Origin of the sequence: Nocardia vinacea NBRC 16497 (genome assembly GCF_000308835.1) — a bacterium.
GTDB lineage: Bacteria > Actinomycetota > Actinomycetes > Mycobacteriales > Mycobacteriaceae > Nocardia > Nocardia vinacea.
This window is the reverse complement of the sequence record NZ_BAGN01000088.1, coordinates 1-115343: the sequence shown is the minus strand read 5'-3', so window position 1 is coordinate 115343 and position 115343 is coordinate 1. Positions and strand designations below refer to the sequence as shown.

Annotated in this window: 101 protein-coding genes, 1 tRNA gene and 3 pseudogenes (1 of these 105 running past the window's edge); 43 read left to right on the top strand and 62 right to left on the bottom strand. The window is 64.6% G+C overall.

Annotated features, from left to right (window positions below; all coding sequences use genetic code 11):
- Nucleotides 1-2558: the 3' portion of a DNA methyltransferase gene (locus ON44_RS11880; RefSeq protein ID WP_040689086.1), read on the top strand. 2065 nt of this gene lie to the left of the window's left edge; 2558 of the gene's 4623 nt are visible here — the last part of the coding sequence; its start codon lies beyond the left edge, outside the window; its stop codon occupies nucleotides 2556-2558.
- A gap of 131 nt (nucleotides 2559-2689) precedes the next feature.
- Complete coding sequence (locus ON44_RS50130) at nucleotides 2690-3973, top strand: hypothetical protein (protein ID WP_157187113.1); 1284 nt, start codon at nucleotides 2690-2692, stop codon at nucleotides 3971-3973.
- Nucleotides 3974-3980: 7 nt separating this feature from the next.
- Here the strand turns inward: ON44_RS50130 and ON44_RS50125 are convergent, their stop codons facing one another.
- From ON44_RS50125 to ON44_RS11830, 11 genes are all read right to left on the bottom strand, one after another.
- Nucleotides 3981-4127, bottom strand: coding sequence for a hypothetical protein (locus ON44_RS50125; RefSeq protein ID WP_157187112.1), 147 nt, complete (start codon nucleotides 4125-4127; stop codon nucleotides 3981-3983).
- Nucleotides 4128-4303: 176 nt separating this feature from the next.
- A complete protein-coding gene (locus tag ON44_RS50120; RefSeq protein WP_157187111.1) occupies nucleotides 4304-4891 on the bottom strand; it encodes a hypothetical protein in 588 nt (195 codons plus the stop codon).
- Nucleotides 4863-5159, bottom strand: coding sequence for a hypothetical protein (locus ON44_RS11870; protein WP_040689081.1), 297 nt, complete (start codon nucleotides 5157-5159; stop codon nucleotides 4863-4865). Before ON44_RS11870 ends, ON44_RS50120 begins: the two co-directional genes overlap by 29 nt.
- A gap of 39 nt (nucleotides 5160-5198) precedes the next feature.
- Nucleotides 5199-5507 carry a hypothetical protein gene (locus tag ON44_RS11865; RefSeq protein ID WP_040689080.1) on the bottom strand — a complete coding sequence of 103 codons (309 nt, stop codon included), beginning with the start codon at nucleotides 5505-5507 and terminating at the stop codon, nucleotides 5199-5201.
- A complete protein-coding gene (locus tag ON44_RS11860; RefSeq protein WP_040689078.1) occupies nucleotides 5504-5815 on the bottom strand; it encodes a hypothetical protein in 312 nt (103 codons plus the stop codon). The genes ON44_RS11865 and ON44_RS11860 overlap by 4 nt, the downstream gene beginning before the upstream one ends.
- Nucleotides 5815-7167, bottom strand: coding sequence for a WXG100 family type VII secretion target (locus tag ON44_RS11855; RefSeq protein ID WP_040689077.1), 1353 nt, complete (start codon nucleotides 7165-7167; stop codon nucleotides 5815-5817). Before ON44_RS11855 ends, ON44_RS11860 begins: the two co-directional genes overlap by 1 nt.
- A gap of 4 nt (nucleotides 7168-7171) precedes the next feature.
- Nucleotides 7172-7492: a hypothetical protein gene (locus ON44_RS11850; protein ID WP_040689076.1), complete on the bottom strand. Its 321-nt coding sequence runs from the start codon at nucleotides 7490-7492 to the stop codon at nucleotides 7172-7174.
- Nucleotides 7493-7891: 399 nt separating this feature from the next.
- A complete protein-coding gene (locus ON44_RS11845) occupies nucleotides 7892-8413 on the bottom strand; it encodes a hypothetical protein (protein ID WP_040689073.1) in 522 nt (173 codons plus the stop codon).
- Between the two features lie 53 nt (nucleotides 8414-8466).
- Complete coding sequence (locus tag ON44_RS11840; RefSeq protein ID WP_245567111.1) at nucleotides 8467-9057, bottom strand: DUF3558 domain-containing protein; 591 nt, start codon at nucleotides 9055-9057, stop codon at nucleotides 8467-8469.
- Between the two features lie 312 nt (nucleotides 9058-9369).
- Nucleotides 9370-9576, bottom strand: a complete 207-nt coding sequence (locus ON44_RS11835; RefSeq protein WP_040689070.1) for a DUF397 domain-containing protein — start codon at nucleotides 9574-9576, stop codon at nucleotides 9370-9372.
- Nucleotides 9573-10463: a helix-turn-helix domain-containing protein gene (locus ON44_RS11830; protein ID WP_040689068.1), complete on the bottom strand. Its 891-nt coding sequence runs from the start codon at nucleotides 10461-10463 to the stop codon at nucleotides 9573-9575. The genes ON44_RS11835 and ON44_RS11830 overlap by 4 nt, the downstream gene beginning before the upstream one ends.
- A 287-nt stretch (nucleotides 10464-10750) precedes the next feature.
- On the opposite strand from ON44_RS11830, the gene ON44_RS48135 reads away from it, so the two are divergent.
- The 5 genes from ON44_RS48135 to ON44_RS53385 all read left to right on the top strand — a co-directional run bounded on the left by ON44_RS48135 (nucleotide 10751) and on the right by ON44_RS53385 (nucleotide 12380).
- On the top strand, nucleotides 10751-10894 hold the full coding sequence (locus tag ON44_RS48135; RefSeq protein WP_245567110.1) for a hypothetical protein: 144 nt from the start codon (nucleotides 10751-10753) through the stop codon (nucleotides 10892-10894).
- A 1-nt stretch (nucleotide 10895) separates the two neighbouring features.
- Nucleotides 10896-11108: a hypothetical protein gene (locus tag ON44_RS11825; protein WP_040689067.1), complete on the top strand. Its 213-nt coding sequence runs from the start codon at nucleotides 10896-10898 to the stop codon at nucleotides 11106-11108.
- Nucleotides 11109-11629: 521 nt separating this feature from the next.
- Nucleotides 11630-11944 carry a hypothetical protein gene (locus ON44_RS11820; protein WP_040689064.1) on the top strand — a complete coding sequence of 105 codons (315 nt, stop codon included), beginning with the start codon at nucleotides 11630-11632 and terminating at the stop codon, nucleotides 11942-11944.
- Nucleotides 11941-12252 carry a hypothetical protein gene (locus ON44_RS11815; protein ID WP_040689062.1) on the top strand — a complete coding sequence of 104 codons (312 nt, stop codon included), beginning with the start codon at nucleotides 11941-11943 and terminating at the stop codon, nucleotides 12250-12252. Before ON44_RS11820 ends, ON44_RS11815 begins: the two co-directional genes overlap by 4 nt.
- Nucleotides 12249-12380: a hypothetical protein gene (locus ON44_RS53385; protein ID WP_281005115.1), complete on the top strand. Its 132-nt coding sequence runs from the start codon at nucleotides 12249-12251 to the stop codon at nucleotides 12378-12380. The genes ON44_RS11815 and ON44_RS53385 overlap by 4 nt, the downstream gene beginning before the upstream one ends.
- Nucleotides 12381-12518: 138 nt before the next feature.
- Here the strand turns inward: ON44_RS53385 and ON44_RS11810 are convergent, their stop codons facing one another.
- The 4 genes from ON44_RS11810 to ON44_RS11795 all read right to left on the bottom strand — a co-directional run bounded on the left by ON44_RS11810 (nucleotide 12519) and on the right by ON44_RS11795 (nucleotide 14634).
- The gene (locus ON44_RS11810) at nucleotides 12519-12896 is read right to left on the bottom strand and encodes a hypothetical protein (protein WP_157187110.1); all 378 of its coding nucleotides are present in this window, start codon (nucleotides 12894-12896) and stop codon (nucleotides 12519-12521) included.
- Nucleotides 12897-13090: 194 nt separating this feature from the next.
- Nucleotides 13091-13579, bottom strand: coding sequence for a hypothetical protein (locus tag ON44_RS11805; RefSeq protein WP_040689058.1), 489 nt, complete (start codon nucleotides 13577-13579; stop codon nucleotides 13091-13093).
- The gene (locus ON44_RS11800) at nucleotides 13580-14305 is read right to left on the bottom strand and encodes a WXG100 family type VII secretion target (RefSeq protein WP_040689057.1); all 726 of its coding nucleotides are present in this window, start codon (nucleotides 14303-14305) and stop codon (nucleotides 13580-13582) included.
- Nucleotides 14305-14634 (bottom strand): type VII secretion target, encoded by a 330-nt coding sequence (locus tag ON44_RS11795; RefSeq protein WP_040689056.1) that lies wholly within the window; start codon nucleotides 14632-14634, stop codon nucleotides 14305-14307. The genes ON44_RS11800 and ON44_RS11795 overlap by 1 nt, the downstream gene beginning before the upstream one ends.
- Before the next feature lie 2127 nt (nucleotides 14635-16761).
- On the opposite strand from ON44_RS11795, the gene ON44_RS11785 reads away from it, so the two are divergent.
- The 4 genes from ON44_RS11785 to ON44_RS11770 all read left to right on the top strand — a co-directional run bounded on the left by ON44_RS11785 (nucleotide 16762) and on the right by ON44_RS11770 (nucleotide 29686).
- The gene (locus ON44_RS11785) at nucleotides 16762-23097 is read left to right on the top strand and encodes a DEAD/DEAH box helicase (protein WP_040689052.1); all 6336 of its coding nucleotides are present in this window, start codon (nucleotides 16762-16764) and stop codon (nucleotides 23095-23097) included.
- Nucleotides 23097-25313: a 3'-5' exonuclease gene (locus ON44_RS11780; RefSeq protein ID WP_040689050.1), complete on the top strand. Its 2217-nt coding sequence runs from the start codon at nucleotides 23097-23099 to the stop codon at nucleotides 25311-25313. Before ON44_RS11785 ends, ON44_RS11780 begins: the two co-directional genes overlap by 1 nt.
- Before the next feature lie 69 nt (nucleotides 25314-25382).
- The gene (locus tag ON44_RS11775) at nucleotides 25383-27593 is read left to right on the top strand and encodes a 3'-5' exonuclease (protein ID WP_040689047.1); all 2211 of its coding nucleotides are present in this window, start codon (nucleotides 25383-25385) and stop codon (nucleotides 27591-27593) included.
- Nucleotides 27594-27724: 131 nt separating this feature from the next.
- Nucleotides 27725-29686: a UvrD-helicase domain-containing protein gene (locus tag ON44_RS11770; protein WP_040689044.1), complete on the top strand. Its 1962-nt coding sequence runs from the start codon at nucleotides 27725-27727 to the stop codon at nucleotides 29684-29686.
- 47 nt (nucleotides 29687-29733) lie between these two features.
- On the opposite strand, the gene ON44_RS11765 is transcribed toward ON44_RS11770, so the two are convergent.
- On the bottom strand, nucleotides 29734-31674 hold the full coding sequence (locus ON44_RS11765; RefSeq protein WP_040689042.1) for an N-6 DNA methylase: 1941 nt from the start codon (nucleotides 31672-31674) through the stop codon (nucleotides 29734-29736).
- 923 nt (nucleotides 31675-32597) lie between these two features.
- Between ON44_RS11765 and ON44_RS11755 the strand changes: the two genes are divergently transcribed.
- The 4 genes from ON44_RS11755 to ON44_RS46675 all read left to right on the top strand — a co-directional run bounded on the left by ON44_RS11755 (nucleotide 32598) and on the right by ON44_RS46675 (nucleotide 34772).
- Nucleotides 32598-32924 (top strand): Rv1352/Rv1906c domain-containing protein, encoded by a 327-nt coding sequence (locus ON44_RS11755; protein ID WP_040689037.1) that lies wholly within the window; start codon nucleotides 32598-32600, stop codon nucleotides 32922-32924.
- A 34-nt stretch (nucleotides 32925-32958) separates the two neighbouring features.
- Nucleotides 32959-33555, top strand: coding sequence for a DUF4352 domain-containing protein (locus ON44_RS11750; RefSeq protein ID WP_040689035.1), 597 nt, complete (start codon nucleotides 32959-32961; stop codon nucleotides 33553-33555).
- A gap of 54 nt (nucleotides 33556-33609) precedes the next feature.
- A complete protein-coding gene (locus tag ON44_RS11745) occupies nucleotides 33610-33852 on the top strand; it encodes a hypothetical protein (protein WP_040689032.1) in 243 nt (80 codons plus the stop codon).
- A 227-nt stretch (nucleotides 33853-34079) separates the two neighbouring features.
- Nucleotides 34080-34772: a hypothetical protein gene (locus ON44_RS46675; protein ID WP_051181905.1), complete on the top strand. Its 693-nt coding sequence runs from the start codon at nucleotides 34080-34082 to the stop codon at nucleotides 34770-34772.
- Nucleotides 34773-35400: 628 nt separating this feature from the next.
- Here the strand turns inward: ON44_RS46675 and ON44_RS11730 are convergent.
- From ON44_RS11730 to infC, 4 genes are all read right to left on the bottom strand, one after another.
- A complete protein-coding gene (locus tag ON44_RS11730; RefSeq protein ID WP_040689026.1) occupies nucleotides 35401-36198 on the bottom strand; it encodes a TrmH family RNA methyltransferase in 798 nt (265 codons plus the stop codon).
- Between the two features lie 37 nt (nucleotides 36199-36235).
- A complete protein-coding gene (gene rplT / locus ON44_RS11725; protein ID WP_040689024.1) occupies nucleotides 36236-36616 on the bottom strand; it encodes a 50S ribosomal protein L20 in 381 nt (126 codons plus the stop codon).
- A gap of 102 nt (nucleotides 36617-36718) precedes the next feature.
- Nucleotides 36719-36913 carry a 50S ribosomal protein L35 gene (gene rpmI, locus ON44_RS11720; protein WP_040689021.1) on the bottom strand — a complete coding sequence of 65 codons (195 nt, stop codon included), beginning with the start codon at nucleotides 36911-36913 and terminating at the stop codon, nucleotides 36719-36721.
- A gap of 60 nt (nucleotides 36914-36973) precedes the next feature.
- Complete coding sequence (gene infC / locus ON44_RS11715; RefSeq protein WP_083897808.1) at nucleotides 36974-37660, bottom strand: translation initiation factor IF-3; 687 nt, start codon at nucleotides 37658-37660, stop codon at nucleotides 36974-36976.
- Between the two features lie 334 nt (nucleotides 37661-37994).
- Between infC and ON44_RS11710 the strand changes: the two genes are divergently transcribed.
- The 4 genes from ON44_RS11710 (at nucleotide 37995) to ON44_RS11695 (ending at nucleotide 41558) form a co-directional block, all read left to right on the top strand.
- Nucleotides 37995-38345 carry a DUF1844 domain-containing protein gene (locus ON44_RS11710; protein WP_040689017.1) on the top strand — a complete coding sequence of 117 codons (351 nt, stop codon included), beginning with the start codon at nucleotides 37995-37997 and terminating at the stop codon, nucleotides 38343-38345.
- A gap of 59 nt (nucleotides 38346-38404) precedes the next feature.
- Nucleotides 38405-39025 (top strand): TetR/AcrR family transcriptional regulator, encoded by a 621-nt coding sequence (locus ON44_RS11705; protein WP_040689016.1) that lies wholly within the window; start codon nucleotides 38405-38407, stop codon nucleotides 39023-39025.
- Between the two features lie 46 nt (nucleotides 39026-39071).
- The gene (locus ON44_RS11700; protein ID WP_040689015.1) at nucleotides 39072-40613 is read left to right on the top strand and encodes an FAD-dependent monooxygenase; all 1542 of its coding nucleotides are present in this window, start codon (nucleotides 39072-39074) and stop codon (nucleotides 40611-40613) included.
- A 231-nt stretch (nucleotides 40614-40844) separates the two neighbouring features.
- The gene (locus tag ON44_RS11695; RefSeq protein WP_040689013.1) at nucleotides 40845-41558 is read left to right on the top strand and encodes an alpha/beta fold hydrolase; all 714 of its coding nucleotides are present in this window, start codon (nucleotides 40845-40847) and stop codon (nucleotides 41556-41558) included.
- A gap of 95 nt (nucleotides 41559-41653) precedes the next feature.
- On the opposite strand, the gene uvrA is transcribed toward ON44_RS11695, so the two are convergent.
- The 3 genes from uvrA to ON44_RS11680 form a co-directional block, all read right to left on the bottom strand.
- Entirely contained in the window at nucleotides 41654-44677 is a 3024-nt protein-coding gene (gene uvrA, locus ON44_RS11690) for an excinuclease ABC subunit UvrA (RefSeq protein WP_040689011.1), read from the bottom strand.
- A 115-nt stretch (nucleotides 44678-44792) separates the two neighbouring features.
- Nucleotides 44793-46889, bottom strand: coding sequence for an amylo-alpha-1,6-glucosidase (locus tag ON44_RS11685; protein ID WP_051181904.1), 2097 nt, complete (start codon nucleotides 46887-46889; stop codon nucleotides 44793-44795).
- Complete coding sequence (locus ON44_RS11680; RefSeq protein ID WP_040689008.1) at nucleotides 46886-47182, bottom strand: hypothetical protein; 297 nt, start codon at nucleotides 47180-47182, stop codon at nucleotides 46886-46888. The genes ON44_RS11685 and ON44_RS11680 overlap by 4 nt, the downstream gene beginning before the upstream one ends.
- A gap of 633 nt (nucleotides 47183-47815) precedes the next feature.
- Between ON44_RS11680 and ON44_RS11665 the strand changes: the two genes are divergently transcribed.
- Nucleotides 47816-48448, top strand: a complete 633-nt coding sequence (locus tag ON44_RS11665; protein WP_040689002.1) for a response regulator — start codon at nucleotides 47816-47818, stop codon at nucleotides 48446-48448.
- On the opposite strand, the gene ON44_RS11660 is transcribed toward ON44_RS11665, so the two are convergent.
- Complete coding sequence (locus ON44_RS11660) at nucleotides 48445-49233, bottom strand: sigma 54 modulation/S30EA ribosomal C-terminal domain-containing protein (protein ID WP_040689001.1); 789 nt, start codon at nucleotides 49231-49233, stop codon at nucleotides 48445-48447. The genes ON44_RS11665 and ON44_RS11660 overlap by 4 nt on opposite strands.
- A gap of 138 nt (nucleotides 49234-49371) precedes the next feature.
- Between ON44_RS11660 and ON44_RS11655 the strand changes: the two genes are divergently transcribed.
- On the top strand, nucleotides 49372-51111 hold the full coding sequence (locus ON44_RS11655; protein ID WP_040689000.1) for a sensor histidine kinase: 1740 nt from the start codon (nucleotides 49372-49374) through the stop codon (nucleotides 51109-51111).
- Nucleotides 51112-51117: 6 nt separating this feature from the next.
- Here ON44_RS11655 and ON44_RS11650 read toward each other — a convergent pair whose 3' ends face one another.
- Nucleotides 51118-52263, bottom strand: coding sequence for a beta-ketoacyl synthase N-terminal-like domain-containing protein (locus ON44_RS11650; protein WP_040688998.1), 1146 nt, complete (start codon nucleotides 52261-52263; stop codon nucleotides 51118-51120).
- A gap of 260 nt (nucleotides 52264-52523) precedes the next feature.
- Between ON44_RS11650 and ON44_RS11645 the strand changes: the two genes are divergently transcribed.
- The 3 genes from ON44_RS11645 to ON44_RS11635 all read left to right on the top strand — a co-directional run bounded on the left by ON44_RS11645 (nucleotide 52524) and on the right by ON44_RS11635 (nucleotide 56670).
- Nucleotides 52524-53855, top strand: coding sequence for a diguanylate cyclase domain-containing protein (locus tag ON44_RS11645; protein WP_040688997.1), 1332 nt, complete (start codon nucleotides 52524-52526; stop codon nucleotides 53853-53855).
- 10 nt (nucleotides 53856-53865) lie between these two features.
- Nucleotides 53866-54204, top strand: coding sequence for an antibiotic biosynthesis monooxygenase family protein (locus ON44_RS11640; protein WP_040688993.1), 339 nt, complete (start codon nucleotides 53866-53868; stop codon nucleotides 54202-54204).
- An 84-nt stretch (nucleotides 54205-54288) separates the two neighbouring features.
- A complete protein-coding gene (locus ON44_RS11635; RefSeq protein ID WP_051181903.1) occupies nucleotides 54289-56670 on the top strand; it encodes a HelD family protein in 2382 nt (793 codons plus the stop codon).
- A 54-nt stretch (nucleotides 56671-56724) separates the two neighbouring features.
- Here ON44_RS11635 and ON44_RS11630 read toward each other — a convergent pair whose 3' ends face one another.
- From ON44_RS11630 to ON44_RS11620, 3 genes are all read right to left on the bottom strand, one after another.
- The gene (locus ON44_RS11630; RefSeq protein WP_040688991.1) at nucleotides 56725-57177 is read right to left on the bottom strand and encodes a universal stress protein; all 453 of its coding nucleotides are present in this window, start codon (nucleotides 57175-57177) and stop codon (nucleotides 56725-56727) included.
- Nucleotides 57178-57644: 467 nt separating this feature from the next.
- Complete coding sequence (locus ON44_RS11625; RefSeq protein ID WP_040689134.1) at nucleotides 57645-58061, bottom strand: DoxX family protein; 417 nt, start codon at nucleotides 58059-58061, stop codon at nucleotides 57645-57647.
- A 79-nt stretch (nucleotides 58062-58140) separates the two neighbouring features.
- Nucleotides 58141-59022 carry a helix-turn-helix domain-containing protein gene (locus ON44_RS11620; RefSeq protein WP_245567109.1) on the bottom strand — a complete coding sequence of 294 codons (882 nt, stop codon included), beginning with the start codon at nucleotides 59020-59022 and terminating at the stop codon, nucleotides 58141-58143.
- Nucleotides 59023-59075: 53 nt separating this feature from the next.
- Between ON44_RS11620 and ON44_RS11615 the strand changes: the two genes are divergently transcribed.
- Complete coding sequence (locus ON44_RS11615; protein ID WP_040688990.1) at nucleotides 59076-59555, top strand: VOC family protein; 480 nt, start codon at nucleotides 59076-59078, stop codon at nucleotides 59553-59555.
- Between the two features lie 38 nt (nucleotides 59556-59593).
- Here ON44_RS11615 and uvrB read toward each other — a convergent pair whose 3' ends face one another.
- The gene (uvrB, locus tag ON44_RS11610; RefSeq protein ID WP_040689131.1) at nucleotides 59594-61777 is read right to left on the bottom strand and encodes an excinuclease ABC subunit UvrB; all 2184 of its coding nucleotides are present in this window, start codon (nucleotides 61775-61777) and stop codon (nucleotides 59594-59596) included.
- Between the two features lie 273 nt (nucleotides 61778-62050).
- On the opposite strand from uvrB, the gene ON44_RS11605 reads away from it, so the two are divergent.
- Both ON44_RS11605 and ON44_RS11600 read left to right on the top strand, forming a co-directional pair.
- Nucleotides 62051-62695: a ribonuclease FAU-1 family protein gene (locus tag ON44_RS11605; RefSeq protein ID WP_085998520.1), complete on the top strand. Its 645-nt coding sequence runs from the start codon at nucleotides 62051-62053 to the stop codon at nucleotides 62693-62695.
- A 69-nt stretch (nucleotides 62696-62764) separates the two neighbouring features.
- A complete protein-coding gene (locus ON44_RS11600; protein WP_040688989.1) occupies nucleotides 62765-63289 on the top strand; it encodes a ribonuclease FAU-1 family protein in 525 nt (174 codons plus the stop codon).
- 9 nt (nucleotides 63290-63298) lie between these two features.
- Here ON44_RS11600 and coaE read toward each other — a convergent pair whose 3' ends face one another.
- Complete coding sequence (gene coaE, locus ON44_RS11595; RefSeq protein WP_040688987.1) at nucleotides 63299-64510, bottom strand: dephospho-CoA kinase; 1212 nt, start codon at nucleotides 64508-64510, stop codon at nucleotides 63299-63301.
- A gap of 296 nt (nucleotides 64511-64806) precedes the next feature.
- Between coaE and ON44_RS50110 the strand changes: the two genes are divergently transcribed.
- Nucleotides 64807-65019, top strand: a complete 213-nt coding sequence (locus tag ON44_RS50110; RefSeq protein WP_040688985.1) for a hypothetical protein — start codon at nucleotides 64807-64809, stop codon at nucleotides 65017-65019.
- Nucleotides 65020-65197: 178 nt separating this feature from the next.
- A complete protein-coding gene (locus tag ON44_RS11585) occupies nucleotides 65198-67438 on the top strand; it encodes an MMPL family transporter (RefSeq protein WP_040688984.1) in 2241 nt (746 codons plus the stop codon).
- Here the strand turns inward: ON44_RS11585 and ON44_RS46670 are convergent.
- The 4 genes from ON44_RS46670 to rpsA form a co-directional block, all read right to left on the bottom strand.
- Nucleotides 67425-68057, bottom strand: a complete 633-nt coding sequence (locus ON44_RS46670; protein ID WP_051181902.1) for a TetR/AcrR family transcriptional regulator — start codon at nucleotides 68055-68057, stop codon at nucleotides 67425-67427. The two genes, ON44_RS11585 and ON44_RS46670, sit on opposite strands and share 14 nt — an antisense overlap.
- Before the next feature lie 21 nt (nucleotides 68058-68078).
- Nucleotides 68079-69623, bottom strand: a complete 1545-nt coding sequence (locus tag ON44_RS11575; protein ID WP_040688983.1) for a phospholipase C — start codon at nucleotides 69621-69623, stop codon at nucleotides 68079-68081.
- Between the two features lie 127 nt (nucleotides 69624-69750).
- Nucleotides 69751-71148, bottom strand: a complete 1398-nt coding sequence (locus tag ON44_RS11570; protein WP_040688979.1) for an SPFH domain-containing protein — start codon at nucleotides 71146-71148, stop codon at nucleotides 69751-69753.
- A 186-nt stretch (nucleotides 71149-71334) separates the two neighbouring features.
- Nucleotides 71335-72804 carry a 30S ribosomal protein S1 gene (gene rpsA, locus ON44_RS11565; protein WP_040689126.1) on the bottom strand — a complete coding sequence of 490 codons (1470 nt, stop codon included), beginning with the start codon at nucleotides 72802-72804 and terminating at the stop codon, nucleotides 71335-71337.
- 292 nt (nucleotides 72805-73096) lie between these two features.
- Between rpsA and ON44_RS11560 the strand changes: the two genes are divergently transcribed.
- Nucleotides 73097-73951: a class I SAM-dependent methyltransferase gene (locus ON44_RS11560; protein ID WP_040688977.1), complete on the top strand. Its 855-nt coding sequence runs from the start codon at nucleotides 73097-73099 to the stop codon at nucleotides 73949-73951.
- Between the two features lie 31 nt (nucleotides 73952-73982).
- Here ON44_RS11560 and ON44_RS11555 read toward each other — a convergent pair whose 3' ends face one another.
- Both ON44_RS11555 and ON44_RS11550 read right to left on the bottom strand, forming a co-directional pair.
- Entirely contained in the window at nucleotides 73983-74231 is a 249-nt protein-coding gene (locus ON44_RS11555; RefSeq protein WP_040689125.1) for a hypothetical protein, read from the bottom strand.
- 43 nt (nucleotides 74232-74274) lie between these two features.
- The gene (locus ON44_RS11550) at nucleotides 74275-74853 is read right to left on the bottom strand and encodes a TetR/AcrR family transcriptional regulator (RefSeq protein WP_051181900.1); all 579 of its coding nucleotides are present in this window, start codon (nucleotides 74851-74853) and stop codon (nucleotides 74275-74277) included.
- 43 nt (nucleotides 74854-74896) lie between these two features.
- Between ON44_RS11550 and ON44_RS11545 the strand changes: the two genes are divergently transcribed.
- The gene (locus tag ON44_RS11545; RefSeq protein ID WP_040688976.1) at nucleotides 74897-75793 is read left to right on the top strand and encodes an SDR family NAD(P)-dependent oxidoreductase; all 897 of its coding nucleotides are present in this window, start codon (nucleotides 74897-74899) and stop codon (nucleotides 75791-75793) included.
- A 78-nt stretch (nucleotides 75794-75871) separates the two neighbouring features.
- Here ON44_RS11545 and ON44_RS50105 read toward each other — a convergent pair whose 3' ends face one another.
- The 3 genes from ON44_RS50105 to ON44_RS11535 all read right to left on the bottom strand — a co-directional run bounded on the left by ON44_RS50105 (nucleotide 75872) and on the right by ON44_RS11535 (nucleotide 78453).
- Complete coding sequence (locus ON44_RS50105) at nucleotides 75872-76042, bottom strand: type II toxin-antitoxin system antitoxin (protein ID WP_157187107.1); 171 nt, start codon at nucleotides 76040-76042, stop codon at nucleotides 75872-75874.
- An 8-nt stretch (nucleotides 76043-76050) separates the two neighbouring features.
- Nucleotides 76051-76935 (bottom strand): SPFH domain-containing protein, encoded by an 885-nt coding sequence (locus tag ON44_RS11540; RefSeq protein ID WP_040688975.1) that lies wholly within the window; start codon nucleotides 76933-76935, stop codon nucleotides 76051-76053.
- A gap of 153 nt (nucleotides 76936-77088) precedes the next feature.
- Entirely contained in the window at nucleotides 77089-78453 is a 1365-nt protein-coding gene (locus ON44_RS11535) for an FAD-binding oxidoreductase (protein WP_040688972.1), read from the bottom strand.
- Nucleotides 78454-78524: 71 nt separating this feature from the next.
- On the opposite strand from ON44_RS11535, the gene ON44_RS11530 reads away from it, so the two are divergent.
- Nucleotides 78525-79415: a LysR family transcriptional regulator gene (locus ON44_RS11530; RefSeq protein ID WP_040688970.1), complete on the top strand. Its 891-nt coding sequence runs from the start codon at nucleotides 78525-78527 to the stop codon at nucleotides 79413-79415.
- A gap of 3 nt (nucleotides 79416-79418) precedes the next feature.
- Here ON44_RS11530 and ON44_RS11525 read toward each other — a convergent pair whose 3' ends face one another.
- The 3 genes from ON44_RS11525 to ON44_RS11515 all read right to left on the bottom strand — a co-directional run bounded on the left by ON44_RS11525 (nucleotide 79419) and on the right by ON44_RS11515 (nucleotide 82273).
- The gene (locus tag ON44_RS11525; RefSeq protein WP_040688968.1) at nucleotides 79419-80216 is read right to left on the bottom strand and encodes an amino acid ABC transporter ATP-binding protein; all 798 of its coding nucleotides are present in this window, start codon (nucleotides 80214-80216) and stop codon (nucleotides 79419-79421) included.
- A gap of 227 nt (nucleotides 80217-80443) precedes the next feature.
- Nucleotides 80444-81406, bottom strand: a complete 963-nt coding sequence (locus tag ON44_RS11520) for an amino acid ABC transporter permease (RefSeq protein WP_083897807.1) — start codon at nucleotides 81404-81406, stop codon at nucleotides 80444-80446.
- Nucleotides 81407-81409: 3 nt separating this feature from the next.
- On the bottom strand, nucleotides 81410-82273 hold the full coding sequence (locus ON44_RS11515) for an ABC transporter substrate-binding protein (protein ID WP_040688966.1): 864 nt from the start codon (nucleotides 82271-82273) through the stop codon (nucleotides 81410-81412).
- A gap of 433 nt (nucleotides 82274-82706) precedes the next feature.
- Between ON44_RS11515 and ON44_RS53730 the strand changes: the two genes are divergently transcribed.
- Nucleotides 82707-83714, top strand: coding sequence for a tyrosine-type recombinase/integrase (locus ON44_RS53730; RefSeq protein WP_306306477.1), 1008 nt, complete (start codon nucleotides 82707-82709; stop codon nucleotides 83712-83714).
- Here the strand turns inward: ON44_RS53730 and ON44_RS52425 are convergent.
- From ON44_RS52425 to hsaA, 5 genes and pseudogenes are all read right to left on the bottom strand, one after another.
- Nucleotides 83709-83906: pseudogene (locus ON44_RS52425) on the bottom strand (DDE-type integrase/transposase/recombinase); the annotation flags it as partial. The gene ON44_RS53730 and the pseudogene ON44_RS52425 sit on opposite strands and share 6 nt — an antisense overlap.
- Before the next feature lie 57 nt (nucleotides 83907-83963).
- Nucleotides 83964-84110, bottom strand: a pseudogene (locus tag ON44_RS53960) (transposase); the annotation flags it as partial.
- 473 nt (nucleotides 84111-84583) lie between these two features.
- Complete coding sequence (locus ON44_RS11500) at nucleotides 84584-89440, bottom strand: type I polyketide synthase (RefSeq protein ID WP_157187105.1); 4857 nt, start codon at nucleotides 89438-89440, stop codon at nucleotides 84584-84586.
- A gap of 21 nt (nucleotides 89441-89461) precedes the next feature.
- Entirely contained in the window at nucleotides 89462-90592 is a 1131-nt protein-coding gene (locus ON44_RS11495; RefSeq protein ID WP_040688962.1) for a 3-oxoacyl-[acyl-carrier-protein] synthase III C-terminal domain-containing protein, read from the bottom strand.
- Nucleotides 90593-90594: 2 nt separating this feature from the next.
- Nucleotides 90595-91731: a 3-hydroxy-9,10-secoandrosta-1,3,5(10)-triene-9,17-dione monooxygenase oxygenase subunit gene (gene hsaA, locus ON44_RS11490; protein WP_040688960.1), complete on the bottom strand. Its 1137-nt coding sequence runs from the start codon at nucleotides 91729-91731 to the stop codon at nucleotides 90595-90597.
- A gap of 204 nt (nucleotides 91732-91935) precedes the next feature.
- Here hsaA and ON44_RS11485 point away from each other — a divergent pair, with 204 nt between their 5' ends.
- The 3 genes from ON44_RS11485 (at nucleotide 91936) to ON44_RS11475 (ending at nucleotide 94309) form a co-directional block, all read left to right on the top strand.
- Entirely contained in the window at nucleotides 91936-92739 is an 804-nt protein-coding gene (locus tag ON44_RS11485; RefSeq protein ID WP_169338055.1) for a hypothetical protein, read from the top strand.
- Nucleotides 92740-92837: 98 nt separating this feature from the next.
- Entirely contained in the window at nucleotides 92838-93962 is a 1125-nt protein-coding gene (locus ON44_RS11480; RefSeq protein ID WP_157187104.1) for a peptidogalycan biosysnthesis protein, read from the top strand.
- On the top strand, nucleotides 93962-94309 hold the full coding sequence (locus ON44_RS11475; RefSeq protein ID WP_040688953.1) for a hypothetical protein: 348 nt from the start codon (nucleotides 93962-93964) through the stop codon (nucleotides 94307-94309). The genes ON44_RS11480 and ON44_RS11475 overlap by 1 nt, the downstream gene beginning before the upstream one ends.
- 60 nt (nucleotides 94310-94369) lie before the next feature.
- Here ON44_RS11475 and ON44_RS11470 read toward each other — a convergent pair whose 3' ends face one another.
- Complete coding sequence (locus ON44_RS11470; RefSeq protein ID WP_040688952.1) at nucleotides 94370-95449, bottom strand: methyltransferase; 1080 nt, start codon at nucleotides 95447-95449, stop codon at nucleotides 94370-94372.
- A 191-nt stretch (nucleotides 95450-95640) separates the two neighbouring features.
- A complete protein-coding gene (locus ON44_RS11465; RefSeq protein ID WP_040688948.1) occupies nucleotides 95641-96699 on the bottom strand; it encodes an isocitrate/isopropylmalate dehydrogenase family protein in 1059 nt (352 codons plus the stop codon).
- Between the two features lie 116 nt (nucleotides 96700-96815).
- Between ON44_RS11465 and ON44_RS11460 the strand changes: the two genes are divergently transcribed.
- The gene (locus ON44_RS11460; protein WP_040688947.1) at nucleotides 96816-97337 is read left to right on the top strand and encodes a 2'-5' RNA ligase family protein; all 522 of its coding nucleotides are present in this window, start codon (nucleotides 96816-96818) and stop codon (nucleotides 97335-97337) included.
- A 67-nt stretch (nucleotides 97338-97404) separates the two neighbouring features.
- Nucleotides 97405-97773 carry a thioredoxin gene (trxA, locus tag ON44_RS11455; protein ID WP_040688945.1) on the top strand — a complete coding sequence of 123 codons (369 nt, stop codon included), beginning with the start codon at nucleotides 97405-97407 and terminating at the stop codon, nucleotides 97771-97773.
- Nucleotides 97774-97850: 77 nt separating this feature from the next.
- Here the strand turns inward: trxA and ON44_RS11450 are convergent, their stop codons facing one another.
- The gene (locus ON44_RS11450) at nucleotides 97851-98285 is read right to left on the bottom strand and encodes a 2-isopropylmalate synthase (protein ID WP_040688943.1); all 435 of its coding nucleotides are present in this window, start codon (nucleotides 98283-98285) and stop codon (nucleotides 97851-97853) included.
- 371 nt (nucleotides 98286-98656) lie between these two features.
- Here ON44_RS11450 and ON44_RS11445 point away from each other — a divergent pair, with 371 nt between their 5' ends.
- The gene (locus tag ON44_RS11445) at nucleotides 98657-98968 is read left to right on the top strand and encodes a DUF6191 domain-containing protein (RefSeq protein ID WP_040688941.1); all 312 of its coding nucleotides are present in this window, start codon (nucleotides 98657-98659) and stop codon (nucleotides 98966-98968) included.
- An 83-nt stretch (nucleotides 98969-99051) separates the two neighbouring features.
- Here ON44_RS11445 and polA read toward each other — a convergent pair whose 3' ends face one another.
- The 11 genes and pseudogenes from polA to ON44_RS11395 all read right to left on the bottom strand — a co-directional run bounded on the left by polA (nucleotide 99052) and on the right by ON44_RS11395 (nucleotide 111876).
- On the bottom strand, nucleotides 99052-101796 hold the full coding sequence (gene polA / locus ON44_RS11440) for a DNA polymerase I (RefSeq protein ID WP_040688939.1): 2745 nt from the start codon (nucleotides 101794-101796) through the stop codon (nucleotides 99052-99054).
- A gap of 62 nt (nucleotides 101797-101858) precedes the next feature.
- Nucleotides 101859-102266: a type II toxin-antitoxin system VapC family toxin gene (locus ON44_RS11435; RefSeq protein ID WP_040689113.1), complete on the bottom strand. Its 408-nt coding sequence runs from the start codon at nucleotides 102264-102266 to the stop codon at nucleotides 101859-101861.
- Nucleotides 102267-102271: 5 nt separating this feature from the next.
- Entirely contained in the window at nucleotides 102272-102499 is a 228-nt protein-coding gene (locus ON44_RS11430; protein ID WP_051181897.1) for a ribbon-helix-helix protein, CopG family, read from the bottom strand.
- A gap of 40 nt (nucleotides 102500-102539) precedes the next feature.
- Nucleotides 102540-103547: a neutral zinc metallopeptidase gene (locus tag ON44_RS46665; protein WP_051181896.1), complete on the bottom strand. Its 1008-nt coding sequence runs from the start codon at nucleotides 103545-103547 to the stop codon at nucleotides 102540-102542.
- Between the two features lie 83 nt (nucleotides 103548-103630).
- Entirely contained in the window at nucleotides 103631-105307 is a 1677-nt protein-coding gene (locus ON44_RS11420; protein ID WP_051181895.1) for a DUF885 domain-containing protein, read from the bottom strand.
- A gap of 150 nt (nucleotides 105308-105457) precedes the next feature.
- Entirely contained in the window at nucleotides 105458-106153 is a 696-nt protein-coding gene (locus ON44_RS52420; protein WP_245567112.1) for an ABC transporter ATP-binding protein, read from the bottom strand.
- A 141-nt stretch (nucleotides 106154-106294) separates the two neighbouring features.
- Nucleotides 106295-107251: pseudogene (locus tag ON44_RS52415) on the bottom strand (ABC transporter ATP-binding protein); the annotation flags it as partial.
- A complete protein-coding gene (locus ON44_RS11410) occupies nucleotides 107248-108684 on the bottom strand; it encodes a branched-chain amino acid ABC transporter permease (RefSeq protein WP_040688935.1) in 1437 nt (478 codons plus the stop codon). The gene ON44_RS11410 and the pseudogene ON44_RS52415, both read right to left, overlap by 4 nt.
- The gene (locus tag ON44_RS11405; RefSeq protein WP_040688934.1) at nucleotides 108681-109718 is read right to left on the bottom strand and encodes a branched-chain amino acid ABC transporter permease; all 1038 of its coding nucleotides are present in this window, start codon (nucleotides 109716-109718) and stop codon (nucleotides 108681-108683) included. Before ON44_RS11405 ends, ON44_RS11410 begins: the two co-directional genes overlap by 4 nt.
- A gap of 96 nt (nucleotides 109719-109814) precedes the next feature.
- Nucleotides 109815-111026 carry a branched-chain amino acid ABC transporter substrate-binding protein gene (locus ON44_RS11400; protein WP_040688933.1) on the bottom strand — a complete coding sequence of 404 codons (1212 nt, stop codon included), beginning with the start codon at nucleotides 111024-111026 and terminating at the stop codon, nucleotides 109815-109817.
- A gap of 232 nt (nucleotides 111027-111258) precedes the next feature.
- The gene (locus ON44_RS11395) at nucleotides 111259-111876 is read right to left on the bottom strand and encodes an ANTAR domain-containing response regulator (RefSeq protein WP_040688928.1); all 618 of its coding nucleotides are present in this window, start codon (nucleotides 111874-111876) and stop codon (nucleotides 111259-111261) included.
- Between the two features lie 221 nt (nucleotides 111877-112097).
- Between ON44_RS11395 and ON44_RS11390 the strand changes: the two genes are divergently transcribed.
- The 4 genes from ON44_RS11390 to ON44_RS11375 all read left to right on the top strand — a co-directional run bounded on the left by ON44_RS11390 (nucleotide 112098) and on the right by ON44_RS11375 (nucleotide 114230).
- Nucleotides 112098-112184, top strand: a tRNA-Leu gene (locus ON44_RS11390).
- A 142-nt stretch (nucleotides 112185-112326) separates the two neighbouring features.
- The gene (locus tag ON44_RS11385) at nucleotides 112327-112839 is read left to right on the top strand and encodes a monooxygenase family protein (RefSeq protein ID WP_040688927.1); all 513 of its coding nucleotides are present in this window, start codon (nucleotides 112327-112329) and stop codon (nucleotides 112837-112839) included.
- 243 nt (nucleotides 112840-113082) lie between these two features.
- Nucleotides 113083-113706, top strand: a complete 624-nt coding sequence (locus ON44_RS11380) for an arsenate reductase/protein-tyrosine-phosphatase family protein (protein WP_040688924.1) — start codon at nucleotides 113083-113085, stop codon at nucleotides 113704-113706.
- Between the two features lie 98 nt (nucleotides 113707-113804).
- Entirely contained in the window at nucleotides 113805-114230 is a 426-nt protein-coding gene (locus ON44_RS11375) for a hypothetical protein (protein ID WP_040688923.1), read from the top strand.
- A 162-nt stretch (nucleotides 114231-114392) separates the two neighbouring features.
- Here the strand turns inward: ON44_RS11375 and ON44_RS11370 are convergent, their stop codons facing one another.
- The gene (locus tag ON44_RS11370; RefSeq protein WP_051181894.1) at nucleotides 114393-115301 is read right to left on the bottom strand and encodes an acyl-CoA thioesterase; all 909 of its coding nucleotides are present in this window, start codon (nucleotides 115299-115301) and stop codon (nucleotides 114393-114395) included.
- Between the last annotated feature and the right edge of the window lie 42 nt (nucleotides 115302-115343).

Sequence of the window (115343 nt, the reverse complement as noted above, 5' to 3'; positions counted from 1 at the left end):
TACACCACTTCCTCCTCCCCGCCGAAGGCTGGGGAGCAGTGGTAGACACCGCCGAAGCCAAAACCTACGCCCCGGAACAACGCGAAGAACTCCGGTTGTGGCGCAACGAGATCCGCAAGTCTCCCTCCAGGGAGATCACCAAACGCCTTGCCTCCCTGGCTCAGCGTGTGGAAACCCTGTGGGAGTTCACGCTGCGTCGCCTCACCATCGCGGAATCCGAAATCCGGCGTGATCTCCACTTGTGGCGCAGCGATCCTGTCGACCATGTCCCCGCGGTCTCGCGCGAACAGATCGAAAAGGTCCTCAACGACGAGGACGGCTCCTACCAGCGACTGCGGCGAGTAATGGACGCGTGGTGTGCACTGTGGTCGTGGCCAGTGACCGGCGATATCGCAGCACCGGACTGGGATCAATGGGTCGGGGGCCTCGAGGCCGTTCTCGGCACAACCGCAAAGGCGGGGAAGTTCGAGAAGTACGGACAGACCAGCTTCGCTTCGGACATGGGTTGGTTCGAACTCGACGTCGCCGAAGACAACGATCGAGTATTCGCACAGGTCAGACCTGTCGATGCGGCTATCTCCGAATTCCCTTGGCTGACAGTCGCTTCCAGGATCGCTCAAGCGCAGGGGTTCCACCATTGGGAGCTTGATTTCGCACCGGTCTTCGCGCGAGGCGGGTTCGACTTGCAGTTGGGTAATCCGCCGTGGGTGCGGCCGGACTGGGACGAAGCAGGCGTTCTGGCCGAGTTCGATCCGTGGTGGCAGTTGGCGCACAAACCCTCCGAGACGGAGAAGAAAGCCAAAGTCATTGCGGCACTCGCGGTCCCGGCGATCCGCGCGACGCTGCTCGACGAACGAGCTGCCCAGGCGGGCCAAAACCAGCACGTCGGCTCCGGCATCGACCGACCAGTCCTCACCGGCCTACAGCCCGACCTGTACCGCTGCTTCATGGAACGAACCTGGCGATCATCGTCCGCGCGCGGCATCACCTCACTGATCCACCCCGAGAGCCACTTCACCGAAGCCCGCGCCCAAGGACTGCGGCGAGCCTGCTACCGACGACTCAAGCGGCACTGGCAGTTCCGCAACGAGTTCAAGCTCTTCGCCGAAATCAACAACACCCGCCAATACGGCGTCCACGTCTACGGCAGCGACTCCACCGTCCACTTCCTCCAGGGCTCAGCGCTCTACCACCCTGACGTCCCCGCCCGCTCACTTCACGCCCGCCGCTCAGGCAACGACAGCTCCACCATCGTCCCCGGCGTGAAAGACCCCGACGGGAAATGGGACGTCCGCCCCCATCCCGAACGCATCATCGACATCACCGAATCCGACCTCGCCGGCTGGGCCACCCTCATCGACGAACCCGACACCCCCGCCGCCGAAGCCCGCATGCTGTACCCGGTGAACCGCGCGAGTGCGGCGGTTCTCGACAAGATTGCCGCCGCACCGCGACTCACCGATATCGAATTCCAGTGGACGCGAGGCTGGGAAGAAGACCGTGACCGCAAACTCGGCTACTTCGAATCCCGCTCCGCCGTGCCGGACACCCTCGACAACACCATCCTCCAAGGCCCCCACCTCACCGTCGCCTGCCCGATATACCAGCAGGGCAACCCAACCATGCGCAGCAACGTCGACTACTCCCCCATCGACCTCCAGTCGATCCCAGACAACTTCATCCCGAGAACCAACTACCAGACCGCCCGCCCCCTCCCCGAATACCAAGCCGCATACCCGAAGTGGAACAACGAACCAAGCTCGTCCTACTTCCGCCTTGCCTGGCGCCGAATGGCCGACTCCGCAACGGTCCGCACGCTTCACTCAGCCATAGTCCCGCCTGGACCAGCATTCGTTGGAACGGTCTTGACAGCCAAACTCCCGACGTCAACCGATCTGGTGGTCGCATCGGGAATCTGGTCGTCCGTACCAGCCGACTTCCTCATCAAGGCATGCGGCGCCACCGAACTGAAGCACGGACTGATGCGCCGACTTCCCCACATGCGGGGTCATTCGCTAGAAAGCGCCCTGGTCCTGCGCACTCTTCGACTCAATTGCCTGGTCGAACCGTACGCCCCCCTTTGGGCAGAGCTCTACGACCCCACCTGGCTACAGGACTCCTGGGTACCCGGCCTCGCCACCGCCTACAGCGGCAATCTAGACCGCGGTGCGATCGGACCCAACTGGACCTGGAGCACACCGTTGCGCACCGACGCCGACCGCCGCCAAGCCCTCATCGAAATCGACGCCATCGTCGCCGTAATGCTCAACATCACCGCCGACGAACTCCTCACCATCTACCGCACCCAATTCCCCGTCCTCCAAAAATACGAACGCGAAGCCCTCTACGACGCCAACGGCCGCCAACTCCCCACCAAACTCGCCTCCGAATACCGCAAAAAGGGCTCCCTCCCCCCATCCGACTTCACCATCGACGGCATCACCTACGCAGAACCCTTCACCGGAGTCGACCGAGAACGCGACATGCAACTCGCCCATAAGCACTTCTCGGCTATCTCGCCCGGTACGAGAATAACTCAAGCGACCGTAGCCGATTGAGGTTCCAGCTGGCCCATGAGCCATGGTTGCCAGCGATCTGACGAGCTACTCGCAATCAGTTCCAGCGACCCGGAATACGTACAGCGCCAGGCTGTCGTGCAATTTTTCATCGTGAAGGAGATTGAGGTTTAATGGCCATATCGCATGACCGCGTCGCGCAGATGATCGGAGAAATATTCCGCACACCGCCGCGCGCTGTTGACGGAGGCTACGACTTCGGCATCGACCGGTATGAACCTCTGCTAAATCTCAGCCATGAACGACTGACTGAAACGCTTGCACATGTACAATCCTACAAGAAGATTGACGAGACTGCTGTAGTCCTTGGAAAGAGTTTCGAAGTTCTTCTTAGGCGAGATAGCTCGATTAATACGCGACACTTGCTTCGACCCGGACGGGAGGCCTTGACTGTCTCCGATGATCAACAAGGGATATCGTATACAGTTGGCCTGGCAAGCGACGCATACCTCATATTTTTGTTACTAAATATTCCAGAAGGCGCCAACCTCCGAAACCTTCGAATTTCGGCTCCCCCATTGCATATGTTTACGAATCGGCTTAACCGACTGGAGAATCCGCCGACTGACATTTTGGAAGTACTTGGGCGGTATCTGCAGATTATGACACTAAGACTGGAGGCAAAGTCAGCAACACCATCCGATAGATGGCAGCGTTATGCCGATGCATTCTTTTTTCAGCTTGGATACAACCTCGATGTGGCAATAACCCAGGAGCGGTACGTCGAAGAGCTTATACGTCCGTCACGAATTTCCCGCTTGCGTCGGTCCACTATTAGCGACTTGGATGCGCCACGCCGATACTATGTTCCAGACTTGGTTTATCACTATCAACTCGGAGTTTCGGTTGAAAGCCCGATGCTTGAGTATATATCCTACTACCATGTTGCCGAGCACTGGTTTGAATCTGTTTTCGAGGAGGATTTGGTTGCGAAACTACAGGCTCAGATTACTGGTCCCAATTTCTCTTATAAGCGTACAGCAGACATGCGACGTGTAATTCGCACTGTAACGAGAGCGGTACAGCTTCGAAAAGAAGAGCTTGTTATCAACGAGGAGGTCGCATTGAAGCTCACGCTGGAGCGTTACCTAGATTTGGGGACGCTAATGTCTGACCTTGACGAGTTTGAAAGTGGACTTGTTCGATACTATGCGGATAATAAAGTGGATTTCTGCGAAGGAGACTTCGTTGACCTCGCTGGACCCGACTCCTCGACCGTATTTGCCGCTCTAGCTAGGAGAATATACAAGACTAGGAACGCTCTAGTTCACAGTAAAGATGGGTCAAAGGCGAAGTTCGTCCCGTTCTCGCACGATAAACAGTTGATACGAGAGGTGACATTGATTCGATTCATTGCAGAACAGATAGTGGTGTCAAGTTCCACGTTACCTTCCTGAATATTGATTATTTTTCATCCTGACCTGAGTTGCCGTAAGCGATGACATCAGCGAATATCCGCGCGCCGATGCCCGCGTGCCTCGTGAACTTCCCGCCGATATCGAACAGGCCAAAGCTATTTTGAGGTATATTCATCCGCTGGTAAATAGTCACCAGAATTCATTACCCTACTTCCTTGGTCGTCGCGCCGGGATTAGCTCCATAATAGTCTTCCGCCATTGCTCGATAGGGATGAGGATTCGGATTACACCCCGGACCGTAGATATATTTGTCGTCAGCATCTACCGTAGTGGCGCCGGAGAACTATCGGTCGGCGACTGAGGGCCGGGTCAATCGTTGATATCTTCTGAGTCGTAGTTTATTTCGAGGTCGGCTGGCCGAGATGGCCATGGCGGAGCCTCAATTCTGTTTCCGGTCCAGGGATCGATTGCTACAACGGGGTAATCCATCTGATTGGCGATTTCTGAGCCATTCCAGAGCAGGCCGTCGTTTGTGATCAGTTTTGACGGCTCAACTGTCCCGGCTGATATGAATAGTATCCATCCATTGCGGAAAGAGATTCTTATGTCACCGGTCTTGAAGAATACTGCTGACATGATCGGAGTGGAGAGCATTCGCTCGATATCGGTTTTGGACCAGTATGTAATCGGGTGGCGATCCGGATCTGTCTTAGCTAGAGATCGTGGCGACAGTTCGGCGGTATAGTCGACGATGAGCCCGAACGGTGAGTCGAGTGAGAATTCGATATCATTCGGACGCCATTCGGTATGGAGAATGCGGCTTCCGCGCAACGGTTGCAGTATCCACCTGTCTTCATACTCTTTGATCTCGCGTCCTCTTTGATCTCGCGTCGTATTCTCATCTGCAATGGCGGAAAACCTTGCGACTTCAGTCCCCACTGAACCAGAGATACCCATGCCTGCGGATAGCAGTCTCGGCAGCGTCGCGCAAGACCGAGAGTAGCTCCCCCTCTTCGTCATTGTTCGGCGACAGATCCGCGAGTTCATCCAGAAAGAGAGAGAGTTGGGCCATGTTGTACATCGTGTCAGCGTGCTCGTGAATTTGCCACAGCATCGAGCCGACCGAGGCACGATCGACAAGCTTGGCGAATGTGCCCCAGGCGTCCCCGTAAATCAGCTCGATCCGTTCATGGATTTGATTTTGAAGAATTATGTCGATTCCCATTCAACTCCTAGCATCTACGGTATGCGCTGGACACGGTCGTCACCCTGCGAAGACTGCCCCGATTGCGAGACCGATGAGAAATCCGATGATGCACAACAGGAATCCAGCGAATGCGGCTAGTAGTCCGACGCCTGCTCGGCGGGTGCCGTCGCTGAGTGGAAGTCCAGCGGCGCTGATGGCGATGAGGAGGCCGCCAGCGATGGGTGGTCCGGTTATGAACCAGATTGCGTCGCGGGGGACTAGTCCCGTGTAGGGCAACGAAATGGAGACCATGCCGATGACCACGGCGATGAACGCTTCAGGGCCGAACCAGTCCTGCCGGGCGTATTTCGACGGAAGGCTGCTCATGCGGTAGCCAACCAGACGAATGCAACGAGTAGGCAGGAGGTCGCTATACCGGTAGCCGTGCCCAGGGACCGCGGTGTTCTCCGTAGTGCAAGGAGTATCGCCGCCACGGCCATAACGACGGTGATGGTGGCGAATACCCAATGCTTCGATGCGTCGACCGACGGGTACGCCGCGTCGGCCACGCGGATCACCAACGCGAACAGCATTACGGCCGTCGCGGATGCGAGCGGCACCGCTAACGTCGTCGCCTGCCAGAAGACGGGGCCGGACATCAAGCCGCTCACGCCGGTGTCGTCACGATTCTGCATTAGCGTACAATCACAGTTGTGGGCGGATTGCTCGGGCTACCCAGGGTTGTCGGTTTGTTCCGCTCCCAGTTCGGATCACTGAAGTCGGCTTTGAACGGCTCGAACATTGCTTTTCCTCCTCCTACTTCATGGAAGGACGGTAGGTTGGCGAGCGGGCCCCATTGGCTCCCGGAATTCGCCGGATCGATCAAGACAGGGCGTGAATTACCTGCGGAATTGTCCTGGTAGATCTCCATGGACGGGTAGTCGGTGATTTCTCCGCCAGCCACCACCCGAGGCGTACCAGGATTCCCGCTTGTCGGTGATATCACGAGTTCACCGTTGACGGTATGGCCGGTCACGCTGGATCCCGGGGGAGCAAACGGATTCGCCGCATCATATTGGATCAAGACCGAACCATTTGACAGCTGCGACGCCTGAACTTCCGGTTCACCGACCTTCACCTCACCCGATGTAGTGACCGATGGGTTTTGCCGGGTGATGATGAGGCCGTTCTCGTAATCGACATACGTGGTGACACGTGCGTGTTCGGGATCGAAGTTGGAGTCCTCGGAGCGATTGTCGCCCAGGTCGTAGTTGGGCACGTTGAACACCTGCACAGCAGGGATGAAGGCAGCGGCGCGAACCACTCCCTGGCCGGGGACGGGCTCGATACGCGCGACTTTGATATTCGGCGGCACACCCTGATATTTCGGATCGTAACTATTCGGGTTCAAGGCTTCGGCGGTCTTCCAGTCGGTCGGACTGGAAGGTGCTCGGCCGAAGATCTGTTCGAATGCCGCCGCCGACGTACGGAGACGATCAGGATTCGAGCGAGAGTCCTGTTTCTTGTCGTCCTCGATCGTCTTGGTCGCCTCGGTCAGCACCGACTCCGGCGCCATAGCGTCGAGTTCTTGGTTCGCCTGCGCGATATTCGCGCCCCACTGCGCATCCGAACTTTCCAGAGTCGAGACCAAGCCGGCGAGTCTCGAAAGCTGCATTCCTGCCTCGGAATTCCAATCCTCCACGCCGTTCACGGTCCAGTCGTCGGCGACAGTTACCGGCGGCACAACATAGTGCTGGAAGATGGTTCGGATCTCCGCAAGTGGGTACGCCATATCTCGGGCTGCACCAGCGCTCGCGGTTCCGAGATCGTCGTATGCCGTTGCGATTGCACGCATCTGAGTGCGTTCCCGGTCGGCCTTCTCTTCCGCGGCCTGTCTGGCGTCGCCCTTCCAAGCCAAATCGTCGTGGATCGTGGCATACATGGTGTCGGAGGCTTTGATAATCGCGTCAGCTATCGCGGTGGCACTGACGGCCACCGCCTGCAGACCCGATACATCCCAACTGAGCACCTCACGTGGAGCAGCCATCGCGCTACTTCCCTGCGTGCGGGTCGCCGGAGTTGATATCGGCGATAGCGGCTAGCCGCTTCGCGGCATCCAGGTCAGTGTCGTGAAAGGTTTCCGCCGACAGTGCCAACAGACTGGAGAACTGGTTGAACCGAGCCTTCAGAACATCCTTGGCCCGTTTGCTCGACGGGTCCGACTTACCCAGCGCTGCGCCGACCGCAGACCCTGTCAACTTGTCCGCGTTCGGACCCGCGCCCAGGTGCGGTGCCTGATCGATCTCAGTAGGAAGCGCAGCCATCACACCCGCTGCCCCTCGCAGGCTATCCGGATTGACCTCGAACGACATACCGCTCCCTCCTCGCTCCCCATTGACAGCGAGAGCCTCATTCCAGTTCGCCTGTGCATTGATACTGACGCACGAAGTCGATGATCGGTTCCGCCGGGCCGCATTTCGATCGCCACGATGATCAGCATCACGTCGAGCAGCTTGGCCCCTACGCCCATCGATAACCTCGTCATTCCACGGTGCAGGTCGAACCGCCTGCCTACCGCAAGTTGGCTACCGAGTGGGCTTTACACCGACAGCCGCCCCGCGATGCCGGGCAGCGATGAGGCCGCGTCTGACCGCGCTGGTCGGACACCACATAAAGCGTCCATCACGGTTCAATCCAGGGGTGCCCTAACTGGGCGCGATCAATGAGGGCTCTTGCGATTCAGCGTTCCTCCGGGACTGAATTCGAATCACTCATTTCGACGCACCGACGGCCGGGGGTGAAATCACGCCCAGTTGGGTTGGGGTGGTGCCGATCTGGCTGCCTTCCACATTCGCTGTCAACTCGTTGTAGTGAGCGGCGAACTTTTCGTCCTGCTCCATGTACTTCTGGGCGATTGTGCGGTGGAGGTTTTGGATGTCGTCGACGATCTGGTAGTGCTGCTGGAGGATGTCGTAGACGTTGTTGTCCGTGTCGGTGGCGGAGTTGACGATCTTGGCCTTGCCGCGGAAGCGAGCCACCAGCGTTGCGGCCGAGATCATGCCCTCCGTTGTCTCGCCGAGACCCCAGTGCTCACGGCCCGAGATCCTTTCCGCGATTCGCTGGAGTGCCACGATCTCTTCTTTGAAGGCTTTGCAGTCGCGTTCGATGTAGACGAACTCGGCGGCGTTGACCCGCACTTCGTCGCTGAAACTGACGGTCAACTTGCCGTCCTGAGCGTCCTTGATCGCGCTAGCCAGCGGACCCGCAGACGGTGTCGTCGTATCGTCACTCATAGCTGGTATTCCTCCCCAGAGCTCCGGCTGCGATCCGGAGGTCGCCTACAAGTTTAGAGGGCAGCAGGTATCGCTGGAACAATCTGGCCCGCAAGGCGCTTCGCGATATCGCAAGCATGCTGATTCCCAGTATTCCGGCGTGACGGTGGGTTATCGACGCTGATCTCGAGGCTGCCGCCTTTCAACTCGACATTTATTGTGCAGTCCGCGTGCGAATCCTGCCCGCTGACGTGGGAAGTGAGTGCAGCCCGCCCGGCGACCGTAAGTTCCTCGTCGACCGTAAAGTCCTTGTTGGCTCGCACCATCGCTAGGGTGATGTTGGTGGTGTCGATCGTGGGGGCGTATCCGTCGCCACCTGCCTGAACCCAGCCGCAACCGCGCCACTTGATGCCGCCGGGCCTATCTACGTTGTCCGCGTCTGGCTTGATCAAATGTTCCTGCTGAATCACCGACTGCGGGAGGTCTTTACACGCATCGAACCCCGCTGGCACATCCGCCGCGATGGTCGGCGTCACCGACGCACTGTTCGTACTGCCCTTGGACTCCCCACCGGAATTGCATGCCGAAATCAGCATGATCAGCCCCGCACCGAGAACCACACCCCGGACCACACCACTCCAGCTGGCCATCTCGTCCTTTCGCACCGGCGCCATCCCAGACCTGGGGCCGGACCGGCTTCCCCGCCCCCGCAAAGCTCGTCTTGACCGTACCGGCCAGGTCATCACCATGCAAAAGCGTTGGTGATCGTGCGGAGTGGGTTCTACAGAAGCCGCGCACATCGACAACGATGACGCTGGATGCGACGCTGCGGGTTGCTTCGGATGTCGCCATCGTCAGCCGAATAGATGCACGTCCACTTACCGTCGCCGAAGTGCGAGCGTCAAGCCCTGAGAATGGAATGAGCCCAGGCGACGAAAAGTGCCTGGGCTCATTCGGTTTCGTGTGTCGACCGCCGATCAGGCCCGATCGAACTCGCCTTCCTTGACACCGGCCGCAAAGGCATCCCACTCCGCAGGACTGAAAACCAGCGCCGGACCGGTGCGATCCTTGGAGTCGCGTACACCAACCATGCCCCCGTTGAGGTGTGCAACTTCCACGCAGGCCTGGGCGTCCTGACTGCGGCTGGACTTGAACCACTTCGCCCCGGATAGGTCGATGCTCACCCTTCGTACTCCCTTGCTATCTGGGCCACCAGTTCCCTGGATTTCCCCTCATCCAACGCGACACGCCGGATGCCCGCAAGTCCGGAGCGATACTGCTGAATCTCCTTCTCACGTTCCAGGTAGAGAGCACCCGTGTACCCATCCGCGTATACCACCGGAGGCTCGGACAAGTAGGCGGTCGGATGTTCGGGGAACTCCAGCAATACAAAGCTCCCCATCTGCAGGCCGATATGCATTCCGGCGCTGAGCGGTACGACGCGAATCGAAACGTTAGGCATTCGACTCGCCTCCTCGAGGTGGCGGAGCTGGCGTCCCATCACCGCCGGACCACCGATGGGGTATCGCAACGCCGACTCGCACACCAGGGCGTCCAAAGCGAAGTTTTGGCTATCTTTCCAAAGCCGCTCTTGTCGCCGAATCGTCAGGTCTATGTTGCGCTCCACCTCGGTCGGACTGGCCTGTGGCTGCAGCGCCCAGACACCAGCGCGTCGGTAATCGGCGGTCTGGAGGAGACCCGGCATCAGTGTGAGCTGAAAGGTCGTAAGCTCGCGGGCAAACTCTTCCAGGCCGATGAACAGGGCGAAGAATTCTGGAATGACATCCTCGTACGGGTGCCACCAGTTCTTCTGCTCGGCCAGCTCCACGAGACCGACAAGGACCTTCGTCTCGTCCGATGCCGCTCCATACAACTGGCAGAGCGCTTGCACATAAATCTCTTTCAGCTTCGGTCCCTGTTGTCCGGTTTCGATCCGCCACAACGTCTGCGCCGATACCCGAATGGCCTGCGCGGCGACCTTCGGTGGTGTGCCCGATCCTTCCCGCAACCGCTTGAGCGCTCGGCCGAGCATACGACGCGGCAGAGTGGAACCCGTTGAACCAATGGACATTCCTTAGCCTCGCTATCGGGTGATGTCGATTTGGAATCAGTTTGCTCCTCGCCGTGGAATTTTGGAACAAACTTGGTCAATTCACGTGCTGAAATCTTCCACAGCTCCGCCGAGAAGCGTACTACTGAAATCACCCCGGTAGCCGGGATGTACCCACTGCCTCAGTGAATCACCGTGTTGCACAGGCAGTTTCGGCCTCGGTTACCGGGTTTCCAGATACTCACGCCCACGTTTGGAGTCTCCGTATGCATGGCCTTCCCGTAACGAATCACAGCGAATTGCCTGTGATGACAATCGAATCCGCCCACGCGACGATGCAGGCGCACCTGGACTGCGCTGCGTCGACGTGCCCGGTCAAGGCGCAGGCGAAGAAGCGGCTGATCGACGCCGGGCGGTTGGTCCCGGCTGATGTTCCGCACCAGGGATTCTGATATGGCCGCCGATCCCATCGAGCACCGGTTTCCGAGCCATGCGATGGCACCGGCGCAGATGCATCGGGAGATCTCCCGAGATCTACACGCCGACTGCACGGTAGGGACGTGTGAGATGTTGCGCGGCTGTTGGGCACGCCTGATCGAGACGGGACATCCGCACCCCACCGATTCGCCCGCCGACTGTCCGGCCTGCACCAAACCCTCTGCCTGACAACAGATCTACGAAACCGGACAACCAAGGGGTGCCGCCCAATACCCGCTCGGATCGCCGCTCTGATCGTCGTGATTACCAGCCTGCTTTGCGGAATGTGGCCGGTCTATGTCGTGGGGAAACTTCACACCGATCCGGGCGCGGAGGACACCGGTCAGGAGGGGCGGTGACCACGCGAAACCCGAACCGCCGCCGATCGAGAGCGGTGGAGCGCGATTTGGAACTGCTGCAACGTGATCCGTTCATCGGTTCACCGGCCGTCCACTGCGGCGCACCAACCGATGTGATCGATTCGCGGACGCGGTCCGCTGGGCAGACCAGCCCGTGCCCACACAATCGCCCCGGTGCCGAGGCGCCGCATCCCCCGCCACCGGGCGTGCCAACCGTTCGTCGCACTACCGCCGGGTCGATGCCGTGTTCCCCATCGGCACATCGACCGCCCCGCCAAGCCACCCGATCGGTGGCGACAGCTCCTCGGCAGGAAGTGCTTACCAATTAGCGATCAGGAGGAACAACACGGAATGAGCCAGGACATGGATAGCTGCCAGCAGTACACGTCGTGGCGATCCACATCCGCCGATGCTGACGAGAGCAGTCCGAACGCCGTCCGCCTCGAACGGACTAATGGGCCGGAGCACGTGATCGAGACTCGTTGCCACGCTGAGCATCTGGACTATCGCTACCTCGTTGACCCCAAGTCACCGGCGGCGCCCAGCCCCGACATTCAGACCTTGCTGGACGTCCTGGATGGGCTGACCGACCCCGGCGCGGATGCCGCGGCACTCGCCGCACGGCTCACACCGACAGCCGCACCTCGCGATGCAAGGCAGCGATGAGGCCGCGTCCGACCGCGCTGGGTTGGATAGACCCGGTGGTCACCGGAATGCCGGAATGGGATGCCGCGCAGGTGCGGCGGCTGGCGCGGCGGCTCGGCTACGCGCTGGTGTGGCCGCCGGAGATCACGCTGGTGCCGCTGGTCGACCAGGTTCGGAGTGCAGATGTGGATGCGGTGATCATGCCGTCGCCGCTACATGTGGATGTGCTGATGTTGCATGCGCTGATGTGTGTCGCCGACGTCGAAACCGTCACTCCACGAATGTCTTTCGCTCGGTGGACAACGTTCTCGAGTGAGAGGCAGGGATGACGAGTTGGAGCACAGCCGGGCTGGCGCTGGCCGCCGGTGTGCCGTTGGCGGTGTTGGTGTGGGCACTGTGCTGGCCGGTGCGGGTGTCGCAGGATAAACCCAAGCGCAAGTGGCGCGGAAGTGAATAGCAAAGACCCACGTGAGGATGTGCCCATTGCTGTTGCCTACCAACTCAGTGCTGTGAACAAACTGATCGTTTAGTGGCTCCGGTGGGCGGAGCTGCGAAAAGGCTTAGGCCCCTAGTGTGGTGGGCTCCAGTGGGGCGTTCAGCGATTCCCCGCCCGATTGTGCTCGACCGCGGCCACGAAATCCGGGTGCGCGGAAACGATCAGCTGGTCGGCTGTTTCGTTCATCCAGACATCGGCGAAATAGCGGGAGCGACTCCAGGACAGCATCGCCACCAGCAACGCGATCGGCATGCATCCGGGCACGCTCACGAAAGCCAAAGGCAAATAGAGCGGTTCGAGTTCGAGCGCCCGTGCGATGAGGACGGCCGCGATTGTCAGCGGTATCGCCAGCAGTGCCACCAGCGCGATTCGACGAAAGCGCCGGACCTCGAGGAGACAGAACTCGCAGGCCGGGCAGTCGAAGCGGACGCGCGCTAGGACGGGGTCCCGCCGCCCGGGTTTCGTGGAGCGCAACATGGCTCGCAGTGTCGGCAACTCCGATAATGGGCCACTGGAATTGACTGCGAAGGAACGGGTCTCACTGGCGGTGCAACCGTGCTCGCTGCACAACCCCGGCATCGGCTCAGTGAGAACGAGCTCCGTCGGTGCCGTCACGAGAGTCGGCGTCCACTCCGGGTTGATCTCAGTGTCGAAGACCACCCGCGCCCTGGTCACTGCAGCCATCCGTGCTGCTGGCGGTTCCGGAAGTATTCGTCGTCCTCGTCGTCGTCATCAGTCGGGGTTACGACGCGATCGCGGTTGGGCTTGCGGGTGCCCGGGATGACGGCGTTCCCGCTGGGCGCCGGCCGATCCGCGGGAGGTGGCATCGGCCGGTCCGACGGCCGCTGGTCCTCTAGTGGTTCAGACCGGAGTCGCACCAACTCGGCTTCGCCCTGGGCGGCCAGCCGCTGCCGTTCCTCCTCCGGCATGTCCGCGAACTGCTGCATGGCAGCGGGCAACGTGCGATCGAGCACCCGATTGAATGCCTCGCTGTGCATCAATTCGCGTGCGCTGCCCTTGCCTTCGAGGACACCGCGCAGCTGCTCCTTCAATTGCGGATCGGTGGCGGTATCCATCAGCACTCGAATCGCGCGGGACAGTTGGCGCGATGCCCCGAGATCGCCGTGGGCCAGATCATGAATCGGCTCGGGCACCTTCATTCAGGCTCCAGGGTGGTCGTAGGTGGCGGCGGGCAGGCTCGGCATATCGGCGGACTCGACCACCGCGACCACGCCGAACCCGACCCCGGCGATGGCCTCGAGTGCGACATACGCGGCATTGAACTTCTCGACCAGCAGGCCCCATTCCGCGATCACCTTCGCCGTGGTCGCAGTGGCGGCGGCGACCAGGGCCGCCGTTGCGAAAATTCCGACGCCGGTGAGCGCGGAGGCCTGGGCCGCGGCCCACTCGATCACCGCCATGGCGCCCCAGTCCAGCAAGGTCTGCAAGGCATTACTCATGGCGGTGGAGAGGTGGTACGCCGTCGACGCGAAGCGGTTGATCTCGGTCGCCATCTCCTTCAATGGCTCGACCTGAGCGGAAATGGCTGTCGAGAGCTCCGTGAAATACGCTTGAGCGCTGGTGGCCGCGTTACCGTCCCACGTCGCGTCGACAGTCGTCGCGGCGGACTTGACCGATTCGGAGAAGCTCGCGCTGTAGGAAGCCAGGTTTTCTACCGCCTTGCCCGCCTTCTGCAAGGCCTCCCAATCACCGGAGATCTTGGTGGTGAGCCACTTCAGCGGGTCTGTCCCGAGGACGTTTTCGCACCACTTACAAGCCCAGTACGTCGGCGAAATGGCGTTCGAGGTGATGAGGAACTCGAAACTGTCGTTGAGCGGGTCCTCGAGCGAAGGTTCCGCCAGGTGCTCGGACGGCGTCTTGGTCATCAATTGCTGCCTGTGGGGTAGGTGCGGTCCAACTCGTCGGCGCGCGCGTGGTCGGTGGTCCGGTAAACCTGTGCGACTTTGGTCAATTCGGTCGCCGCAGCCTCGGAGAGGGTGCCGAGGGTGGCGTAATTGGGCTTCAGCTTGTTGTGCGCCTCGGCAACGGCGCTCAGCCCGATACGGATGAGCCCGCCGTCGCCCCACACGGTGTTGTCCAAGACCAACCACTTGTCCAGATAGGCTGCGACATTCGCATTGGCCTCGGCCAGCGTCTTCAAAGCCGCGGCGAACGCGTCCACTGCGGCTGGATCGACTTTGAAAGTCTCCGACATCGGACCTCCCCTCTCGGCCGTGCGCCGGCCGCTCTACACCGAAGCACCTTCACACGAAATGCCTGTTCAGCGCAACTTCGCCGATATCGCGTGCGGCGGCGCGTGGCAACCGTCCCGCCTGCGGACGATATGCGGCACCCCCTGTGCGTGTCTTGGTGCCTGTGAGCCAAACTGATCGTTTAGCGCCCCAGGTGGGCTGAACTGCGAAAACGCTTGGGCCACTGTTGTGGTGGTTGCCAAGAGTTTATCGTCGATGCGGGGTAGGCGATGATGTCGTGGCGTGAGGAGCTGGACCAGCATGAGGCGGCCGCTGCTGAACCAGGTCGAGCAGCTGCGTCGCCAGATCGCGGAGCTGACCGAACAGCTGAATAGCACCGCTTGTCGCGACTGGCGATCACGCGGGAAACGATGAGCGAGATCTGCGCCGAGACCGCCGAACCGACCCCGCCTGCGGTGGGCGAAGTTTCGGCCGGTAGAACGGGAATGATTGCGTCGCAACCAATTCCGGATGGATTGCCGATCGGATTGGTGCTGGTGCCGCTGCGGGCAGCGGGGATGAAAGCGTCAGCGCTGCAGGAGGATTACGCCGAGATCCTGGCGGTGCTCGCCGAGTCCGGCGGCGGGTTGCCGGGCAGGTCGCCGCCGAGCCGGATATCGATCGGTCGAAAGTCGAGTCGTTGCGGGGAAGCTGAAACGCCTGGTGGCGCGTGGCTGGCTGGAACAGGAGCCTTCTGGGGTGTTCACGATCGTCGAATAATGCTGGTGCGGTGGGTGATTCATTGCTTGGTGCGGGCCAGACGCCGAGACATCAGCATGATCGTCGACCAGATCATAAGGGCTTCGTGGTGTTCGGGTAGTCGTTCGCAGTCGCGGACCAGGCGGCGGCGCCGAGAAATCCAGGCTGGCCCCGTCGACCGTCGGCACGCTCTCCATGACCCAATCATGCATCAGGCGACCGACATCCACGCTCGATGCCTTGATACCTCGAACGCGCCCGCAGGCAGTCCTGCACAGTGGTCACCCGGGCATCGCGCAGCGAGGGCACCAAATTTTCCCACCGCACCAGCAGTCGGCATCGAGACTCGACGACATCCGCATCGATCAGCATGCCGTCGCGAGCAAGTTGCTCGCCACAGTGACCGCAGACATATCCGCCAGTAGTGACGCCATGAATCGCGTCATGATGGCGACGTATTCGATTCGCTCATCCGCGGCGAGGTAGCGGAAGAGATCGAGGTGCGCAGATGTCGAGCTCGGCATGGCAAACCCAGTTCAGGTGAGGCGCTGTCGGCATCACGATAGATGGGACCACCGACAGGCAACGGAAATTCAATTGTCGTTCAGCTCCGCCCGGCACTGCTCGGTAGTCTTCACAGCGATGCACTGTGCCCAGTCTCCTTGGATGTCACCGGATGTCGGCGGTTCTCCGCAGCGGCGGCCGCACCGGTCGGCGCCGATCACCGGTGAGCCGTCCGGCCACACGCATCCGTTCGCGTCACATCGGTATCCGCGTCCGTAAGGATCTGCGCCGGACTGGGATTCGGCTTCGGCGTTCTCCCGGCCGCCTCGGGTGTCGAAGCACCATTGGGAGTAGCGAGTGGTGCCGTCGCTCCAGATAGCCGGCCCGGGAGTTCCCTCCAGGCACTCGACCGGGTATGGCTCGGGTTGTGCGGCCGGTTCTGTCGTTGCTGCCGCATATGTTTCGGACGGAGGCGTCGTCTCGATCGGCATCGCCGTAGTCAGTGACGACTTCGGTAGCCGTGCCGTCTCTGCGGGAGCGGGCGGCTCTGCCGGGATGGCAAATCCGGTCACGCCGAGCACCACTGCACCGAAGCCGAAGGCGGCGACAGCGCGCCTGATCCGGATTTCCATCGGTCACCCTCCAAACGCCTGCATGAACAATTTCAGTCAGGCTAATTGGCGCTGAAAACATCGTCAATCATTGATTTCGCGATCAAGGTCGTGTTACCGTACCGCCGGGGACGACCTCTGAGTCGCATAACGCCCCGGACGAAATCGCCCGGTCGACTAGCATCCGAAACACGTGGCAAGCACCTGACGAACCACAGGTCAGATGCTTTCCGCAACGACCCGGCCGAACAGCCGGCTGACATTCGAGGAGCACACGTGGGGGCCCTGCTTCCGACTCTGCAAGCCGAGCGGCTGCGGGAGGGTTTGACCGACTATCTGACGACAACCTTCGCCCTGACCGACCCGGACACGCAGGGCGCGCTCACCGACTTCATCGGCAATCCCAGGGATGGCCTGTTCAAGGGCCCCTATGTCCGCCTTCGGCTTCCCTTCTCCCCTGCCGGTGGCAACTGGGGAATGCACCTGGACTGGTGGCCGAAGTACTTCGAGCCATACGGGCACCAGGCAGCGGCGTTCGAACGGTTGTCGACCAAATTCCAGCGGCGGCCCCGGCCCACGTTGGTCACCACGGGCACCGGCTCGGGTAAGACCGAGTCGTTCCTGATCCCGATCCTCGATCACGTGCTGCGCGCCAAGAAGGCCGGGGTCGTGGGGATGAAGGCGCTGATCATCTATCCGATGAACGCCCTGGCCAACGACCAGGAGCAGCGACTGGCGAAGATGATCACCGGGCATCCCGAGCTGTCGGGAATCACCGCCGGCCTCTACACCGGTGAGCAGTCCTCGGGTGGGCGAACGTTGGTGTCGGAGGCGGGTCTCATCACCGACCGACGGCTGATGCACGATTCACCGCCCGACATCCTGCTCACCAACTACAAGATGCTCGACCACATGTTGTTGCGGTCGGATCGGGCGGCGCTGTGGCGGCAGTCCGCGGATTCGCTGCAGTACGTAGTTCTCGACGAATTCCACACCTACGACGGCGCGCAGGGCACTGATGTGGCAATGCTGTTGCGGCGGCTCGGGTTGACGATCAAAGCGCACTGGACGTCGGGATCGCCGGTCGGCGAGGAGGACCGGAAGCGGCCGCTGGGCAAGATCACCCCGGTGGCGACATCGGCGACGCTCGGATCCAAGGACTCTTCGCCGGAGACCATGCTGGCGTTCGCGAAAACCGTGTTCGGGGAAACGTTCGGCGAAGACACCCTCATCGGGGAGACACGACTCTCGGTCGAAGACTGGCTGGCAGCGCGCAGCCTCGCGCTGGACCGGACCTTTTCACCGATCGAGCCGGTTATCGCGGACGCGGTCGAGGAACTGAATAAGGTTGCGGCGCAGGCCCCGACGAACAAGCGGCTGACGGCTTCGCTGCTGGCCACGTTGTTCCGCCAGACCTCGGATATCGATGACACCTTCGACCGTGCTGCCGCGAGCTTGAACCGGCTCGACGAGACCGAGATGCTCGACCTGGTCAAGCGGCACGGCACCGTCGCACGGCTGCTGCGCAACACCCTCGACGTTCGTTCGATCGAAGACCTTGCGGTGAGAGCGCTGCCGGCGCACACCGGTGAGCGCGATCTGGCACGAGGACAAGCGCAGCGGGAGCGGTACCTCGGATATCTGCTTGCTGCACTGTCGCACCTGCGGGCCGAAGTCGGTCGTTCGGCGCTCAATGTCGATGTGCACCTGTGGCTTCGGGAACTGTCGCGGATCGATCGGGCGGCGATGGTGACTCCGCTGTTCCGGTGGTCCGACGACGGGAAGCTCGACGATGCGACGACCGAGTACTATCCGTCGCTGTATTGCCGACACTGCGGGCGGTCGGGATGGGGTGTGCGGCTGGCGCCGACCGGCAGCGCGCTCGATTCCAGCGATGACGACATCCGCGGCTATCACGCGACCGGCGGGCCGAGGTTCCGTGCGTTGATCTCGGCGCCGACCGAGGCCGAACTCGACAACGCCGTAGACGGATTGCAGTGGTTCCGGGTCGACGATCGCGAGATCGTCGACCAGCGGCCCGACGCCGACAGCGCAGACCTGCTCGATGGACGGGTGCTGCCGGTGCTGTACCTGAGCGGCCCCGAAGCCGACGAGAACTCGACGAAGGACCTGTGCCCGGCATGCGGCGCCGAGGACGGGATCAGGTTCCTCGGAAGTGCCATCGCCACCCAGCTGTCGGTGGCACTGTCGAACCTCTTCGGTGATGCGCGCCTCGACGACGCCGAGAAGAAGGCACTGATCTTCACCGACAGTGTGCAGGACGCGGCACACCGGGCGGGGTTCGTCCAGGCACGGTCGCACACGCTCAGCTTGCGCTCGACATTGCGGAATGCACTGGGCGACCGGGTGAGCGGGTCACAGACGTTGACGCTGTCGGAGCTGTGCGCCGCCGTGCTCGAACGAGCTGGTGAGGACCCGAATCGGCGCTACCGGCTGTTGCCTCCCGACATCGTCGAGCACGACGAGTTCACCGCGTACTGGCAGCCGGACCGGCCCGCTACGCTGCGCCGCAAAGCGGCCAAGAATGTGGCGCGGCGCGTCCAGTTCGACATCGACCTCGAATTCGGTCTGCAGTCGCGGTTGGGCCGCACCCTCGAGCTGACCGGCAGTGTGGTCGCCGAGGTGGATCTCGGTTCACCGCAACGGGTTGCGCAGCTCGGTGCCGCTGCGCTCGAACGCACTGAGCACCAGCTCGCGTTCTCCGCACCGGACTCGGAGGCGGTGACCCAGTGGGTGCGCGGCGTCGCCGAACGTATGCGCACACGTGGCGCGGTCGCGCACGAATGGCTGACGAAGTACGTACAACGCGATGCCAACCGTCGGTGGGTGTGGGGCGGTCGGCCCAAAGGCCAAGGCATGCCGGCATTTCCGAAGGGTCGGCCTGCCCCGGCGTTCCCGGCCGTAGGTGGGCGCACAATCCCCGAGGGCTTCGACCCCATTACCGCAGCCACGTCCTGGTATGCACGATGGGCGGCGCAATGCCTGAATGTGTCGCCGCACGAAGGTGGTTTCCTCGCTCGGGCGCTGTTCGACGTGCTCGCCGAGGAACGGATCGTCACGACGGAGAGCACCGAGAAGTCGCTCACCGCCTACCAATTGACCCACGACTCGATCCTCGTCGGGATTCCCGATCCCGATGGGCTGGCGGACATGCGGTATCTGCTGGTCTGCGATGTCTGCCAGACCCCGACACCGGGCAGCGCCATCGTCATCGACCAGCTCGACGGCGCGCCCTGTCTGCTCACCCGCTGCCCCGGCGAGCTGACTCGGGCGGCCAAGCACGACAACTTCTATCGCAGTCTCTACGACAGCTCCGAAATGAAGCGGGTCGTCGCCCGGGAACACACCTCGCTGCTCCCGACGAAGACCCGGCTGGAATACGAGACCAAGTTCAAGACCACAGCCACCGACCCGGGCGCGCCGAACGTGCTCGTCGCCACGCCCACCCTGGAAATGGGTATCGATATCGGTGACCTGTCCACCGTCATGCTCGGCTCGATGCCGCGCACGGTGTCGTCGTACCTGCAGCGAGTCGGCCGCGCCGGACGTCTCACCGGCAACTCCCTCGCCCTCGCATTCGTGCGTGGCCGGGGCGAGCATCTGCCCAAGCTCGGCGACCCGACCTCGGTGATCCAGGGTGAGGTCCGACCGCCTGCCACCTTCCTCACCGCCGAAGAGATCCTGCAGCGCCAATACGTTGCGCACATCGTCGACCGGCTGTCCCGGAAGGCCGGCGCCGAGGACCCGGGAAGCGCCAATAACGTCCTGTCGAGCTTCGACGAGGGGACCTGGATGGGCACCCTCGTCGAAACCGCCGACGAGGACGCTGATCTGCTGCTCGACGAATTCCTCACCCAGTTCGGTGACACCCTCGGCGAAACTGCCGCGGCCAACCTGCGAACCTGGGCCACGCCACCGGGTCTGGGCGACCACAGCGGGCTCGGAGTGCTGTTGTGCGAAGCGGTGCACCGCTGGAACCGCGATGTCAACGAACTGCGCCACCGACGCACCGCCGTAGACGCCGCCATCCCCGAATTCGAGCAGCGAGCCAACTCACCCGCCGCGACCGACGACGACAAACGCGACCTCCGTACGGCACGCGGCACGCTGAAACTGCTGTCCCGCAGCATCAACGATCTCACCACCGAGCACTGGGTCGGCGTGCTCGAACGCTACGGAGTGCTGCCCAACTACACGCTGCTCGACGATGCGGTCACGCTGGATGTCGGCATCACCTGGATCGACCCAGACACCAACGAATATGCCGAGGACACAGCCAGTTACCGGCGCGGTTCTCGGGTCGCGTTGACCGAGCTCGCGCCGGGCGCCACGTTCTACGCCCAGGGACTCGCCGTCGAGATCGACGCCGTCGACCTCGGCGCAGGCGAGTCTGCCATTCACACCTGGCGGGTGTGCCCGTCGTGCGGGTGGACCGGAATCAGCCATGCCGCGGATCAGAGCCCACCGCCGATCCAGTGCCCCCGCTGTCACACCTCGGCCATCGCCGATGTGAGTCAGCAGTTGCAGGTGGTCGAGATGACGAAGGTATCCGCCGAAGTCCGCCGCGACGAGTCGGCGATCACCGACATCCGCGACGAACGGCGCAAGGAGTCCTTCACCGTCCTCACCGCGGCCGACATCAACCCCGACAACATCACCAAACGCTGGTTCGTTGCCGAACAGGACTTCGGCGCGGAGTACTTGCGCCGCATGGATATTCGCTGGATCAACATGGGACGGCGAAACTCCCAGGGCAGCAAACGCACCATCGCCGGCAATACGACAACCGGTGGGTTGTTCCGGGTGTGTTCGGGATGCGGACAGCTCGACAAGATCGCCGGACAGAATCAACCGCACGAGCACCGCAGCTGGTGCAAGTACCGGAAAGCCGACGACGAGAAGCACGTTCGCGAGATCGCCCTCGCACGGACGTTGCAGACGCAGGCGGTGCTGTTGCACCTGCCGAGCTGGCTCGAATATGACTCCTTCGCCCATCCCAGCCTGAGCGCGGCAATCCTGCTCGGGCTGCGCCAGGTGATCGGTGGTTCGCCGGAGCATCTCGATGTCGCCACCATCACCGACGCACTACACGCACCGAACCAGCGCGCTCTGCTCATCCACGACACCGTGCCCGGCGGCACCGGCTACCTGGCCGACTTCGCCAATCCGGCACAAGTGTGGGCAGTGCTGGCCGCGGCACGGGAGGCCGTCAAGAACTGCGACTGCACCGACCGGCTGGCCTGCCACAAGTGCCTGCTGCCGTTCGCACCGCCGCGAGAACTGGACAAGGTTTCGCGGATCACCGCCGCCAAGGTGCTCGACGACCTGCTCGCCTGCCGAGGCGGTGAACCGAATGCGGACAATTGGCTGGCGTCGATCACCGAGGAGACGCCGGAGAAACGTATCGGCAGTGAAGAATCGCCGCTGGAGCGGGAGTTCTACCGTGCCTTCACCGAACGCCTGACCACCATGGGAGCCACGATCGTCGAGAAGCCGGGCACCTACGGCCCGACGGCGACGATCAAGCTGCCGGGCACGAAGATCCGGACCTGGCAGCTCGAACCCCAGGTGCTGATGGGTAACAGCCAGCCCGACTTCCAGCTACGCACCGCCGACCCCGACATCCCGATCATCGCGCTCTTCGCCGACGGTCGCCGGTTCCACGCGGTGCCCGGAAAGAACCGGGTCACCGACGATGCCCGGAAACGAGAGATCCTGCGGTCGGGTGGGGTACTGGTGTGGTCGTTCAGCCACGACGATCTGTTGCGGTTCACGGGCGCCCAGCCGATGCAGCCGTCCTGGTACACCGACAAACTCGCCAAGTTCACCCTCAACCACGGAAATCTGCGACCCGCTCTGTTCAAACTCCTGCATGTAGATCCGATCACCCAGCTGATCGAGTTCATGCTCAACCCGGATCGGGAGGATTGGAACGCCGTCGGGCACTGGCTGCCACTCATGTTCATGCTCGACGGCCGGGTGAACGGCGACGGTGGCGCCATCGCCGGCTGGGCGCTGGATCTCATCGAAGGCAACGGATCACACATCGCGGCAGGTGAATACGCGTGCTGGTCCTACACCGACGGTCCGCTGACCCTCACCGCCGCATTGCGCAAGGACAAGAAGGTCCTCGACGCGGTTCTGGCCCTGGACGACCGCGACGACACGCTCGAACTGCGCGAGGGTCACGCCTGGAAGGAATGGCTGCGCCTGGCCAACTGGTTCGGCCTCGCCGACCACGTGGTCACCACCCGCAGCCTGCTGGCGGCCGACAGCACCGTGCCCGAGCGTGGACCCGACTCCACCGGCGCCGGACTCACCCCCGAATGGCAGGCCCTCTATGACGACACCATTTCCGACGCCGAACGCGAACTCGTCCTCGGCCTGGCTGCGGTGGGGGCGCCGGTTCCAGAGCTCGGTGTGGAAACCGATCGTGGTGACGTCATCGACATCGGTTGGGCGGATGCCCGTATCGGGGTGCTCCTCGAAAGCCCTGAAGCGGCCCCTACGATGACCGAGCAGGGCTGGACGATCTGCCCGGCTGATCCGGCAGAGCTCGTCCAAGCGCTGAAGACGAACGGGGTGATGTGATGGCGCACATCGTCATGACCAGTACGAGCAAGTCCGGCGTCGAACTCGAGCGGGCTGTCCAGCGCCGGGTCTACGACTTCCTCGACACCGTCCAGAACGACGAGCCGGCCGCTGCCGGGCTAATCGAGACCGTCGCCGGCGCGTGCGACGAACGTGTCCGACTCGGGCGGATCGGCTTGGGCCACAGCGCGATCCTGTTCCATGTCGTACCTGCCAAGGGCGACGGTTCCTATGTATACGTAGGCGCATGGCAGGATGCTGCGGCCGCAGAGTTGGCACCCCGCGCCGAGCTGCAAGTCAACCCGATCAACGGGGTACTCGATCTGGTCGTGCACGAGGCCGGTGCGGAGATCGTTCCCGCTGTCATCGCAACAGCACCGCAGTCGGCGCAGCAGCGGGGCTACCTCTCAGGCCTTGGCTTCACGCTCTCTCAGCTCACCGGTGAGCTCGGACTCACACCACAGCTGGCGGCCAAGGCCCTCGCAGCCCCCGACGATCACGAACTCAACGACCTCGCGGCCGAAGTCGACGGATGGCAAGGCTCCGCGATTCTCGACCTGGCGTGCGGCGTCGCCCTCGACGACATCCGGGAGAAACTGCGGCTCGACGAGAACCCTGTCGACCCCACGCTCGGCCGGGACGAGCAGATCCTGCAGGCACTGACCCACCCCGCCTCGCAACTCCGTTTCACCTACGTCGGTGAGAACGCCGACGAGCTCCGGCGCGTCATCGAAGGCGGCAGTTTCGCCGCCTGGCGGACCTTCCTGCACCCAGAGCAGCGCACCTACGCCGAAAAGCACTACAACGGCGCGTTCCGGCTGTCCGGTGGAGCCGGCACCGGCAAGACCGTGGTCGCGCTGCACCGGGCACGCAATCTCTGGCGGCACAACAAGAATGCCCGCATTGTCCTGACCACCTTCAACCGGACTCTGGCCCGGCAGCTCCAGGCGGATCTGACGACCCTCGAACCGGACATCACCATTGCGTCCGCCCCCGGCGAACCAGGCGTCTACATCGACGGAGTCGACAAGCTCGCCAGCGATGTGCTTGTTCGCGCGCGGAACCTCGTGTCTGTCACCGAAGCCGTACTCGGCAGTGCCACCACCGTCTCGTCTCGGCGCACCGATACAGCCAAGGTCTGGCGCGAGGTCACCAAATCTGTTGATACGCCTCTGGATCCGCGCCTCACTACAGCCGCGTTCCTCGACAACGAGTACACCGCCGTTGTCCTGGCCAACAAGGTCACCACCGTCGCGGAGTACGCCAAAGTGGCGCGAGCGGGGCGTGGTGTACGGCTGAACCGTCCGCAACGGATCGCGGTCTGGAAGCTGATGGAAGCATTCCGGCGGCACAGCCGCATGGACGGAACTGTCAGCTTCCCGGAGGTACTGGCGCTGGCCGCGGAGTACCTGCGGCAGCGAAGCGCCGCAGGTGAGCCATTCGTCGCCGATCACGTCATCATCGACGAGGCGCAGGACCTGCACGCCACCCATTGGTCGATGCTGCGCGCGCTCGTCGCCGAAGGCCCCGACGACCTGTTCATCGCCGAGGACTCCCACCAGCGAATCTTCGGTCAGCCGGTCGTCCTCGGACGGCTGGGTATCAAGATAGTGGGCCGTTCACGCCGACTCACGCTGAACTACCGGACAACGGCGGAGAACCTGCGGTTCGCCGTCGACATCCTCTCCGGCGGTGACTACCAGGACCTGGAAGAAGGGGCCGAGACCACCCACGGCTACCGCTCTGCCCGCACTGGGCCGGAACCTGTTCTGGTGGAATGTAATTCGCTGGCCGAGGAACTCGATCGAGTCACCGAAACGGTGCGCGGATGGCTGGGCGAGGGCGTGGAACCATCGAGCATCGCGATCCTGACCCGAGGCCGGAACGAACGCAGCCAGTTCGTCCGCGCTCTGGGCGAACGTGGTATCGAAGCGCGCGTTCTCGACGACAACCCCGCGGGCCCCGGGCATGTGCAGGTGCTGACGATGCACCGGGCCAAGGGAATGGAATTCGCCAAGGTGATCCTCGCCGGTGTAGACGAGGCCCACGTTCCTGCCAAGTCCGTCCTGAATGAGGCGCCTGAGGAAGAGCGCGGCGACGCCGAGCTGCGGGAGCGGTCCCTGCTCTATGTGGCGGCCAGCCGGGCCCGCGATCAGCTCGTCGTGACCTGGAGTGGCCGGGCATCGGCTTTGCTCCGGTCAGCCGTTCCAGCTTGATCGAGGCAGCAAGCATCGGCTGCCGATACCGCGGGTAGCCGACGCCGATCGAACGAAGTGGGGTGTGGCGTGGCCAATCTCGTCCTGGCGAACAACAAGGCGATGCCGAAGATCGACGGATCGATCAAGGACAAAGTCTGCGACTTCTTCGACAAGCTGCGCGCTGACGACACCGCACCCGGCCTGCACATCGAACCGCTTCGCGGAGCCCTCGACGCCCGTGTCCGTACCGGACGGGTCGACCTGAACTATCGGGCCGTCATGTTCCGTGTCGACGACCGCTTCGGCGAGCCGACCTACATCTACCTCGGCACCTGGAAACACGACGTCGCCAACAAGCTTGCCGAGAAGGCGACGTTGCGCGTCAACCCTATCAATGGCGTCCTCGAAGGCATCGTCAGCCAGCTCGACGGAAGTAGAAAGCGGCCGGATATCCCCCTTGGCCGGGCAACGGCACAGCCGACGATCGGGTACCTGGCCAGCTCGGGCTACACCCTCGAACAACTCACCGATCGTCTCGGCCTCGACACGGACCTGGCTGCCGAAGTGCTCAGCGCCCAGGATCAGGACGGCGTGTTCACCGTGGCGCAGATGACAGAGGTCGCCTGGCAGCAGAACGCGATCCTTGAACTGGCGGTGGGGCGTTCTATCGATGACATCCGTGATGCCCTGGGCTTGGCAGAGTCGTATCCGGAACCGGTTCTCGACGAAAACGAGCAGATCCTGGCCGCCCTGACCCATCCGGCCAGCAGGATGCAGTTCACCCTGGTCGACGACAACGAGGAGCTGCGCCGAGTGATCGAAGGCGGTGATTTCACAGCCTGGCGAACCTTCCTGCATCCGAGCCAGCGCCGATTCGTGGAGCTGGACCAGCGCGGCGCCTTCCGATTGTCCGGAGGCGCGGGAACAGGTAAGACCATTGTCGCCTTACATCGTGCACGTCACCTCGCCAGGCAGAACCCCGGCGCACGGATCGTGCTGACGACCTTCAACAAGACCCTCGCGCAGGGTCTTCGCGACAGTCTCCTCGCCCTGGATTCGACGATCACGCTCGCCGGTCGACCGGGTGAGCGCGGCGTCTACGTCACCGGAATCGATGGGCTCGCAGCCGCTCATCTCCGGAGCACCACCGATCTCGACTCGGCCTTTCGCATTGTGTTCGGCGCCGATACGCCAGCCCGCTCAGGCCAACCAGTGTCACCCGATATCGGCTGGGCGGAAGCAATCTCATCAGCCGAGCACAACCTCGACCGCCGTCTGGCCCAGACCTCGTTCCTGTCGACCGAATACGTCAACGTGGTGCTCGGCAACCAGGTGACCACACAGGCGGAATACCTGAGAGTTCCGCGAGCCGGCCGCGGCGTCCGACTCAGCCGTCGCCAGCGAATTGCGGTGTGGCAGACGATCACCCGATTCCGCCAGCTGGGCCGAGTCGCTGGTCGTTTGAGTTTTCCAGAGGTGCTTGCACTCGCCGCGGCAGATCTGCAGTGGCGCGCCGAATCCACCGGGCAGCGCGTTGCCGACCATGTGATCGTCGATGAGGCTCAGGATCTGCATGCCACGCACTGGATGCTACTGCGCGCCCTCGTAGCCGAAGGTCCCAACGACCTGTTCATCGCCGAGGACTCCCACCAGCGCATCTACGGTCAGCCTGTGGTGCTCAGCAGGCTCGGAATCAATATCCGCGGGGGCCGTAACGGCAAGCTCACCCACAATTACCGCACCACAGCTCAGAACCTGCACTTCGCTGTCAGCATTCTCGAAGGAACGACCTACCACGACCTCGAGGAGGGCGAGGAATCCACCGCCGGCTACACCTCCGCACGACTGGGGCCTGCCCCGGCACTGATCCGTTGCGATTCCGCCGCCGACGAACTGCAGGCCATCGCCGACCAGGTCACCGCCTGGATCGACGAGGACGGTATCGGTCCGGGTGAAATCGCGGTACTCGCCCACGGCGCTCGAGAACGGGACTTCCTGGTGCGGGCGCTAGGCGAGCGTGGTGTCGCCGCAGAGGTTCTCGGCGACGCGCTGCCGTCCGGGAGCCAGGTGACGGTGCTTACGATGCACCGTTCCAAGGGGATGGAATTCCGGTGCGTGGTGCTCACCGGCGTCGACCAAGAGCATGTGCCATCACAACACAGGGTGCGCCTTGTGCCTGTGGAGGAACGCGACGAGGCTGAGCGGCGCGAACGATCTCTCCTTTACGTCGCGGCCAGCCGCGCGCGTGACCAGCTGGTGGTGACCTGGAGTGGGCACGTATCAAAGCTGCTGGCATGACACGAATCGCATCACCCAGGCCGGATTCGTCTGATTCGCGTTCTGAACCTTTGAACTTCAACTATGTTGGACAACAAGGTATTTGAGCCCGCGCGCCGGGGCAGCCTCCGGCCGTGTAGATCGGGGGGATCATGGCGAACATTCATCGTGAGCGGGTTGCCCGCTGGGCCGAACGCACCCTGTCCGAGCAGCGACAGCTGACCTCCGCACAGCGCCGCTTTCTCGCCGGTCTGCTGACCGTGCGCGGCTGGCATCTTCTGGTGGAGCGTGGAACGCCGCGCTCGGATCGAGCAGCCGCGTTCGCAGTGGGACGAACCGGCGTCTTCGCGCTCGTCTTCGCAGAGTCGGTGCCGGACTCGGCCACCATCGGGAAGATTCGCAAGAATGCCGAAGAGTCATTCGCCCGCCTCGCTCTGGGCGGCACCCAGTTCGTTCCATACTCCGTCGAGTTGGTTCTATTGGTACCCGACACGAAGCACTTCCTCGCGGACGGTCGCTTCCTTGTCGCCGACGAAGCTGGGTTCGTCGGCATACTGGTGCGTGGTGATCAGCGAATGCGCGCCCAGCGCGCAGACGAACTCGCGGCGACCGCCGCGGCGAAACTGTCATCACACCAGTGGCTACGTGCCGATGATGCTCCCGAATCCGAATCCGTCGACGCAGGAAGCCTGTTCGACGAAGTCGACCTTCGCTCCGACGCTCGTGATGTCGCGCTGGCCCGGCCGTTCGGCGACTGGATGACCTTTCTCGACCCGGATCAGCTCTCCCTTGTGCATGCCACATTCAACGGTCCGGCGAGATTCAGCGGGCCAGCCGGGACAGGAAAGTCGGTCGTAGCACTGCATCGCATGGCACATTTCGCCAAGCGCAATCCGGGCAGGCTCCTGTTCACCACATTCGTCAAGACGCTGCCCTCCTACCACGAACTGGGGTTTCGGCGCCTTGCTCCGTACGCTGCGGATCGCGCCAAGTTCACAGGCCTGCATGCCTGGACAACCGCTTTCCTACGCAGCCGTGGGATCGACTTCAATCTCGATGAGGGCGCGATAAATACGGCGCTGGCCAAGGCATGGCAGGGTGCACGGGACGTTTTGGACCGTGTCGAAGGCACCGACCACGGTTACTGGACCGACGAGATCGATCGGGTGATCAAAGGCCGTGGGATATCCGAACCGGAGAGGTACGAGACGGTCAAACGTACCGGCCGCGAGGGGATCAGCCTGCATTCGAACAAGCGAAAGTATGTCTGGGAACACTGGTACACGCCCTACCAGCAGGGCCTCGAAGCGCGGGGCGCACACGACTTCAACGACGTCATCGCGGTAGCTGTCGACGAGCTGAAGCAGCGGCCCCTCGACAACACCGAGGATTTCGCAATGGTGGTCGTGGACGAGGTACAGGACTTCACACTTCGGCAGCTGGAGCTGGTGCATCAGATAGCCGGCGGCGACGTCGATGCACAGTTGCTTCTGGTCGGCGACGGACAACAACAGGTCTACGCCGGTGGTTGCACCCTCTCCGAAGCAGGCATCCCTCTCGCCGGTGGCCGCGGCCGCGTGCTCCGCAAGAACTACCGCAATAGGCAAGCTGTTCTGCGATATTCGCAATGTATCGAAGCGGGCAACACCGTGGACGACCTCGACGGCGGAGCCGGTGTCATCCTCCGCGACAGCGAATCCACGCTGCCCGGCGGGCAAGCGCTCGACGTACGCGTCGGACGTCGAGACATCGACCGAGCGCTCCCCCAAGCGATCCGTGACGCATCACTACCTTCCAGCGCTGAGATCGCCGTGATCGTCAACTGGCCCAAGGAGGCAAGCCGCTATCTACAAGTCCTGCGCCGCGCGGGTTTCCCGGCGATCTCGCTGGAACATTACGATGGCAGCCAGGTCGGTCCGATCAAGGTCGGCACGGTTCGGCGCGCCAAAGGGATGGACTTCGCCGCGGTCTTCCACATCACCGAAGAGCCGCCCGCCGATCCGACACAGCTCTCCGGGGGCGACAGGGACCGGGCCGATATGCTCGCCAGACAGCTTCTCGTCGCCACAAGCCGCCCTCGCGACTACCTGTGGGTCGCCTATCTGACCGATTGATCCGGAAGTTTCGGCGACCGATCGGCCCGCCCGAGATAGCCGAGGACCTAACTCGGCGGTTCGATCGCCCCGGCCGTCAACCCCGTTCCGATCAGCTCCGCCGCTCGCTGCGCCGCATCAGCCGTCCGCGCCGCCGCCACACGCAAGAGATGCAGCCGACGGAACGCCTCGGCATATGGCTTCTGATCTACGAGCCGCAGAATCGGAATCCGCAAGCGGGTGGGGTCGATCCGGATGGTCGTCGCGCCGAACATCGCCGCCGAGTTGTCGGGGCTGCCGATGAAACCGGCGAAGAACCAGGGATCCAATCTCGTGGGATCGGCACGAAAAACGATCACGCCTACTCCGGGAACTGCCCCCACGTCGGCGCCTTCCGCCACCCGAGCACCGGGTGCGGCGCCATGGTCGTCGCGAAAACGAGAGACCAGGATGTCGCCCTCGTGGATCACCTCGGTGGAGGCGTGGACGCCGGGGCCGGTAAGACCGGACGGTCCCCGGCCGGCGAGCAGGTCACGACCGGAAAGTACCGCACGCTGAGGTGAACCCACGGCCTGATCTTCTGCCACCAGTGGGACCAGGTGGACCGCGCCACCTCGTTCGAGGTCACGGACAGTGGCCGTCCGCAAGGTGAGGTTGCCACCCGGGGACCAGCGCTCGACCGTCTCAGCAGCAGTGCGGAGTTCAGCCAAGTGGCCGCCGAGGAGCTCGATGGCGGCGTGGACGGAAGCAGCGACACTGTCGGGGTCGACGGCGGCGCGGACTCGACGGGCCGGAGTGAGATCGATGTCGTCGTCGAGGACGTCCATGACACGAACCACGGCGGTGAATCCGGCAATCGTGGCGGCTTCCATGTCACCGTGGTCGAAGGCACGCCAAGTGTCGGTCACTCGCTCGGCCAAGGCTTGCCAATCCGATTGGCTTCCCCCGGAATCGAGGACTTTAGCGGCGTCGGCGAACAGAACGAACTCGGACGTAGCCGCGGAATCTGGGCGGCGGAGCACCCAGATCTGCAGACCTACCTGTTTGGGGGTCGATGCCCCGGGCGGGAGCGCGATGACAGCGCGCAGCGCATTTGCGCGTAACAGTTCCATCCGGATCCGTCGCCCGGATGTGCGTGAGGCAACGGCAGGCGGTAACAGAACGATCGCTGTGCTGCCGGGGTGTACGTGGTAAAGGGCATGTTGGACCCAAGCCAGTTCGGATTCGCCCCGCGGGGGGACCGAGTACTCCCACCGGAGGTCGAGGGCCAGTTGGTCGGCGCCCCAATCACGTTGCGTATATGGGGGGTTCGACAAGATCGCATCGAACTGCTCGCCCGGGAACGCATCGGACAGGAGGCTGTCGCCGGTGCGGATCTCGATACCGACACCAGGGAGCTCCGCATGCAATAGGGCGGCGGCGCGGGCAGCCTGGACGGCCAGCACGTCCTGTCCGGCCAGGGTTGAGGCACCGATCCGCGCAGCCTCGGTCAGGAGGGCGCCGCTGCCGCAGGCAGGATCGAGAATGCTCTGAGGCTTGGGCGAGGAAGCGGCTGCAAGGAGATCGGCCATCAACGCGGCGACCGGCAGGTCCGTCGGATAGACACCGGTGCTCGGCACCGCATCCAGCCCCCGTTCGGCGAGCACATCCAATGTCGCCTTGATCCCGGCCTCCGCGACGGCGTCATGAATCGCGGCATGCAACGCAGTGCCATCGGCAACATCCCGGTCGCTAACGACTTTCATCAATGCGGGCACTTCGCTGGGATCCACCTCGGCCCGGAGAACCGCACGCAACCGCTGGACAGGCGAGTCAGCGGACCGTACGCCGTGCCCGTGCAGCCATTCCTGGACCTCACCGAGGTGGAACACCGGCCGAGCTTCGGTTCCGCCGGACACCGGCGCCGGGAAATCGGCATGCCGACGCCGCCAGTTGCTGACGGTCGCACGGGTGACGCCGGCCAGCCGGGCGATCTCCGCCGCGGCGACCGTGGGCGTTGAGTCCGACATGAGCCTCCTCCCGACCAACCACCACTCGGAGGAGGTCGTGGCTCAAGATAACACGGCATCAGATTGACGATGTTTTCAACAAATCCACAGGCCGGAGCGCATCACCCTGCTCCATCTGACTGAAAACAATGTCAATCACTTATGCGGTAGACATCCGGGTGTTAATTTCATTGCATCGTCAGCGAACCAACGTCGATTACAGAGCAACCAAAGACTCTGTCCCCCAACAGATCTCACTCGATACCCGGCCTCAGGCTGTGATTCGTCGTGCCCGCATCCGCCTGAGAGGAGAACGTATGTCCACCCGCCGACACCTTCACCACCGTCGGATCCGATCCGGCAACCCGTGCATCCTGCCCCTCCGACAGGGTGACGACCTGCGCAAATAACGGTTCCGGGTGCCGACGACTCGATGCTTCCACGGCAAGCGCCGATACTTCACCCAATCTGACGCCGAGCTCGTCCTCAGCGGCGTCGACGCCAGCGATCCACGGCTCCGGGAGAAGCGCAGCTACGAGTGCCTGTCCTGCCACGGGTGGCATTTGACCAGCAAGACCCCTGGAGCACTACTCCGCCGCCAGAACAGTCCATAGCGCCGCCGCCAGAACGGCGGCTCTAACTGCGCGGGCGCCGATCACACTCGACGTTCCGCTCCGCAGCGGTCCGTTTCCGACCCCCGCCGAGCTGACGACGCGGCTCGCTCGGTCCTCTGCAGCGCTCGCGACGCCGAAAACTGATCCGACCGTGAGGCTCTAGCGGCGACTGCTCCGCGAGATTCGGCGCCGAATCGCCTACCGACGTACGCGCTGACGCGGACGTACGTCGAATCCGGCGCCGATCTGACCACGATCAGCAGCACATCTCCGGACGGCCGAATCCCGACGACAACTGAATAGCCACTTCCGTTCTACCGAGGAATTCTCATGAACACGATCATTCGCACAGCAGCTGCCGCGCTCCTCGCGACCGCAGGCATCCTCACCATCACAGGCACCGCTCGAGCAGCACCTCGCACATCACTGAAGGAAGGTACCCAGGTCGTCGGCACCGATGTCGCGTCCGGGATCTATCACACCGCCGGCCCCCGCGACAGCGACTACGGCGCCTGCTTCATCGAATGGCTGCCCTACAAGGGCGCCCGCGGCTCCGAGCTGATCGACATCCAGAGCTACACCGGTGAGTCGTACGTGACATTGCGGGAAGGCGACGTCGTCACGGTCACGGGGTGCCACTGGACGCTCGACAACTGATCTCGCCTATTCCCCTCTCTCCCAAGGAGTCACCGTGACAAACCCCCAGTACCCCGCTCAGCCCGGCTTCCCGCCGGGATCCCATTACCCGCAGCCGCCGAGGAAGAGGAAGGTGTGGCCGTGGCCGTGGGTGCTCGGCGCGATCCTCGCCGTCTTTCTGCTCATGTTCGGCGGTTGCGTCGCCTTGATCGGCGGGACAGCGAACGAGGTCGCAAAGGCCGAAGAAAAGCGCAACACGGCCGCGGCCGCCGGGTCGGAAGTGCGTGACGGGAAGTTCTCGTTCCTGGTAACCGGAGTGGAAGAGCCGGTGACGGTGATCGGCACCAACGAAATCCTGAAGGAACAGGCGCAAGGCGAATTCATTCAGATGCACGTCGACGTGACCAACGTCGGTAGTCAGGCACAGCACTATTTCGGGTCGAATCAGAAGCTGATCGACGACCAGGGGCGCGAGTTCGCCAACAACACGGGCGCGGAGATCAACGTCAACGACCACCTCAGCGCGGAGATCAATCCCGGCAACAAGGTGTCGATCACCCTCGTCTTCGATGTGCCCCGAGGCACCGTGCCCGCCGCAGTCGAGTTCCACGACTCGGCGTTCTCCGGCGGCTTACGCGTCGCACTGAAGTAGCTGAACTCGTGCGCCGGGACTCGAAGTCCCGCCGCCCTCGGACCGAGAACCACCATGACTATCCCGCCCAGCTACCCCACCTCAGCCGCCTGGATCACGCAGCGACTCGGGCTGACCGCCCAAGCAATCCGCGAGGATCGCATCCTCGACGAACCGCACCCCACCGGCGTTGGCATCCGCCGCATCTGCGACCTGTTCGGACTCAGCGACGCTGGTACGACCCGATACGGCTCGGCCGTCGAGCACCCGGACTCAGCCCGCCTCAGCTCGCAGTACTCTGCAACGGCACTCAGGTGAGTGGGTCGCGGTGGACAAGGCGCGGGCAGGTATCCCTCGTCCGCTGCCGTCGACATCCGCCAACCCGATTCGGTGCCAACGGAATTCGCCGCTCGCAACCTCCGGATATCCGCCAGCAGCATCGCGCATCGGCGTAATCGGCTGCAGCACAGGCTGAGTGGTGTGAACACATCGTCGCGTACCCTTGCCGACGACGCCGGTTCGGCGGTAGAGACGAGAGCTGGGCTATGAGTTATCCGCAGTACCACGGTGGTCAGTACCCATATTCGCAGGCGTCGACACCGAAACCCAAGGGCGGGACGGCGATTGCCGCCGGGGTGCTCGCCGCGATCGGCGCGGTCATGCAAATGCTGGTCGGGCTGATGAATATCGTGCTGGGCCTCACGCAGTCACACGAACTCCGCCAGGATGCGGGCTTGACGTGGTATCCGACTTATGTACTGAGCACCGGGGCGGTCGCACTGCTTGCCGGGACGCTGCTGGGGACCGGAGCAGTGGCATTGTTCCGTCGCAGACCGGCCGGGCGGTTGCTGATCGTCGCGGGCTGCGCGTCGGCGATCCTGTTCGGAATCGCCTGGGCGGTCGTCATGTTCGGCGTCACCCTGATCGGAGGCCTGTCGGGTATTGCTGGGACACTCGATGGTTCCGTCGGCTTGGTATTCCCCATTGCCACAATAATTTTGGCATTGGTGCCGTCGACCAGACGCTGGATCGCCGCCGAGCCGGCACAGAACGCCATCCAGCCCCCGCCCTACCCGGGCCAGCCGTACCCGGCGCAGCCGACGCCAGCTCCCTGGCAGCCTATTCCGCCTCCTGGACACCCTATGTCGGGCGGCCCGATGAACGGTCAGTTCGTGGCAGTTCAGCCGATGCCATATCCGGAGCCTGCTCAGTACCCCGACCAGCCGGGCGATCGATAGCAGCAGGAAAAACGCGTTGAGACGCCGGAAACCCCTGACCGTCTGCGCTGGCGTCGTCACCCGCTGTATCGGCAGGAGGAAGAACGTCGGCACCAGGCCGAGCGTCGGCGAAACGCCGGCACGAGATTCGGCTGCGGTGCATCCCATGCCGATCAGTCTCGCGCCGAGGTAGGTGGCCAGACCGAGCGTCATTGCGGATGAGGTGACCCAGCAGAACGCATCACGTACCTAAAGCACGACCCAGGACGCGGGTCGTTTAGGCAGGTCCGGCGGCCGACGATGAGGACGCAAAGTTCCTGAGAGAGTTGGACTGCGGTCTTGCCCGGCGTAGACCCCTGCACCGTGGCCGGGCTCGAATTCTCGGCGTTGCTGCCGGATCATCTCGCGGCAGCCACCATCGCGGCTCGGTGGGCAGACCTCTCCCCTGAGCGAGCCGCTCTGTCCGAGCCGACGCGCTGGCACTCGACCGAACGACTGTTCCCCCACGCCGTACGGAGCCAGTTGGCGACGCGTGTGCGGAGGCTGCACACCTCGAGAGCGGCAAGGGGCCTGTTCGACTCCGCCCTGAAGGCCGACGAGGTGAACCGCTAGTCGAACCGGCGATAATCGAGGGGAGTTCGCGCACAGCCTATTTCGTATGCTGGACCCGCGCGCTCGCGTACAGGCAGATAGCGGCTGCAGCGGCGAGGTTGAGACTCTCGGCGCGGCCGTGGATCGGGATACGTACCCGATGGTCGGCCCGGGCGGCGACCGACGGATCCAAGCCGTGCGCCTCATTGCCGAACAGCCAGGCCACCGGACCCGCCAGCAGTTCGTCGGCGTCGTCCAGGTCGACTTCGCCCTTCGCGGCGGTGGCGAGCACCGTAATGCCCGCTGCCGCAACGGCATCGAGCACCTCGCCGATATCGCGATGCCGCGCGATCGGCACATGGAACAGACTGCCCGCACTCGCGCGGACGCATTTGCCATTGTGTGGATCGACCGCATCCCCCGCCAGCACAACACCATTCGCGCCCACCGCGTCGGCGACTCGAATGAGAGTGCCGGCATTGCCGGGCTCGGCGATCTCGACAGGGATGGCGAGCAGTCTCGGCCGCTCGGCCAGCACGTCCGCCAGCGGCACATCGATGTGATCGCACACCGCGACAAGCCCCGGCGCGGTGACGGTTTCACCGAGGTGTTCGGCGGCGCGCTCACTCACTAACGTGGTGCGCACGCCCGCGGCGGCGGCCCCGGCGATCAGCTGATTCTCCCGAACCGCGGCGTGCATCGAGTAGAACAGCTCGCGCACCCGACCGGTTTCCACGGCCGCCGCAACGGAATTCGCGCCCTCGGCCAGAAACTGTCCGGTCTTGCGACGCTGCGCGGCGCGCTGGAGCTTGACAGCGGAAACGACCCGCGGATTGTGCTCGGAGAGCGCGTCCACGGGTCGTTCCGAATGCTGTGTCGTCACGCAGGCCGGATCAGGCGGCCGGGGCGTTGACGTCCTGCGGGAGGGCGGCCTTGGCGACGGCGACCAGACCGGCGAACGCCTCGGCGTCGGAGACGGCGAGCTCGGCGAGGATCTTGCGGTCCACCTCGACACCGGCGGCCTTGAGGCCCTGGATGAAGCGGTTGTAGGTGATGTCGTTCAGGCGCGCCGCGGCATTGATGCGGGCGATCCAGAGCTTGCGGAAGTCACCCTTGCGCGCCCGGCGGTCCCGGTAGGCGTAGGTGAGCGAGTGCAGCTGCTGTTCCTTGGCCTTGCGGTACAGCCGCGAGCGCTGGCCACGGTAGCCCTTGGAGGCCTCGAGAACGGAACGGCGCTTCTTCTGCGCGTTGACGGCCCTTTTGACGCGTGCCATGGGTCAGTCCTTTGTCGATCTAGGGGGCGCTGTGCGTGACGCCCTGGAATTGGTCGGTGGTCGGCGTCCGGAATCCCGGTCGCGCGGGTGCTGGCCTAGGTCTCAGAGACCCAGGAGGCGCTTGACGCGAGGGACGTCAACGGACGCGACGGCTTCCGTGCCGTCCAGACGACGAGTCCGGCGAGTGGACTTGTGCTCGAGCAGGTGGCGACGGTTCGCCTGCTGACGCAGCAGCTTGCCACGGCCCGAAACCTTGAATCGCTTCGAGGCGCCGCTGTGGCTCTTCATCTTCGGCATGGATTCCTCTATCTGTCTCGTACCGGTGGTCCTCTCGGACCACCGGTTTTCTGATCGGTATTACTGCGGGTCGGCCGGCGCGACCTGTTCGGCGACCGGTGCGCCCGCGGCAGGTGCGGGAACGGCAGGCGCTTCGGTGGCGGCGGGACGCGGTGCCCGCGAATCCTCCTGCGCCTTCACCCGCGTCTTCGCACCCTTATGCGGCGCGAGGACCATGGTCATATTGCGACCGTCCTGCTTGGCGGAGGTCTCGACGAAACCCAATTCGGCGACGTCGGAGGCCAGACGCTGCAGCAGCCGGAAGCCCAATTCGGGGCGCGACTGCTCACGACCGCGGAACATGATCGTCACCTTGACCTTCGAGCCGGCCTCGAGGAAGCGAACAACGTTGCGCTTCTTGGTCTCATAGTCGTGGTCGTCGATCTTGGGACGGAGCTTCTGCTCCTTGATCACGGTCTGCACCTGGTTCTTGCGAGACTCGCGCGCCTTCTGCGCCGTCTCGTACTTGAACTTGCCGTAGTCCATGATCTTGCAGACCGGTGGACGGGCATCCGGCGCGACCTCGACCAAGTCGAGATCCGCCTCGAGGGCGACGCGTAGTGCATCTTCAACACGCACGATCCCAACCTGTTCACCACCCGGTCCGATAAGTCGGACCTCGGGAACACGGATGCGATCGTTGATGCGGGTCTCAGTGCTGATGGGGCCTCCTAGGTCAAGCGGTGTCGTCAGACGACCGCACGCAATAACGGCAACCCCTTTTCAACACAAAAGCCCCGGTGCGGTATTCCGCAACGGGGCCCGAGTCGACCGGCCTTCGAGCACGAGCAAGCTCGCGTCGACCTCGTCCGATGATCCCCTGAGAGATCCCCGCACAAGAAACCCGCCTCGAAAGGGCGGGTGACCGGACCGTTTAACCAGTACGATCGCTCGTCGGCAACGGTGGGAGTCGGGCTCCACTTATCAGCCCCGAGCAAGCCCGGGGCGGTCGTCAGCGGAAAGTCTAACATTCCCACTCGCTATCGCCGAATCGCCCCGCCCGGCGACCGCGCCCGCCCACCACGATGCCATCCTCGTGGCTATGAGTGACGAGGCATCCGACGCGACCGACGTCCGCGAGTTGGCCGACATCCCCGCAGTGGAGATCATCAGCCGCGCCGCGATGATGCTGATGAGCGCGGCGGCGGAGAAGCTCGGACTCGCCGACGAGGATCCGGACAACAGTCCGCGCCGCGACCTGGACGAGGCACGCCGCCTGATCACCGCGCTCGCTGGATTGATCACCTCGTCTATCGAATACTTCGGTCCGCATGCCGGTCCGTATCGCGACGGACTGAAGTCGTTGCAGCTCGCCTTCCGCGAGGCCTCGGCGCATCCGGACGAGCCGGGCAAGGGTCCGGGCGAGAAGTACACCGGCCCGGTCTACGCCTAGCTAAATTTGCCCAGCGGGAAATATTGCCCGCTGGGCAAGTTTTGGCGTACTCTGGTGTCATGCCAGATGAGCAAGTCCTCGGCCTTCGCGAGCGCAAGAAGCTCGACACCCGCAAGGCACTCAGCGACGCGACGCTCCAGCTGGCATTCGAACACGGACTGGCCAATATCACCAGAGAGGACATCGCCGCCCGCGCGGGCGTGTCGGTCCGGACCTTCAACAACTACTTCACCGGTAAGCACGAGGCGCTGGCATACCGGCAGACCGAGCGGATCCAGCGCAGTCTGATCGCACTACGGAACCGGCCCGTGGACGAGCCGCTCTGGACCGCGATCACCGCGGCGATCCTCGAACCACTCGAAGTCGACGGCGCCGGGGACCACCCGCCGACCGCGCGCCAACTGGCGGTCGTTCGCGAATTGCTCGAGGCACCCGAGACCCGAACCGCGGTGTCCAAGGCGGTATCCGACGACTGGATCGAGGCGATCGCGGCACGCACCGGAACCGACGCGGCACGCGATCTGTATCCACGGCTCGTCGTCGGCGCGATCGGCGCGATCTACCAGGCCGCTACCGCGACCTATGTGTACGCGGATCCGCCGGTATTGCTCACCACACTGCTACGACAAGCCGTCGACGAGATAGCCGCGGGACTTCCCGCGCCTTCCGTCGACGACTGACTCACCGCACACTCACTTTTCAAAGGCAACAAGAGGTGTATTTGTCATGCCCGAAAACTCTGCCGACGTAGTCATTTCCGGTGCCGGGCCGAACGGGCTCATGCTCGCCTGCGAACTCGCACTGGTCGGCGTGCGTCCCATCGTGCTGGAGAAACTGAGCGAGCCCAGCGCCGAGCCGAAAGCGAACGGCCTTGTCGGCCAGGTGATTCGGCTGCTGGATATGCGCGGCCTGTACCACGAATTCGGCGGCGCGCCGGGCGCGCCGCAGCCCGTGCCCGGCTATATGTTCAGTGGGATGCCGGTGTCATTCGCCGAAGTTGCGAACAATCCGATGTACGCGCTGCTCATCCCCCAGCCCAAACTGGTTCGCCTGTTGGAGAAAAGGGCTCGCGAACTCGGTATCGAAATCCGTTGGGGCCATGAGCTGACCGATCTGGTCCAGCAGGACGGGAGCGTGACCGTCACAGTGACGGGTCCCGACCGCGAGTACGACCTGACCACCACATACTTGGTCGCGGCTGACGGCGGCAGGAGCTTCGTCCGCAAACACACCGGAATCGAATTCCCCGGCAGCACAAACGCATCGAAGTTGGTCCGGATGGCACATGTGAGCGTGCCGGAGGAACTGCGAACCGGAGACGGCGGCATCCTGATTCCCGGCCTCGGGCGACTTCCCTTCGGACATAACCGACTCGAACGTGGCATGTTCATCTTCGCGGAGCTCGAACGCGGCCGCCCGTTGGTCGCGACCATGGAGTTCGACGGCGATCCGGTACCGGAGGACACGCCGATGACGCTCGACGAACTACGCGCAAGTCTGCGGCGGGTGCTCGGTGTCGACCTGCCGATCGCGCCACCGCCTGGATCCGGCCCGCACGCCTTGCGCCGGACCGAAGGCCAGAACACTCGACTGGCCGAACGCTATCGCGACGGAAATGTGTTCCTGCTCGGCGATTCCGCCCACGTGCACTCGGCGATGGGAGGCCCCGGCCTCAACCTCGGTTTGCAGGACGCGGCCAATCTCGGTTGGAAGCTCGCCGCACAGGTGAACGGTTGGGCACCCGTGGGACTGCTGGACACCTATCACTCCGAGCGATACCCGGTCGGCGAGCGCGTAATGATGCACTCACTGTCCCAGCTCGCACTGATGGCGCCCGGTCCGGAGGTCACCGCGCTGCGCGAGTTCATGGGCGAACTACTCAAAGCACCTGAAAACGCTGGGCATATCGCACATCTGCTCGCCGGATCCGATATCCGCTACGACATCGGCGATCCGCACCCACTGTCCGGACGCATGGTCCCGGACCTCACCCTCGAAACCTCGGACGGCCGAACGCGTATCGCCGAGCTGCTGCACTCGGCACGAGCTGTACTGGTCCAATTGACCGAGAACAGCGGGTTCGCCGATATCGCGGCCGACTGGAACGACCGCGTCGACACCGTGATCGCGACCTGTCCGGACGCGCCCGCTGACGCGCTACTCATCCGACCGGACGGATATGTGGCCTGGGCAGGTGAAGTCGGCACCGAAGATGACCGACTCCGGAACGCATTGACGCGGTGGTTCGGTCCAGCTCGAAGCTCGTAGGCACGCCGATGTGGTCCGCCCGGAATCGCTGTGATGCCACCCGGGTGGGCCGCGAGCGACGCGGGGCAATCCGTGCCGCCGCTTCCCGTCGCTCTCACGGGCAATCCCACTCGACCCGAAGTAGTTCATCTTGTGAACAATGAAACGCTTTGTGCGCGTGGCTATCTCGGTGACCCAGACATATTGCTGCGGATTTGCGTTCCGCCAGGTTCGGCGTGCGATGCTCACTGCATGGCACGGATACTTCTCATTCCCGGATTCTGGCTCGGCGCGTGGGCATGGGACGACGTCGCGGCCGATCTGCGCGGCCGGGGTGACGATGTGTTGGCGCTGACCCTGCCCGGACTCGACCCGGACGAGGACGACCGGCTCAGCGCGACCCTGGAAATGCAGGCGCAGGCCATCCTCGACGAAATCGCCACGGATGAAGCGGTGGTGGTCGTCGCGCACTCGGGCGGTGCGGCGGCAGCCTATCTCGCCACCGATATTGCCCCGGAACGCTTCAGCCGCGGGATTTATGTCGACGCCGCTCCGCTACCGAATGGCTTCATCCTCAATTCCGCACTGGATGCGACCGTTCGCGAACTCGCGCTGCCGGATTGGGATCAGTTGGAGGCCGACGGCAATAGTCTCACCGGACTGGACGAGTTGTCCCTGGCCCGGTTCCGCGAGCGTGCCGTTTCCGAACCCACCGGAGTCGCCGCCGCTCCCCTGCGACTGAGCGATTCCCCGGCGCGCCTTGCCATCCCGACGACGGTGATCTGCAACAGCATCACCGCGGACCTGGTCAAACAACTCCGCGACGCGGGTCAGGAACCACTGTTCGCCGAGTTGGCCAAGATCGACGCCGAATACATCGATCTGCCCACCGGCCATTGGCCGATGTGGTCCCGATACAAGGAACTCGCCGAACTGATCCACACCATCGCGAACCGCTCGGCCTAGACAAGCTCGTCGGCCCGAGAACTGAGCCCGCAGCCGTTGTCTTGCCCGACACCGAGTAGCCGGTGTCGGGCGAGACAAGCGGTGTGCGAACAGGATCAGCGGAGCGCGGCGGCCTTCCGCGATGCGCGCTTCGCGGCGGCGGCATTCGGTGCCGGAATCTTGGTCGCCGTCGCGTTGGTGGCCGACGAATTGTTCGCCGCCTTCTTCGCCGGGGCCTTCTTCGCGGCCGCCTTCTTGGCCGGAGCCTTGGGGCTGGTCGCAGCGGGCAGTGCCAGGACTTCCTTCAGAAACTGGCCGGTGTAGCTGTCGCCCACTGCCGCAACATCTTCCGGGGCGCCTTCGGCGACGACCGTGCCGCCGCCGGAGCCGCCCTCTGGACCCATATCGACCACCCAATCGGAGGTCTTGATGACGTCCAGATTGTGTTCGATGACGATGACCGTATTGCCCTTGTCCACCAAACCGTTGATGACGAGCAGCAGCTTGCGGATGTCCTCGAAGTGCAGGCCGGTGGTCGGCTCGTCGAGGATGTAAACGGTGCGTCCGGTGGAGCGCTTTTGCAGTTCAGCCGCCAGTTTGACGCGCTGTGCCTCACCGCCGGAGAGGGTCGGCGCACTCTGGCCGAGTCGCACATAGCCCAGGCCGACGTCGACCAGGGTCTTGAGGTAGCGGTGGATCGAGGTGACCGGCTCGAAGAACCCCGCGGCCTCCTCGATCGACATATCGAGCACCTCGGCAATGGTCTTGCCTTTGTAGTGCACCTCGAGCGTCTCCCGGTTGTACCGGGCGCCGTGGCAGACCTCGCACGGGACATACACGTCCGGCAGGAAGTTCATCTCGATCTTCAAAGTGCCGTCACCCGAGCATGCTTCGCAGCGGCCGCCCTTGACATTGAACGAGAACCGGCCGGGCTGGTAACCACGCACCTTCGCCTCGGTGGTCGCCGCGAACAGGGTCCGGATCTTGTCGAATACGCCGGTGTAGGTGGCCGGATTCGAGCGCGGCGTCCGGCCGATCGGCGACTGGTCCACCTGCACGAGCTTGTCCAGATGATCGAGGCCGTTGATCCGGGTGTGCCGGCCCGGCACCTGCCGCGCGCCGTTCAGCTTGTTCGCGAGCACGGTCGCCAGAATGTCGTTGACCAGCGTGGACTTACCGGAGCCGGAAACACCGGTGACCGCGGTGAGCACGCCGAGCGGGAAGCTGACATCGATATTGCGCAGGTTGTGCTCGTTCGCACCGACCACGGTGAGCTGGCGCTTCTTACTCACCGGCCGCCGCACCATCGGCACCTCGATGCGCTCGCGGCCTGAAAGATATGCGCCGGTCAGCGATTTCGGGTCGGTGAGCAGTTCCTGATACGGACCGCTGTGCACGACTTCACCACCGTGCTCACCGGCCAGCGGACCGATATCGACCACCCAGTCCGAGGCCCGAATGGTGTCCTCGTCGTGTTCGACCACGATCAGCGTATTGCCGAGATTCCGCAGCCGCGTCAGCGTTTCGATGAGCCGCCGGTTGTCGCGCTGGTGCAGGCCGATCGACGGTTCGTCGAGCACATACAGCACCCCGACCAGCCCGGATCCGATCTGGGTCGCCAGCCGGATGCGCTGTGCCTCACCGCCGGACAGCGTCGCCGCGGCCCGCGACAGGCTCAGATACTCCAGTCCGACATCCAGCAGGAAGCCGAGGCGCGCCTGCACTTCCTTGAGCACCTGCCCGGCAATGGCGGTCTCCCGCTCCCCCAGCGTCAAGGCATTCAGGAATGCCGAGCAGTCACCGATCGACAATTCGCTCACATCGGCGATGGACTTCTTCTCACCGCCCGAGGCGATGGTGACGGCCAGAATTTCCGGACGCAGCCGAGCACCGTTGCACACCGGGCACGGCACATCACGCATGTACCCGTCGTAATGCTCCTTCATCTGCTCGGATTCGGTGCTCTCCATACGCCGCTGCAAGAACGGCATCACGCCCTCGAAATCGGCGTAATACGAACGCTTCCGGCCGTACCGGTTGGTGTAGGAGACGTGCACCTGATCCGAACTGCCCTCCAGCACCGCCTTACGTGCCTTCGGCGGTAGGTCGTGCCACGGCGTATCCATGGAGAACCCGATGGATTCGGCCAGACCCGACAGCAGCCGGGTGAAGTATTCCGCGGTCTGTCCGCGCGACCACGGTGCGATCGCGCCCTCGGCCAGGCTCAATTCGGGATCTGGCACCACCAGATCCGGATCGACCTCCTTGCGGATGCCGAGTCCGGTGCAGTCCGGGCACGCACCATAGGGCGAGTTGAACGAGAACGAGCGCGGTTCGAGATCCTCGATATCGAGCGGGTGCCCGTTGGGGCAGGCCAGGCGTTCGGAGAACCGGCGCTCCCGGTCGTGGGCGTGCTCGTCGCGGTCGACGAAGTCCAGTACCACGATGCCGTCGGCCAGCCGCAGGGCGGTCTCGATCGAATCGGTAAGGCGCTGTTTGGAACTCGGCTTCACCTGGAGCCGGTCCACTACGACCTCGACGTCGTGCTTCTCCTGCTTCTTCAGCTTCGGTGGATCGGTGAGCGGATACACCACGCCGTCGACCCGGACACGCGAATAGCCCTGGCTGTTCAATTGGTCGAACAGATCGACGAATTCGCCCTTGCGGGTGCGCACCACCGGCGCGAGCACCTGGAATTTGATGCCCTCCTCCATGGCGAGCACCTGATCCACGATCTGCTGCGGACTCTGCTTGGCGATCAGCTCACCGCAGACCGGGCAGTGCGGAGTACCCGCGCGCGCATACAGCAGCCGCAGGTAGTCGTAGACCTCGGTGATGGTGCCGACCGTCGACCGGGGGTTGCGGTTGGTCGACTTCTGATCGATCGAAACGGCAGGCGAAAGTCCCTCGATGAAGTCGACGTCCGGCTTGTCCATCTGCCCGAGGAACTGGCGCGCGTAGGCCGACAGCGATTCGACATAGCGGCGCTGCCCCTCGGCGAAGATCGTGTCGAAGGCGAGGCTGGACTTGCCCGAACCGGATAGACCGGTGAACACGATGAGACTGTCGCGGGGCAGATCGAGGTCGATGCTCTTGAGATTGTGCTCCCGAGCTCCGCGCACAGTGAGGCGTTCCGCCACCAGGTGTCCCTTCTCGATCGTGTCGGTCCAACAGACGTGATACCCCCAGCGCCATGCTAGGCCGACCCACCGACAAGTTTCGTCGCACGCCGGGTTCCCCGGTCATCGGTCCAGGTCAGGAGTCGGATCGACGCAGCTTTCCAGCCAATCCGCTGAGCTGCCAGCCCCCATTGTCCACGGTGACGGTGAGCACATCCGACCCCACCCGGACCCCGCTCACCCGCAGGGGCAGGTACCGATCCGGCACCGCGGGCGCGACCGACGCCGACCCGGTGCCCGGCTCCAACCGCAACATGCTCCGCATGAAAAGCAGCGGCGCCGCCGACGCCCACGCCTGCGGTGAGCAGGAGGTCGGATACGGCACCGGCGCGTCGAATTCCGCGCGGTCGAAACCGCTGAACAGCTCGGGCAGTCGGTAGCCGAAGCGGGTGGACGCGTCGAGCACCCCGTCGACCACACGGTTGGCGTGTTCGGTGAACCCGTAGCGCATCAGTCCGGCGGCGCAGATCGCGTTGTCGTGCGGCCATACCGATCCGTTGTGATAGCTGACGGGGTTGTAGGCACCCATGTTGGTGGCCAAGGTGCGGATACCCCATCCGCTGAACATCTCCGGCGACAGCAGGTGATCCGCGACCGACCGCGCCTTGTCCTCATCGATGATCCCGGTCCACAGGCAGTGCCCGATATTCGAAGTCAGCGCGTCGATCGGCCGCTTGTCCCCGTCCAGACCGATGGCGAACCAACCGTGCTCGGGCAACCAGAACGCCTTGTTGAACGCTTCCTTCAATGCGGCCGCCTTGACGCGGAACCGATCCGCGGTCGAGTGGTCGCCCACATCGGCCGCGAGCGCCGCCCGCGCGACATACGCGGCGTACACATATCCCTGCACCTCGGCCAGCGCGATCGGCGCCTCGGGCAGGCTGCCGTCGGCGAAGTTCACCCCGTCCCAGGAGTCCTTCCACCCCTGATTCGCCAAACCATGCTCGGCCGCGCGCTGATACTCGACGAATCCGTCGCCGTCCGCGTCACCGAAGTGTTCGATCCACTCCAGCGCCCGATCCGCATGCGGCAGCAGTTCGTCCCTGGTCTCGGCATCCAATCCCCACCGATGCAACTCACCGAGCAACATCACGAAAAGCGGTGTGGCATCGGCGGTTCCGTAGTACACGGTGTCACCGCCGAGCAGCGATGTCACCGCCCGCCCGAACCGCACCTCATGCGGTATCTTCCCCGGCTCCTCCTCGGTCATGGCGCGCACCTCGCTGCCCTGCAGACCCGCCAGACTCTGCAGCGTGCCGACGGCCAGCCGCCGGTCCAGCGGCAACACCATCCACGAGGTGAGTAGCGAGTCCCGCCCGAACAGCGCCATGAACCACGGCGCGCCCGCGGCGACCACCGCCCGCTCGGGATGCCCCGGATCGAAGATGCGCAGTGCGCCGAGATCGACGACGGCGCGCCGCAAGACCGCGGCGAGCGTCTGATCGTCGGTCTGCACCGACGGCGAATTCTCGTACCATTCGCGCATCCGCAGTGCGGGCGCGCTGTGCGAGATCGGGTTCCCGCACTGATGCCGCGGCGTCACCACCGAGCCGAGCGTCGGCTGGTACTGGATGCACACCGACCATTCCCCGCGCCCGGGCAAATCGACCTGCCACCGCAATTCGCGATCGACCGCGGTCGCCCCCGCGGCGGTCACCGTCACCGCCAGCGGCAGATCGGTCCGGCTGATCTCGACCGTGCCCGCTGTCGACTTGCTCTTGGTGACCACCACGCTGTTGCCGATCCGCCCCTCCTTGACCTCGAACAGATCGGCGAAATCGGCATCGAGTTCCAGCACGACCACACAGCTGATCGCCGCACCGGAGAGATTGCGGACGGTCACGTCCTCGCGCATACCGTCGCCGACATACCGCGCGACGGTCACCAATGCCGTGCTGTCGGCGCGGCCGGGCTGCGGCGGCGTCCTGGCCAGCAGCGTCGCGCTGTAGGGATCGGTGTGCTGGACGGTGAGCGGTTGCGGCGCCAATCCGTCGACGGTCAGCCGCCACCGTGACAGCACCCTGGTATCGCGCACGAACAATCCCTCGGCACGATTCGGACTGATAACACCGCCGTCCTCGCTGATGCAGAAGGTCGAGCCCTCGACCAAGGTGACCCCGGCGACCGCTCGTGGTGCCCCGGGATCGGTGCCGTCACCCCAGGGGCTCGTCAAGCGACCGGCGTGGGCAACATGGCCCGGGTCGTCCGCTCACCGGTCTGGATGCATCGATACAGCCGTTCGTGGTCGCGAGCCATCCGCGGGCGGTCGAACCGGCGCTGCGCGGTCTGGTGGCGGACCCGGTGATCGATGGTGGCGATCCGGTCCGGCGCATCGCCGTGCCGCACCGGCTCTACCGGAGGCGCCAGTGGCTCCTCGCGAGGTTCGGGGTCGTCGGCTCCCATCAGTGGACGCACCTGCTCAGTGTAGTAGCGCCACTGCTCCGGTTCGCGGATCTTGGTGATCATCACCAGTTTTCGGCGCGCCAGCCGGGCCATCCGGACCGCCCGATGCAGCCGTTCTCCGCATTCGTCCGGCCGGCGAAGACGACGTAGCCACCGGTGCGGGCACTCACGGCGGCACGATCAGCCCGATCTTCATGGACACGTCCACGCTTCTTCGGGTCCCGGCTGGGGATCGATAGCGGGGAACTCCCGAATGGCGCGGCCATGTGCGAAGCGCCATTGCACGCCGCATTCCCGGCACCGGAACAGGGCGTCCCGGTGGTCGACGAAGGTGCCGATAGCATGCGAACCACAATCGGGACAGCTCCGCGGCGGACCGAAAATATTGCCGAAATCGAGCGTCGCTGAATATGTCATTGTTCGACATACCTATGCATGGGGCCCTCCAAGGCCGCGCTACCAAAGACCGCTATGAATGACTTCGGCCTCAGCATACCTGGAACCCTGATTCGCACAATGCCATTCAAGCGGTCGGTTTCTCTCGGTGTTTCGATAGCGTTCGTCGGTAAATTCGAGTCGCCATTACTCGAAATTGTCGTTCCCGACATACCGATGTGGCCCGCCGAGCGATACCTTGTCGGGTAGGACCAAACGCCGGGGGCCGCACGAGATCCCCTGCACCGCACAGGAGGTCGCGTGATCACAGTGTTCCTCGTCGACGACCACGAGATCGTCCGGCGCGGCCTCGTCGATCTGCTGGAGAGCGATCCAGAACTCACCGTGATCGGCCAGGCCGGCGATGTCGCCGACGCTATGGCGGGCATTCACGCGCTGCGACCCGATGTCGCTGTACTGGACGTCCGACTTCCCGACGGCAACGGCATCGAACTGTGCCGAGACCTGCTGGCCGAAATCGACGATTTGCATTGCCTCATCCTGACGTCCTACACCGATGAACACGCCATGTTGGACGCGATATTGGCGGGCGCGAGCGGCTATGTCGTCAAGAACATCAAGGGCATGGAATTGGCCGCGGCTATCAAACAGATCGGCGCCGGACATTCGCTATTGGATAACCGCGCGGCGGCGGCACTCAAGGCCCGGCTACGTTCCAGCACCGAAAAAGACGGGCCGCTGGCCGGCCTCACCGAACAGGAACGCCGACTGCTCGCACTGCTCGGCGAGGGATTGACCAATCGACAAATCGCGGCGCGAATGTTCCTGGCGGAGAAGACCGTCAAGAATTACGTCTCCCGGCTTTTGGCCAAACTCGGCATGGAACGGCGCACCCAAGCCGCGGTGCTGGCCTCCAAACTGCGTGACAGCTAGCGGATTTCGACCGGAACGACGACAGTGAGATCCCCGTCGTAGCGGCGGTACAGCAGGCGGCCGCGGCCGCCGTCGGCATCGGTGAAGAACAGGAACGGCAGCCCCTTGCGGCACAGCCGGGTCACCGCCGCCTCTTCGATCAGGACCGGCGCCGGATCCGAATCCATGATCAGGGGTAGGGAATTCACCGTGAGCGGCCGCTGCGCCGGAGCCTGCGGCGGGTGTGTGCTGCGCTGCCTGGTTAGCCGGACACCCAGCGGATCCGCCCAGCTCACCAGGGCATCCTCACCGGTTTCGGCGTCAATGAACAGGTACGAGTCGTAATCCATCGCATCCATCACCGCCAACGCCTCGGCGGGCGTACCGGTCAGCAACGCGCAGTGCTTCCTCCGCACGATCGGGCGCGGTTCGGTGACCCTGGCCAGGGGCGGACGCGCCGGATCGGGCCACTCGCGTGACTGTTTGGTCGCCAGCCGGGCGATCTGCCGGTCCAGCCGTTCCACCGCGAAGGTCACCGCGAAGCCGCGCGGACCGGTGACCTGCACCCGGGTCGGGGTGTCGTGTATGCGAATATTGGCCTGTACCAACGTGGGTTCTTCCGAATCCACCGGCGCGGTCACCCGCACCCGTGCCGCTGCGTCGAGGTGGTGCCGGCGCAGTACGCGGCCGATCCCCCGCACCGCCCTGGTCACATCCGCTGGCGGCACCGCACCCCGGGTGGTCACGGCAAGTTCGGGGTCGGCGGCAGTGGCCCACAGCTCCGACGAACGCAACGGCGAATTCATAGGACATCCCTACTTTCTATTCCCGGTGTGCGACCATGCCATCACCGCTACGCCATCGCGAACAGGGCCGAAAGTCCTCGATCGACCAACTAGACTGGCGTAGGCGCTGTTACGCGCCTGCCAGAACAGGATGCCGTCATGACCGAAGAGTTGGGCAGCGGCCTCTATTCGGTACGCGACACGCTGTCGCAACTTCGGCTCCGGGAGCTGCTGTCGGAGGTCAAGGAACGCGTCGAGCTGATCATCGATTCACGCGACCGGATGGATGGCTTGGTCGAGGCGATGCTGACCGTCACCTCCGGCCTCGACCTCGATGAAACGCTGCGCGCCATCGTGCACACCGCCACCAGCCTGGTCGACGCCCGCTACGGCGCGCTGGCCGTGCGCGGGCACGAGCAGCAGGTCACCCAGTTCCTCGACGAGGGCATGGACGACACCATCCGGGAGCGCATCGGCCGACTTCCCGCCGGACACGGCGTACTCGGCGAGGTGTTCAGCCAGCCCAAACCGCTGCGCCTCGACGAACTCTCGAAACACCCTGCGTCCGTGGGGTTTCCGGAACACCACCCGCCGATGCACACCTTCCTCGGCGTCCCGGTGCGCATTCGCGACGAGGTCTTCGGCAGTCTTTACCTGACCGAGAAGGCCAATGGTCAGCCGTTCACCGAGGACGACGACGTACTCGTGCAGGCGCTGGCTGCCGCGGCCGGTATCGCGGTCGATAACGCCAGGCTCTACGAATCGGCGCGCACCAGACAGGCCTGGATCGAGGCCACCCGCGATATCGCCACCGAATTCCTCGCGGGCACCGAACCCGATCTGGTGCTCGCCCACGTCGTAGACCATGCGCGCACCCTGACCGGCTCGCATCAATCGTTCCTCGCCAGCACCGCGGTACCGCAACTCCAACTCGCCGCGGTCTCCGAACTCGTCATTACCCAATGGTCCGGTCCGGGTAGCGGATTCGACGGACTGATCGTGGATGCCGACGGCACCGCACTGGGCGAGGCCTTCACTCGCCGCACACCGCTGCGCTTCGACAATGCCGCCCTGATCGACCTCGGCGTCCCACTGCACGATGTCGGGCCCGCGCTGATCCTGCCGCTGTGCACACCCGACGCCACGCTCGGCACGCTGGTCACCGTGCGTCCCATCGGCTCACCGCCCTACCCCGACGAACTCGTCGAGCTGACCAACGCCTTCACCGACCAGGCCGCGCTGGCCATGCAGCTGGCCGAAACCCAGCGCAGAATGCGCGAACTCGATATCCTCGCCGACCGCGACCGCATCGCCCGCGACCTGCACGACCATGTGATCCAGCGGCTGTTCGCCATCGGGCTCACCCTGCAGAGCGCGGTACCGCGCGCCGAGGTACCCGAAGTGCGTCAACACCTTTCGACGGTCATCAATGATCTGCAGGAGGTGGTCCAGGAGATCCGCACCTCCATCTTCGATCTGCACGGCGGCAATGGCGGCGGCATCGAATTGCAGCAGCGGATCGAGGATGCGGTGCGCCAGCAGACCACCGATTCGCCCTTGCGGGCCACCGTGCAGGTGAGCGGACCGCTGTCGGTGCTGGAAGCCGAATTGGCCGATCACGCAGAGGCGGTGGTGCGCGAGGCGGTGAGCAATGCGGTGCGACATTCCGGCGCGGCGACCGTCTCGGTGGAGATCAGTGTGGCCGATGATCTGATCATCGTGGTCACCGATGACGGCTGGGGCATCCCGAATCACGTGATCCGCAGCGGTTTGCGGAATCTGGAGCAGCGGGCCGAGAAGTCGGACGGGCAGTTCACCATCGGCCCCGCGGTGGCTGGTATGCACGAATCAGAGGGCATGCCGGGCACGAAATTATCCTGGTCGGTGCCGCTCCCGTAAGTGAGCTCAATCGACAGGACCGAGCACGACCATCGAATTATTGCCGCCCATGCCGAGTGACAGCTTGACCGTGATCCCGCCCTCGAAGCGCGTCGGCCCGTCCAATAGTCGCTCGTAGGCGGGTGCGACGATCGGTGCGGCGGGCACGATGCCGCGGTCGTAGGCCAGCGCCGCCGCGGCCACCTCGACACCGGCCGCCGCGCCCTGGCAGTGCCCGGCCAGCGGCTTGACCGAATAGACGTGCGGGCGGTCGTCGAACATCCGCCGCAGCAGATCCCGCTCGGCCACATCGCACTGCCGGGTGCCGGTGCCGTGCGCGTTGAAATACCGCACGTCCGCAGGGGCGATAGCAGCGTCCGCGAGCGCGTGGCGCACGCAGTTGAAGATCTGGGTGTGCCCGGGATCGACCGAAACCACGTGATAGGCGTCGTTGGTCATACCGCCACCGAGCACCGCGGCATAGGGCCGCTCGACCGAGCGCGTGAGGACGAAGGCGACCGACGCCTCACCCATGCTGAAACCGCGGCTGCCCTCCTGAAAGGGGCGGCAGGCGGCCAGTGGTTCGGCATCGCCGACCGCGGCGCCGAGTCGAACGAAGTGCTCGAGCATTTCGGGGGTGGCCGACATATCGGTGGCGACGCAGATCACGTCATCGGCAACACCGCACTGCAGCCAGAGTTTGGCGGTGATCAGCGCGACATTCGCCGAACTGCACGCCGCCGAGACATTCATCGATGGCCCGTGGAAGCCGAATTCCTGCTGTAGTACCGAGATCGGTGTGGAGGGCAATAGTCGCAGGTAGTCGCGCGAGCGCCGGTGCCCCTCATCGATCAGATAGAAGTCGCGCCATTTGGCGACGTCGCCGAGCACGATGGCGTGCAGCAGGCCGACGGTGCGGCCCGGTCGCCAACCACGCGCCGAGGCGTCGGCGATCGCCTCGCGACCCGCCTCCTGCAAGGCACGCCCGTAGATGCTGGTGCTCACCATGGGATCACCGCCATCGGGAATCAGCGAAACCCAGGCGTGCTCATCGCGGCCGAAGCCGTAGCCTGGTTGTAGTGAGGCCGCGGATTTCCCGCTCAGCAGCCCCTGCCAGAGCGCCTCCCGACCCCAGCCGTACCCGCTGACCGCACCGATCCCGGCGATCGTCATATGATCTTGATGGTGCTCTTGACTGTTCGGGTTGGTACCCGGCATGGCATCGCTCCTTCACCGGCTCCCGGGGCCGAAGCGACGTTCGGCTCGAGAAATGTTCACAAATCCGGGCTCTGTAATGATCACCAGATAGCGGCGGATGGACTGCCCGGACTGTGCGCGAAGCAATAGCGTCGACGATGTGATCTTGTACACGTCGAGACCAGAATAATCCCATGTTCCAATGGCCATGATTGGGTCGATGATCGGGGGTTCCAGTGGATCAGGACAACGCAGTCGACGCCGAGCAGCTGGCACAGCGCTACCGGTCCCTGGTCGAACACACCCCGGACGGGATCGTCGTGCACGAGCGCGGCACCGTCGTCTACGCAAACCAGGCCACCGCCCGCATGCTGGCCGCCGACAGCGCCGACGAGGTGATCGGCCAGCCGCTGACCCGGTTCGTTCATCCCGATTCGGTGCCCGGCATGGTGGATCGCATCAGCCAGCTGACCACTGCGGGCGCCGCCTCCGATCCCACCGAAATGGAGCTGATCCGGGTCGACGGCGAGATCGTCCCGGTCGAGACGGTTTCTGTGCTCACCGCATGGCACGACCATCTCGCCTATCAGGTGGTCATCCATGATCTCACCGCTCAGCGCGCCGCCGAGGCCGCGCAGCGCCGGGCCGAACAGTACTTCACCACGGTGGTCTCTCAGTTGGAGGAGGGGGTGGTGGTGATCGACCGGGACGGCCGCATCGAATCGGCCAATCCTGCGGCCGTGCGGATCTTCGGCCCCGACGAACGCACCGGCGAACTCATCGGCGCCACCATCGACGAACTGCCGCTGATCCTGCTCGACGCCAATGCCCAGCCGCTGCCGCCGAGCCGACATCCGGTGGCACGCACCCTGGCGACCGGCGAAACGATCACCGGATACATCTTCGGCGTCGACCGCCACGACGGCCAGCGCCGCTGGCTCTCCGGCAGTTCGCGGCTGCTCAATCCGGGCGATCCGGATTCACCCGCGGTGTCCTCCTTCGCCGACATCACCGAATTCCGGGCCAGTCGAAGGCAATTGGAGTTCCAGGCCACGCACGATTCGCTGACCGGACTGGCCAATCGCTCGCTGATCCTGTCCCAGCTCGCCAATGCGCTCGCCGCCAGCGAGGATCTGCCGGTCTCGACGGTGCTGTTCATCGACATGGACGGCTTCAAGGCGATCAACGACACCCTCGGCCACGCGATCGGCGATACCGTGCTGCAGATCGTGGCCCAGCGGTTGCAGCGCGCACTGCGCGGCTCCGATCTGGTCGGCCGGCTCGGCGGCGACGAATTCCTGGTGCTGCTGTCCGGCCGGACCCGCCGCGTCGATCTCGACTCGCTGGTCGAGCGGCTGCGCTCGACCATGGCCGAGCCGATCATCGCGCGCGGGCACCGGATCGAGGTGAACGCCTCGATCGGCGTGACCGAACTCGCAGAGGGCGACAACCGCACGCCCGAGGCCGTGCTGCACGACGCCGACCTGGCGATGTACCGCGCCAAGCCGACCGGACACCGGGAAGGCACCGGCCTGGGCCGCAGACCGAATAACACGCACGCTTCCTGAAGGTTTTCCCATGATCATCGAACACGCGCTGTTGCCCGTCCGCCCCGCCCAAGCGGCGGCCTTCGAGGCCGCGTTCGCCGAGGCCAGGCCGATCATCGAGAGTATGCCGGGCTTCCGGTCGCTGTCGCTGTCACGGTGCGTCGAGGCGCCGGACACCTATTTGCTGCTGGTGGGATGGGAACAGTTGAGCGACCATGTTGATGGCTTCCGCGGGTCCGCCGGATATCAGCGCTGGAAGCAACTGCTGCATCACTTCTACGAACCGTTCCCCATCGTCCAACATTTCACGCCGGTCCTGGCCACGGACCCGCTACCTGCGGTTACAGCGAGCCCGCCGAACCGGCAGTAGACTCGAAAACTCTGTTTTCAATGGCGTTCGCGTGCACCGTGACCTGCGTGTGCACCGGCTCATCGCGGTGACAAGGAGTTCAGTTTGCCCGACCGCCTCACTCAGGATCGTGCCGCGCACGACGGCACACCCGAGCGGAACCGCGAGATCGACCTGGAGCAGGCCTACCTGTCCGTGCTCTATGAACGACTCGACGATATGCGCGAATACGCCACGAAACGGCTGCGCACCGTGCTGCTGGAAACCGGTGGCACCCCGCAGGCCCGCACCGAGCGCGAATCCTTCAGCCAGCTCTATTCCGAAGATCTGGCCAAGTACGACGCCGCCGAACACGGCCTGTGTTTCGGCCGCATCGACCTCGACGGCAGTACCGTTTCGGGCGACCCGCAAGCAGCCGCCGACGGCCAAGAAGGCGAGTACCGCTACATCGGCAGGCTCGGCATCCTCGACGAGAAGGACGATTACGAGACGCTGCTGCTGGACTGGCGCGCGCCCCTGGCCCGTCCGTTCTATCTCGCGACGACTGCCGCCCCGGACGGGGTGATCCGCCGCCGACATATCCGGTCCCGCAATCGGCGGGTCACGGCCATCAATGACGAATACCTGGACCTCGACGCCGCTCGGACTGCCGGTGTGACCGATAGCGAGGGCGGGGTCGGCAGCGAGAGCGCACTGCTCTCGGCGCTCAATGCCGCGCGCACCGGCCATATGAACGACATCGTCGAGACCATCCAGAGCGAGCAGGACGCGATCATTCGCTCCGAGCACAAGAGCGTGCTGGTGGTCCAGGGCGGTCCGGGCACCGGCAAGACCGCCGTCGCCCTGCACCGCGCGGCATACCTGCTCTACACCTACCGTCAGCAGTTGGCCAAGAGCGGTGTGCTGATCATCGGCCCGAATGCGACCTTCCTCGATTACATCGGTCAGGTGCTGCCATCGCTCGGTGAGACCGGCGTGCTGCTGTCCACCATCGGCGATCTGTACCCGGGAGTGAAGGCCACCCGCGAGGATTCGCTGCGCGCCGGTGAGGTCAAGGGCTCGCTGGCCATGCTGGAGGTCCTCAAGCAGGCGGTGCGCGACCGTCAAGAAGTGCCGTCCGAGCCGATCATGCTTGCCTTCGACGGCTATCCGGTCACACTCGATCGCAAGATCGCCACCAAGGCGCGCGGCCGGGCCCGCTCCTCGCGGCGCCCGCACAATCTGGCCCGGCCGATCTTCGCCTCCTCGGTCATCGACGCGCTCACCGAACAACTGGCCCAGACCATGGGCGCGGATCTGTCCGGCGGCCACCGGGGGATGGCAGGAGGCGCAGCCGACGGGGCGGGTAGGGAAAGTCTGCTCAGCCGAACCGATCTCGCCGAGATCCGGGACGAAATGCGCGCCGATCCGGAGATCCAGGCGGCCATCGGCAAGCTCTGGCCGATCCTGTCGCCGCAGGAGGTGCTCGCGGATCTACTGGCCGATCCGAAGCGACTCGATCGGGCCGCGAGCAGTCTGGATCCAGCCGACCGAGCCGAACTCGCGCGCTCGGACAACGGCGAATTCAGCGCACCGGACGCACCGCTGCTGGACGAACTAGCCGAACTGCTCGGCATCGACGACACCGAGGAACGCGAACGCGCCCGCCGTCGCTGGCGGGCCCAGCTGGCCGAGGCGCAGGACGCGCTCGACATCCTGACCGGTTCCGCGCCACAGGATCTCGAGGACGACCTCGATCCGGAGATCCTGATGGCCTACGACCTGATCGACGCCAGCCAGCTGGCTGAACGTCAGGATGTGCGCAACCGGCAGACCACCGCGGAACGCGCAGCGGGTGACCGCAATTGGACCTACGGCCATGTGATCATCGATGAGGCGCAGGAACTTTCGGAGATGGCCTGGCGAATGGTGATGCGCCGCATACCGAACCGGTGGGTCACGGTAGTCGGCGACGTCGCGCAGACCGGCGATCCGGCGGGTGCATCGTCCTGGCAGCGGATGCTGGAACCCTATGTGGCACAACGGTGGAAGCTCACCGAGTTGACCGTGAACTACCGGACCCCGGCGGAGATCATGGCGGTCGCGGCGGATGTGCTCGCCGAGATCGATCCGGCCGCGTCGGTGCCGCGGTCGGTGCGGGAGACGGATGTGCGGCCCCGCGCCCATGCCGTCGATGCGAGCGAATTGCGCAGTGCGGTAGCGCAATTGGTAGCCGCGGAGACCGGTCCCGGTACCACGGCCGTCATCACACCGCATGAGATGGTCGCGGACTTCGTCGAGTTGGCGGGCGAATCCGTCCGGGTGCTCACGGTGCACGAGGTCAAGGGCCTGGAATTCGACGCGGTCTATCTGGTGGAACCCCAGGGGATCCTCGACGAATCGCCGCGTGGGATGAACGACCTGTACGTGGCACTGACCCGAGCGACCCAGCGACTCGGTGTGGTGCACACCGGCGACCTGCCACCGGTGCTCAGCGGACTGGATTGACGACGACAGCCGCACATTCCTGGGAATGTGCGGCTGTCGTTTCGGCTTTACTGCTTACCTGACGGTGTGCACGATCAGCACATCGGAGCGGGACTTGCGCGCCACATCCGAAGGCACCGAACCCAGCAACCGGCCGGCCAGGGTGTTCAGGCCGCGGTTACCGACGACCAGCAGATCGGCCTCGACCTCCTTGACGAGCGCGAGCAGCGATTCGACGGGCTCACCGACGATCGCGCGCTCGACGATATCCTCGGCGCCTTCGGCGGTCGCGCGGTCGCGGGCGGTGCGCAGGATCTCGCTGGTGGGCGCGGAGCCGCGCACCTGGTAGGCCTCGTCCTTGAGCACATCGGCGGCGGCAGCCACATCGCGATCGTCGGTCGGGTAGTAGGCGCAGGCGACGACCAGGGTCGCACCCGCGGCCGCGGCCAGCGAAGCGGCCTTGTCGACGGCGACGTACGACGAGTCCGAGCCATCGGTACCGACGACAATGGTCCGGTAGGCGGTCATTTCTCCTCCAACTATGTGGGTGTCGGGTGCCTGCGCCGGTGCCACGTGGAGTCGTGGCACCAGCGCGGCGACTGGGGTCGACCATAGCGGCAAATCGGCCGGAAATAGCAGAAATCGCAACACATCACACTGCGGGTGTTCTGGGTTTACCGACACAGGTTGATGCGGCGAATGCCGCAGGGCCTTTGCGACCAGGGCGGATCTAAATTCCGGGTCCGCGACTTGTGATCCATCACAACCGACGCGAACGTTCCTGTCCCCCTGGGATATTCATCACATATACCCGACCGTGGCCGCTATACGCTGGCAATGTCGGCCCGACCGGGACCGGTGAGAACGTACCCGGCCGGGCCGACGCCATCCACCCGGTTCCACAGTTACCGCGATGGAGCTCCGTCGACCCGAAAAAGCCGACGGCGTCTATACGGCTCACAATATCGGCGCGATCAGCCCAAATCCGGTCGCACCTACAGACCGGTGAAAAGCGGTCCGGTGATGGTCAATCCGAGTTCGTCGACATGTGCGAAGAAGGCGAACAACATCAGCGCGGCGCCGGCGAGCGCGAGATCCTTGTTGAAATGGATCATCTCGCCCTGTTGGGCCTGCGGATCGGTCTCCTTCCAGAACTGGTGCATCAGGAATGCCGTCGGCACCAGCATGATCACCAGTAGCAATGCCCCGAGGTCGGCCCACACGCCGAGCAGCACACTGAGGCCGCCGACCGCGAGAACGACGCCACCGGCCAGCACCGCGGCCCGCGGCTGCGGCAGGCCGCGACTCCGCGCATATTCGGTCATCGCGTCGGTCTGCGTGAAATGCCCGTACGCGGAGCTGAAGAACAACACCACGAAAAGTACTCGCCCTATCAAGACCAAGACATCCATCACGAACTCCTCATTCGCCGATGTGGAGGGCCGATTCCGATTAGTGCTCGAATGGGTCGAACGCGAGCGGTCCTGCAAACTACATTCTGGTCGGGACGACCTTCGAAGTCACCTCGTTACGGGAGCGTAGCGAATTCTTGGCGTATTCCAGTGGAGCCATTCCGACTTCCGCGGTGAACTCCCGCGAGAAATGCGCTTGATCGAAATAACCCAACTCGGTGGCCAGTGCGGCGAGATCTTCGATGCGCCCGCGCGCGAGTAGATCGGCTCCGTCCTGGAGCCGGTATCGGCGCAGCACCCATTTCGGTCCGGCGCCGACATAGCGCCGGAAAATCCGCTGTAATGTGCGGATCGGGATATCGAACCGATCGGTGACCTGATCGACCCTGGTCAGTTCTTGGTCCTGTTCCATGGCGTCGACAATGCGCAGCACCAGTCGGTAGTTGAGATCTGCCGCGGCCTTTCGGCCGATGAGGAAATCCTCGATTATGCTGCGGCGCTTGATATCCGAGGATTCGGCCAATACGCGGTCGGCCAGGCCGGCCGCCTCGGGCAGCACGTCCGTGAGCGGCACGGCGGTATCCCGGAACGCACCGACATCCAGTCCGGTGAACGCACCGAATCCACCGGCGCGAAAGCGTGCGCCGAAGGTCTCCCCCATACCGCTGAGCTCCCGGACGAACTTGGTGGTGCAGACGCCGTTGACGAAACCACCGGTGCGGGTTTCGCTGCGTTCGAAGGTGACATTCACGCACGGAAACGGCAGCACCTCGGCGTAGTACGGCGGCCGACCGGTCAGATCCCAGCGCACCGACCAATACCACTCGACGAACCGTCCGACCTCCGGCCCGGCCGACAACCGCGCCAACGAGCGATGTCTTGCCTGCTCGTCGGGATGCAGAATGCCCTTCACATTGTCGAGCGCGGGCACCGCAACCGGCCCGTCGGCTGTGCCGGTCACGGCTGTCGCTTTCTTACAAGACCATCTCGCCACGCTCGACGAGGCTTGTCGGCATGAGCGAAACAGCGAATACCGTGAACCCCATCGCCGACGGCTACCACTCCATCACCTGCTTCCTGGCCGTTCCCGACGGCAATAAGGCAATCGAGTTCTATACCAACGTCTTCGAGGCCGAGGTGATCAGCCGCAACGATCTCCCCGACGGCCAGCCCGCACACGCCGAACTGAAGATCGGCGACTCGACACTGCAGCTGGGCATGCCCATTCCGGACAACAATGTTCTGGCTCCCAATGGCGAATGGGTGCATACCTCGATCGTGCACTACTGCCCCGATGTCGACGCGGTCGTCAAGCGGGCCATCGAAAACGGCGCCCGCAGTGCGGAAGAGCCGCAGACATTCGTCACCGGTGACCGCTTCGGCGTCGTCCTCGACCCCTTCGGCCACCGCTGGGCGGTGCTGACCAAGGTCGAGAACGTCTCGCGCGAAGAGGCCGAGCGCCGCGTCAACGAATGGATGGCCACCCAGAGCTGAGCCATGCCGAGCCCGGCGGCGTCGAAAGACGCCGCCGCTCAACTCAACCCCGCGGCATCCATCCCGCGCAGTTCCTTCTTCAGGTCCGCGATTTCGTCCCGCAGCCGACCGGCCAATTCGAACTGCAGCTCGCGGGCCGCATTCATCATCTGCGCGGTGAGTTCCTTGACCAAATCGGCCAATTCGGCCCGCGGCATGGACTTGACGTCGCGGCCCTCGTACACCCCCGCACTGACCGCTCGCCCCGGCTCGCCCTGGGCACGGCGGCCGCGACTGGCATTGCGACCGGAACCGCCGACGGCCACCTCGCTGTCATCGGCCTCCTGATACACCTGATCCAGAATGTCGGCGATCTTCTTGCGCAGCGGCTGCGGGTCGAGGCCCATCGATTCGTTGTAGGCGACCTGCTTGGCCCGGCGGCGTTCGGTCTCCTCGATCGCGTGCTGCATCGAGTCGGTGATCTTGTCCGCATACATGTGCACTTCACCGGAGACATTGCGCGCCGCGCGCCCGATGGTCTGGATGAGGCTGGTGCTGCTGCGCAGGAAGCCTTCCTTATCCGCGTCCAGGATCGCGACCAACGACACCTCGGGCAGGTCGAGACCTTCGCGGAGCAGGTTGATGCCGACCAGCACGTCGTACTCGCCCAGTCGCAGCTGTCGCAGCAGCTCGACCCGGCGCAACGTATCGATCTCCGAATGCAGATACCGCACCCGGACACCGAGCCCGAGCAGATAGTCGGTGAGGTCTTCGGACATCTTCTTGGTCAGCGTGGTGACGAGCACCCGTTCGTCACGCTCGGTCCGCAGCCGGATCTCGTGCACCAGATCATCGATCTGGCCCTTGGTCGGCTTGACGACGACCTGCGGGTCGACCAGGCCCGTCGGCCGGATCACCTGCTCGACCACCTCGCCACCGGCCTGGCCCAGTTCGTACGGCCCCGGAGTAGCCGACAAATAGACCGCCTGCCCGATCCGCTCGGCGAACTCCTCCCAGGTGAGCGGTCGGTTGTCGATCGCCGACGGCAGCCGGAACCCGTACTCGACCAGATTGCGCTTACGCGACATATCGCCCTCGTACATGCCGCCGATCTGCGGAACGGTCACATGCGACTCGTCGATGACGAGCAGGAAATCCTCCGGGAAGTAATCCAGCAGCGTGGCGGGTGCGGACCCCGCCGCACGCCCGTCGATATGACGCGAGTAGTTCTCGATACCCGAGCAGAATCCGACCTGGCGGATCATCTCGAGGTCGTACTGCGTGCGCATACGCAGCCGCTGCGCCTCCAGCAGTTTGCCCTGGCGATCCAGCTCGGCCAGCCGCTCCTCGAGTTCTTTCTCGATATCGCGAACCGCACGCTCCATCCGCTCCGGACCCGCGACATAGTGCGTGGCCGGGAAGATCCGGACGGTATCGACCTGCCGCACCACATCGCCGGTGAGCGGGTGCAGGTAGTACAGCGCCTCGATCTCGTCGCCGAAGAATTCGATGCGCACCGCGAGTTCCTCGTAGGACGGGATGATCTCGACGGTGTCACCGCGCACCCGGAACGAACCGCGGGTGAAGGACATGTCGTTGCGGGTGTATTGCACGTCGACCAGCAGCCGCAGGAATGCGTCGCGATCGATTTCGGTGCCGACATCCAGTTGCACCGACCGATCCAGATACGACTGCGGTGTACCGAGGCCGTAGATGCACGACACCGACGCGACCACCACGACATCGCGACGCGAGAGCAGACTCGAGGTGGCCGAATGCCGCAGCCGCTCGACATCGTCGTTGATCGAGCTGTCCTTCTCGATATAGGTATCGGTCTGCGCGATGTAAGCTTCGGGTTGGTAGTAGTCGTAGTACGAGACGAAGTACTCGACGGCGTTGTTGGGCAACATCTCTCGCAGCTCATTGGCCAGCTGCGCGGCGAGCGTCTTATTCGGCGCCATCACCAGCGTCGGCCGCTGCAGCCGCTCGATCAGCCAGGCGGTGGTGGCGGATTTACCGGTGCCGGTCGCGCCGAGCAGCACCACGTCACGCTCGCCCGCATTGATGCGACGCTCGAGTTCGGCAATGGCCGCAGGCTGATCACCGGCCGGCCGGTGTTCGCTGACGACCTGGAACTGCCCATCGGCCCGCTCGATCTCCCCGACCGGCCGGAACTCCGAATGCGCCAGCGGGGTGCCCCGGTCCTCGTAGCCTTCCGCCGGGATTTCGGTTGCGAATGCCATGGTCACCAGCCTAGGCGCAGGCACCGACAGATTCTGCGGCCCCGCGGATCCGCCGCCGAAGGGCTCGTCACCGGATTACGATCGGCGTATCCTTTCGCGATCTGACGCACCGTCCCGCACCAGGGCCGATGCGCAATCTGTTATCTGTCCTATAGGACAGGTAAACGGACATTAATGTCTGTTGTCGCAACGAGATTCGGCGTTTTCTCAGCATCGGCGAACCGGCCGCAGCAGGTGTAGCCTGATTTGGTTGTCGGACATGAGGATGAGGCCATGAGCGCTCTGATTCCATTGCTTGCCGCCGCGCCCGCTGTGACCGGTATCGCCGGTTACGTTGCGCGTGACTTCCGGGGGGTCGCGCCCCTGATCCAGCCAACCACCACCACCGCTGCACCGGGATCGCCGATGACTACCACCCAGCTAAGACCGAAGATCGAACATTTCAATATCGCCGAGCTGACCATGACCGATCCCAAGGGTTTCGTGCGCCCGATCGACCGCGTGCACGTCGAGCCGTGGGGCCTGTACGTGGCACGCACCGTCGGTGGTCCACGGATCCAATACATGGAGACCTGGCTGCTGCCCGAACTCTGGTTGCGGGTGACGATCGTGCACTACCAGCCCGGACATCACCGCGACCTGGACTATTGCCTGCATATCGGCGAGTACACCCGGATCGAGCCCAAGCGCTGGAAGTCGATGGATCAGTACCTCGAGATCGCGGTGCGCCACTCCCGCGCGGCCGAATTGCGTGGGGTGGACGATCTGCTGGCCGCCCATTCGGCCGGCCTGATCGATTCGACGCATGCGCATCACGCGCTGGACCGGGCGACCAAGGCGATGGAGGGCCTGGCCGCGCACGGACACGAGGTCGAGCCCTGGCTTGCCACCAAGGAGATCACGCTGACCTGGATGTAGCCGCCGGACGATCTGCCCACCGCTGCCGTACCACTCGACGGCGCGGCAGCGGCGGTAGATTCTATTTGCATGACACAGGCACCATCAGTGGACGTGCACAGGCCCAAGGTCGAGTACTTCAATCTCGCGGACCTGACCAACACGGACCCGAAGGGCTTCGTCCGGCCGGTCGAGCGGTACTGGACCGAGCCGTGGGGCCTGTACATGGCGCGCACCTCGGATCATCCGCAGTTCCATTACATCGAATCGTGGCTGCTGCCCGGGCTTTCCATTCGGGTGACGATCTTCCACTATCACCCCGCCCATCAACGCGATCAGGACTACTACCTCGACCTCGGCCAATTCACCCAGGTCGGTCCGAAGAAGTGGAAGTCGGTGGACCACTACCTCGATATCGTGGTGCGGTCGGGGCGCGAGATCGAACTGCTCGACGTGGACGAGTTACTCGCCGCGCACACCGCGGGATTCATCACCCTGCGCGAAGCCCAGGCCGCCATCGAACACGCGTCCGTCGCGATCGATGGCATCGCCGCCAACGGCTACTCGCTCGATCGCTGGCTCGCCACCCTGGACATCACCCTGACCTGGCTGTAGTACCGCCGCTCAGCGTTCGACGCTGTCCCGCCAGGCCGCTGCCCGCGGGTAGGCAGCGTCGAACCATGGTTCCTTCACATCCAGATACGCCAGCGTCGCCGCCGCACCGGTCAGCCCGGCCGCCTTGGCCTCGGCCTCGCGCTTGACCTCCAGATACTCCGCGCGCACCGCCGCATCGGCAATCAGCCAGTCCCGCAACAGCAGGGCGAACTCCTGCCCCGGCGAGCCCGCCACCCGGATATGCACATTCGCCAACCGCCCCGGATCGGCACTCTGGTGAAACCGCTTGGCCCACAATGCCGTATCGCCGCCCGCCGGATCTGCCGCCGTCGGCTTCGGATTGTCGGCGGTGACATCGGGCCGCACCGGAAAACCGGCCGCCCCCAACGCATCTCGCAGCCCATCGGCGGCCGCCAGATCCGCGACGGTGATCTGCACGTCGATCACATCCTTGGCGGGCAATTCCGGCACCGCGGTCGACCCGATGTGGTCGATTCGCGATGCCGCCGGACCACACGCCACCCACAGCCGGGCGATGAGCCGCTGCGCCTGCACCGCCCACTCCGGATTCGCGGGTACGACGCGCAACTCCTTGCGCCGCGCCGGTGTCGCCGTGCGCAGGTTCTCCTCGAACGGCACCAACCGCTGCTTCCACAACTGCCGAACAACCGAATCAATGGCCCCCGGTTCACCGCTATTGTCCAACAGGACATCCGCGACGGCGTGGCGCTGTTCATCGGTGGCCTGCGCCGAAATACGCGCCCGTGCATCCGTTTCGGAAACGTTTCGGAATTCCACCAATCGCCGTATCCGAGTTTCCGCGGGCACATCGACGATCAATACGAGATTCATCAGCGGCGCGAGACCGTTTTCCACCAGAAGTGGAATATCTTGAACGAGAATCGCATCCGCTGGCGCGGCCGAAATCAATTCCGCGGTTCGTTTACCGACCAATGGATGGACAATGGAATTCAACGTCGCACGGGCCTCGTCGTTTCCGAATGCCTTGGCCGCCAGCGCAGGCCGATCCAGGCTGCCGTCGGCGGCGAGGATGTCGGGGCCGAACGCCGCTACCAACGCCGTGAGGCCCTCGGAACCCGGCTCGACGACCTCCCTGGCGATCACATCGGAATCGATGATCACCGCGCCGAGTTCGGCGAGAATCCGCGCCACCGTCGACTTGCCCGCTCCCATGCCTCCGGTGAGGCCGATCCGCAACATTCGACCAGTCTCGCATCCGCGATGTCGGACCGAACGCAACCCCCTGCGCGCGCAATCCACCCAATCGGCCGGATTACCCACTCGCGCCGCACATTCCACCATCTGAAACACCATTTGCCCGATCCGTGACTAGGCCGAGACCATCTCGCAACATTTCCGGTCGATTCCCGCCCCCAGACCACAACTTTCCGACACGCCGAGGCAATTACTCGTGCAAAATACTGTGCCGAACACTTTCGTTCGACTAATCTTCGCCGTGGCGATCCAGGCCAGTACCAGCAAGCAAAGGAACATCATTGGGCACCAAAATCAACCAGGCGGGTCGCCACCGCTTGGGTAAGGCGGGGGGCATGCACTGCATCAAGCATCCCGCCGTAGCGGCCGCGCTCGCCGAGCACCGCCGTTCGTGGTTCACCGCTTTGATCAGCCCCGCCCGGCACAGCTTCGCGGCCATGCGAAAACGCTCCGCTGCCGCGACCGCGTACTGGGCGCCTGCGACCGCCAGCTGATCCCAGCCGCCTTCTGGCCATAAACTTCCGGTGACCCAGCCCCATCAGGGGTTGGGTCACTTCGTGCTGCCGTCACCACCGCCGACTTCCTGACAGTCACTTGCACTTCATGCGCGAGCCGCCTTAGGATTGCGGAAAATATCTGAGAGTGACTCTCAGGTTGTCTTGTGGAGGGGCAATGACGCAGCTGACCGCGACCAAGACGGACCCGCCCGAGTCCACAGGCACCGGGAAACTGGGAGCCGTCGGCCAATGGGGCGTCTTGATGGCCCGCCATCGTCGCATCGTGCTCGGCGCCTGGTTGCTTTTCGCGATCGCGTGCGGATCGGCCTATCCGGCACTGCACGACCGCCTCAGCACGCCCGATTATTCGGTCCCCGGATCCGAATCGGTGACCGTCGATCACCTTGTCGCCGAACACTTCGCGCGCTTCGGCACCGAACAGGACCTCATCGTCTTCCATTCCGAGCAGCGCACCGTCGACACGCCGGAGTTCCGCACGGTGATCGATCAGGCGCTGGCAACCACCCGTGCCGTCGCTGGTGTGGTGGGCGCGATCAGCCCGTTCGAAGGCAATGCCGCGGCCCAGATCTCGACCGATCGGCACACCGCCTTCGGCATTGTCGGCGTCGATGGCGAAACACCGGAGCGCGTCGCGATCGCCCGACAACTGAAGTCCGAATTGGCTGCCGCATCGGGCTCGGGCGCCGAGGTCATGATCACCGGGTTCGCGCCCGCACAGGCCGATCTCATCGAAATCGAGACCGCCGATATGCAACGCGCCGAGGCCATCGGCCTGCCCGTGGCGACCGCGGTGCTGGTACTTGCCCTCGGTGCGGTGGTCGCGGCCACCCTGCCCATTGCGGTCACGGCGGCGGGCATCGCGGTGGCCGTGGGCGCACTCTTCGGCCTGACCACCTTTCTGACCTTCGATTCGCTGGTGCTCTCGGTGGCCACGATGATCGCCACCGGCACCGCGATCGACTACGCGATGTTCATCGTGAGCCGATTCAACGAGGAGTTGACCCGGCACGGAGTGCGCGATCGACGATTGACGCAGGCCATCGCGGCGGCCGTGGGCACGGCGATCGATACGACCGGCCGCACCATTCTGGCCTCGGGATTCATCGTGATGATCTCGCTGTGCGCGCTGTCGGTGGTCGGGCTGCCGATGCTGAACGGTGTCGCGATCGGTGTGGTGGTGGCCGTCATCGCCACGCTGATCGCGGCCTTCACCCTGCTGCCCGCGCTGCTGGCCACGCTGGGCCCTGCGGTGAATCGCGGTGCGCTGCCGGTCCGGCTGCGGCCCGCCGAGGTCCGGTCCGCGGCGGCCTCGAGCGCGTGGGCGCGGTGGGCACATACCGTCATGGGCCGCCCTGTGCTCTTCGGCGCGATCGGGGTCGGTCTGCTACTGGTCGCGGCGGCCCCGATCACCGGCATCCGCTACGGCGTCGATATGGGCCTCACGTCATTGGCGGATCGACCGACGGGTCAGGCGACCGAACTCGTCGAGGACAACTTCGGTCCCGGGCTGCTCGCGCCGATCGAGGTGATCGCCACCGGCCCGGACAGCGGGCCGCTCGGTGACGAAACCCGTTCCGATGCCAATCGATTCATCGCCGAACTATCCCGCGACCCGCGCATCGCCACGGTGCTGCCGCAGCAGTCCGACGGCCGGGTGCTGGCCGTCGTGGTGCCAAAGGCCGCCTTCGACTCGACCGCCGCCACCGACGTGGTCTCCGATATCCGCACTCGTGCAACGGCTCTCGACGGTGTCGAAATTCGAGTCGGCGGCACGTCGGCGGCGTTCGCCGATGTGTCGCACCGGATTACCGCCCGCTTTCCCTGGGTGATCACGCTCGTATTGACGGTATCGCTGGCATTCCTGATCGTGGCATTCCGCAGTATTGTCTTGGCACTCAAGGCAATACTGCTCAACCTGCTGGCCACCGGCGCCGCACTCGGACTGACCGTCGCGGTATTCCAGCACGGGGTCGGCGAATCCGCATTCGGCTTCCACAGCACCGGATTCCTGCAGGTGTATCTACCGATGCTGGTATTCGCCGTATTGTTCGGCCTATCCATGGATTACGAGGTATTCCTGATCCGGCGGATGAAGGAACACTGGGACACAACCGGCGACAATACCGCCGCGGTCGCGGATGGACTGCAACGCACTGCCCGGCCGATCACCGCGGCGGCCGCGATCATGGTCGCCGTTTTCGCGAGCTTCCTGACCGCGAATGTGTTGGAGCTGAAGCAGATCGGATTCGCGCTCGCCGTGGCCATCACCATCGATGCACTGCTGGTCCGGCTGGTGCTGGTGCCCGCCTTCATGCAGTTGTTCGGCCGGTGGAACTGGTGGCTGCCGCGCATCGGCGGGCGCACGGCGGAAACGGCCGCGACTAGCGAAACATGACCTCGATCGAATCGATGATCGAGCCGATTGCTTTGGCGTAGACATCCTTCAGCGGTTCGGTGAAATCCCCGGCGGCCCAATGGTCCAGGGCCGCGACACATCCCCACACACCGAAGGCCGCGGCGATCCCGATCGTCAGGTCGTCGGCGTCGCGGCCGATCCGTTCGGCGAACAGCACCCGGAATTGGTCGGCCATATCTCGCATCTGCCTGGTCTGCCCGTCCTTGATCTCCGGGATCGTCGCGACATACCGCAGCCGCCTGCGGATCCGCCGCTCCGATTCGGCCGTCAGCAGCGATTCGATCAGCACCGGCACGATCAAACGCGCGACGCGGATGAGCTCGGCCGGTTCGACGGTCTCGCCACCGCCGGCCGTCCGCAGCACATCGAGTACCCGCGGATCGGCCTCGTCGTAGAGGACAAGCATCTCCTTGGTGCCGAAGTACCGGTACACCGAACTCGGCGACACCCCGGCCGCCGCCGCAACCCGCTCCACCGTCACATTGCGATACCCGTGCGCATCGAACAGATCCAGCGCGACACGCTGGATGCGGCTCATCGCCTCGATCTTCCTGCGTTCCCAGGCGGTCCCGGTGAACTCGACGGCGGACTCGGACATCAGGGCAAGAATACCCGCGACCTAGCCCCGTACGATGCCACTCGGACGGCGCCGGGAGCCGGATTGCTGGCTCGGCATCTGGTTGGGCGGCACCGGATACGGAACACCCGAGTTTGTGGTGCCCAGTGCGATATTCGGGCCGCACTGGGCGATCGCGGCATCCTTCTTCGGCTTCGGATCACTCAGGACCGGCTTCGCCGCATCCGGGTTCGAGCCGAAATCGAAGGCCGAGGTCATATCGCCGGTGACGCTGCGCCGCCACCGCGTCAGATTCGGCACCTCCACGCCGAAGCGGGTCTCCAGCAGCCGCAGCTGGGAGGTGTGATCGAAGGTCTCCGAGGCGACCAGCCCGCCGCGGCTGTACGGCGAAATCACCAGGCCGGGCACACGGTAGCCCAAACCGATCGGACCCGCGATACCGTTCGACGCCTTCACCCGATCCAGCGGCACGGTGACGAATTCGCCCGGTGTGCCCGCGGGCGCGGTCGGCGGGGTGACGTGGTCGAAGAAGCCGCCGTTCTCGTCGTAGCTGATGATCAGCGCGGTCTTCTCCCACACCTTCGGATTGGAGGTGAGGATATCGAGCAGTTGCACGATGCCGTATGCGCCGAACGCCGCAGGCAACGCGGGATGTTCGCAGTTGATCAGCGAGGGAATCACCCAGGACACGGCGGGCAGCGTGTCGTTGGCGACATCGGTCTGAAAGTCGTTGGGATACACCGGCGCAAGACCGCGCCGAGCCAATTCGGAACTCGGATCCGAGGATTGCGTGAAGCAGCCGAGCATGCCGTCCAGGATCACCGAGGACAGCGGGCCCACATCGCGATTGTTGTAGACCTTCCAGCTGACACCCGCCTCGGAGAGGTTCTCCGGGTAGGTCCGCCAGCTGTAGACGTGCTGCGGGATCAGCGTAGGCGTCTCCAGCAGGGGCCCACCGGCCACGCCGTCCGGGTCGATGGTCGCGCTGATCCAGTACAGCCGGTTCGGGTCCGTGGGGCCAAGGACCGAGCAGTGGTAGTTGTCGCAGATGGTGAACGCATCCGCGAGTTCGTGGTGGATCGGAATGTCCTCGCGCAGGTAGTAGCCCATGGCCGCGGGTGCGTTGGCCGGGCCGACGCTGGCAATGGACATCGGCATCCACTGATCGTTGGCGCCGCCGTTCCAAGCCCGGTGCATACCAACCCAGCTGTGGTCCGGATCGTTGATGCATTCACCGTCGAGGGTCGCGCCACGGGTGGTGTCGAGGCGGAACGGATTCACGAAGCCGTCCGGGGTCGGACCGACACCGGGCGTCCATCCGTACTGCTGCCACGCCTTGGAAGCCTCGCCGAAGCCGCGCACGCCGGACATGGTGCCGAAATAGTGGTCGAAGGAACGGTTTTCCTGCATGAGCAGCACGAAATGCTCGATATCGCCGAGGCCGCCGGTGCCGGCCGGATCGGCGGCATAGGCGCGTTCGATGATCGGATCGGCCCAGGACGCCAATGCGCCCACCGCTCCCGCCGCGGCGGCTTTCGCCAGGAACTGCCTACGGTTGAGACCGCTGAACGGACTCGCTGCGCACATGCGTGGTGTTCACTTTCTCCGTGGCCAGGTCCGACGGGCTGCGTCGAGCCGGGTGCCGAATGTTCGGATGCACCCTACCGCGAAGTCGATCACACCTCCCGGCAAAGTTGGTCAATTGTCCGACTAGTCATTGTCCCGCCGACCAGGTCTCGAGGACGCGCGTCAACTGGCCGATGAGCGCGGACAGTCCGGATAGATCGCCGCCCAACTGATAGGTCTTCAGTTCAGCGGGCGTCGGCAACTGCGCGACGATCTGGGGCAGTGAATCGACCAGTTGCGCTTGCGTGGCCGACGGGGAGCGCTGATTGGTGTTATCGATCCGAATCCGGTCGCGTTCCAGATCCAGCAGCGCGTCGTCGTGTACCGCGCGCGAACGCCTTGCCGCGACGGCGATTTCGCCATCGAGTTCGAGCTGTCGCAATTCCAGTTTCCTGCGCAGATTTTCGGCCCGCTCGGCGTGCTGCTCGCGCTCCAGACGTAGCGCGTGCAACGCGGTCCCTTGTGCGAGATCGGCGACCGCGCGCTCGTCGTCGTGCTCGCGGGTGGTGCGCCGCAACCGTTCCGCCGTCTCGCGGTCGAATCGTGCGGCCTCGTTGCGGGCGCGCAGTTCGGCCAGTTCGCGTTCGTTCTCGATCCTGCGCTCTTCGGCGACCCGATCCGCTTCGGTTTCGCGAGCCGAAAGTACTTCCTGCGCAGCGAGTTCCGCGAGCCGAGCGATCTGGTTCTGTTCGCTACGGTAGGGCTTCTGCAGGTTCTCCCACAGCGTCGAGGAGCTGACCACCGCCTCCTTGATCTGCACCGTGACAATGCGCAGGCCGAGCCCACGATCGCTGTCCGCCTCGGCATTTCGATCGGCGCTGCCCTCGGCGACAGCTCGCAGCCGCGCGGTCAATTCCTCGATGATCGGCTGCTTATCGCTGAGCACATCGCGCACACCCATCGTGGAAACCTTGTCCTTGATGGCCGCCTCGGCCTGCTCGCGCAGCTGAATGTTGACCAGCCGCATCGGATCTTCGGCATCGGAGAAGTCCAGCTTGCGGTACGCGGTGGCGAAATCCTCGATGATCCACTGCACATAGCCCTGCACCAGCACGCCCTGCAACTCGCTGCAGATGCAGTAGGCGTTGATCAGGATCGTCTGCATCGCGCCCGGCACAACCAGATACGAGTCCGTCGCGGGATTGAACCGGAACGACACTCCGAGTCCCATGTGCAGCGGTTCGCGGCGACCCCGGCGCGTGTGCACGACAAAGGCATTGGGCGGCACCAAAACCGTTTGCCAGCGCCAAAATCCGGTGACCCGGACCTCCACCGGTCCGGGTCCGCTGCCCTGCGGTGTCGGTCCGACTCGATCGGCTCGCTTGGCGATCGCGCCGCGCTGCACCGGACCGGCCGGCGCCGCCGGTGCTCCGGCGAACGCTTGCGCGGGTGCGACCGGCTTGCGGGTGCGCAGATCCCCCTCCAGGGCCGCCTGCTGTGCCACCACTTGGTCGAGATAATCGTTCTTGCCCGGATTGCTCCCCATGCCGGGCACACTACCGGCGAATCCGGTGAACTACCCGGCGAATTCAGTGCACTGCCGCTCCCCACGCCCTCGACACCGAGGCTCGCAACAACATCGGCGAATCCTCGACACCCCGCGGAAAGCTCTGGGAGTAACACGAAGGCCCCGGTCCGAATCGGACCGGGGCCTTCGCTACTGCTCTACGAATCAGGCATTGCCGGAGAGCTTCTCACGCAGGGCCGCGAGCTGGGCGTCGCTGGCGAGCGAACCGCCGGCGGGCTCGGCCTGGCCGGAGGACGCCTGCGAACCACTCTCGGAGGAGTAGTTGCCCGACGCGCCGCCGCCGTTCGCGGCCTCGGCCGCGGCGTCGGCCGCCATCTTCTCCATCTGCGCGGTGTGCATCTTGTGGCGACGCTCCGCCTCGGCGTAGCGGCCTTCCCACTCTTCGCGCTGCTTGTCGAAGCCCTCGAGCCACTCGTTGGTGTCGGGGTCGAAGCCCTCGGGGAAGATGTAGTTGCCCTGGTCGTCGTAGCTGTCGGCCATGCCGTACTTCGACGGGTCGAACTCGGCGTGGTAGTCCTCGTTCGCCTGCTTCAGCGACAGCGAGATGCGGCGACGCTCCAGGTCGATGTCGATGACCTTGACCATCGCGTCGTCGCCGACCGCGACAACCTGGTCCGGGACCTCCACGTGGCGCTCGGCCAGCTCGGAGATGTGCACCAGGCCCTCGATGCCCTCTTCGACGCGCACGAACGCACCGAACGGAACCAGCTTGGTGACCTTGCCCGGCACGATCTGGCCGATCGCGTGAGTACGGGCGAACTGACGCCACGGGTCTTCCTGGGTCGCCTTGAGCGACAGCGAAACCCGCTCGCGGTCCAGATCGACGTCGAGGACCTCGACGGTGACCTCGTTGCCGACCTCGACAACCTCGGACGGGTGGTCGATGTGCTTCCAGGACAGCTCGGAGACGTGCACCAGACCGTCGACGCCACCGAGATCGACGAACGCGCCGAAGTTGACGATCGAGGAGACCACACCCTTGCGGACCTGGCCCTTCTGCAGCTGGTGCAGGAACTCGCTGCGGACCTCGGACTGGGTCTGCTCGAGCCAGGCGCGGCGGGACAGGACCACATTGTTGCGGTTCTTGTCCAGCTCGATGATCTTGGCCTCGATCTCCTTGCCGACGTACGGCTGGAGGTCGCGGACCCGGCGCATCTCGACCAGGGAGGCCGGGAGGAAGCCGCGCAGACCGATGTCCAGGATCAGACCGCCCTTGACGACCTCGATGACGGTGCCCTTGACGGCCTCGTCCTTCTCCTTGAGCTCCTCGATGGTGCCCCACGCCCGCTCGTACTGCGCCCGCTTCTTCGACAGGATCAGGCGGCCTTCCTTGTCCTCCTTGGTGAGAACAAGAGCCTCGACCTCATCGCCCACGGAAACGACCTCATTGGGGTCGACATCGTGCTTGATGGAGAGTTCGCGAGAGGGGATGACGCCTTCGGTCTTGTAACCGATGTCGAGCAGGACCTCGTCGCGATCGACCTTGACGATGGTTCCTTCGACGATGTCGCCGTCGTTGAAGTACTTGATCGTGGCGTCGATGGCGGCGAGGAAGTCCTCGGCGGAGCCGATATCGTTGACGGCTACCTGCGGCGAGGTGACGGTGGTGGGCATGTGTCGGTTTGCTCCGGACGGATTGTGGTCGGTTGCGGACATTGGAACTTTCGGTACGCTGCGATCTCACCGCGATGACGCGACGTGACGGACATAATGAACGTACCGCACGCAAACGCTTGTGAAACCCAGCACGGGTGTTGACGTTACTTTCTGTACAGTTGCCCCCGCAGATTGTTACTGCAGTGACACCGGTACGGGCAGTACCCAAGACACTCGCGCGTTCAGCGTACGCGACCTTGGTCCGGCCGGGCAAACCGGTCCCGATGCCACGCCGGGATAGTCTGACGGCGTGTCGGAAGATCGCCATGCGCAGGCAAATGCACTGCTCGGGACCACCGCGACCGCGCGGACCAGAATCGGCTCGGCCGCCAGTCAGCAGGCCAGTCGGCGCTGGTGGGACGCCGATGCCGACCAGTATCACGAAACCCACGCCGACTTTCTCGGCGTCGACTCCCCCGAGGGCGAATTCATCTGGTGCCCGGAGGGCTTGCACGAGGGCGATATGCATTTCCTCGGCGAGGTCGCGGGCAAGCGGATCCTGGAGATCGGATGCGGATCCGCACCCTGTTCGCGCTGGTTGGCCGGGCAGGGGGCGCAGCCGGTCGGGCTCGACCTGTCCATGGGGATGCTCACGCGCGGACTCGCCGCGATGACGCGCGGCGGACCGCGGGTGCCATTGGTGCAGGCAGGGGCGGAGGCATTGCCATTCGCCGACGAATCCTTCGATCTGGCGTGTTCATCCTTCGGCGCGGTCCCGTTCGTCGCGGACTCCGAACTGGTGATGCGCGAGGTTGCGCGGGTGTTGCGGCCGGGCGGTCGCTGGGTGTTCTCGGTGAACCATCCGATGCGCTGGATATTTCCGGACGACCCCGGACCCGCCGGTCTGACCGCCTCGATCCCGTATTTCGACCGCACGCCGTATGTAGAGGTCGACAGCGAGGGCTCGCCGACCTACGTCGAACACCACCGCACCATCGGGGATCGCGTGCGCGAGATCGTCGCCGCGGGGCTGCTGCTCGACGACATCGTGGAACCGGACTGGCCGGAGTGGCTCGACCGGGAATGGGGACAGTGGAGTCCGCTGCGGGGTGAGTTGTTCCCCGGCACCGCCATCTTCGTCACCCACAAACCGGCCGGCGCCTGATTTCTCAGAACGCCGTGGGCTGATCCGGCAGTCACATCCTCTGCGGCCGCAGCAGCGCGGGTTGCGAATCGATACCGACGACGAAAGCCTCGATGAGACAACCGCTTTCGGCATGCATCTCGGCGAGCCTGCGGCGCAGCGTAGCCAGATCCGTCAGTGGCGCGGGCAGATCTGGTACCAGATCGAAGTAACTCGACTGGACAATGTCGCCCGTGGCGGGATCCCGCCACGCGTTGCTGTCGAGCTGCTGTAATCCATTGGTGTCGAACGAAATCGGCACCAGATCACGCTGATGCGGCCTCGGCATCGCCCGAAGCGCCGGTTCACGAACGAAATTCATCGAGCAATGCGGTGCGCGCATCGCCGATGTGCGAACCGAGGTCGCCGCCGGTGTGCAGCCAGATCTCGTAGCCCGCGAAGAAACATGCCATGCCGACTTTGGCCCACAGCAGCGGCCGCACATCGGCGCCCGTCGCTACGCCCAATCGGCGCGCAAGGTGTTCGGCGACAAGGGATTCCACGGCATTTCGTTTGGCCAGCTCACGAGCCTGCAGGGCCGGGTTGGCCGCGATCAGCGCATCGCGGGCGCGCGCGTCGGCAATGCGGTCGGCGAAGCGGGCGACCAACGGGCCGATGACCGCTGCCATGGTTTCCTCCGGGGATTCGGCGGCCGGACGGTCGGCCAATAGCCGAGCCAGCTCCGCGCGATGCTCGTCGTCCTCGGCGAACAGCAATTCGTCCTTGCTCGCGTAGTAGCGGTGCAGGGTGCGTGTCCCCACCTCGGCCTCGGCGGCGATATCCGCGACGGTCACCGCGTCGTACCCGCGCTCGACGAACAATCGCAGCGCGGCATCGGCGATCGCCCGCCTGGTCCGCTCCTTCTTCCGGTCCCGCAATGACATCGGAATATTGTCGCACAGCGCGCCATATGGCAGACTCTGCCATATGACAACAAGTGACAGAACTGTTGTGATCACTGGCGGCACGAGTGGACTCGGCCGCGAATGCGCGAGAGTGCTCGCCGCCGATCCGCGGTGGACGGTCGTCGTGACCGGGCGCGACGCCGACCGGGCCCAGACCGAAGCCGCCGCCATCGGTGCGCGGGCAGCAACACTCGACCTCGGCGCACTCGCCTCGGTCGCCCATTTCGCCGACGAATTCCGCGGAAGCGGACTACCGCCGTTGCGCGCGCTGGTGTGCAATGCCGGGCTGCAGTTCACCCGCCGCAGCTACACCGAAGACGGCGTCGAAGCCACCTTCGGTGTCAACCACCTCGGCCACGTCGCACTGGTCCAAGCGCTACTGGACGACCTGACCGCGCCCGCGCGCATCGTCTTCGTCACCTCGGGCACGCATAATCCGGATCAGTTCACCGGCATGCCCGATCCGCTGGATACGAATGTCCGCGACCTCGCCTACCCGCCCGAGCCGACCGAATCCGCACAGCGCGACGGCCGCCGCCGCTACAGCACGTCGAAATTGGCGAATCTGCAGACCACCTACGAATTGGCGCGACAGTTCGAGGCGCGCAGCATCACGGTGAATGCCTTCGATCCGGGATTGATGCCGGGCACCGGACTCGCCAGAGACGCCGGGGCGGCGGCACAACTGTTGTGGCGCACGGTCGCTCGGGGTCTGGTGTTATTGCCCGGCGTGAATACGCCGCGCCGATCCGGAGAGGATCTCGCGTGGCTGGTCACCGATCCGTCGCTCGACGAGATAACCGGCAGGCACTTCGTCGGCCGCACCACGAAACCGTCGTCGAAGGCGTCCTATGACCGGGATGCGCAACGTGCGCTGTACACCGACAGTCTCGAACTCCTCGGCGAGCTCGCGCACTGACGCATCGTCGGATGCGAATACCGACGATGCCGAACACCCGTGGGCGTTCGACATCGTTGCGGCAGAGCTCATTTCGCGCTACTCCTCGGCGGGTTTCGCCTTCGGGCCGCGACCCGCTTGTTTGAGCGCGAGGCGCAGTGCGTACTCGATCTGAGCATTGATACTGCGCAGATCGTCGGCGGCCCATTGGGCAATGGCCTCGTGTATCGCCGGGTCCAGGCGTAGCAGGATCTTCTTGCGCTCGGCCATGAGGCGACTCAGGAGTAGAGCGAGCCGGTGTTGACGACGGGTTGGGTGGCGCGGTCACCACAGAGGACGACCAGCAGGTTGGACACCATGGCGGCCTTGCGTTCCTCGTCGAGTTCGACGACGCCTTGTTCGGCGAGCCGGTCCAGCGCCAGCCCGACCATACCCACCGCACCCTCGACAATGCGGGTGCGCGCGGCGACGACTTGGGCCGCCTGCTGCCGCACGAGCATGGCCTGGGCGATCTCCGGCGCGTAGGCGAGATGGGTGATCCTGGCCTCGATGACCTCGATACCCGCCAGATCGGTGCGGTCGCGCAATTCGATGGTCAATTCCTCGGCCACCTCGACACCGTCGCGCAGGCTGGTGGTGTTCTGGTCGTGCGCGTCATAGGGGTGGGTGGTGGCCAGATGCCGCACCGCCGCCTCGGATTGGGTCTCGACGTACTCCTCGTAGTCGTCGACCGAGAAAGCGGCCTTGAAGCTGTCGACCACCCGGTAGACCACGACGGCGGCGATCTCCACCGGATTGCCGTCCGCATCGTTGACCTTGAGCTTCTGCGTTTCGAAGTTGCGCACCTTCAGCGAGATGCTGCGCCGGTCGGCGAGCGGCACCACGGAGTAGAAGCCGGGTTCGCTCAGCGAGCCGATGTAGCGGCCGAAGAACTGAACGACCTTGGCCTCGTTGGGATTCACCACGGTGAGCCCGGTGACCAGCAGCAGGAGCACGACCACGACCACGGTCGCGATGATCGCGCCGACCAAGGCGGGCACATTGTCGTTGTGCGCGGCCACGGCGTATCCGGCGATGGCGCCGCCACCGATCAGGAACGTGAGGACAAACCACGACACCAGCACGAGAAAGCCGTTGACGTGGAACGCCGACCGAAGCTTCATGACATCCTCCGAGTATCAAAGTGATATCACGAAGATAGCACCGATGCGGATGCCGCGCACTTCCGCTTTCGCGCGTCATGCCGAAGCCCCGCACGGATGCGGATCCGTGCGGGGCTTCGGTCGGCGCAGCCGTGGCCCATGTGGGCCGGCGCGTCAATTCGCGGGTGTGATGTTGCGGTTGAAGCGGAACATGTTGCGGGGGTCGTACTTTGCCTTCAGCACGCTCAGGTGCGCGTAGGTGTCCGGCGCGTAGCCACCTCTGGTCTGCGCCTCGTCGGCGGCGGCGCCCGCGCCGTAGAGGAAGTTCAGGCTGTGGCCGACGGTCCACGGTGCCAGTGCCGCGCGGACCACCGCATGGTCCTCGGGCGCGGCGTCACCCGCATCGGGTCCGGGCATGGTGATGACGCGAACGATGTACTCGGCATCCCGGTTGTCCACGGCAATTTTCGCGGGACCACGCCTGCCCAGCGCACCCCCGAGGTGCCGGATATCGACCACCGCGTGGATCGGCGATTCGGGGCCGGTGGCAGTGCGCAAGGCCGACAACGTTTCTCCGGTGAGTTCACCGAGCAAGGCGTTGGTGGCGGCATAGGCATGCGGGTGGTCGGGATCGCTGTGGATGGTGTGTGATTCGGTGTACGGCATGACCCGCAGATCGTCCTTCAAACGATCCCCGACCGCGCGCAACGGCGCGACCAGGCGCTCGCCGTCCGCTGCGGATCCGTTGTAAGCGATCCGGATCGATGCGACATAGCGACCGCGCAGCGGTTCCGGAATCTGCGGAATGGGCGGGAAGGTCATGACGGTCACCGTCGAGGTCACCTCGTCGGGCAGCGTTGCGGTCCAGTCTTTCCAGGCTTCCAGGGCCTGCTCGACCAGTGGGGTATCGAAGACCAACTGGCCGCCGTAGACGGTGGCGACCGGCGCGAGTCCCAATTCCAGCGCGGTCACCACGCCGAAGTTGCCGCCGCCGCCGAGCACCGCGCCGAAGAGTTCGTCGCCGGGGGTCAGCGTGCGGACCCGACCGTCCGCCGTGACGATCTCGATGACGCGCACATGTTCGGCGGCATAACCGAATTGCCGGGCCAGCAGGCCCAATCCGCCGCCGAGGCTGTAGCCGACAACCCCAACCGACGGCGAGGAGCCGTTCAGTGGCGCCAGCCCGTATGGTGCGGCGGCCTCGACCAGCGCGCCCGCCCGCACTCCGGCGCCGACGCGAGCGGTGCGCGTCTGTGGGTCGATCCGGATATCGGTCATCCGGCGGGTGCTGATCAGCACGCCGCCGTCGGCCGCGACCGAGAGTCCGTGCCCGGTGGCCTGCACCGCGACCGGAAGTCCGTGGCGCGCGGCGTATTCCACCGCACCCCGCACATCCTCGGCGTGCACCGCGCCGACGACCAGTGCGGGGTGGTGCTGGTACGCGGCCTGGAAGCCGGCGATCTCTTCGTCGTATCCGCTATCGCCGGGGCGGAAGACGGGGCCGGTGAAGGTGTCGATGATCTCTGCGGTGTTTCCCATGCCTTAGACGATGCCGCGCTTCACGTCAGAAGTACAACAGATAGTTCTGCTGGCAACTATAATTATCAGTTATGGAACTACGGCAACTCCGCTACTTCGTAACCGTGGTCGAGGAGGCCAACTTCACCCGCGCCGCCGCCCGTTTGCACCTGGCCCAGCCCGGACTCAGCGCGCAGATCCGCCAGCTCGAACATGAACTGGGACAACAGCTTCTGGATCGGGGCGGCCGCTCGGTGACCTTGACCGAGGTGGGCGCGGCAGTACTACCGCATGCCAGGGCCGCGCTGGCGGCGACCGAGCGGATTACCTCGACGGTGGACGAATTCACCGGATTGCTGCGCGGACACGTCCGCGTCGGCTGTATTTCCGGCGCGGGCGACGAGGAATTCGATATCTCCTCGGTGCTCGCGGATTTTCACGACGACCACCCACAGGTCGGCATCAGCCTGACCGAGGACACCTCCGAACGGATGCTCGCGGCGGTGCGCAGCGGTGAGCTGGATATCGCCCTGGTCGGATTGACCGGTGCGGAGATCGGCGCCGATATCGGCATAGATGTTGTGCTCGATACGCCGGTGGTCGCGGCGGTCGCGCTGGGCGGTAAGCGTGCCTCGATTACGCTCGAACAGTTGCGTGAGCACCCGCTGATCTGTCTACCGCGCGGCACCGGCATCCGGGGTGTCTTCGATCGAGCCTGCGCCGCAGCGGGATTCGAACCCGATATCGCATTCGAGGCCGCCGCGCCTCCGCTGTTGCTCCGACTCGCCGCCCGGGGCCTCGGCATCGCGGTAGTGCCCGCACTCACCGCCGAGGAGGCCGCGGCATTCGGCGTGCGGGTGCTGCCGATCACCGAACCGGAACTGCATGGACAACTCGCGCTGGCGTGGCGGCGCGATCGCCCGGGCAGTCCGGCCGCGAAAGTCCTACTCGGACAACTCCGTATCGGCCTGGGCGGCCGCTGATTGCTACAGCAGCCGCGACAGGAACGTCTTGGTGCGTTCGTGTTTCGGATCGGCGAGCACCTCGCGCGGATTACCCGCCTCCACGACCACACCGCCGTCCATGAACACCAGTTGGTCGGCAACCTCACGGGCGAAACCCATTTCGTGTGTCACGACCACCATCGTCATACCGTCGGCAGCGAGTTCGCGCATGACCCCGAGCACCTCGCCGACCAATTCCGGATCCAGCGCCGAGGTCGGCTCGTCGAAGAGCATCAGCTTGGGATCCATCGCCAGCGCACGGGCGATCGCGACGCGCTGCTGCTGGCCGCCGGAGAGCTGGGCCGGATAGGCATTCGCCTTGTCCCCCATGCCTACTCGGTCCAGCAACTCGTGCGCGCGCGCCACGGCGTCCGCCTTGCGGATGCCCTTCACCTGGATGGGCGCCTCGACAATGTTCTCCAGCGCCGTCCGATGCGGGAACAGGTTGAAATGCTGGAACACCATGCCGATATCGCGACGCTGCTTGGCCGCATCACGCGGGTGCAATTCGTAGAGTTTGCCGCCCTTTTCGCGATAGCCGATGAGATCGCCGTCGACATAGAGCCGACCCGCATTCACCTGCTCGAGGTGGTTGATACAGCGCAGGAAGGTCGATTTACCCGAACCCGACGGCCCGATCAGGCACAGCACATCGCCACGCCCGACCTCGAGCGAAATGCCCTTGAGCACCTGCAGCGCACCGAAGTTCTTGCACACCCGATCCGCGAAAATCATCGGCTGGGTGTCGGTCGGCTCTCCCTTGTCCAAAGTCGCGCTCATGCCTGCGCCTCGCTGGCGCTCGGCTCCGGCATGACCGCGAAAGCGGCTGTGTCCATTGTTCGCTCGCTACGCTCACTCATGCCTGCGCCTCGCTGGCGCTCGGCTCCGGCATGACCGCGAAAGCGGCTGCGTCCATTGTTCGCTCGCTACGCTCACTCATGCCTGCGCCTCGCTGGCGCTCGGCTCCGGCATGACCGCGAAAGCGGCTGCGTCCATTGTTCGCTCACTCATTTCGCCTTCACAATCGTCTGCGCGTCGGCCAGTTCCTGCAGCTGCTTGGCGGTCAGCTGCCGCGAGGCGCCCCGCGAGTAGTAGCGCTCCAGGTAGAACTGCCCGATCATCAGCACGCTGGTGACCGCGAGATACCAAGTGGCGGTGACCAATAGCAATGGAATCGGCTGGAAGTTCACGCCGTAGATATCGCGGGCCCGGCCGTACAGGTCGGTACTCAACGGAATCGCGGTGACCAGCGAAGTGGTCTTCAGCATGCCGATCAGCTCATTGCCGGTCGGCGGGATGATCACCCGCATCGCCTGCGGCAAAACGGTCCTGCGCATCGTCTGCGACCACGACATGCCCAGCGCCGTCGAGGCCTCGCGCTGTCCCTCACCGACGGAATTGATTCCGGCACGAACGATTTCGGCCATATACGCGGCCTCGTTGAGGCCGAGGCCGATTACCGCGAAGGTGAACGCGGCCTGTAGGCCCTGCACGTCGATCTGCACGAATTCGGGCCCGAACGGCACCCCGAACTGGATCGACTTGTACAGCGACGGGAACAGACCCCAGAACACCAACTGCACGAAAACCGGCGTGCCACGGAAGATCCAGAGATACACCCAGGCCGTCGAGCGCAGCACCGGATTCGGCGAAAGGCGCATCACCGCGAGCAAGGTGCCGAGCGCGACAGCGATCGCCATCGCGAGCACGGTCAACTCGAGGGTGACCACCGCGCCGGAGGCAATCCGGCTGTCGAACAAGTACTTTCGATAGGTCCCCCATCCGTACGCGGGGTTGGTGGCCGCGCCGTAGATGAACAACCCGAGCAGGGCGAGGATGATCGCCGCGGCGATCCAGCGCCCCGGCCTGCGTAGTGGAACGGCCTTGATCGGCTCCGGTTCTGCCGCGTCGATCGGCCCGCCGGGCCCGGTGTTGTCGCCGGGCGCCGACGTGGTTTCGGATGACGACATCGATCAGCTCTCGGCGCCGTTGATGACCGACTTGGTGATCGCGCCTTCCTGTACACCCCAGTTCTTGGTGATCTCCAGGTACTTACCGTTGTCGATCAGGTGCTGGACGGCGGCCTGCAGCGCCTTGCCGAGCGCCGAACCCTTGGGAATGGCCCAACCGTAGGGCGCGGAATCGAAGACCTTACCGGCCGCCTCGATCTTGCCGTCGCTCTTCTTGATCGCGTACGCGGTCACCGGCGAATCCGCCGACATCGCGTCGACCTGGCCGAGCATCAGGGCGTTGGTCGCCGCGCTCTGCTCGTCGAACGGCTTCTTATCGATGGCGGGCTTGCCCTCCGCCTCGCACTTCTTGCTGCGGGCCGGGATCTCGTCGGTGTCCTGAACCGTGGTGGCCTGCACCGCGACCCGCTTACCGCAGGCGTTATCCGGGTCGATCGGCTTACCCGACTGTTGCGCCCACTGGCTGCCCGCGTTGAAGTAGGTGGTGAAGTCGACGCTCTGTTCGCGTTCCTTCGAGTCGGTGATGGAGGACATGCCGACGTCGTAGGTGCCCGCCTGGATCGCGGGAATGATCTTCTCGAAGGAGGATTCGAGGTATTCGGCCTTGAGGCCGAGGGTCGCGGCGACCGCGTCCATCACGTCGACATCGAAGCCGACGATCTTGCCGCTCGGGTCCTTGTACTCGTTGGGCTGATAGGGAATATTGACTCCGACGACAAGCTTGCCCGACTGCTTGATCTTGTCCGGTAGCAGCCCGGCTGCCGTGTCGAACTTGTCGATACCCTGTACCTTCGCCACCGCGGGCGAGTCGTCCTCGGAGTTACTACAGCCCGTCAACACCAGTGCACCACCGGCGAGGACGCACATCGCTTGCAGGGCGCGCCTGCCAAGAACCGATCGAACAGACACAGCAGCCCTCCACATTTCGGATTCGAGAAACCCGGGTGTCACCACCCGTTTGGCAATCTAAGCGATCGTGGCGTTTCGTGCTGGACAGTAACGAAACAGTGACGCGAACTCGTTGCGAACTCACTACTGCCCAGGTGTCGGTACGCCGCCGGAACACCCTACCGCCTAGTTCGCTGATCGATAGCGCTGGCAGAGGCCGACAGCCGTGTCTTCTGACACAGTGCGACCACTGATCCCGCCGAGCCGCGCAGACAGTAGAGAACCTGGTTCCACGCGAAGCACACCGCGTCCCGCCGCATTGCCGTTAGCATCGGTTAGCGAACTGCCAGCGAACACAACCCTCTACGGCGTCGGCTCCGTCGATGTCAAAGGCCGGATCAGCGACGCAGTCATGTTCCGCACCCTGAGCTGGTCCCCCGGCATGCGGGTGCGAATCCGGCTGCGCGTGGGCTTCGTCGTGGTCACCTGCCCCGGTGAACACGCCCGGATCGACAACCAGGGCAGCTTGCATCTGCCCGGCGGCGATCCGCCGTGCGCTCCGCATCGGCGCCGGGCATCGCGTCCTCCTGGCCGCCCACCTACCCAGCGAAACGCTGCTCGTACTCCCCCGACCACTCACAGACGAGCTGACCGCACCGCTGTTCACCGCCCTCAAAGGGCGAGTGCTCAGGCCGTCGCCCCAGACGAACCACTGTTGCGATCCAAACGTGGCGGTCGCCCGGTCCGTCGTCGCCGCCCCGCAACCGACATGGACATGCCCACACGGCTGCCGAGCACGCGTCGCGCGCTCTCCACCCGCCAACTCACACAAATCAACCACGTTGCCGAAACCACCGGAGACGACCCGGAACTCGACACCCTCATTCTGCGACTCCACCTCGAAACCGCCTGCCGCACCGGAAGCGCCCTCAACCTCCGCACAGAAGACCTCGACCCCGAACAATGCTTGATCCGACTGTTCGGCAAGGGCGGAACCCTGCACTGGCAGCCGGTATCCCCCACCGTCATGGCCCGATTGATCGAACACAGTGAACGCGGCCCCGATCCAGGCCAGCAACTGCTGCGATACCGACATGGTCGCCCGATCACCCGCCGCCGCTACGACCACCTCTGGAATCGCATCGGACGCCACCCCCTGGGTCGCAACACAACAAATAACCCCCACTGGCGACGACACACCACACTCACCTGGGTCGAACGCAACTTCGGCTACGCAATCGCCCGCGCCTACGCCGCGCACGCCACACCCAGCGGCTACGACGGCACCACCCTCACCAACGTCCGAGCATCCATCGAAGAAGTCGCATCGGCGCTCGCCGCACTCACCGGCGAGCCCCATCCCCTCGCGCCTCCTCACGACGATGACAGGGCAACGCGCGCCGTCACCGAGCCCCTTTGACGTGTACTGGCTGCCGCAGTCGCTGTGAAATATCACTCCTGCCGGCGGCCGGCGCCGTGCCAGGGCCATGTCGAGAGCATCGGTGACCAGGCCGGTGCGCATGTGGTCAGCGATCGCCCAGCCGATGACCGCCCGGTCGTGCAGGTCGATCACGGTGGCCAGATATGCCCACCCGGCCCAGGTTTTCACGGCCCGCTCCGAGTCGGTCAACGACTTATCCCTGGAACCATCCTCGGCTCCGGACTCCTTCGCCCTCTTCACCCATTTCCGCAACGTCATCTCGTGACAGCCAATATCGCGTGCCACCTCGGCCACCGGCCGCCCCTCACCCAGAACGAACGCTACCGCCTGAGCCTTGTCCTCCTCGGTGAAATTACGCCGCGTCGAACCCAACACCAAACTCCCGCACTACCGGGCGACATCGACCCCGTGTCCACCCGAACCGGGGACGGTCCAATCGCGTGCACGAGCGCTCCCTCTGACACGGGGGCATTGCGCAGTTGAGCCCCACCGAATGTTTGCCGGACAGCGTCCAGGACCCCTGGTCCTGATCGAGCCTGCCGATCAAGCAGCAGGATGGCCACTGATCCAAGTTGAACGAAAGTCACGATCCTTGCGGATGGACCTAGCCGATATCCCGGCACTCATCCGAGCAGCTCCAACCACTGCGACTCGGTCGGAATCCACGGCAGCTTGGTCCACCGCGGGATCAGACCACGCTGATAGCCGCCGCCCCGACTGCGTGACGTATAACGGCCCCGCCCAACGGGATTCGACTCCCGAACACCCTCAACGATGCGCGCGGCCCCGTACTTGATGCCGGGACCCTCGCTTGGCCTGCTGGGCAACAACCACCGGAGGCGGAAGAGTCAGTTGAAAACTCGTGGTTGCTCGCGTAGCTCATCGAGCACTCGTTGTGCGAGGGTCGTTGGGGTTTCGGCGTCGAAGGCGGCGACGGGTGGCAACTGTAGGCCGGTGAGCTTGTTCAAGGCGTCATGGAGTTCCAGCGCAGTCAGTGAGTCGAATCCGATTTCGAGGAAGGTGCGGTCCCCGGCGATGGCGTCCGGGCCGTGGTATCCGAGCAGGCCTGCGGCATGGGCCAGGATGAGGTCCTCGACCAGCCGGTGTTGGTCGACCGGGTCGAGTTGATGTAGTTGTGTGTGCAGGGCATTCGGCGCTATAGCTGCGGATAATGTTGCGGTAGAAGATGTTTCGATGATCGAGTGCTGGACTTGTGGTGTGCCGAACGAGTGCGGGTAGTTCGGCAGAGTTATCTGGTCGAGCCAAAAGCGGCGATGTTGGAAAGGATAGGTCGGTAGGTCGATCTGCTGCGCGCCCGAACCCGCGAACGATTGGGCCCAGTCGACCGATAGCCCGCGCACGAATCCGCGCGCCAGTGAGTTCGCGAACTGTTCTATGCCGCCGCGGCGTCGTTGTATGGTCGGCAGCGCGAGTCCTGCGGCGCCGATGGTCGCGGTTATCGCAGGAGTCAGTACCGGATGCGGTCCAGATTCGACGAAGAAGCCGAACCCCGACTCCGCCATCGCCTCGATGGTTGCCGCGAACCGCACCGGCTGCCGCAAGTTGTCGTACCAATATCCGGCATCGGCGTCGGGACCGGCCATCGCTGCCCCGGTTACAGTGGAGTACCAGGGGATTCGCGCGGGCTGCGGGCGCATGTCGGCGAGTTCGGCCAGCAGTTGGTCGCGGACGGACTCGACATGGGCCGAATGTGATGCGAACGGAATCCGCACCAGGTGGGCCGCAATGCCCGCATCGCGGTATTCCTCCATCAGGGCCGTGATCGCGTCGTCGTCGCCGGCCACAACGGTCGTGTCAGGGCTGTTGTGGGCCGCGATACTCATCCCGTCGCGTCGTGAGATCCGTTGCGCTACTTCCTCGGACGCCGATTCGACCGACACCATGCGTCCACCGAGTCCGGCGCACAGCGCACCGCGGCGGACCACCGCCCGCACGGCGTCGCGTAACGACAGCACACCGGCGACGTGCGCCGCGGCGATTTCGCCGAACGAATGTCCCACGACCGCATCGGGATGCACACCGTAGGACTGCCACAGTCGCGCCAACGACACCGTCACCGCGAACAGCACCGGTTGCGCGACTTCAGTTCGTCGCAGGGCTGATTCGTCTTCGACTGCCGCAAGTAACGACCAATCGGCAAATTCGCTCAGCACCGTTTCGCATTCGGACATCGATGCGGCAAAGGCAGGGGAAGATTCGAGCAGGGCCGCGGCCATACCCGCCCACTGCGCGCCGTGGCCGGGGAATACGAAAACGGTTCGGCCCGGCAGATCGGCCCGACCGGTCACGGCGTAGCCGGAGGTCCCCGACGCCAGTGCCGTCAGATCACTTCGGTCGGCACCGAATACGACTGCCCGATGCATGAGTCGTGTCCGGGTGGTCGCTGCAGAATAGCCCACATCGATCGGATCGGCTCCCGCGTCCAGCACCGTTACCAACTGTTTCGCCTGTGCTGCCAGCGCCTTCTCGGTAGCGGCCGAGAGCACCAGCGGTAGCACGGCGGTGCCGATCCGGGGCGTGGGCAGTTCGGTGTCCGGCGGAGCTTGTTCGAGGATCACGTGTGCGTTGGTGCCACTGATCCCGAATGCCGAAACACCTGCGCGCCGAGGTTTTCCGTGGTCCGGCCATGCTGTCGCGGTGGTTACCGGACGCACGGTTCCGGTTGTCCAGTCGACGTGTGGGGACGGTTCGTCCACGTGCAAGGTCGGCGGCACACAACCGTGCCGCAGAGCCAGCAGCATCTTGATCGTCCCCAGCACACCCGCAGCGGCCTGGGTATGCCCGATATTCGATTTCACCGAGCCGAGCAGCAATGGGTGGCGGCGATCGCGTCCGTAGGTAGCGAGCAGGGCATTGGCTTCGATCGGATCGCCGAGTGTGGTCCCGGTGCCGTGTGCCTCCAGCACATCCACATCGGACGGTTCGAGTCCGGCGTCGTCGAGCGCCTGCCGAATCAGCCGCTGTTGCGCCAGGCCGTTCGGTGCGGTCAGCCCATTCGACGTGCCATCGGAGTTGATCGCGGTGCCCCGCACGATACCGAGGATGCGTCGGCCCGAGCGCCGTGCATCCGACAGGCGTTCCAGCACGAGCACGCCCACACCCTCACCCCATCCAGTGCCGTCGGCGGAGGCTGAGAAAGGCTTGCAGCGCCCATCGGCCGCGAGACCGTTCTGCTTGGCGAACTCCACAAAGGTGGCGGGGGTGGACAGTACGGTCGCACCCCCGACGATTGCCCGCGTGCACTCGCCGTAGCGCAGCGATCGGACTGCGAGATGCAGTGCAACGAGCGATGACGAACACGCTGTGTCCACGGTGAGGGCGGGACCGCGCAGTCCGAGCACATAGGAGATCCGGCCGGACGCGACACCGGCGGCGTTACCCGTCATGGCTGCGGCGTCGAGAGCCTTGACCGCAGCATAGGAGCGCGGTACGTAGTCGGAGGCCATGATCCCCACGAACACTCCGGTATCGCTGTCACGCAGTGCGGTCGGGTCGATCCGCGCGTGTTCGAGTGCCTCCCAAGTAGTTTCGAGCAACAACCGCTGCTGGGGATCCATCGTGACGGCCGCACGCGGTGCGATCCCGAAGAACTCGGGATCGAATGCGGCGGCGTCGAGGAAGCTGCCACGTCGCGCATAGGTGGCGTCGGGGTCGGCGCTCCACCCGCGGTCGGTGGGGAAGTCCCCGATGGTTTCGCGACCATCGGCCAGCAGCTCCCAGAACTGGTCCGGGGACGAGACACCGCCGGGCAACCGACATCCGATTCCCACGACCACGACCGGATCGTGTTCGGGTCGTGATCGAACCGGTGCGGTCGGTTGGGGAGGAGACACCGCATCGCCGGTCAGCTCGCCGATGCGGTCGGCGATGAGGTTCGCGGTCGGCAGGTCGTATGCGATGGTCGTGGGCAGGTCGAGTCCGGTGATTTCGGATAGTTCGGCGCGCAGGCGAACCGCCGTCGAGGAGGTCAGTCCGTAGTCGGTGAAGACCTGGTCGGGTCCGATCGGGGCAGTTGCCTGGACCAGCGTACGGACCGTGTCGCACACCAGATCCAGCACCCGCTGTCGCCGTTGCGGGTGCGACAGCGCCCGCAGCTGGCGCACCCATGGTGAGTCCTTCGGTGCTCCACCGCGATCGAGCAGTCCGACCAGCCTGCCGCGCGCGATCTTGCCGGTGGGTGTCACCGGCATCTGCTCCAACACGATCAGTTCGATCGGGATCTTGTAGTCCGCCAACCCATGTGCGGTCAGATGCGCGACGATCTCGTCCAAGGTGATTGCGGCACCCGGTCGCGGGGTGACGAGCGCACACGGATACTCGCCAAGGCGTTCGTCGGGGCGACCGACGATGGCGACGCGATCCAGTGACGCCAGCTCGTCGAGCAGCGTTTCCACCTCGGTCGCGGCGAATTTCACCCCGCCGACATTGATCACCTCGACATCCCGGCCGCGGAAGGCGATCGTGCCATCGGCATTCACGCTGGCGCGGTCGCCGGTGCGCAACCATCCGTCCGTCGTCCACGCGGCCGCGGTCAGTTCCGGATCCTCGAAGTACTCGATGCAGCGATACGGGCTGTGGAACTGTAGTTCACCTATTTCGCCTGTGCCACAGGACCTTCCATGCTCTGTGACCACCCGCGCCCGCCCGCCGGACACCGGCCGTCCGATACTGGTGGCCGCGGTCTCCGGCGGATCACCGGGCCGCGTGAACAGGCCCGCACCCAGTTCGGACATGCCCCATTGGACGACCACCCGGGCGTTCAACACGCGGTGGGCGTCAGCGATGAGCTTCGCGGGCACGGCCGCACCGCTGGCGCGAATCTCGCGCAGTAGTAGCCCCGCGGTGCCGGTTTCCGTGGCGCCGGGTAAATCCGGCCGGGACAGTATGTCGCGTATCTGGGCGGGCACCGCGAACAGCACCGTCGCTTCCGATTCCTGTGCCACGCGGAGGAATTCGGCTACATCCCAGTCCGCCAGCACCGCCTGACGGCCGCGGGTGACCAGACTCAGGTGCACCGACAGCAGACCGTACAGGTGCGTGAACAGGCTGGCGCTGACGATCGTGTCGCTGCCCTCGGCCGCCGCGTCGGTCGCGACCGCGATCGCGTTCCCGATCAGGCTCGCGTGGGTGTGCACGCAAATCTTGGGGCGGCTCGATGTAGTACCGGACGAGGGGGCCAGCAGGAACGAATCCGCCGGTGCCACCGGCACCGGAATCGGATCGACGCCCGACCAGCGTTGCAACACATCGTGGTACGACCGCACCATGGCCGACTCGTCGACGTCGTCGCCGACCACCAGGACGTGCTTCGGTGGCCGAAAGTCGCCGCGCGGTGGTTTCCGTAGCGCACGGTGGCCCTCCGCGGTTACCACGACCACGCTCGCGCGGGTCCGGGTGACCAACGTGTGCACCTCGTGCGTCCCCAAACCCATATGCAGCGGTAGCACTGTCGCCCCGGTGATCCCGACCGCGATATGCACGATCAGGAACTCCCAGCCATTGGGCAGGTGTACCGCGACGACATCGCCTTTCCCGATGCCGAGATCCTGCAGTCCGCGAGCCAGCGCGTGCGCTTGCGACCGCCACTGCGCCCAGGACCGCCAACCGCCATCCGCGTACACCGCCGATTCGTCACCACCGGCCGTGGCAGCGTCCTCGAACAGAGAAACAAGTGTGTGGGACATGAGCACTCCCGAGACGAGCCGCTACGGAGTCCACCCGTCGGCGGGGACGGACATGGTGAAGACGCCGCAGCCGAAACTCAGGCCGAAGGCGACGAGTAGGCCCTGCCCGGCCGGCCGCCGCACCGGCTCGGTCAGCATCAAGGGCACCGAACAGCCGAGCGTATTCCCGTAGTCGCGCAATACCCGATAGGACGAGATGACCTTGTCGTCACCGGGTTCGACACCGAATTCGTGGCACAGCGCGTTCAGGATGCGCACGCTGCCGGTGTGCACGAGTAGTACCGAGGCGTCGGCGGGCGCGGCCAGTCGGCAGGAGTCGTCCTTCAGCGCCATCCGGACGGTTTCGCGGGCATAGTAGGCTCCGCGCGGTGTGACGAGTGGGCTCAGCGTGTAGGCCCGTCGACCCGATACCACCGGAATATCCGAACCGCCGTCGGGGACGGTGCCGAGTTCGGCATCTTCGGCGAGTTCGTTCGTCAGATTGGCGACGGGTCCGAAGGAAGGTCCGTCGCCCTCGGCTCCGAGGACCATCGCGACCGCCGCATCGGCGAACAGGAAGCCGTGCAGGACATTCACCGACTGCTGCCGCTGATCCGGGCTCACTTCCAGGAAGTGTCGGTAGAAGCCCGGCAGCGGCGGTGAAAGCGGCGTGGTCGCCTCCGCGAAGCAGACAAGTACTCGCTTGCCGGGATTGCAGCTCAGATACCACCGCGCGGTGTCGACAGCTTTCGCCATCGCGGAACAGCCCATGTATTCGATGCTCAGATTCTGGGCCGTTCTGGGCAGTTCCGGCATCCGCGCGAACATATCGCACACCAGGCTCGGCACCAAGCGGCCTGGGCTGCTGGACACACCGAGCACCAAGCCGATCGAATCCACCGCAATGCCCGCCTTGGCGATGCACGTCCGGGCCGCTCGAACCGCGAGATCGACCACGGCGATACCCAATTCCGGTTCGGCGCCCTCGAACAACACCTCCGGATAGTTGGTCAGGATCGAATACCGGTTCTCGACACCGAGATTGCGCAACATATCGGTCAGCCGGTCGGACAGATGGCCCTGCCCGGCGTCGAGCAGCTCCTCGGTCGAATGCGCCGCACGCGGCAACTCGGCGGCGACGCCGAGCAGATGTGGATTCACGGTGCTAGGCATGTTCAGAGAATCCGGTCTTCCACTGTCGCACCGAGTTCGCCCCTGCCGAAGTTCGCCAGCGCACGCTCGGCGGCATTGGCCAGGTGCAGGCTGCCGGTGTGCACATCGCGCCAATGCCGTTCCAGCACATCGGGAGTTCGGGCGGCGCGGCCACCGGCGATCCGGAACAGCGACTCGACCGCCTCGACCGCGCGTTCAGTGGCGCGTACCTGGTCGCGCCGGGCGCGCAAGCGCAGTTCGAGTGGAATGTCCTCGCCCGCTTCGGCATAGCGCAGCTGTTCGGACAGATTGCGCTCGAGCTGGAGGATCGCGGCATCGATCTCCGACGCGGCACAGGCCAACCGCACGGCGACGGCGCTGTCGTCGGCCCGTCCCCGCATGCGCTCGACGAACGCGGCATAAGCGCCCTGGGCGGCTCCGATCACCGGTGCGGCGACGCCACCCGGCAGCACACTGGTGAACGGAAGGCGGTACAACGCAGGGGTTTCGGCGTCGGCACCGGTGTCTCCGGCATTGTGTCGCTCGGCGTCGTGGATTCGGTGGGCAGGCACAAAGGTCTTGTCGAGTAGCACGTCATGGCTGCCTGTTCCGGCCAGCCCCACAGAACGCCACACATCATCGATTCGAAAGTCGCTGCGGGGCACCAGTAATGTCAAATGGTCATCGGCCGCGCCGTCCACGCCGGGTGCCAAAGCCCCCACCATGACCCAGTCGGCGTGCTCGCATCCGGAGGAGAACCCCCACCGCCCGGACAGTTCGACGCCGCCCTCCACCGGTGTCAGCGTCCCTGAGGGCAGGTAGGAAGTCGCGATCAACGCGTCCGGGGTGTCGGACCAGATATCATGTTGCGCGGGTGCGGGAAACAGGGCGAGCTGCCAGGCGTGCGTACCGAAGATCGAGGTGACCCATCCGGTCGAGGGGCACGCGGCCGCGATCAACCGGACCACCTCGAAGAATTCCACCGGTGACGACTCGTAGCCACCGAATTCGCGGGGCTGGAGCATACGGAAAACGCCCGTCGCGGTGAGCTCGCGAATCGTCTGCTCCGGTATGGTCCGCTCCCGTTCGGCCCGCTCCGCCCGCTGCCGGATAACCGGGACGAGATCCCGGACGCTGTCCAGGATTTTGCGATCTGTCATAGCTGTCCTGTGGGGTGTCGAGTCGGACCGTGCGGTCCGATTGAAGGACGACAGCGCGAATACTGCCACGACAACCGGCAGTGTGCTCGTCGAGTGGTTCCCAGCTGTGAACTTTGTCCCAGCGGTTGCAAGAACCGGCATGGCCTGGCACATTGCTGTTGATCGTATGTCCCACGTCGGGTCGCGCGGGAATTGCTGCACCTCATGGGGTTTCCTCACGTGATCGAACTACCCGAACATCTCGAAGCATCCGACTCGGCGGCATCCGGCCCGGCCACCGACGGCGCGAGCGCCATCGACGACGCAGCCAGGCTGAGTCGGTTGATCGGCTTTACCACCGTTCGCTCGTCGCACGAGATTCTGTCGGCACTACTGTTTTCCGATCGGCTCGGCGACTCGAATGATGTGCCGTGGAATCGATATGTTTTCGATCACTGTGCCCTCATGGTGTTTCCGGCGAACGCGGCCGCGCTGCACCGGGACCTTGCCGCGGCGGGTCTGCAGGTCGGTGCCACGATGCCCAGCGTCGTTGTCCAGCAGCGGTTCTGCGCCCGGTACGGGATCGACCCACGCGGCTATCGCATCAACATCTTGCGAGCGTACGGGCACTCCGGTGGGCCTGGAGCCGAGCAGCGGTACGAAATCTTCTATCCGGCCGAATCCGTCACGGCCACCGGATCGTCGAGGATCGCACGGCAGCTGCGGCGGGCGCGAGACGACGAGCGCCAGCACAACCGGGAAACTCATTTCGCCTTCACCGTCCGCGATTTCGACTGGAGCGGCTATTCATCGCTGCGGCATCGGCTGGCGCGAACCGCCGGACTGATCCCCGACGGCGGCGGGTTCAACCCGCACGACCGCATCCACGGGGTGGGCTGCTCCACATTCTATTTCGCCGGTCCCGGCGGAGTCGACGGCCATCGGTGGCCGCGGCGGCTCGAGTTGATCAGCGGTGGACGGCACGACTCCGCGCTCGCGGCGCATCAGGCCGAGGGCAGCGAATCATGATCGGGCGGGCTGTTTTCGGCAGCCTCGATGAGTCGCCGGAACGGGCGTGTGCCACCGCGTCGGGTCGGTTCTCGACACGAACGAGGCTGCACACCGCCGTGGCGACACTGGAGTCGGTTACCGCGGGAAACTGGGACAGCCTCGTCCAGTCCGGGGATCTGTTCTGCAGCTACCGCTGGCTACGACACCTCGATACGGCGGTCGCACCGCATCGCGTCGTCACTGTCCGTGCCGCGGACCGGCTCGTCGCCGCGACTCCGGCCTGGGAGGGCGAGCAAACCCCGGGTCTGTTCCATCTGCCGGACTTCTTCCCCGGCGTCACTGGGCCGTGGCGGGAGCCGTTCGTCTGGCTCGGCGCTCGGCGGTCGGTGCGTAATGGGCTCATCTGTGTGCCGGGCTCGATGCGCGCGTCTGCGCTGCGCCGCATGCTTGCGGCATGTCGCTACTACGCCCGCGAACATCGTCGAGCGGGGGTGATCATGCCGTACCTACCATTGGCGGCCGCTCGCGAACTCGCTGCGTCGAACCGCTCCGCGCGGCTACTGGTGCACGCCGCCGACGCGATGATCAGCGTTCCACGCGACGGCACAACGGGTCTTCTGATAAGAGCGAGCGGGCATCATCGCAAGCGGCGTCGACGTGAGCTGCGGGAATTCGCGGCCGCCGGGTATGAGCTCGAATGGTCCGACCTCACGCCGCAGGTCACGGCGGCGATCGCACCGCTGATCGCGAACACGCGCCGCAAATATGGTGCTGGTGGCGGTGTTTCGTGGATGCACACGGTCTTCGCCGCGCAGCGGGAGGTAGGTCTGCTCGACACGGCGAAGGCCGTGCTGTGCCACCGCCACGGTGAACTGGTCGCCGCTGCGGTGTGCTATCGCCACGGCACCAGCCTGCACGGGCGGTACTTCGGTGCGGCCGAGCACGCCCACCGCGACGGTGCCTACTTCGTCACCACCTGCGTCGCACCGGTCGATTACGCCGCCCGCAACGGTCTCGAGCATGTGCACCTGTCGACGTCGTCACTGCAAGCCAAGATATCGCGGGGTGCGAGCTTGCAACCGCTCGCCGCGGTTGTGCTGCTCGCCCGCGGCGCGCTCGACCCTGCTCAGGTGCGGGCGCACAATCGGCGCACTGTACTCGGCTATCACGACCGGTACGCGTCGGTACTGGGTCCGGACTGGGCGGACCTACTCGACGATTCTCTGATAGGAGAATATTGATGCTGCATCTCGTCTACCGCTTCCGGCCGACCGCCAAAGCACGCGGTGACCTGAGCGCCTTCTGGCAATGGATTGCAGACCGGCAGCTGTGGTTCTATGCGGACATGGACACGGTGCTCGATACCAAGTGGTACACGGTGACCATCGGCGACGATGTGCACTGTATCGAACATCATGTCAGTTTCGCCGACGAGGCGGCTTGGGGCAGCTACCGCCGGGAAGTTGCCGAACGGTCGAAAGATCCGATGTGGGAGACGCGGCGGACCAGTCAGGACGAATGGTACGAAATCCTGGACGCCCGGATCCTCACCGACCCTCCCATGCCCATCCCGCTGCCCGGGCGGTGACGACTGTGGTGGGCCGAGATCGTATGCAGTCGATGCGTCTGCGGTCTCGGCCGAACCTGGTCAATCGGCCTTGCGTGCCTCCACGATGCTGTCCGGTGTGGCGGTGGGGATGATGCGCACGATTTCGAATCCTGCTGTGGCGAGGAGGCCACGGAATTCTTGTGCGGTGCGTTCGCGGCCGCCCGCGCTGACCATCATCTCGAGGTCGAGGAATTTGCCACGATGCGGCCGATTATCTTCCGGGAGGACAACTTCCATCAGCAGCAACCGTGCCGAGCCGGTCATGGCGCGATGCACGGTGCGCAGGATCTTCACGGCGTCTGCGTCGGTCCAGTCATGCACGATGTGCTTGAGCAGGTAGGCGTCGCCGCCCTCGGGAACGGAGTCGAAGAACGAGCCGCCGACAGCGGTGCAGCGTTGCGGCACCGACACCTCGGCGACGACCTCGGGTAGGTCGAACAGGATGCCGCGGGATTGCGGTGCGCGAGAGAGAATTTCGGCGAGCAGCCGACCGCGCCCGCCGCCGACATCGACGATCGTGGGGAATCGATCGAAGTGGCCCGCGGCCAACATCGGTTCCAGCATCAGTTCCGACACACTGGTCATCGCGCCGTCGAAGATAGCGCCGAATTCCCGATCTGTGCGTACGTAGTCGAAAAACGCCAATCCGTCGGCGCTTTCGGGAATGACCACCCGGCCGGTGCGCACCGCATCGCTGAGGTACGACCAGTACCGGCGGTGGTGGGTGGATCCGATGAACAGCGCGAAGTCCCTTAGGGATACCGGCGCATCCGCTCGCAACGGTTCGGCGAGGGGGGTCAGTGCATATGCTCCGTCCGGGCGTTGGGTGAAGATCCCTTGGCCGATCAGCCAGCGCAGCAACCGCCGCAGGTAGTCGGGATCGGCGCCGATCTCGGTCGCCAGTTCGGCGAGGCCGCGCGGACCAGTGCTCAGCGCATCGGCAATGCCGAGTTGCGCTGCGGCGCAAACGGCCTGGGCGGTCGATGCCGCCGTGATCATCTCGAAGACCGCGATCGGCGGGGGTGCGAGCTTGCGGTGCAGCGTCAGCAGCGCGGTGCGGATCCGTTCGACCACCCGGACCACGGGCAGTGGTGGAACTGTGTTCTTGCCTTTAGCCACCCGAACATTGTGCGGTCGCCCACCGGTTTCCGCAGGCCGAGGATTTCTGCCAGCTCTGTGCGGCGCTGGAGGGCCAACCCGTCGTCACATTTGCACAGCCTGGCGTAGATCGTCTTCATTGTCGCTCGGTCGGATATGTGCTCGGTTCCGGTTCGAACGAGTTGGGTTCCCGGTCGCCTCGCCGGTCCGGGTCAGCGGCGGTGCACCCTGGCGCAGATCTGCTCGGTGAATTCGCTGGTCGAGGCGAGGCCGCCCAGGTCGGCGGTGGCGATACCCGCGGCGAAGGCGCCCGCGACGGCGCGTTCGATGCGCTCGCCCGCGCTCGACAGCGCACGGTTGTTGTCGCGAATTCCCAGCCAGTGCAACAACATTGCCGCCGAAAGCTGGAGCGCCGCCGGGTTTGCGCGGTTGTGTCCGGCCAGCGTCGGCGCGGCGCCGTGCACCGCCTGGGCCATCGCCTTGGTCGCCGAGCAGTTGAGCGATGCGGCGATGCCGAGCGAGCCGCTCAGCTCACCCGCGAGATCGGAAAGGATGTCACCGAACAGGTTCTCGGTCACCACCACGTCGTAGTCGCGGGCGGCGCGGACCAGATGGGCGGCGACCGCGTCGACGTGTTCGTCGTCGACCTCGACGCCCGGATAGGCGTGGGCGACGTCATAGCAGACATCGCGGAACAGGCCCATCGTCATCGGCAGCACATTGGCCTTGTGCACGATGGTGACCCGCTTGCGGCGCGCGGCCGCGAGCCGAAAGGCCTCGTGCGCGATCCGCTCGCACGCCTGCCGGGTGATCAGGCCGACCGCCATCGCCACGTCGGGGGTCGGTCGGAACTCGCCCGATCCGGCGAACATGTTGCGGTCGGCATAGAAGCCTTCGCTGTTCTCCCGGACGATCACCAGGTCGATATCGGGAGCGCTCGCCTTGACTCCCGCGAAGGCACGGGCGGGGCGGATATTCGCATAGAGGCCGAAGCGTTTGCGGACGGCACCGCCGGGTGCGATTCGATGTTCGGGCGGGTAGGCGGCATTGTCGTGCGGGCCGAGGATCCAGGCATCGAGTTCGTCGAGGGCCGCGAGGGTCTGTTCCGGCAGCGGATTGCCGAATTCGGCGATGGCGTGCTGCCCCATCGGCAACTGAATCCAGTCGACCGAGGCAGCGCCGACCGCGGCGAGTGCTTCGTCGACCACCGCGCGGGTGGCGCGGACCACCTCGGGGCCGATGCCGTCACCTTCGATGAGGCCGAGTCGCATAGGCGACGTATCACGGTTCACCTGGCCATCCTCCCGCGACGCAAGTTGTTCGCCGACAACTGGGCCGCGTGTTCGCCGCCCATCGAGCCGCGCGGGCGGCTAACCTCTCGTGAACTATGGTGCAGTCGGTCGAATTGTTATTGGACGATGTGGCCGATGCGGAGATCCGGCGGCAGTGGCAGTTGCTCGCCGAGGCAGGCATTCCGAGTTTGGCCGGGAAGCATGCCGAAACCAACCGGCCGCATATCACCGTCGCGGTGGCCAGGCAGATCTGGCCGCGCATCGATCACGCACTGGACCAGCTCACCTTCCGGCCGATTCCGATACGACTGGGCGGCGTGCTGATCTTCGGTGCACGCCATCCGATCCTGGTCCGGTCGGTAGTGCCCTCGGAACACCTGCTCGCACTGCAACGTCGTATTCTCGCCGTCGTTTCGCCGTGTCCCGGCATACCGTCGAATGTGCAACCCGATGAATGGACGCCGCATATCACCCTGGCCAGAAGGGTGCCGACGCAGCATTTGGGCGAGGCGATCCACGCCGTCGCCAGGGACCGTGATTTCCCGGCGACCGTGGTGGGTATCCGCCGTTGGGACGGCGATCAACGGCGCGAGTGGCCGGTCGCCCGAGGAAGATAGAGGCACCGCCGGAAGATATATACCGCGCCGGACGTTATAGCTGGCGACTACGACACGAGAGGACGTCATGGCCACCCAGACGCTGAACCAACAGAATTTCGATGAGATCGTCACCGGAAACGACGTGGTACTCGTCGATTTCTGGGCCGACTGGTGCGGTCCGTGCAAGAGCTTCGCACCCACCTTCGAGGCCTCCTCGGACAAGCATCCCGATGTCGTGCACGGCAAGGTCGACACCGAGGCCGAACAGGGCCTGGCCGCCGCCGCCAACATCCGCTCGATTCCGACCATCATGGCGTTCCGCGAGGGCGTGCTGGTCTTCGCGCAGCCGGGCGCGCTGCCGCCCGCCGCGCTGGAGGATCTGGTCACCCAGGTGAAGGCGCTGGATATGGACGAGGTGCGCAAGCAACTCGCCGAGCAGCAGGCCGGTCAGTAAGCTTCGGCGCGCACAACTACGCCAACGGGCCGTTCACATTCCGTGGAATGTGAACGGCCCGTTGGGTTTTCGTACGCTCAGGCGCCCAGCTTGTTGACGCCCGCGATCATGGCGCGGACCGTCGATTCAGCGCCGTCATCAGCCAGGGCCGCGCCCCAGCCGCGCCTGCCATCGCATTCGCACTGCACGAATGTCGCGGTGCCCGCAGCGGTGCGGCGCTGGTGGAATTGCAGGATTTCGACCGGATAGCCCTCGTCGTAGAGGGCCGAGGTCATCGCGGCGACCGGGCTGCCGGTGGCGATCACCGTGCGCAGGTGGTCGGCGAATTCAAGGGTGGCCGTGAACTCCGCGCTCCGATTGCCCGCCGGCGACCAATCGCCGACCCGAATCGGGCCGGAGTGCTCGCAATAGCGGTGGTGGAATTGCGTGGGTGTCAGATCGGCGCATTCGGCGCGCAGCGCCTTGGGGGCGGCTTCGATGAACATATTGGGGTCAAGTGTCAGGATGGTCATTGTGCGGAGGTCTTCCCGAGGATTGTCGTCTCAATTGACAGAGGGGACCAGCAGTAAGTAATCAGTAGCCCGCAGCGAGGGGGCCGGTCCGAATCAGACCCCGCTACGGCGGGTTACTACGAGAAGTCGCCGGGTTGCCACCATCGCGGTAAGCGGAATTAGCACTGCGCTGTCGCGGTCTGCGACATGGAGCGCGGCGCTGTGGCGGTCGGCGGGATTCGGCACGCCGACCAGAATAGGTCGATCTCGACGCAATAGCAACCACATTTGTCGCTCCGTCGCACCTACTCGCGAGTACCATCCGCGCAGCTCAGGGGGTGTGGCAACGAGGGCAGATCGCATGCCGCCGTCGCGGCGGTACTTTCGGTCACATGGGTGCCCTTGTCGCCATGACCATCCCCGGGTTGGCCGTCCTGCTGATCGGACTCGCTTTCGTCGAGGTGCTGTGGAATCGGCTTACCGGCAGTCGGATACTGCCGTGGTTCAAACACCGCAAGCACACGCCGGTCGCCGCGACCGGATTCGAACAGGTCGCCGCGGCCTTTCAAGGTTCGAAGCATTACGAGTTCGAACAGCGGCAGACGGCACTGATGCATAAAGAAGATAAGTCCGATGGAGCACCGCCACGCGATGAGATCGATCTGCGAACGGGATCGGCGAAACTGGTGCGGCGCGAGCAGTGATCACTCGAATGTGCACAATGCTGGCCGCGGGGCGCTGAATTGCGATGCGGCACACCGGAAATACGGTGTGCCGCGCCCCGCGCTCAGTGCGCGGCGGAGTCCCAGCTGCGGCCGGTGCCGACGGAGACGTCCAACGGCACCGACAGCGTGATCGCCGAGGACATCTGTTCGCGGGCGAGTGCGTCGAGGGTGTCCTTCTCCCCCTCGGCGACCTCGAAGACCAGTTCGTCGTGGATCTGCAGCAGCATGCGCGAGCGCAGGCCCGCCTCCTTGATCGCCTTGTTCACGTTGATCATCGCGACCTTGATGATGTCGGCGGCGGTGCCCTGGATGGGCGCGTTGAGGGCCATGCGTTCGGCGGCCTCACGGCGCTGGCGGTTGCTGGAGTCCAGATCGGGCAGGTAGCGGCGGCGACCGAAGAGGGTTTCGGTGTAGCCGACCTTGCGCGCCTGTTCGACGACCTCGTAGAGATAGTCGCGAATGCCGCCGAAGCGGTCGAAGTAGACCTCCATCTGCTCCTTGGCCTCCTGCGTGCTGATCTTCAGCTGCGTCGAAAGGCCATAGGAGCTCAGGCCGTACGCGAGACCGTAGGACATCGCCTTGATCCGGCGGCGCATTTCGGGCGTCACCTCCGACAGCGGGATATCGAAGGCCTTGGAGGCGACGAAGGTGTGCAGATCCTCGCCGGAGTTGAAGGCCTCGATCAGGCCCTCGTCACCGGAAAGGTGGGCCATGATGCGCATTTCGATCTGGCTGTAATCCGCGGTCATCAGCGACTGGTAGCCCGGGCCGACCACGAAGGTGTCGCGGATCTGGCGGCCGGTATCGGTGCGGATCGGGATGTTCTGCAGATTCGGCTCGGTCGAGGACAGCCGGCCGGTGGCGGCGATGGTCTGGTTGAACGTGGTGTGGATGCGGCCGTCGTCGGCGACGGATTTGAGCAGACCGTCCACGGTGACCTTGAGCCGGGTGGCGTCGCGGTGCTCGAGCAGATGCCGCAGGAACGGATGCTCGGTCTTCTCGAACAGCGATTCCAGCGCGTCGGCGTCGGTGGTGTAACCGGTTTTGGTGCGCTTGGTCTTCGGCATATCGAGTTCGTCGAAGAGCACCACCTGCAGCTGCTTGGGGGAGCCGAGGTTGATCTGCTTGCCGATCACGCCATAGGCGGCGTTGGCCGCATCGGTGACCTTATCGGCGAATTGGCGCTGCAGGTTCTCGAGCTGCTCGATATCGACCGCGATGCCGGCGTTCTCCAGTTCGGCGAGAACGCTGAGCAGCGGCAGTTCCATATCGTCGAGCAGTGCGCTGGATTCGATCTGGCGCAGTTCGCCGTCGAGTGCCTCGGCAAGGTCGAGAACTGCCCTCGCGCGCAGCATTTCGGTCTGCGCCAGCTCGGCGTCCACGGTGTCGGCGTCGTCGAGCAGGGACAGCTGCGGGGTTTCGTCGGTTTCGGCGCGCAGTTCGCGGTGCAGGTAGCGCAGCGAGAGATCGTCGAGGTTGAAGCTGCGCTGGCCGGGGCGGACCAGGTAGGCGGCCAGGGCGGTATCGCTGGTGAGACCGGCCAAGGTCCAGCCGCGACCACGCAGCGCGTGCATGGCGGCCTTGGCCTCGTGCAGCGCCTTCGGCACGGCCGGATCGGCCAGCCAAGCGCCAAGTGCGGCTTCGTCTTCCGGGGTCAGCACGGCGACATCGATGTAGCCGCTCTCGCCGTCCGCGGCGGCGATGGCGAGCGCGCGCGTGTCCCCATTGCCGGGCGTATTGGTGCCGACCACCGAAATGCCGTGTCGGACACCGACTTTCGCATGTTCGGCGAGCCACCCGGTGACCGCGCCGACCTCGAGCGCACCGCCGCTGATCTCGAAGCCGGATTCGGCCTCGGGCTCCGGCGGGGCGAGGGTTTCGAAGAGCCGGTCGCGCAGCACCCGGAACTCCAGGTCGTCGAAGAGCTGGTGGATCTTGTTGCGATCCCACGGCTGCTGGGCCAGCTGATCGGGGGTGTAGGGCAGCGGAACGTCGCGGACCATCTCGGTGAGCTGGCGGTTGAGCACGACACTGCTGAGGTTGGCGCGCAGTGCGTCGCCGACCTTGCCCTTCACCTCGTCCACCTTGTCGACGAGGGTGGTCAGATCGCCGTATTCGCGAATCCACTTGGCGGCGGTCTTCTCCCCGACGCCCGGAATGCCGGGCAGGTTATCGCTCGGGTCCCCGCGCAGGGCCGCGTAATCCGGGTACTGGGCCGGGGTGAGCTGATATTTGGCCATCACCTCATCCGGGGTGAACCGGGTGAGATCGGAGACGCCCTTGCGCGGGTAGAGCAGTGTGACCTCATCGCTGACCAACTGGATGGCATCACGGTCACCGGAGACGATCAGAACGCGGAAACCCTCGCCCACGGCCTGCGTCGCGATAGTGGCGATCAGGTCGTCGGCCTCGAAACCGTCGATCGCCATCACCGGGATGCCCATGGCGCCGAGCACATCCTTGGTGAGTTCGACCTGGCCGCGGAACTCATCGGGCGTGGCATTGCGCCCGGCCTTGTACTCCGGATACGCCTCGGTACGGAAGGTCTTGCGGCTGACGTCGAAAGCGGCCGCGATATGCGTCGGCTTCTCGTCCCGCAACAGATTGATCAGCATCGCGGTGAATCCGTACACCGCATTCGTGGTCTGCCCGGTGACCGTCTTGAAGTTCTCCGCGGGCAGCGCGAAGAACGCGCGATAGGCAATCGAATGCCCATCCAACAGCAACAGCGTCGGCCGCACACCACCCGCTTCGCTGGCTGCTCCTGGCACGGCACTGGAACGCTGATCAGTAGTCGCTGGGGTCACGCCTGAGAGTCTATTGACGCCCACCGACAAAGACACTGCGGGGCACGGGGCACTTCAATCGCTCAGGGCAGAATCTCGAAGGCGTCGATGTGGCAAGGCCGAACGACGGAAAAATGGCGCCGATCCAGGGTCGCCACCTTGGTAACGCCGAGCCGTTCAGCCGTGGCGACGACCGACGCATCGGCCGTACCGAGCGGCAAATCCCGATACTTGGCAGTCAATTCGGCAATACGCAGCCAGTCCGAAGGATGGACCGGTTCGACGGAAAACAGACCTTCTGCGAAGTCTCCGAGAAACCGCACCTCGGCTTCAGCACCGAGCCGGGTCGCAATCAGGTACGCGGCTTCGGTGATGACCAAAGTGGGCACAACCAGTGGACCTCGGTGGTGTTGTAACAGATTCAGGCAAGCCTTGTGGTGGGCATCGTCCGCATCGACGTAGGCATACAGCGGTCCGGCGTCGACGATCAAGCGCGCTATCGGTCCCACTCCCCGCGCAGGATCTCTTCGATCCGCTCAGAAATATCCGATCGACCGCTGCGCCCAGCGGCGGCCGCGCCGAATCGTCGCGGCTCACTGCCCTCGGGCAAATGAGCCTCGATGGCTTCCCTCGTCCAATCGGAAATCGTCATCTCCCTCCGTGCAGCCTCCTGCCGGACCCGGTCATCCAGGTCGTCCGGCAGTTTCACCGTCGTACGCTTCATGGTATGCCAGCATACCCAGTGTCGTAGGTGAATGCGCGGATCACTCCACGTGCGCCGGGGAGCTGTACCAGGTATTGCACTCCCAGGTGTCGCCCTTGTCGGAGCCCCATTTCCACCAGCCCCACACGTTTTCTTCGGTGCCCTGCATGCGTGGATCGCGGGTGGCGTGGCCGCTCTGGACGGTATGGGAGGCTTCGGTCCAGGTTTGTTCATCGATATCGGCGCGGCCGAAGTTGGTGCCGAGGAACATGCCGGAGAAGCAACGGGCCTGCAGTTCCATGCGGCGGCTCTGCTCGCGACCGGCGGTGGTTTCCTTGCCGATGGTCGCACGTTTTTCGTTGTAGGCCTGCATGACGCCGATCAGGTTCTGCACGTGGTGGCCGTATTCGGTACTGAGGACTGCCAATTGGGCGCCGCGGCGCGAGCCACTGGACAACGGCCGCATGGCATCGTATGGCAGGACCAGGGTTTCGTCGAGGGCGCAGTAGAACGTTGTCGGACCGTTGCGCAGTCGCTGTACGCATTGGCTTGCCACATCACGGGATTCGGTGGGGGCGAGTAGCCGCGGCGGATGGAACGGCAGTCCGGCGCCGCGCAGTGTCGGTTCCCATGACGCGTCCAGGCAGGCGATCGCGGACCGGTAGAAGGCCCGTGCCGTCTCCGGATCGTCGTGCCAAGCGGGCAGTTTGCAATCGACCCTGCCGAGTCCGACGTGCTGGGCGAAGAGCGGATGATCGGCCAGCGCCTGCACCGCCCGACTCGACGCGACCGGCATCCCGGCCGGCGATAACCCGGCCAACGGCGCGAAGGCGACCGGGGGCGCGGCATCGCCGATCGGATTCGCCGAGTCGGGCAGGGCGCCCGCGAATCCCGGTGTCGTCGAATCGGAAATTGTACGCGCGGTAAGCATTTCACCCGCGTCGGTGGAGCGTCCGGTCACGAGCAAACCTGTCGCGGTGAGCGCGCCGATCACACCGAGCACCACCCAGATCAGCACGATGCGATTGCCGCGCAACGGACCGAGCCGAGAGCTGAACGTGCTGTTCATGACCTACCTAGAGAGCTCGATCACCGCACATTCATTGGAACCCCGCCCACATCGGCCCGCAACTCGGGGAGCCGCTCAGCGGGTCACAGTGTGGCCACAAGTTCGCGCAGCACCGGCAGGCTGACCGAGCCGGAGCCGAGCACCACATCGTGGAATGCCTTGATGTCGAAGGCGGCACCGAGCCGCTCGGCGGCCTGCCGACGCTGCCGACGAATCTCGAGCTGACCGACCTTGTAGGCCACGGCCTGACCGGGGATCGCGATATAACGGTCGATCTCGACCTCGATCTCGGTCAGCCCGACCGGTGCGTTGGCCACCATGAAGTCGATGGCCTGCTGACGACTCCAGCCCTTGGCGTGGATTCCGGTATCGACGACGAGTCGGCACGAGCGCCACGAATCGGCGGCGAGCATGCCGACGCGCGCCAAATCGTCGTCGTACAAACCCATTTCGTCGGCAAGACGTTCGGTGTAGAGCGCCCAGCCCTCGACGAAGGCGGTATTCGCGAAGGACTGCCGTTGGAATCGCGGCAGCTGATCGAGTTCGTTGGCGATGGTGAGTTGCAGGTGATGCCCCGGAATCGCCTCGTGATAGGCGACCGCCGCCGTCTCGTAGCGGCTGCGGCCGGTGGGTTCGTGCTGGTTCACGAAGTAGGTGCCGGGCCTGGATCCGTCCGCGGCGGGCGGAAAGTAGTACGCCGCAGGCGCATCCGCGGCCAGGAATTCCGGCACCGGGACGATATCGCAGGATTCCTTGGGCAGGCGGCCGAACCAGTTGCCCATCTCCGCGGCCGCCGCGCCGAGCGCACGCTGCGCATCGGCCATGATCTCCTCGCCACTGACGTAACGCAGTTCGGTATCCCGGCGCAGGCGGGTGAAGATTTCGGCGGTATCGCCAGTACCGAACAGCCGGGTCCCGACCGCGGCGTACTCCGCACGCAGCAGCGCCAATTCGGAGAGACCGAGTTCGTGGATCTCGTCCGCGCCGAGATCGGGCAGGGTGGTGTGGCGGCGCAGCTGCCGCCGGTAGATGTCCTCGCCGTCGGCACCGAGCCAGCACAGGCCGCATTTGTCATCGGGACGGGCGGCGGGCCGCAGTTCATCGGCCAGTACGTCTCGATAGCGTTGGAAGGCCGGGCGAATCATCTCGCGGGCGACCTCGGTGAGATCGGCACGCCAGTCGGCTTCCCCGGCCCAGTCCGCCGGTCCGGCGAAGGTGGTGAACGGATCGGTGGCGATATCGGAGGCCAGATAGCCATCCAGCTGATTGAGCGAGCGTTCGATGGTGATGCGCGCCGGCGTGCGGCCCGCGGCCAGGCCGTTGCGGAACTGCTGGACCGCCTGGTCGAACAGCGCGCCGAACTGGTGATACCGCCGGACCAGGGCGTGCGCGTGTTCGGGCTGCGGCGCCTTGGTCTGGGTGGCCATCATGAGCATGCCCGCGTGCACACCGTCCATCTGGTCCGATGCCAGTTCGGTCGGCCGCCACGCCAGATTGTCGATGGCCGTATCCAGTTCGGTGCGCAGCAGACCGCGGGTGACCCGGTCGGTTCCGTCGAGGTTTTCGGCGTCGAGACCGACGACCCGATCGCGCAACTCGCGCAAGGTCGCGAGCAGTCGCTGTTCGGCCTCGGGCGAGCGATCCTCGATGCGGTCGTCGAAGCGGTGGTCGCCGAGCAGGGTGGCCGTGCTCGGTGCGGCCGCCAGCACGCTGTCCCAGTAGCGGTCGGCCAGATTCGTCAGTTCGTCATGCCCGTCCACAGCGCCATTCCTCCAGTAGTGGTCATTGGGCGCGCCGGCGCCCAACGCAGGCCAGCGTCTGATGTGCACGGCGAAGACCGAGCGCCGGCTCGGCCTTCGCCGTGCACATCCCGCCATCTTGCCTCGAGGCGGCCATGGACGGTCCGATTTCTAGCCCACGCCCAGGTAGGCCGACTTCACCGCGGGGTCGGTGAGCAGATCCCCACCGATACCGCTCTTGGTGACCTCACCGGTCTCCAGGATGTAGGCGCGATCGCTACGGGTGAGCGCCTGCTGGGCATTCTGCTCGACCAAAAGCACCGTGGTGCCCTGCTGGTTGATCTCGCTGATGATCCGGAAGATCTGCTGAATCACCATGGGCGCCAAGCCCATCGACGGTTCATCGAGCAGCAGCAGGCGCGGGCGGGCCATGAGCGAGCGGCCGATGGCCAGCATCTGCTGCTCACCGCCGGAGAGCGTGCCACCGACCTGCTTGCGTCGCTCGGACAGCCGCGGGAACAGCTCGAAAACCCACTCCAGCGTCTGGCCGTACTCTGCCTTCTGTTTGAAAGCCCTTCCGTAGCAACCCATATCGAGGTTTTCCTGGACCGTCATACCGGGGAAGACGCCCCGCCCCTCAGGCGCCTGGATCAACCCGTGCGTCACCCGCTCGTGCGCCTTCATTTGGGTGATGTCACGACCCTCGAACCTGATCTTGCCGCGGGTCAGCGGCAGCAACCCGGACAGCGCGCGCATGGTGGTGGTCTTCCCCGCGCCGTTGGCGCCGAGCAGAGTCACCAGCTCACCCTCGGCGACACGGAGCGAAACCCCGTGCAGCGCTTGGATTCTGCCGTAGTTGACGACCATATCGTCGACCTCGAGCAGCGGCGGCGCCTCGTTGAAGTCGCGCGGCTCCGCTTTGCGATGCTCGCCACCGGCCGGAGTCGGTTCGTCGACGGGCTGCTCCGGTTCGATCACTTCGGTTACGGCGGTGGCCTTTTCGGCCGCCGCGGCCTCGGTATCCGGCACACCCAGATACGCCGCGATCACATCCGGGTTGTCGCGGATCTCCGCGGGCAGCCCATCGGCGATCTTGCGACCGAACTCCAGCACCACGATCCGGTCCGTGACACCCATGACCAGGCGCATATCGTGCTCGATCAACAGCACGGTGAACCCGTCGTCGCGGATCTTGCGGATCAGATCCATCAGCGCCGATTTCTCGCTCGGATTGAACCCGGCGGCGGGTTCGTCCAGGCAGAGCAGTTTCGGCTCGGTGGCCAGCGCGCGGGCGATCTCCAGTCGGCGCTGATCGCCGTAGGAGAGATTGCGCGCCTTCTCCACCGCACGCGGTGCGATACCGACGAATTCGAGCAGGGCCATGCCGCGCTCGATCGCGTCCTTCTCCTCGCTGCGATGCCGCGGGGTGCGGAAGATCGCACCGGGCACCGAGGTCTTATGCCTGGCGTCGGTGCCGACGACCACATTCTCCAGCGCGGTCATCTCGCTGAACAGCCGCACATTCTGGAAGGTGCGGGCGATACCGAGCCGGGTGATCTCATTGCGCTTGGTTTTCGTCAGCGGTTTGCCGTCGAAATACACCAGACCCGAGGCCGGTTTGTAGACACCGGTAATGGCGTTGAAGCAGGTGGTCTTGCCCGCGCCATTGGGTCCGATCAGTCCGAGGATTTCACCGCGGCGGATCTCGAAGCTCACCTTGTCCAATGCGGTCAGACCGCCGAACTGCACCGTGAGCCCATCGGTGCGCAGCAGCGGCGCACCCACCGCGGTCTCGATGTCGCGGTGCGGCGCAACCACATCCGCGACCACCTCGGCATCGGCGAGCACCGGGATCACGGCGGTGACATCGACCTCGCCCGCGCTCTCGACCTCGGGCGGGGCCACGTAACCGGCCGCCATATCCTCATTGTCGAACAGGGCGTCACCCGCGCCTGGCCCGGTCATCGTCCCGCTCCGATCAATTCACGCTCACCCGGTTTGCGCACGGCCTGATACACCTGCCTACCGAAGGTAAGCAGCTTCTGCCGCACCGGGAACAGACCCTGTGGTCGCAGAATCATCATGACCACCAAGGTAATTCCGAAGTACATGTACTTGAGGTCACCGAGGGACTGGGCACCACCGACGCGGAACAGCAGCACACTGCCGAGCAGCAGTGCGCCCAAGACGCCGGTGACCACCATGCCGGTGATGCAGCCGCGCCGCGGCCACGCACTCAGACTGTCGCCCTTGTACTTCCACACGAGGACCAACCCGACGAAGACCAGCACGTCGATGGCCAACAGGATGTACCCGGTGGACTCGCTGCTCACCAATTTCACCGACTGCAGCCGCGCGGGCAGATAGGCAATGATGAACGCACCGAAGATGACTCCGAGCTTATTGCCCTGACCGCCGATGACGACCGCGCACAGGAACAGCATCGAATTGATGATGTTGAACCCGGTCGGATTGATGAATTGCACCTGACCGGCGTAGATCGCACCCGACATGCCGCCGACGGCAGCGCCGATCAGGAAGGCCCACAGCTTGAATTTGAAGGTCGGCACGCCCATGATCTCGGCGGCGTCCTCGTCCTCGCGGATGGCCACCCAGGCGCGGCCGACTCGGCTGCGTTCCAGATTGCCGACGATCAGCAGCACGATGATCACCAGCACCATCGCGAACCAGTACCACCAGGTGCCGTAACTGGCCCGGTCGAGCAGATTCGCGCTATCGGTATTGCCGCTGTTACCGCCGGAAAACACACCCTCCGGCTTGCTGTCGGATTCGCCGACATGCGGGAAGGCGACACCGGACAAACCCAGGCTGCCATTGGTGATATCGGAGAGATTGTCGGCGAGCAGCCGCACGATCTCACCGAAGCCGAGGGTCACGATCGCCAGATAGTCACCGCGCAGCCGCAGCGTCGGGGTGCCGAGGATGATGCCGGAGATGGCCGTCACCGCGACCGCGATCGGCAGACAGGCCATCCAGGCCCAGGTCGGATTCAGCCAGCCGCCGTCGGTCTGATTCCACGGACTGTTGGGGCTGGTGAGCAGGCCGACCGTGTACGCGCCGATGGCGTAGAAGCCGACGTAGCCGAGGTCGAGCAGCCCTGCCTGTCCGACAACGACATTCAGGCCGATGGCGATCAGCGCGTACATCGCGACCTGCGCCATGACCAGACCGAAGTTGTAGCCGGGGGTATCCAGCAGCGGCGGCGGGAACAGCGGAAGCAGTGCGAGCAGAATGAGGATCGGCACGCCGACACCCCATTGCGCGGGGCGGCTCAGGCCGTCCCACCAGGTCCGAATCGCGTCTCCGACACCATGTTTGGGCGGGGCCGCGTTGGTCGTCTCGGGTACGAAATCTGGGGTCTTGGTCGAGTCGGTCATGCGCGGGCCCTCCCGAGACTCTCACCGAGGATGCCGGTCGGGCGCACCATCAGCACCAGCACCAGCACGACGAACGCGACGACATCGCGCCACTCCGAACCGAGCAGCGACTGGCCGTACTGTTCCACCACACCGAGCAGGATGCCGCCGAGCAATGCGCCGCGCAGATTGCCGATGCCGCCCAGCACCGCGGCGCTGAATGCCTTGATGCCCAGGATGAATCCGCCGGAGTAGATGATGCCCTGCGGGATCTTGATCGCGTACAGCAGCGCGGCCGCACCGGCGAGTACACCGCCGATGAAGAAGGTCAACATGATGACCCGCTCCCGCGAAACGCCCATCAGCGTCGCGGTGTCGGGATCCTGGGCGACGGCGCGGATGCCGCGCCCGAATTTGGTCCGGTTGATCAGCACCTCGGTCACGATCGCCAGCGCGATGGCCGCGAGCACGATCAGCAGTTTGATGTTGTCGACCTCGGCGCCGAAGAAGCTGAACTGCACGCTCGGCTCGACCAGTTTGATCGGCTGCTGCGCATTGGTGCCGCCGAGTTTGGGATTGATCTTCGGCAGGATGAAGTGCACGAATTCCTGGATCACGAACGACATACCGATCGCCGTGATGAGGAAGCTGAGCGGTTTGGCCCCGCGTTTGCGCAATGGCCGATAGGCCACACGCTCCAATCCGACCGCGGCGCCACCGGATACCAGCATGCCGATGATCATCGCCAACGCGAGATAGGTGACCGTCAGGATGATGCCCTGGGTGTACACATCGGGATTCGCCACGAATCCGAACAGCATGAGCCCGACCAATTGACCGAACATGCCGAGCATGAATATTTCCGAATGGGCGAAATTGATCAGCCGCAATACGCCGTAGACCAGGGTATAGCCCACGGCGACCAAGGCATAGATTGAGCCGTAGGTCACCCCGTCGACGGTCAGTCGCCAGAAGTTATCGATCACTCCGTGGTAATTGAAGTCGATCGAACCGCCGGCGAGTTGTGCTACACCGGCCAATGCCGTTGATGTCATTCGTCTTTTGCCCTCATTCATTCGCCCACCCGACACGGCGGCACGTACGGGGATTCCACGAACCCCTGTACGTGCCGCCGTGCGGATTGTCTAGGGCTACTTGACCTCGTAGATCCAGATCAGTGCGTTGGACAGTTCACCGGTCGCGTTCCACTTGTACTGACGCGCAAGGCCGGGGCCGTCGTAGGACCGCACGTACTCCAGCAGGTCGGGACGGGTCAGCTTGCCGCCATCGATGCCCTTGGCCAAGATCGTGGTCAGATCGTAACCCTCGACCGAGTACACACCGGGCTCCGCGCCGTTGAGGGCCTTGTAATCCGCCGTGAACTTATCCGGCGCCGGGCCACACGGGCAGGACAGCACCGCGCCCTTGGCCGAGCTACCGGCCTGGGCGACGAACTGCGGATCGTTGGTGCCGTCGGCGGAAACGAAGACCGCCTTGACGCCACCGGACTTCAACTGCTGGGCCAGCGGGGCGCCCTCGGAGTAGTAGCCGGAGTAGAAGACGGCGTCCGGCGCGGCACTCGCGATCTTGGTGACCGTGGCGGAGAAGTCCTTGTCGCCCTTCTTGATGCTGGCGTTGCAGGACGCGTCGTTCGCGGAGCCGAGGCCCTCGATGATCGTCTTGGCCAGACCGGTGCCGTAGTCGGTGTTGTCCTGGATGACGCAGACCTTCTTGTAGCCCGCGGTGTTGACCAGGTACTTGCCGACCGACGGGCCCTGCACGCCGTCATTGGCCAGACCGCGGAAGAAGCTGGTCCAGCCGTTCTGGGTCAGCGTCTCATTGGTAGCGGAGGCGGTCGTCGAGACCAGGCCGGCGTCGCTGAGGATCTTGCCGGTTGCCTTGGTCTCACCGGAGAACGCCGGACCGACCAGGCCGATGATCGACTTGTCGTTGACGATCTGCGGAATGACCTGGGTGGCCTTCTGCGGGTCGCCTTCGGTGTCGAACTGCTTGAGCTCGATCTTGCAGCCCGGGTTGGCCTTGTTGTGCTTGTCCAGCGCGAGCTTCACACCGTCGACGATATTGATGCCGAGGGCCGCGTCCGGACCGGTGAGCGCGCCCGCCATGGCGATCGCGGTGCCCGCAGGGCAGGTGGCCTTACCGTCGCCCGCCGGGTCGGCGGCCGAGGCGCTGTCCGACTTCGGCACCTGCTTGCCGTTGGCGTCGATCTGCATGACCGGCTGGATCGTCAGACCGCCCGCGCCGCTGGTGCCGGAGGTGCCCGAGCCACCGTCGGTCGATTTATCGCTACACCCCGTCAGCACGAGCGCGGCGGCGGCACCGATGGCCAATGCACCCCGCATCGAACGACTGCGCCATGTCGAACTAAGCACGTTTCACCTCTACGTCCTGTGCTCCCCCGGGCTCTCCTCCGAGGAGGCCGACCACGTCAGCCCGGTCAGAACATAGCGTTGGTACGTTAGCGGCGCATCACATTCGGATCATCCGATCGACTTCGTTTCGAATTTTTCATCGCGATCGGGTTTCCGGAAAGTAAAATTTCCGGCCTTGAACGGCCGGGGCGCAAGGACAGGCTTACTTCGGGGCCAGATTTTCCAGCACCACCTCGGCTACCGCCTTCATGGTAGTGCGGCGGTCCATCGCCGTACGCTGAATCCACTTGAATGCCTGCGGCTCAGACAATCCCTGGGTCTGCATGAGCACGCCCTTGGCCCGCTCGACCAGCTTGCGCGTCTCGAGGCGGTCGGCCAGATTGGCGACCTCGCTCTCCAGCGCGGTGATCTCGTGGAAGCGGCTGGCCGCCAATTCGATGGCGGGCACCAGATCCGACTTCGTGAACGGCTTGACCAGATACGCCATCGCACCGGCGTCGCGTGCCCGCTCGACCAGATCACGCTGACTGAATGCGGTCAAAATCACAACCGGCGCAACGCGTTTCGACGCGATCTCGGCCGCCGCATCGATACCGTCGCGGCGCGGCATCTTCACATCCATGATGACCAGATCCGGCCGATGCTCCACCGCCAGATCCACCGCCTGCTGGCCGTCGCCCGCCTCGCCGACAACCTGATAGCCCTCTTCGGTCAGCATCTCCACCAGATCCATGCGGATGAGCGCTTCGTCTTCCGCGACGACGACCCGCTTCGCCCCGGCGTCCCGCTTCGTGCCGGCGCCCCCTGCTGTGTTGCTCATAGGTAGACCCCTCTGGTTCCGATGCCGTGTCCCCGACAGGCGAATGAGTGGCCCTGGTCCGGGCACCGGTCCATCGCCCACTGTCGCCGTCGAGTGATGTAAAGAGTACCTTTCAGTTCCGCATACAACCCATATACCCTGCGCAAACCGGGCGTCGATCACTTCTGACCCAGCCCATTCGTGATTTTCGACAGTGACCCGCTATGCTTTTCCACCGGTGCGCCGATTTGGCGGAACTGGCAGACGCGACGGTCTCAAAAACCGTTGTCCGAAAGGACGTGTGGGTTCGAGTCCCACAATCGGCACCAGCTGGCAGGCGGCCCATGCTCTTGACGAGCATGGGCCGTTCTCACCTGAGGCCCGCTCGGGCGGCGATCGAACTAGGGCGCGGGCTGTCTCGTATTTCCGGCGTAGGGTTTGCAGTGGGCGGCCCGATGCGGAGGTGCGTCGATGCGGGTGAACAGGACCACTGTCGATCTGTCCGGGTATCCGGATCTGGTCGTCATCTATCTCGGCATGCGGGTGCGCAAGCCGCGCGGAATCCTGCGGTTACTCGGTCTTGGCCCGAAACTGTATCGTTCGCACAAGGATCGGCCGGACGGGCTGTTGTCGCACGAGGATGTGATCTGGTCGCTGTTTCCGCCGCATTGGGGGGCGCGGCAGTATTGGCGGGATCTGGATTCACTCGAACAGTGGACACGCTCTGCGCCGCACCGGGATTGGTGGCAGAAGTTCCTGCGCGACTCCGGCGGGACCGGATTCTGGCATGAGGCCTACTTCATGCGCGGCGGCATTGATGCGATGTACGACGATATGGGAGCGGCCTCCGGACTGCCGCGTTTCGCACCCGTCGTGGCCTCGCGCGGGCGGATGTTCACGACGCGGGAGCGGGTGTACGGCGAGGCGGCCGAGGCGGCGCCCGTGGTCACCGAATCCGCTTACTACCGTGGGGAGTCCGAGTAAATCCGGTCCCCAACCGTGGCAATACTGTGATGGTTGAAACCGCTCGCGCCGGGTACCTTCAGCAGGACGCCCAGACCTCGATTACCGATCGGCTGCCTAGCGGCAACGCGTATCGAGCGCCTTTCCGAATACCGGGCTTACTTTGTGTACGGCACTTGACCAGCAGATGAATATATGTTTCGTGGGCTGTGATTCGATGTCCACGGCCTTCTGGTCGGCCCGTGCGCGGCCTACCGTATCCGCATGCACGTCCTGTTCGTCTGCAACGGCAATGTGTGCCGTTCGGTAATCGCCGAGCGGCTCACCCGCGCCGTAGCGGTCGAATACAACCTGCCCCGGCTCACCGCGGAGAGCGCGGGAACCCGTGCGCTGGTTGGTTTTCCGATCGAGCCGCTCGCCGCGCGGACGATCGAGGGACTCGGCGCCAATGCCGACCATTTCCGGGCCCGCAAACTCAAGCCGGAACTGATCGACCGCGCTGATCTGGTGCTCGCCATGACCGAGCAGATCCGGGATCAAGCGGCGCAAATGGGATTCGGTGCCGGATCGCGCACCTTCACCCTGCTGGAGGCGCATCGCATCGCCAAGGTCACCGGCGCCGAGACGGTCGCCGATCTGCACGATGCCCGCCACGACCTCGCTCTGGTCGGCCGGGAGAATATCGCCGATCCGGTCGGCCTGTCGGAGGCCGCGTTCTGCGAAATAGGGGACCGGATCGCCGAGGCATTGGTGCCGCTGCTGCTGGCCTTGGCGCCGCACGAGCAGCAAAGGCCCGTCGACGACCAGCGCCCGGGCCTGGTGGTCGCCCCCGGAGCGCGGGGGCCCGCACCGCTGGCCGCCTTCCTTGCCGCCCAGCGGATCCGGTGACACGCAGGGCCCGGTGTCCAATTAGCGGGTAAAGGGATTACACTCGCGCGCGGAATAACTTCCGCCGTTGATGGTTCGACACACGACAGGAATCAGACATGCCGAAACGAATTTCGGATGTTTCGCTCCATGTTTATGTGACACCGGAAACCCTCGATCGCGTCGTAGATTCGGTACGCGAGGTGGTGGACGACCACCTCCAGGACCGCGATGTCTTCGCGTGGCGCTTCACATTGCCAGTCGAGTCCGACGCACCAGAGCACCTACTACTCGAAACCCAGTGGCGCGTAGCGCATCCCGGCCAGGAGCAGGGGGCAAGACGCACCTATGAGATCGCACTCAGCCTGGTCGGTGCGCCGCGCGATCTGACCGCACCGAGCCTGAGCGCGCTGGAGAAGCGCCTGATGTTGGAAACCGCAAGCTGCGCACTGGATCTGGAGATACCGCGGACCATCCGAGTGCAGCGCCGCGACAGCTTCGACTTCGAAACCGAGCGGGAACGATTCCGCCTCCCCGGACCTTAGACTCCCCTGCCTCCCCGCGCCTTTTGCCGGTCGTAGGCGATTGGCTGAGTCACATCGCCGGCCGACGGTTGTCACCGAATCCAGTTCTGGGTGTACCCGATGAGTTACCCACGTGCTTGCGAAATCAGTTGTTACTGTCCGCAATACACATGGGTTCCAAGCTCATCTACGCGCGGGGAAGTGGCGGATAATGCCTTCCTGGACCGTGGTGGCGAGCAATTCGCCGCTGCGGGAGAAGAATCGGCCCGTGGCAAGGCCACGCGAACCAGCGGCCACCGGCGATTCGGTGGCGTAGAGCACCCAATCGTCGAAGCGGAACGGGCGGTGGAACCAGATCGAATGGTTGATCGTCGCGGCCACGATGCGGTCCAGGCCCCAGGACAGGCCGTGCGTGGTGATGATCGAATCGAGCACCGTGGTGTCGGACGAATAGCCAAGCGTCGCAACGTGAATCAGCGGATCGTCGGGCAGTCTGCCATCGGCCCGCATCCACACGCGGTTGTGATTGAGCCGCTCCCCCGTGCCCTTCAGGATCCAGGCCGGGTCATTGGTGTACCGCATATCGATCGGATGCGGTGCCTTGACGAACATCTCCAGCTTGTCTTCCAAGCCTGCGAAGCTCTCCTCGACGCGTGGCAGCGTCTCCGGATCCGGCACCTCCGGCTGGGCATGCGCGTGCTCGAGCCCCTTGCCCCAATCCTGGAACGCGGCGAGCATGACGAACAGTTCCTGACCGTCCTGGGTCGCGGTGACCGTACGGTTGGCCAGCGAGCGTCCGTCGCGGTGGCGGTCGACCTGATATTCGATCGGCTTCTTCACATCGCCACCACGCACGAAATGCGCGTTGACGGCGTGCAACGGACGGTCGCCGTCGACCGTTCGTCCCGCCGCCATGATCGCCTGCGAAACCAGCTGACCGCCGAACGTGCGGCTCCAGACCTTCTCCGGATGCTGGCCGACGAAGACATCCTCGTCGACCTGTTCCAGATCGAGCAGTCCGAGCAGCACGTCGAGGTCGGTACCCTCCGCTGCGGCCCCAAGGCCGACAGCGCCACCTAACGAAGCGCTCACAACTAGTGGTCCTCCTCACCGATACGGTGCACATGGATCAGA

What these genes read in the sequence shown, in the direction of transcription:
- ON44_RS11545 (WP_040688976.1), top strand. Translation starts at nt 74,897, where the DNA reads ATGACAACAAGTGACAGAACTGTTGTGATCACTGGCGGCACGAGTGGA.
- ON44_RS11535 (WP_040688972.1), bottom strand. Translation starts at nt 78,453, where the DNA reads ATGGGAAACACCGCAGAGATCATCGACACCTTCACCGGCCCCGTCTTC.
- ON44_RS11860 (WP_040689078.1), bottom strand. Translation starts at nt 5,815, where the DNA reads ATGCAGAATCGTGACGACACCGGCGTGAGCGGCTTGATGTCCGGCCCC.
- ON44_RS11845 (WP_040689073.1), bottom strand. Translation starts at nt 8,413, where the DNA reads ATGAGTGACGATACGACGACACCGTCTGCGGGTCCGCTGGCTAGCGCG.
- ON44_RS11450 (WP_040688943.1), bottom strand. Translation starts at nt 98,285, where the DNA reads ATGACCATCCTGACACTTGACCCCAATATGTTCATCGAAGCCGCCCCC.
- ON44_RS11655 (WP_040689000.1), top strand. Translation starts at nt 49,372, where the DNA reads ATGACCGAAGAGTTGGGCAGCGGCCTCTATTCGGTACGCGACACGCTG.
- ON44_RS11805 (WP_040689058.1), bottom strand. Translation starts at nt 13,579, where the DNA reads ATGAAGGTGCCCGAGCCGATTCATGATCTGGCCCACGGCGATCTCGGG.
- ON44_RS50105 (WP_157187107.1), bottom strand. Translation starts at nt 76,042, where the DNA reads ATGGCCGAGCGCAAGAAGATCCTGCTACGCCTGGACCCGGCGATACAC.
- ON44_RS11430 (WP_051181897.1), bottom strand. Translation starts at nt 102,499, where the DNA reads ATGAAGCGTACGACGGTGAAACTGCCGGACGACCTGGATGACCGGGTC.
- ON44_RS11640 (WP_040688993.1), top strand. Translation starts at nt 53,866, where the DNA reads ATGATCATCGAACACGCGCTGTTGCCCGTCCGCCCCGCCCAAGCGGCG.
- ON44_RS11800 (WP_040689057.1), bottom strand. Translation starts at nt 14,305, where the DNA reads ATGACCAAGACGCCGTCCGAGCACCTGGCGGAACCTTCGCTCGAGGAC.
- ON44_RS11705 (WP_040689016.1), top strand. Translation starts at nt 38,405, where the DNA reads ATGCCAGATGAGCAAGTCCTCGGCCTTCGCGAGCGCAAGAAGCTCGAC.
- ON44_RS11445 (WP_040688941.1), top strand. Translation starts at nt 98,657, where the DNA reads ATGGGTGCCCTTGTCGCCATGACCATCCCCGGGTTGGCCGTCCTGCTG.
- ON44_RS11375 (WP_040688923.1), top strand. Translation starts at nt 113,805, where the DNA reads ATGCCGAAACGAATTTCGGATGTTTCGCTCCATGTTTATGTGACACCG.
- ON44_RS11795 (WP_040689056.1), bottom strand. Translation starts at nt 14,634, where the DNA reads ATGTCGGAGACTTTCAAAGTCGATCCAGCCGCAGTGGACGCGTTCGCC.
- ON44_RS11830 (WP_040689068.1), bottom strand. Translation starts at nt 10,463, where the DNA reads ATGTCCATTGGTTCAACGGGTTCCACTCTGCCGCGTCGTATGCTCGGC.
- ON44_RS11625 (WP_040689134.1), bottom strand. Translation starts at nt 58,061, where the DNA reads ATGGATGTCTTGGTCTTGATAGGGCGAGTACTTTTCGTGGTGTTGTTC.
- ON44_RS11530 (WP_040688970.1), top strand. Translation starts at nt 78,525, where the DNA reads ATGGAACTACGGCAACTCCGCTACTTCGTAACCGTGGTCGAGGAGGCC.
- ON44_RS11395 (WP_040688928.1), bottom strand. Translation starts at nt 111,876, where the DNA reads ATGAGCAACACAGCAGGGGGCGCCGGCACGAAGCGGGACGCCGGGGCG.
- rplT (WP_040689024.1), bottom strand. Translation starts at nt 36,616, where the DNA reads ATGGCACGCGTCAAAAGGGCCGTCAACGCGCAGAAGAAGCGCCGTTCC.
- ON44_RS11765 (WP_040689042.1), bottom strand. Translation starts at nt 31,674, where the DNA reads ATGTCGGACTCAACGCCCACGGTCGCCGCGGCGGAGATCGCCCGGCTG.
- ON44_RS11850 (WP_040689076.1), bottom strand. Translation starts at nt 7,492, where the DNA reads ATGTCGTTCGAGGTCAATCCGGATAGCCTGCGAGGGGCAGCGGGTGTG.
- ON44_RS11495 (WP_040688962.1), bottom strand. Translation starts at nt 90,592, where the DNA reads ATGCCTAGCACCGTGAATCCACATCTGCTCGGCGTCGCCGCCGAGTTG.
- hsaA (WP_040688960.1), bottom strand. Translation starts at nt 91,731, where the DNA reads ATGACAGATCGCAAAATCCTGGACAGCGTCCGGGATCTCGTCCCGGTT.
- ON44_RS11605 (WP_085998520.1), top strand. Translation starts at nt 62,051, where the DNA reads ATGAGCGCTCTGATTCCATTGCTTGCCGCCGCGCCCGCTGTGACCGGT.
- ON44_RS11820 (WP_040689064.1), top strand. Translation starts at nt 11,630, where the DNA reads ATGAGCCAGGACATGGATAGCTGCCAGCAGTACACGTCGTGGCGATCC.
- ON44_RS11400 (WP_040688933.1), bottom strand. Translation starts at nt 111,026, where the DNA reads ATGCGGGGTGCATTGGCCATCGGTGCCGCCGCCGCGCTCGTGCTGACG.
- rpmI (WP_040689021.1), bottom strand. Translation starts at nt 36,913, where the DNA reads ATGCCGAAGATGAAGAGCCACAGCGGCGCCTCGAAGCGATTCAAGGTT.
- ON44_RS11585 (WP_040688984.1), top strand. Translation starts at nt 65,198, where the DNA reads ATGACGCAGCTGACCGCGACCAAGACGGACCCGCCCGAGTCCACAGGC.
- ON44_RS11700 (WP_040689015.1), top strand. Translation starts at nt 39,072, where the DNA reads ATGCCCGAAAACTCTGCCGACGTAGTCATTTCCGGTGCCGGGCCGAAC.
- ON44_RS48135 (WP_245567110.1), top strand. Translation starts at nt 10,751, where the DNA reads ATGACAATCGAATCCGCCCACGCGACGATGCAGGCGCACCTGGACTGC.
- ON44_RS11660 (WP_040689001.1), bottom strand. Translation starts at nt 49,233, where the DNA reads ATGAATTCGCCGTTGCGTTCGTCGGAGCTGTGGGCCACTGCCGCCGAC.
- ON44_RS53385 (WP_281005115.1), top strand. Translation starts at nt 12,249, where the DNA reads ATGACGAGTTGGAGCACAGCCGGGCTGGCGCTGGCCGCCGGTGTGCCG.
- ON44_RS11680 (WP_040689008.1), bottom strand. Translation starts at nt 47,182, where the DNA reads ATGATCACCAAGATCCGCGAACCGGAGCAGTGGCGCTACTACACTGAG.
- ON44_RS50130 (WP_157187113.1), top strand. Translation starts at nt 2,690, where the DNA reads ATGGCCATATCGCATGACCGCGTCGCGCAGATGATCGGAGAAATATTC.
- ON44_RS11485 (WP_169338055.1), top strand. Translation starts at nt 91,936, where the DNA reads ATGGGGTTTCCTCACGTGATCGAACTACCCGAACATCTCGAAGCATCC.
- ON44_RS11575 (WP_040688983.1), bottom strand. Translation starts at nt 69,623, where the DNA reads ATGTGCGCAGCGAGTCCGTTCAGCGGTCTCAACCGTAGGCAGTTCCTG.
- ON44_RS11500 (WP_157187105.1), bottom strand. Translation starts at nt 89,440, where the DNA reads ATGTCCCACACACTTGTTTCTCTGTTCGAGGACGCTGCCACGGCCGGT.
- ON44_RS11695 (WP_040689013.1), top strand. Translation starts at nt 40,845, where the DNA reads ATGGCACGGATACTTCTCATTCCCGGATTCTGGCTCGGCGCGTGGGCA.
- ON44_RS11825 (WP_040689067.1), top strand. Translation starts at nt 10,896, where the DNA reads ATGGCCGCCGATCCCATCGAGCACCGGTTTCCGAGCCATGCGATGGCA.
- ON44_RS11465 (WP_040688948.1), bottom strand. Translation starts at nt 96,699, where the DNA reads ATGCGACTCGGCCTCATCGAAGGTGACGGCATCGGCCCCGAGGTGGTC.
- ON44_RS11520 (WP_083897807.1), bottom strand. Translation starts at nt 81,406, where the DNA reads ATGTCGTCATCCGAAACCACGTCGGCGCCCGGCGACAACACCGGGCCC.
- ON44_RS11865 (WP_040689080.1), bottom strand. Translation starts at nt 5,507, where the DNA reads ATGAGCAGCCTTCCGTCGAAATACGCCCGGCAGGACTGGTTCGGCCCT.
- ON44_RS11870 (WP_040689081.1), bottom strand. Translation starts at nt 5,159, where the DNA reads ATGGGAATCGACATAATTCTTCAAAATCAAATCCATGAACGGATCGAG.
- ON44_RS46670 (WP_051181902.1), bottom strand. Translation starts at nt 68,057, where the DNA reads ATGTCCGAGTCCGCCGTCGAGTTCACCGGGACCGCCTGGGAACGCAGG.
- ON44_RS11815 (WP_040689062.1), top strand. Translation starts at nt 11,941, where the DNA reads ATGAGGCCGCGTCCGACCGCGCTGGGTTGGATAGACCCGGTGGTCACC.
- ON44_RS50120 (WP_157187111.1), bottom strand. Translation starts at nt 4,891, where the DNA reads ATGGGTATCTCTGGTTCAGTGGGGACTGAAGTCGCAAGGTTTTCCGCC.
- ON44_RS11755 (WP_040689037.1), top strand. Translation starts at nt 32,598, where the DNA reads ATGAACACGATCATTCGCACAGCAGCTGCCGCGCTCCTCGCGACCGCA.
- ON44_RS11460 (WP_040688947.1), top strand. Translation starts at nt 96,816, where the DNA reads ATGGTGCAGTCGGTCGAATTGTTATTGGACGATGTGGCCGATGCGGAG.
- ON44_RS11550 (WP_051181900.1), bottom strand. Translation starts at nt 74,853, where the DNA reads ATGTCATTGCGGGACCGGAAGAAGGAGCGGACCAGGCGGGCGATCGCC.
- ON44_RS11380 (WP_040688924.1), top strand. Translation starts at nt 113,083, where the DNA reads ATGCACGTCCTGTTCGTCTGCAACGGCAATGTGTGCCGTTCGGTAATC.
- ON44_RS11475 (WP_040688953.1), top strand. Translation starts at nt 93,962, where the DNA reads ATGCTGCATCTCGTCTACCGCTTCCGGCCGACCGCCAAAGCACGCGGT.
- ON44_RS11410 (WP_040688935.1), bottom strand. Translation starts at nt 108,684, where the DNA reads ATGACCGACTCGACCAAGACCCCAGATTTCGTACCCGAGACGACCAAC.
- uvrB (WP_040689131.1), bottom strand. Translation starts at nt 61,777, where the DNA reads ATGGCATTCGCAACCGAAATCCCGGCGGAAGGCTACGAGGACCGGGGC.
- ON44_RS46675 (WP_051181905.1), top strand. Translation starts at nt 34,080, where the DNA reads ATGAGTTATCCGCAGTACCACGGTGGTCAGTACCCATATTCGCAGGCG.
- ON44_RS11770 (WP_040689044.1), top strand. Translation starts at nt 27,725, where the DNA reads ATGGCGAACATTCATCGTGAGCGGGTTGCCCGCTGGGCCGAACGCACC.
- ON44_RS53730 (WP_306306477.1), top strand. Translation starts at nt 82,707, where the DNA reads ATGTTCCGCACCCTGAGCTGGTCCCCCGGCATGCGGGTGCGAATCCGG.
- ON44_RS11855 (WP_040689077.1), bottom strand. Translation starts at nt 7,167, where the DNA reads ATGGCTGCTCCACGTGAGGTGCTCAGTTGGGATGTATCGGGTCTGCAG.
- ON44_RS11810 (WP_157187110.1), bottom strand. Translation starts at nt 12,896, where the DNA reads ATGTTGCGCTCCACGAAACCCGGGCGGCGGGACCCCGTCCTAGCGCGC.
- ON44_RS11710 (WP_040689017.1), top strand. Translation starts at nt 37,995, where the DNA reads ATGAGTGACGAGGCATCCGACGCGACCGACGTCCGCGAGTTGGCCGAC.
- ON44_RS11780 (WP_040689050.1), top strand. Translation starts at nt 23,097, where the DNA reads ATGGCGCACATCGTCATGACCAGTACGAGCAAGTCCGGCGTCGAACTC.
- ON44_RS11525 (WP_040688968.1), bottom strand. Translation starts at nt 80,216, where the DNA reads ATGAGCGCGACTTTGGACAAGGGAGAGCCGACCGACACCCAGCCGATG.
- ON44_RS11515 (WP_040688966.1), bottom strand. Translation starts at nt 82,273, where the DNA reads ATGTGCGTCCTCGCCGGTGGTGCACTGGTGTTGACGGGCTGTAGTAAC.
- ON44_RS11745 (WP_040689032.1), top strand. Translation starts at nt 33,610, where the DNA reads ATGACTATCCCGCCCAGCTACCCCACCTCAGCCGCCTGGATCACGCAG.
- coaE (WP_040688987.1), bottom strand. Translation starts at nt 64,510, where the DNA reads ATGTTGCGGATCGGCCTCACCGGAGGCATGGGAGCGGGCAAGTCGACG.
- ON44_RS11405 (WP_040688934.1), bottom strand. Translation starts at nt 109,718, where the DNA reads ATGACATCAACGGCATTGGCCGGTGTAGCACAACTCGCCGGCGGTTCG.
- ON44_RS11600 (WP_040688989.1), top strand. Translation starts at nt 62,765, where the DNA reads ATGACACAGGCACCATCAGTGGACGTGCACAGGCCCAAGGTCGAGTAC.
- ON44_RS46665 (WP_051181896.1), bottom strand. Translation starts at nt 103,547, where the DNA reads ATGAACAGCACGTTCAGCTCTCGGCTCGGTCCGTTGCGCGGCAATCGC.
- ON44_RS11615 (WP_040688990.1), top strand. Translation starts at nt 59,076, where the DNA reads ATGAGCGAAACAGCGAATACCGTGAACCCCATCGCCGACGGCTACCAC.
- rpsA (WP_040689126.1), bottom strand. Translation starts at nt 72,804, where the DNA reads ATGCCCACCACCGTCACCTCGCCGCAGGTAGCCGTCAACGATATCGGC.
- ON44_RS52420 (WP_245567112.1), bottom strand. Translation starts at nt 106,153, where the DNA reads ATGGTCGTCAACTACGGCAGAATCCAAGCGCTGCACGGGGTTTCGCTC.
- ON44_RS11385 (WP_040688927.1), top strand. Translation starts at nt 112,327, where the DNA reads ATGCGGGTGAACAGGACCACTGTCGATCTGTCCGGGTATCCGGATCTG.
- ON44_RS11540 (WP_040688975.1), bottom strand. Translation starts at nt 76,935, where the DNA reads ATGAAGCTTCGGTCGGCGTTCCACGTCAACGGCTTTCTCGTGCTGGTG.
- ON44_RS11630 (WP_040688991.1), bottom strand. Translation starts at nt 57,177, where the DNA reads ATGACCGCCTACCGGACCATTGTCGTCGGTACCGATGGCTCGGACTCG.
- ON44_RS11570 (WP_040688979.1), bottom strand. Translation starts at nt 71,148, where the DNA reads ATGGGGAGCAATCCGGGCAAGAACGATTATCTCGACCAAGTGGTGGCA.
- ON44_RS11650 (WP_040688998.1), bottom strand. Translation starts at nt 52,263, where the DNA reads ATGACGATCGCCGGGATCGGTGCGGTCAGCGGGTACGGCTGGGGTCGG.
- trxA (WP_040688945.1), top strand. Translation starts at nt 97,405, where the DNA reads ATGGCCACCCAGACGCTGAACCAACAGAATTTCGATGAGATCGTCACC.